The organism is Arthrobacter sp. APC 3897, from assembly GCF_030407495.1.
Taxonomy (GTDB): Bacteria; Actinomycetota; Actinomycetes; order Actinomycetales; family Micrococcaceae; genus Arthrobacter_B.
In genome coordinates this window covers 1-107,000 of the sequence record NZ_JASDDG010000009.1, presented here as the reverse complement: position 1 = coordinate 107,000, position 107,000 = coordinate 1, and the positions used below count along the sequence as shown (strand labels likewise).

Annotated in this window: 88 protein-coding genes; 40 read left to right on the top strand and 48 right to left on the bottom strand. The window is 63.9% G+C overall.

Annotated features, from left to right (window positions below):
* Nucleotides 1-108 precede the first annotated feature (108 nt).
* Both QMA10_RS06445 and QMA10_RS06440 read right to left on the bottom strand, forming a co-directional pair.
* Nucleotides 109-414 (bottom strand): pore-forming ESAT-6 family protein, encoded by a 306-nt coding sequence (locus QMA10_RS06445; RefSeq protein ID WP_290167008.1) that lies wholly within the window; start codon nt 412-414, stop codon nt 109-111.
* Between the two features lie 63 nt (nt 415-477).
* Entirely contained in the window at nt 478-813 is a 336-nt protein-coding gene (locus tag QMA10_RS06440; RefSeq protein WP_290167007.1) for a hypothetical protein, read from the bottom strand.
* 358 nt (nt 814-1,171) lie between these two features.
* Here QMA10_RS06440 and QMA10_RS06435 point away from each other — a divergent pair, with 358 nt between their 5' ends.
* Nucleotides 1,172-3,514 carry an FdhF/YdeP family oxidoreductase gene (locus tag QMA10_RS06435; protein WP_290167006.1) on the top strand — a complete coding sequence of 781 codons (2,343 nt, stop codon included), beginning with the start codon at nt 1,172-1,174 and terminating at the stop codon, nt 3,512-3,514.
* 93 nt (nt 3,515-3,607) lie between these two features.
* On the opposite strand, the gene QMA10_RS06430 is transcribed toward QMA10_RS06435, so the two are convergent.
* Nucleotides 3,608-3,946, bottom strand: a complete 339-nt coding sequence (locus QMA10_RS06430) for a DUF6457 domain-containing protein (RefSeq protein WP_290167005.1) — start codon at nt 3,944-3,946, stop codon at nt 3,608-3,610.
* 150 nt (nt 3,947-4,096) lie between these two features.
* On the opposite strand from QMA10_RS06430, the gene QMA10_RS06425 reads away from it, so the two are divergent.
* The 4 genes from QMA10_RS06425 to eccCa are packed head-to-tail and all read left to right on the top strand — an operon-like array spanning nt 4,097 to nt 10,843.
* Nucleotides 4,097-4,411, top strand: coding sequence for a hypothetical protein (locus QMA10_RS06425; protein WP_290167004.1), 315 nt, complete (start codon nt 4,097-4,099; stop codon nt 4,409-4,411).
* A gap of 5 nt (nt 4,412-4,416) precedes the next feature.
* Complete coding sequence (locus QMA10_RS06420; protein WP_290167003.1) at nt 4,417-5,757, top strand: EsaB/YukD family protein; 1,341 nt, start codon at nt 4,417-4,419, stop codon at nt 5,755-5,757.
* A complete protein-coding gene (locus tag QMA10_RS06415; RefSeq protein WP_290167002.1) occupies nt 5,754-6,851 on the top strand; it encodes a hypothetical protein in 1,098 nt (365 codons plus the stop codon). The genes QMA10_RS06420 and QMA10_RS06415 overlap by 4 nt, the downstream gene beginning before the upstream one ends.
* Nucleotides 6,848-10,843: a type VII secretion protein EccCa gene (gene eccCa, locus QMA10_RS06410; protein ID WP_290167001.1), complete on the top strand. Its 3,996-nt coding sequence runs from the start codon at nt 6,848-6,850 to the stop codon at nt 10,841-10,843. The genes QMA10_RS06415 and eccCa overlap by 4 nt, the downstream gene beginning before the upstream one ends.
* A gap of 12 nt (nt 10,844-10,855) precedes the next feature.
* Here the strand turns inward: eccCa and QMA10_RS06405 are convergent, their stop codons facing one another.
* The 6 genes from QMA10_RS06405 to QMA10_RS06380 form a co-directional block, all read right to left on the bottom strand.
* Nucleotides 10,856-11,689, bottom strand: coding sequence for a PP2C family serine/threonine-protein phosphatase (locus QMA10_RS06405; protein WP_290167000.1), 834 nt, complete (start codon nt 11,687-11,689; stop codon nt 10,856-10,858).
* 170 nt (nt 11,690-11,859) lie between these two features.
* Nucleotides 11,860-13,053 (bottom strand): adenylate/guanylate cyclase domain-containing protein, encoded by a 1,194-nt coding sequence (locus QMA10_RS06400; protein ID WP_290166999.1) that lies wholly within the window; start codon nt 13,051-13,053, stop codon nt 11,860-11,862.
* Nucleotides 13,046-13,621, bottom strand: a complete 576-nt coding sequence (locus tag QMA10_RS06395; protein WP_290166998.1) for a PH domain-containing protein — start codon at nt 13,619-13,621, stop codon at nt 13,046-13,048. The genes QMA10_RS06400 and QMA10_RS06395 overlap by 8 nt, the downstream gene beginning before the upstream one ends.
* Nucleotides 13,618-14,502, bottom strand: a complete 885-nt coding sequence (locus QMA10_RS06390; RefSeq protein WP_290166997.1) for a biotin--[acetyl-CoA-carboxylase] ligase — start codon at nt 14,500-14,502, stop codon at nt 13,618-13,620. The genes QMA10_RS06395 and QMA10_RS06390 overlap by 4 nt, the downstream gene beginning before the upstream one ends.
* A gap of 67 nt (nt 14,503-14,569) precedes the next feature.
* Nucleotides 14,570-15,418 carry an NAD(P)-dependent oxidoreductase gene (locus QMA10_RS06385; RefSeq protein WP_290166996.1) on the bottom strand — a complete coding sequence of 283 codons (849 nt, stop codon included), beginning with the start codon at nt 15,416-15,418 and terminating at the stop codon, nt 14,570-14,572.
* A gap of 339 nt (nt 15,419-15,757) precedes the next feature.
* Complete coding sequence (locus tag QMA10_RS06380) at nt 15,758-16,639, bottom strand: hypothetical protein (RefSeq protein ID WP_290166995.1); 882 nt, start codon at nt 16,637-16,639, stop codon at nt 15,758-15,760.
* A 289-nt stretch (nt 16,640-16,928) separates the two neighbouring features.
* On the opposite strand from QMA10_RS06380, the gene QMA10_RS06375 reads away from it, so the two are divergent.
* The 5 genes from QMA10_RS06375 to QMA10_RS06355 all read left to right on the top strand — a co-directional run bounded on the left by QMA10_RS06375 (nt 16,929) and on the right by QMA10_RS06355 (nt 22,932).
* On the top strand, nt 16,929-18,524 hold the full coding sequence (locus QMA10_RS06375; protein ID WP_290166994.1) for an acyl-CoA carboxylase subunit beta: 1,596 nt from the start codon (nt 16,929-16,931) through the stop codon (nt 18,522-18,524).
* Complete coding sequence (locus tag QMA10_RS06370; protein ID WP_290166993.1) at nt 18,521-18,781, top strand: acyl-CoA carboxylase subunit epsilon; 261 nt, start codon at nt 18,521-18,523, stop codon at nt 18,779-18,781. The genes QMA10_RS06375 and QMA10_RS06370 overlap by 4 nt, the downstream gene beginning before the upstream one ends.
* Before the next feature lie 115 nt (nt 18,782-18,896).
* Nucleotides 18,897-20,591 carry a DUF885 domain-containing protein gene (locus QMA10_RS06365; RefSeq protein ID WP_290167011.1) on the top strand — a complete coding sequence of 565 codons (1,695 nt, stop codon included), beginning with the start codon at nt 18,897-18,899 and terminating at the stop codon, nt 20,589-20,591.
* A gap of 182 nt (nt 20,592-20,773) precedes the next feature.
* Complete coding sequence (locus QMA10_RS06360) at nt 20,774-22,201, top strand: dicarboxylate/amino acid:cation symporter (RefSeq protein ID WP_290166992.1); 1,428 nt, start codon at nt 20,774-20,776, stop codon at nt 22,199-22,201.
* Between the two features lie 95 nt (nt 22,202-22,296).
* Entirely contained in the window at nt 22,297-22,932 is a 636-nt protein-coding gene (locus QMA10_RS06355) for a Maf family protein (RefSeq protein ID WP_290166991.1), read from the top strand.
* 132 nt (nt 22,933-23,064) lie between these two features.
* On the opposite strand, the gene QMA10_RS06350 is transcribed toward QMA10_RS06355, so the two are convergent.
* On the bottom strand, nt 23,065-23,691 hold the full coding sequence (locus QMA10_RS06350) for a DUF559 domain-containing protein (RefSeq protein ID WP_290166990.1): 627 nt from the start codon (nt 23,689-23,691) through the stop codon (nt 23,065-23,067).
* Between the two features lie 669 nt (nt 23,692-24,360).
* On the opposite strand from QMA10_RS06350, the gene QMA10_RS06345 reads away from it, so the two are divergent.
* Nucleotides 24,361-26,163 carry a biotin carboxylase N-terminal domain-containing protein gene (locus QMA10_RS06345; RefSeq protein ID WP_290167010.1) on the top strand — a complete coding sequence of 601 codons (1,803 nt, stop codon included), beginning with the start codon at nt 24,361-24,363 and terminating at the stop codon, nt 26,161-26,163.
* An 88-nt stretch (nt 26,164-26,251) separates the two neighbouring features.
* Here QMA10_RS06345 and QMA10_RS06340 read toward each other — a convergent pair whose 3' ends face one another.
* On the bottom strand, nt 26,252-27,664 hold the full coding sequence (locus QMA10_RS06340) for an MFS transporter (RefSeq protein WP_290166989.1): 1,413 nt from the start codon (nt 27,662-27,664) through the stop codon (nt 26,252-26,254).
* Nucleotides 27,665-28,277: 613 nt separating this feature from the next.
* Nucleotides 28,278-29,681, bottom strand: a complete 1,404-nt coding sequence (locus QMA10_RS06335; protein WP_290166988.1) for an NAD(P)H-quinone dehydrogenase — start codon at nt 29,679-29,681, stop codon at nt 28,278-28,280.
* Nucleotides 29,682-29,786: 105 nt separating this feature from the next.
* On the opposite strand from QMA10_RS06335, the gene QMA10_RS06330 reads away from it, so the two are divergent.
* Both QMA10_RS06330 and QMA10_RS06325 read left to right on the top strand, forming a co-directional pair.
* Nucleotides 29,787-30,587: a purine-nucleoside phosphorylase gene (locus tag QMA10_RS06330; protein ID WP_290166987.1), complete on the top strand. Its 801-nt coding sequence runs from the start codon at nt 29,787-29,789 to the stop codon at nt 30,585-30,587.
* 42 nt (nt 30,588-30,629) lie between these two features.
* A complete protein-coding gene (locus tag QMA10_RS06325; protein ID WP_290166986.1) occupies nt 30,630-32,390 on the top strand; it encodes a phospho-sugar mutase in 1,761 nt (586 codons plus the stop codon).
* A gap of 10 nt (nt 32,391-32,400) precedes the next feature.
* Here QMA10_RS06325 and QMA10_RS06320 read toward each other — a convergent pair whose 3' ends face one another.
* From QMA10_RS06320 to QMA10_RS06310, 3 genes are all read right to left on the bottom strand, one after another.
* Nucleotides 32,401-33,981: an EAL domain-containing protein gene (locus tag QMA10_RS06320; protein ID WP_290166985.1), complete on the bottom strand. Its 1,581-nt coding sequence runs from the start codon at nt 33,979-33,981 to the stop codon at nt 32,401-32,403.
* Entirely contained in the window at nt 33,971-34,321 is a 351-nt protein-coding gene (locus QMA10_RS06315) for an STAS/SEC14 domain-containing protein (protein WP_290166984.1), read from the bottom strand. The genes QMA10_RS06320 and QMA10_RS06315 overlap by 11 nt, the downstream gene beginning before the upstream one ends.
* 204 nt (nt 34,322-34,525) lie before the next feature.
* Entirely contained in the window at nt 34,526-35,551 is a 1,026-nt protein-coding gene (locus tag QMA10_RS06310) for a hypothetical protein (protein ID WP_290166983.1), read from the bottom strand.
* 206 nt (nt 35,552-35,757) lie between these two features.
* On the opposite strand from QMA10_RS06310, the gene QMA10_RS06305 reads away from it, so the two are divergent.
* From QMA10_RS06305 to QMA10_RS06290, 4 genes are all read left to right on the top strand, one after another.
* Nucleotides 35,758-35,898 (top strand): hypothetical protein, encoded by a 141-nt coding sequence (locus tag QMA10_RS06305; RefSeq protein WP_290166982.1) that lies wholly within the window; start codon nt 35,758-35,760, stop codon nt 35,896-35,898.
* 109 nt (nt 35,899-36,007) lie between these two features.
* Nucleotides 36,008-36,682: a deoxyribose-phosphate aldolase gene (gene deoC / locus QMA10_RS06300; RefSeq protein WP_290166981.1), complete on the top strand. Its 675-nt coding sequence runs from the start codon at nt 36,008-36,010 to the stop codon at nt 36,680-36,682.
* A gap of 39 nt (nt 36,683-36,721) precedes the next feature.
* Complete coding sequence (locus QMA10_RS06295; protein ID WP_290166980.1) at nt 36,722-36,973, top strand: hypothetical protein; 252 nt, start codon at nt 36,722-36,724, stop codon at nt 36,971-36,973.
* Nucleotides 36,974-37,160: 187 nt separating this feature from the next.
* Nucleotides 37,161-37,304, top strand: coding sequence for a hypothetical protein (locus QMA10_RS06290; protein WP_290166979.1), 144 nt, complete (start codon nt 37,161-37,163; stop codon nt 37,302-37,304).
* Nucleotides 37,305-37,363: 59 nt separating this feature from the next.
* Here the strand turns inward: QMA10_RS06290 and mfd are convergent, their stop codons facing one another.
* Together mfd and QMA10_RS06280 are read right to left on the bottom strand one after the other, a co-directional pair.
* A complete protein-coding gene (mfd, locus tag QMA10_RS06285; RefSeq protein ID WP_290166978.1) occupies nt 37,364-40,981 on the bottom strand; it encodes a transcription-repair coupling factor in 3,618 nt (1,205 codons plus the stop codon).
* A gap of 360 nt (nt 40,982-41,341) precedes the next feature.
* Nucleotides 41,342-43,048, bottom strand: a complete 1,707-nt coding sequence (locus QMA10_RS06280; RefSeq protein ID WP_290166977.1) for a M28 family peptidase — start codon at nt 43,046-43,048, stop codon at nt 41,342-41,344.
* Nucleotides 43,049-43,413: 365 nt separating this feature from the next.
* On the opposite strand from QMA10_RS06280, the gene QMA10_RS06275 reads away from it, so the two are divergent.
* The 4 genes from QMA10_RS06275 (at nt 43,414) to nhaA (ending at nt 46,488) form a co-directional block, all read left to right on the top strand.
* Nucleotides 43,414-44,145 carry a hypothetical protein gene (locus QMA10_RS06275; RefSeq protein ID WP_290166976.1) on the top strand — a complete coding sequence of 244 codons (732 nt, stop codon included), beginning with the start codon at nt 43,414-43,416 and terminating at the stop codon, nt 44,143-44,145.
* A gap of 122 nt (nt 44,146-44,267) precedes the next feature.
* Nucleotides 44,268-44,765: a DUF2505 domain-containing protein gene (locus QMA10_RS06270; RefSeq protein WP_290166975.1), complete on the top strand. Its 498-nt coding sequence runs from the start codon at nt 44,268-44,270 to the stop codon at nt 44,763-44,765.
* Between the two features lie 12 nt (nt 44,766-44,777).
* Nucleotides 44,778-45,011, top strand: coding sequence for an SCO4848 family membrane protein (locus QMA10_RS06265; RefSeq protein ID WP_290166974.1), 234 nt, complete (start codon nt 44,778-44,780; stop codon nt 45,009-45,011).
* Between the two features lie 85 nt (nt 45,012-45,096).
* A complete protein-coding gene (gene nhaA / locus QMA10_RS06260; RefSeq protein WP_290166973.1) occupies nt 45,097-46,488 on the top strand; it encodes a Na+/H+ antiporter NhaA in 1,392 nt (463 codons plus the stop codon).
* A 23-nt stretch (nt 46,489-46,511) separates the two neighbouring features.
* On the opposite strand, the gene QMA10_RS06255 is transcribed toward nhaA, so the two are convergent.
* The 5 genes from QMA10_RS06255 to QMA10_RS06235 all read right to left on the bottom strand — a co-directional run bounded on the left by QMA10_RS06255 (nt 46,512) and on the right by QMA10_RS06235 (nt 51,013).
* Entirely contained in the window at nt 46,512-47,420 is a 909-nt protein-coding gene (locus tag QMA10_RS06255; RefSeq protein WP_290166972.1) for a hypothetical protein, read from the bottom strand.
* Nucleotides 47,421-48,102: 682 nt separating this feature from the next.
* Entirely contained in the window at nt 48,103-49,023 is a 921-nt protein-coding gene (locus QMA10_RS06250; RefSeq protein ID WP_290166971.1) for a hypothetical protein, read from the bottom strand.
* Nucleotides 49,023-49,775: a signal peptidase I gene (locus tag QMA10_RS06245; RefSeq protein ID WP_290166970.1), complete on the bottom strand. Its 753-nt coding sequence runs from the start codon at nt 49,773-49,775 to the stop codon at nt 49,023-49,025. The genes QMA10_RS06250 and QMA10_RS06245 overlap by 1 nt, the downstream gene beginning before the upstream one ends.
* Before the next feature lie 17 nt (nt 49,776-49,792).
* Nucleotides 49,793-50,350: a hypothetical protein gene (locus tag QMA10_RS06240; protein ID WP_290166969.1), complete on the bottom strand. Its 558-nt coding sequence runs from the start codon at nt 50,348-50,350 to the stop codon at nt 49,793-49,795.
* Between the two features lie 87 nt (nt 50,351-50,437).
* On the bottom strand, nt 50,438-51,013 hold the full coding sequence (locus QMA10_RS06235; RefSeq protein ID WP_290166968.1) for an alternate-type signal peptide domain-containing protein: 576 nt from the start codon (nt 51,011-51,013) through the stop codon (nt 50,438-50,440).
* A 284-nt stretch (nt 51,014-51,297) separates the two neighbouring features.
* Between QMA10_RS06235 and QMA10_RS06230 the strand changes: the two genes are divergently transcribed.
* From QMA10_RS06230 to QMA10_RS06215, 4 genes are all read left to right on the top strand, one after another.
* Nucleotides 51,298-51,873, top strand: coding sequence for a low molecular weight phosphatase family protein (locus tag QMA10_RS06230; protein ID WP_290166967.1), 576 nt, complete (start codon nt 51,298-51,300; stop codon nt 51,871-51,873).
* 200 nt (nt 51,874-52,073) lie between these two features.
* The gene (locus tag QMA10_RS06225; protein ID WP_290166966.1) at nt 52,074-52,460 is read left to right on the top strand and encodes a VanZ family protein; all 387 of its coding nucleotides are present in this window, start codon (nt 52,074-52,076) and stop codon (nt 52,458-52,460) included.
* A 190-nt stretch (nt 52,461-52,650) separates the two neighbouring features.
* Nucleotides 52,651-53,013 carry a hypothetical protein gene (locus QMA10_RS06220; RefSeq protein WP_290166965.1) on the top strand — a complete coding sequence of 121 codons (363 nt, stop codon included), beginning with the start codon at nt 52,651-52,653 and terminating at the stop codon, nt 53,011-53,013.
* 83 nt (nt 53,014-53,096) lie between these two features.
* Entirely contained in the window at nt 53,097-54,788 is a 1,692-nt protein-coding gene (locus QMA10_RS06215) for an ATP-binding protein (protein ID WP_290166964.1), read from the top strand.
* Nucleotides 54,789-54,900: 112 nt separating this feature from the next.
* Here QMA10_RS06215 and QMA10_RS06210 read toward each other — a convergent pair whose 3' ends face one another.
* Nucleotides 54,901-55,722, bottom strand: coding sequence for a response regulator transcription factor (locus QMA10_RS06210; protein WP_290166963.1), 822 nt, complete (start codon nt 55,720-55,722; stop codon nt 54,901-54,903).
* 121 nt (nt 55,723-55,843) lie between these two features.
* Here QMA10_RS06210 and QMA10_RS06205 point away from each other — a divergent pair, with 121 nt between their 5' ends.
* On the top strand, nt 55,844-57,517 hold the full coding sequence (locus tag QMA10_RS06205; protein ID WP_290166962.1) for an ATP-binding protein: 1,674 nt from the start codon (nt 55,844-55,846) through the stop codon (nt 57,515-57,517).
* Between the two features lie 32 nt (nt 57,518-57,549).
* Here QMA10_RS06205 and QMA10_RS06200 read toward each other — a convergent pair whose 3' ends face one another.
* The 7 genes from QMA10_RS06200 to QMA10_RS06175 form a co-directional block, all read right to left on the bottom strand.
* Nucleotides 57,550-58,659 (bottom strand): oligosaccharide flippase family protein, encoded by a 1,110-nt coding sequence (locus QMA10_RS06200; protein WP_290166961.1) that lies wholly within the window; start codon nt 58,657-58,659, stop codon nt 57,550-57,552.
* Between the two features lie 59 nt (nt 58,660-58,718).
* Complete coding sequence (locus QMA10_RS17665; protein WP_356833969.1) at nt 58,719-59,660, bottom strand: glycosyltransferase family A protein; 942 nt, start codon at nt 59,658-59,660, stop codon at nt 58,719-58,721.
* Nucleotides 59,657-60,607, bottom strand: coding sequence for a glycosyltransferase family 4 protein (locus tag QMA10_RS06195; protein ID WP_290166960.1), 951 nt, complete (start codon nt 60,605-60,607; stop codon nt 59,657-59,659). Before QMA10_RS06195 ends, QMA10_RS17665 begins: the two co-directional genes overlap by 4 nt.
* A gap of 173 nt (nt 60,608-60,780) precedes the next feature.
* Nucleotides 60,781-61,560 (bottom strand): WecB/TagA/CpsF family glycosyltransferase, encoded by a 780-nt coding sequence (locus tag QMA10_RS06190; protein ID WP_290166959.1) that lies wholly within the window; start codon nt 61,558-61,560, stop codon nt 60,781-60,783.
* Nucleotides 61,557-62,468, bottom strand: coding sequence for an O-antigen ligase family protein (locus QMA10_RS06185; RefSeq protein WP_290166958.1), 912 nt, complete (start codon nt 62,466-62,468; stop codon nt 61,557-61,559). The genes QMA10_RS06190 and QMA10_RS06185 overlap by 4 nt, the downstream gene beginning before the upstream one ends.
* Before the next feature lie 505 nt (nt 62,469-62,973).
* Nucleotides 62,974-63,450 carry a hypothetical protein gene (locus QMA10_RS06180; RefSeq protein WP_290166957.1) on the bottom strand — a complete coding sequence of 159 codons (477 nt, stop codon included), beginning with the start codon at nt 63,448-63,450 and terminating at the stop codon, nt 62,974-62,976.
* Between the two features lie 47 nt (nt 63,451-63,497).
* The gene (locus QMA10_RS06175; protein WP_290166956.1) at nt 63,498-64,535 is read right to left on the bottom strand and encodes an acyltransferase; all 1,038 of its coding nucleotides are present in this window, start codon (nt 64,533-64,535) and stop codon (nt 63,498-63,500) included.
* Nucleotides 64,536-64,992: 457 nt separating this feature from the next.
* Here QMA10_RS06175 and QMA10_RS06170 point away from each other — a divergent pair, with 457 nt between their 5' ends.
* The 6 genes from QMA10_RS06170 to QMA10_RS06145 all read left to right on the top strand — a co-directional run bounded on the left by QMA10_RS06170 (nt 64,993) and on the right by QMA10_RS06145 (nt 72,521).
* Entirely contained in the window at nt 64,993-66,471 is a 1,479-nt protein-coding gene (locus QMA10_RS06170; protein WP_290166955.1) for a polysaccharide biosynthesis tyrosine autokinase, read from the top strand.
* A gap of 2 nt (nt 66,472-66,473) precedes the next feature.
* Nucleotides 66,474-67,949 carry a sugar transferase gene (locus QMA10_RS06165; RefSeq protein ID WP_356833962.1) on the top strand — a complete coding sequence of 492 codons (1,476 nt, stop codon included), beginning with the start codon at nt 66,474-66,476 and terminating at the stop codon, nt 67,947-67,949.
* Nucleotides 67,950-68,109: 160 nt separating this feature from the next.
* Nucleotides 68,110-69,864 (top strand): DUF4012 domain-containing protein, encoded by a 1,755-nt coding sequence (locus QMA10_RS06160; RefSeq protein ID WP_290166954.1) that lies wholly within the window; start codon nt 68,110-68,112, stop codon nt 69,862-69,864.
* A 231-nt stretch (nt 69,865-70,095) separates the two neighbouring features.
* Nucleotides 70,096-70,656, top strand: a complete 561-nt coding sequence (locus tag QMA10_RS06155; protein ID WP_290166953.1) for a peptidase — start codon at nt 70,096-70,098, stop codon at nt 70,654-70,656.
* A gap of 143 nt (nt 70,657-70,799) precedes the next feature.
* A complete protein-coding gene (locus QMA10_RS06150; RefSeq protein WP_290166952.1) occupies nt 70,800-72,113 on the top strand; it encodes a UDP-glucose/GDP-mannose dehydrogenase family protein in 1,314 nt (437 codons plus the stop codon).
* 186 nt (nt 72,114-72,299) lie between these two features.
* The gene (locus QMA10_RS06145; protein WP_290166951.1) at nt 72,300-72,521 is read left to right on the top strand and encodes a hypothetical protein; all 222 of its coding nucleotides are present in this window, start codon (nt 72,300-72,302) and stop codon (nt 72,519-72,521) included.
* Between the two features lie 21 nt (nt 72,522-72,542).
* On the opposite strand, the gene QMA10_RS06140 is transcribed toward QMA10_RS06145, so the two are convergent.
* A complete protein-coding gene (locus tag QMA10_RS06140; RefSeq protein ID WP_290166950.1) occupies nt 72,543-72,668 on the bottom strand; it encodes a hypothetical protein in 126 nt (41 codons plus the stop codon).
* Nucleotides 72,669-72,875: 207 nt separating this feature from the next.
* Between QMA10_RS06140 and QMA10_RS06135 the strand changes: the two genes are divergently transcribed.
* Entirely contained in the window at nt 72,876-73,616 is a 741-nt protein-coding gene (locus tag QMA10_RS06135) for a glycosyltransferase (RefSeq protein WP_290166949.1), read from the top strand.
* A gap of 23 nt (nt 73,617-73,639) precedes the next feature.
* On the opposite strand, the gene QMA10_RS06130 is transcribed toward QMA10_RS06135, so the two are convergent.
* Genes QMA10_RS06130 through QMA10_RS06120 form a run of 3 tightly spaced genes read right to left on the bottom strand, consistent with a single transcriptional unit; the run spans nt 73,640 to nt 76,417 of the window.
* Nucleotides 73,640-74,581, bottom strand: a complete 942-nt coding sequence (locus QMA10_RS06130) for a hypothetical protein (RefSeq protein WP_290166948.1) — start codon at nt 74,579-74,581, stop codon at nt 73,640-73,642.
* 48 nt (nt 74,582-74,629) lie between these two features.
* Entirely contained in the window at nt 74,630-75,100 is a 471-nt protein-coding gene (gene sufU, locus QMA10_RS06125) for a Fe-S cluster assembly sulfur transfer protein SufU (RefSeq protein ID WP_290166947.1), read from the bottom strand.
* Complete coding sequence (locus QMA10_RS06120; protein ID WP_290166946.1) at nt 75,101-76,417, bottom strand: cysteine desulfurase; 1,317 nt, start codon at nt 76,415-76,417, stop codon at nt 75,101-75,103.
* A 284-nt stretch (nt 76,418-76,701) separates the two neighbouring features.
* On the opposite strand from QMA10_RS06120, the gene QMA10_RS06115 reads away from it, so the two are divergent.
* Nucleotides 76,702-78,948, top strand: coding sequence for a LamG-like jellyroll fold domain-containing protein (locus QMA10_RS06115; RefSeq protein ID WP_290166945.1), 2,247 nt, complete (start codon nt 76,702-76,704; stop codon nt 78,946-78,948).
* Between the two features lie 31 nt (nt 78,949-78,979).
* Nucleotides 78,980-79,432: a VanZ family protein gene (locus tag QMA10_RS06110; protein ID WP_290166944.1), complete on the top strand. Its 453-nt coding sequence runs from the start codon at nt 78,980-78,982 to the stop codon at nt 79,430-79,432.
* Here the strand turns inward: QMA10_RS06110 and QMA10_RS06105 are convergent.
* On the bottom strand, nt 79,429-80,898 hold the full coding sequence (locus tag QMA10_RS06105; RefSeq protein ID WP_290166943.1) for a glycerophosphodiester phosphodiesterase family protein: 1,470 nt from the start codon (nt 80,896-80,898) through the stop codon (nt 79,429-79,431). The two genes, QMA10_RS06110 and QMA10_RS06105, sit on opposite strands and share 4 nt — an antisense overlap.
* A gap of 23 nt (nt 80,899-80,921) precedes the next feature.
* Entirely contained in the window at nt 80,922-81,374 is a 453-nt protein-coding gene (locus QMA10_RS06100) for an adenylyltransferase/cytidyltransferase family protein (RefSeq protein ID WP_290166942.1), read from the bottom strand.
* Between the two features lie 264 nt (nt 81,375-81,638).
* On the opposite strand from QMA10_RS06100, the gene QMA10_RS06095 reads away from it, so the two are divergent.
* From QMA10_RS06095 to QMA10_RS06080, 4 genes are all read left to right on the top strand, one after another.
* Complete coding sequence (locus QMA10_RS06095; protein ID WP_290166941.1) at nt 81,639-84,758, top strand: DNRLRE domain-containing protein; 3,120 nt, start codon at nt 81,639-81,641, stop codon at nt 84,756-84,758.
* Nucleotides 84,759-84,886: 128 nt separating this feature from the next.
* A complete protein-coding gene (locus QMA10_RS06090) occupies nt 84,887-85,060 on the top strand; it encodes a hypothetical protein (RefSeq protein WP_290166940.1) in 174 nt (57 codons plus the stop codon).
* Nucleotides 85,061-85,079: 19 nt separating this feature from the next.
* The gene (locus tag QMA10_RS06085; RefSeq protein WP_290166939.1) at nt 85,080-85,580 is read left to right on the top strand and encodes a hypothetical protein; all 501 of its coding nucleotides are present in this window, start codon (nt 85,080-85,082) and stop codon (nt 85,578-85,580) included.
* A gap of 62 nt (nt 85,581-85,642) precedes the next feature.
* On the top strand, nt 85,643-87,127 hold the full coding sequence (locus QMA10_RS06080; protein WP_356833949.1) for a polysaccharide biosynthesis tyrosine autokinase: 1,485 nt from the start codon (nt 85,643-85,645) through the stop codon (nt 87,125-87,127).
* A 64-nt stretch (nt 87,128-87,191) separates the two neighbouring features.
* Here the strand turns inward: QMA10_RS06080 and QMA10_RS06075 are convergent, their stop codons facing one another.
* The 5 genes from QMA10_RS06075 to QMA10_RS06055 form a co-directional block, all read right to left on the bottom strand.
* Nucleotides 87,192-88,427, bottom strand: a complete 1,236-nt coding sequence (locus tag QMA10_RS06075) for a hypothetical protein (protein WP_290166937.1) — start codon at nt 88,425-88,427, stop codon at nt 87,192-87,194.
* Nucleotides 88,428-89,225: a CDP-alcohol phosphatidyltransferase family protein gene (locus QMA10_RS06070; RefSeq protein ID WP_290166936.1), complete on the bottom strand. Its 798-nt coding sequence runs from the start codon at nt 89,223-89,225 to the stop codon at nt 88,428-88,430.
* The gene (locus QMA10_RS06065) at nt 89,222-90,703 is read right to left on the bottom strand and encodes an O-antigen polysaccharide polymerase Wzy (RefSeq protein ID WP_290166935.1); all 1,482 of its coding nucleotides are present in this window, start codon (nt 90,701-90,703) and stop codon (nt 89,222-89,224) included. Before QMA10_RS06065 ends, QMA10_RS06070 begins: the two co-directional genes overlap by 4 nt.
* Nucleotides 90,693-91,814, bottom strand: coding sequence for a glycosyltransferase (locus QMA10_RS06060; RefSeq protein WP_290166934.1), 1,122 nt, complete (start codon nt 91,812-91,814; stop codon nt 90,693-90,695). Before QMA10_RS06060 ends, QMA10_RS06065 begins: the two co-directional genes overlap by 11 nt.
* 79 nt (nt 91,815-91,893) lie before the next feature.
* Nucleotides 91,894-92,730 (bottom strand): glycosyltransferase family 2 protein, encoded by an 837-nt coding sequence (locus QMA10_RS06055; RefSeq protein WP_290166933.1) that lies wholly within the window; start codon nt 92,728-92,730, stop codon nt 91,894-91,896.
* Nucleotides 92,731-92,831: 101 nt separating this feature from the next.
* Here QMA10_RS06055 and QMA10_RS06050 point away from each other — a divergent pair, with 101 nt between their 5' ends.
* Nucleotides 92,832-93,620 carry an SGNH/GDSL hydrolase family protein gene (locus QMA10_RS06050; RefSeq protein ID WP_290166932.1) on the top strand — a complete coding sequence of 263 codons (789 nt, stop codon included), beginning with the start codon at nt 92,832-92,834 and terminating at the stop codon, nt 93,618-93,620.
* Between the two features lie 20 nt (nt 93,621-93,640).
* Here QMA10_RS06050 and QMA10_RS06045 read toward each other — a convergent pair whose 3' ends face one another.
* From QMA10_RS06045 to QMA10_RS06015, 7 genes are all read right to left on the bottom strand, one after another.
* Entirely contained in the window at nt 93,641-94,333 is a 693-nt protein-coding gene (locus tag QMA10_RS06045; protein WP_290166931.1) for an acetyltransferase, read from the bottom strand.
* Nucleotides 94,333-95,616: a glycosyltransferase gene (locus tag QMA10_RS06040; protein ID WP_290166930.1), complete on the bottom strand. Its 1,284-nt coding sequence runs from the start codon at nt 95,614-95,616 to the stop codon at nt 94,333-94,335. The genes QMA10_RS06045 and QMA10_RS06040 overlap by 1 nt, the downstream gene beginning before the upstream one ends.
* Before the next feature lie 3 nt (nt 95,617-95,619).
* Nucleotides 95,620-96,588: an NAD-dependent epimerase/dehydratase family protein gene (locus tag QMA10_RS06035; RefSeq protein WP_290166929.1), complete on the bottom strand. Its 969-nt coding sequence runs from the start codon at nt 96,586-96,588 to the stop codon at nt 95,620-95,622.
* A 50-nt stretch (nt 96,589-96,638) separates the two neighbouring features.
* A complete protein-coding gene (locus tag QMA10_RS06030) occupies nt 96,639-98,174 on the bottom strand; it encodes a sugar transferase (RefSeq protein WP_290166928.1) in 1,536 nt (511 codons plus the stop codon).
* A gap of 418 nt (nt 98,175-98,592) precedes the next feature.
* Nucleotides 98,593-101,361, bottom strand: coding sequence for a LuxR family transcriptional regulator (locus QMA10_RS06025; RefSeq protein ID WP_290166927.1), 2,769 nt, complete (start codon nt 101,359-101,361; stop codon nt 98,593-98,595).
* Nucleotides 101,358-104,249, bottom strand: coding sequence for a LuxR C-terminal-related transcriptional regulator (locus QMA10_RS06020; RefSeq protein ID WP_290166926.1), 2,892 nt, complete (start codon nt 104,247-104,249; stop codon nt 101,358-101,360). Before QMA10_RS06020 ends, QMA10_RS06025 begins: the two co-directional genes overlap by 4 nt.
* A gap of 167 nt (nt 104,250-104,416) precedes the next feature.
* Nucleotides 104,417-107,000, bottom strand: a 2,584-nt coding sequence (locus QMA10_RS06015; RefSeq protein WP_290166925.1) for a LuxR family transcriptional regulator, incomplete at its 5' end; no start/stop codon positions are given.

Genomic DNA, 107,000 nt, shown 5'->3' with positions numbered 1-107,000 from the left:
CCGTGCCGCAGCGTCGCCGCCCGTCCCCCGCCCGGGCCGAATCCGGCCTGAACCCGGCCGGTCATGCGCGAACCCGCCATCCCGTCAACCCGCTGCCCTGGCAGCCCGTCAGCCGATGTTCTGCACAGCACTCCTGGCCCGTGCTCCTGCACTGGAGGCTGTCTGGTCATTCAGGTTCAGGGTCTGCTTCACCAAACTGATAATGCTGCGGGTTTCATTGGCGGCATTGCGAAAGCGGTTCTCCACAGCCTGGTACTCCTCCGAAACGCCGTCGGCGGAGAAATCGGACATGGCCGAGTTCACCGTTTTCTCCCGCTCGCCGATGAGCGATTCAAGGCGGCCAACAATGGACTGGATTTCCCCCTGCACGGCGGCGGAGGTGTCGGTGTCATAACTCAAACGATCCTGGGACATGGCAAATCCTTTCGAGAATTATCAATTAGCTGCCGGGAACATGCAGAGACCACGCCGGATATATCAGCGGGAGGAACCGAAGCGGGCAGCATCAAAACTTGCCGCTCCCTGCTGCTGCCGGGCGTTGTCCGCGGATTCCTGGTCTCCCGTTTGGAAGGACCTGTCCATCTCGGACTGCCCCAGCAGGATGGCGGCGAGGGAGCTGTTCAATTCGTTGGCCACTTCATCCGTACGCGCCTTGAACTCGTCGAACTTCACCCGGCCCGAACCGTTGAATTTGCCCTCCAGCGGAGCGACTGCCTGCACCAGCGAGCGCACCAGCTGCCCCAGGTCCTCGTGTGAAGCCCCTGTTTGCTGTGTCAGCGTTCCCAGCGTTTGTGAACCCATATCGAATTTCATTACTGCCCACTTTCGGCGCGCGCCGCGCCCTCGTCCGTTCCTGTTTCCTCCGGCATCGGATCCGCAGCGCCCCTTTTCGGGGCTGCCCGTCCGCCTGCCTGTGGCACCATCCAACGCGGGGGCATCCCCAAAAGCCATGCACTGATACGCACCTGTGGATAACCATCCGGGCTCCCAACAAGCCCGGGATGTGCGTCATTTTGAGCCGGTCCGGAAAAGAAGATCTCAGCGGCGCGTCGGCGGAAACCTTGCTATGCGATACCGCACCTGCTAGGCCTATTTGTACGGATGAGGCGTTTCGCCCGGGAAAGCCCGGGTTCGAAACTGCAAAGCGCAGGACGGTGAAGGGATGTACGGAATGGCCCGGAAGGAACCACGCGTCGAAAACGTGGATGAGAAGGACATACAAGTTTCCTCTCCCAAGGACTGGGCAGCGGGAATTCCCGCCGTCTACCACTCGCTGAAACCCGCCGTGCAGCATATGGGTGCCAAGCGGGCGCTGGAAGCCACGTTCAAGATGAACCAGAAGGACGGCTTCGACTGCCCCAGCTGCGCCTGGCCGGATCCGTCGCACCGCAGCAAGTTCGAATACTGCGAAGAAGGCGTCAAGGCCGTCACGTGGGAGGCCTCCCCCGTCATCATTCCCTCCGATTTCTGGGCCGAGCACAGCATTACCGAGCTTCGCGGCCGCACCGAATACTGGCTGGGCATGCAGGGCCGGCTAACGGAGCCGGTCTACAAGCCGGCCGGTGAAGACCATTACCGCGTGATCAGCTGGGACGAGGCTTTCCGCATCGTGGCGGACAAGCTCAACGGGCTGGAGTCTCCGCATGAAGCCGCCTTCTACACCAGCGGCCGCACCTCCAACGAAGCGGCTTTCCTGTATCAGCTCCTGGTGCGCGGCTTCGGTACCAACAACCTCCCCGACTGCTCCAATATGTGCCATGAGTCCTCCGGCTGGGCGATGGGCCAAACCATCGGCATCGGCAAGGCCACGGTCGCCTATGATGACTTCGGCAAGTCGGACCTCATCATCCTGATGGGCCAGAATCCGGGAACCAACCATCCGCGCATGCTGACCGCACTGGAGGAATGCAAGCGCAACGGAGGCAGCATCGTTGCCGTGAACCCGCTTCCAGAGGCCGGTATGCGCCGGTACAAGAATCCGCAGAAAGTCCGCGGGATTGCCGGCAAGGGAACGGAGCTTGCCGATCAGTTCCTCCAGATCCGGCTGGGCGGGGACATGGCGCTGCTGCAGGCCATCTCCAAGCGGGTCTTCGAAGCCGAGGAGAAGAACCCGGGCACGGTCCTGGACCATGACTTCCTGGAAAAGCACTGCGAGGGTCTGGCAGACCTGAAAGAACACCTGCTGCACCTGGAGGACCGGACCGTTGTGGAAGCAACCGGCCTCCCCATCGAGGAAATCAACGAACTCGCCGACCGGTATCTGCGGGCCGAGAAGGTCATCATCTGCTGGGCCATGGGCATCACGCAGCAGAAGAAGGCCGTGCCCACCATCAAGGAGATCATCAATCTCCTGCTGCTGCGCGGAAACATCGGCAAGCCCGGTGCAGGGGCCGCCCCCATCCGCGGGCACAGCAATGTCCAGGGTGACCGCACCATGGGCATCTGGGAGCAGATGCCGCCGGCTTTCCTGGATGCCCTGGGCAAGGAGTTCAACTTCGATCCCCCGCGGGACCACGGCGTCGACGCCGTCGAAACCTTCCACAAGATGCAGGAAGGACACATCAAGGTTTTCGTGGCCCTGGGCGGAAACCTCATCTCGGCAATCTCCGACACCCAGTTTGCCGAGGCTGCCATGCAGAAGACCGAGATGACGGTGCAGATTTCCATCAAGCTGAACCGCTCCCACCTGATCACCGGCGAGGAGGCACTGATCCTGCCCACCAAGGGACGCACGGAACTGGACGTCCAGGAATGCGGTCCGCAGTTCGTCTCGGTGGAGGACACTGTCTGCGTGGTGCACGCGTCGCGCGGAAACCTGACCCCGGTGTCGGAGAATCTGCTGTCCGAACCCGCCATCGTTTCCCGCCTCGGAGCGCTGGTGGTTGGTGACAAGATTGATGCCGATTGGGAGGGTTACGAGAAGAATTATGACCTGATCCGCGACCACATCGGCCGCGTCGTCGACGGCTGCGACAACTACAACGAGCGGATCCGCCACGATGGCGGTTTCGTCCTGCCCAACGGGCCGCGGGATTCGCGAACCTTCCCCACTCCCACCGGCAAAGCGGTCCTCACGGTCAATGACCTGGAGGCCGTTGAACGCCCCGAGGGCACCCTGATCCTGCAGTCGCTGCGCTCCCACGATCAGTGGAACACCACTATCTACGGGCACAATGACCGCTACCGGGGCATCCGCGGCGGCCGGCACGTGCTGTTCATGAATGCCCGGGACATTAAGGATCTGGGGCTGGCGGACGGCCAGTACGTCGATATCCACGGCGTACACCACGACGGCGTGAAGCGGGTCCTGCGCAAGTTCCGGGTGGTTTCCTACCCCACGCCGCAGGGCTGCGTTGCCGCTTACTACCCCGAAGCCAATGTTCTGGTCCCCATGGATCACGTGGCTGAAGGCAGCAACACTCCCGTGTCCAAGACTGTCCTCGTGCGCGTTGAGCCCAACCTCGACCCTGCGCACGAACAGGTCGAAGACTTCAAGACCAGGGCTCCGGCCTAGGGTCCGTCTTCAGGACCATTGCCAAGACTGCTGAGCAGAAACGGCGGGAGCTTCCTTCCCTGGAAGCTCCCGCCGTTTCCTTTTGCTGCCGCGCTACTGGGCGGAATCCTCCCACTCCGGCTGGTCGCCCTTTCGCGACGGGTCGTTCGAATCGTCCAAACCTTTTGCCGCGAGCTCAAAGACAGTGTCAGCGGCGGTTTGAACTGCTTCGTCAGCGGCCTTCCGGCCGCTGGTCTTGGACAGGCCGGCGGCGTAACCCACAAGGAAGGTGCTGACGAGACCGGCGTGCGGACCCACGTTGTCGGACGACTCTTCAGCCAGGTCCACCAGCATTTTGTGGTCCACTTCCAAGTCCAGGATCTGCAGCGCCTGCGTCAGGCGGCGGCTCCATTCGCTCAGGTTGCGCTCTTCAAGGCCGGGGTTGGTGCTCATGAGTTCTCCTTTGGTGCGGGATGGTCCAACAAGACTTAGCATCGGGTACAGGATTGCACAACGTTGGTTTTCGGAGGTCCTCCACCGGGTTTTCCCCAGCTTGGCCCGTCCGCACCCAAATCTGCTCCGCGGTGCAAGGATGTAGCCAACGTGTCCAAGGGCGAGGGGACCTTCATGGCCAGCGACTACGACAATCAGCTCATCGAGTCCGTCACCGTGCGCCGGCAGCGGCTTCTCACGGCCCTGCTCTTTGGAGAGAACCCGAACGAGCGCCGCTGGATGGACAGCGTCCGGCTCTTGCTCCTGAGCCTCGCGGCGGCCGCCGTCATTGCCGCAGTCTGCGTGGGGTATTCCTTTGTCAGCACTCTGCTGGCTGAAAACCGCGCCACGCAGCAGGACCGCACGCAGCGCCAGGGCAGTTCCCTGTCCCAGCCGTTGCCCCGGCACCACGGGTTCGGGGCCTGAACGCCATGGCCCACGCTTTTACCCGGGTCACCCTGATCGGTTCACGGAAACACGTTGACCTGCTCCTGCCCTCGGATGAACCGGTGGGACTGCTGCTCCCCCGGATCCTGGACCTGCTGGAGGATGTCCCCTCCGGGCAGGTGGCGGCCAAGGTACTCGTTGCCGGTGACGGCACGGAACTCAACGCCGGCCAGTCCCTGAACCGCGCCCGGGTGCTGGACGGTTCGTCACTGTTGCTGTGCAACGCCGCCGAAGCCCCGCCGGCCGCCGTCGTCTACGACGTCACCGATCTGGTGGTGGCTGAAACTGCTGCCGCGGGCGGGCGGTGGAACCGGCGCTTCAGTGCTTTAACGGCGGGGATCTTCATGGCAGCGGGGATCTGGGCCGGCGCGGAAATCCTGCTGGCAGCACTGGTTCCTGATTCTGCCTGGTGGATGCTGCCGGCCCTGTCACTGCTCGGACTGGGCGCCGGCACCATCGCCGGGCGGCTGCAGCCGAGCAGCGCCCTGGGCACCACTCTGCTGGGCGCGGGATGGCTCGCCGGGCTGGGCGGCGCCCTCCATGTTTACGACGGCGATCCGGCGCGGGTTCCCGCCGCTGCCCTGGTCGCGGCCGGGTCCTCGGTGCTGGGGCTGGCCGGTCTGGGAACCTTTGCCGCGGCGCCGCGTGCCTTCTTCAGCGGTGCCGCAACGCTGGTCCTTGCCGCGGGGACGTGGGCCGCTGCCGGTGCGCTCACGGGGGATGCCGTCCGGGCCGCCGCCCTGGCTGCATTGGCGGGCACCGTCATCCTGGGGCTACTGCCCACGCTGGCGCTCGTCTCCTCCGGCCTTGCCACCTTGGATGATCAGCGGGCCAAGGGCGGTTCCATCACCCGCACCGACGCGCGGGCTGCGGTGGCCACAGCGCACCGAGGCCTGACCCTGGGAACGGTCATCACAGCGCTGTGCCTGGCTCCGGGCCTGTGGCTGCTGGGCAGTGACACCCGGCAGCAGAACTGGACGCTGCCGCTGCTGCTGGTCCTGACCCTGGCGCTGTTCCTGCGCACCAGGTCCTTTCCACTGGCCGTGCAGCGGATCGCGCTTTACCTCGCCGTCGCCGTCGGACTGGGCGCCGCCGTACCGGCAGCCCTGCGCGCCCTGACCGGCTTCCCCTGGACCGTGGGGGTGGCCGTGCTGCTCATCGCAGCGGCAGCCGCGGTCTCGCTGACGTGCACCCTCCCCGACCATACGCAGGCACGGTTCCGCCTGCTGGCCAAGCGGATGGAAACCGTGTCCATTCTGGCTTCCGTTCCCCTGACCGCCGGCATGTTTGGCCTGTTCGGCCAGCTGGCCGGGAGCTTCTCATGACCAGGCCCCCACCCGCCGAATCCACGCTGCGCCGCGTACTTGCCGGCTCCGCCGGGCTCTTCCGCGGCGATGACTACCCGGACCGCCTCGCAGAAGCAGCAGCCGGTACTCAGCTGCCGATCGCCACGACCCGCCGGATCGCAGTTGCAGGATCCCGGGGCGGGGCCGGAAGAACCACGGTGACGGCGCTTCTGGCCAGGATCTACGCGGCCATGCGGGCCGACGCCGTGGCCGCCGTCGACAATGCGCCGGAAGGCGGAACGCTGGGTCTTCGCCTCGGGGTGCCGGACGCTCCGCCGCTGGACGCTGTTGCTGCCCGGCTGGAGGCCGGGCAGCCCGCCTCAGTGCAGCAGTTGGCAGCGCTGCTGGCGGTTGCGGGGCCGCCCAATCTGCTGGTCACCGGGCGCCGGAACCCCCATGCCCCAACGGCCACCAATCTGCGGGGTGCCGCCGCCCGCAACACCGCCGGGACGGCGGCGCCGGCATGGACACCGGCCGGACCCCTGGCCCGGAATCTCTCCGGCGGCCCGGTTCCTGCCCACGCGGCAGCCTCTTTGCTGTCCCGGACCGTTTCCCGGTACTGCCCCGTCACGGTCTTCGACTGCGGCGCAGGACCCGCTGCACCGGCTGCCCGCTGGGCCTTGGAAAACTCCCATCTGGCCCTCTTCGTCACCCCGGCCGGCACTGCGGCAGTGGCGGACGCCGTCCACTACTCCGCTGCCTGGCACCTCGACCCGCTCCTCGGTTCCGTGCCCCTCCTGGTACTGGTGGTCCAGGGCACGAGGGACGGCGCAGAGTCCGCGTCCCGGCACGCGGAAAGGCTTCGCCGCAGCGGCATCGCCGCAGCATATCTGGGCTATGACCGGCATCTGGCAGCCGGAACCGCTGTGAATCCGTCTCTGCTGTCCCGCCGGACCCGCCTTGAAGCGGTGTCCCTGGCAGCACAGGTCCTGTCCCTTGCCGTGTCAGGAACCGGCCCGCGCCGGCCCGCAGCTGCAGCAGCAGGAGCAGGAGCAGGATGTACGGGCTCTGCAGGATTTACGGCATCGGCAGAATTTGCAGGACCGGCTCAGGCAGGGAGAACTCCGGCATGAGCACCAGAGTCCTCCACCGGCCCGCACGGACCACCGCTCCGGCACGAACCATGGCAGCGTTTTCCCTCGATGCCCCGCCTCCCGTGGAAGGCAGCAAAACCGGCATGAACATGATGTCCCTGGTTCCCCTGCTGGGAGCGGGCGTCTCCATGACGGTCATGATGCTTTTCCGCGGCTCACCCCTGGCTGCCGTGGGAGCACTGATGATGATCGTGACCATCCTTGCCTCTGTCCTGATGATGCTCAGCCAGCGCGGCAGACAGGGAAAACAGCGCCGGGAGCAGCGGGAGAACTATCTGGAATACCTGGAGCGCTGCCGTACTGCGCTCCGCTCGGACGAACAAGCCGCGCTGGCCGTCGCCCGGACCTCCAGCCCGCCCCCGGATGCCCTGTTCGACATCATCAGGGACACCAAACGGCTCTGGGAACGCCGCCGGCATAATGAGGACTTCCTTCATGTGCGGATCGGCACCGGCTCCCGCCGCAGCCGTGACATCACCATCCACACCTCCGGCTCGGCCCTGGCCCAGACCGACACCTTTATGACCACCGAGGCGGAGATCCTCAAACAGCGCTACGAATCCAGTCCCGAACTGCCGCTGACCGTTCCGCTGGACTGCGCCGGAAACGTCTCGGTGGTGGGGTCCCGCCGCTTCACTGCGCGGGTGGCCAGGCTCCTGCTCACCGAAGGGGCCGCCTTCCACTCCCCCGAAGACCTGCACCTTGCGCTCATCGCACCGCCGGACCGGCGCGATGACTGGGAGTGGGCCACCTGGTTGCCCCATTTGGCGGATCAAAGTTCCCGCCACGCCACGGGTCCCGTCCGTCGGCTGGCTCCCACCGCGGAAGACCTCAGCGGCGTCCTCAGCGAAGACCTGCACCGGCGCTCCACCCGGGCAGCCGAATCCCGCAGGGACTTCCTGCGCGGCGGCGTGGGCACCGCTTTGCCCCGGCTCCTGGTGCTCAGCGACTCCTACGGTCTGCTTCCGTCCGAGCTGCAGGTGCCGGATCAGGAAGCCTCGGCCGGTTCGCTGGGCATCACCACGGTGTTTCTGGTGGCCGAACGCAATCAGGAGCCGGGAGAAGTCTCGGTGCGGATCAGCGAAGACCCCGACGGCCCGCGCGGGGCGTTCATCGTGGAAAACTACCGGGCGGACGCGGTGCTTCCCGCCGTCGAACGCGGCAGGCTGGATGATCTTCCGCTGCCCCTGGCGGAGGCGCTGGCCCGTGAGCTGGCGCCGCTTCGGCTTGCACCGGATTCGCTGGAACATGACAGCAGCGAAACAGCCCAGGGGTTCCTGGAAATGCTGGGGCTTTCGCCCCGCCTGGATGAAGCGGACATCCGGCGGCTGTGGAAGCCCCGCGGGGAGGCGGATTTCCTGCGGGTCCCCCTGGGACCGGATGACCGGGGGAGGCCGGCCCTGCTGGATCTGAAGGAGTCCGCGCAGTTTGGCCACGGGCCCCACGGCCTGTGCGTGGGTGCCACCGGGTCCGGCAAGTCCGAGATGCTGCGCAGCATGGTGGTGGGCCTGCTCGCCACGCACTCGCCCGAGGTCCTGGCCATGGTGCTGGTCGATTACAAGGGCGGGGCCACGTTTGCCCCGTTCGCCGGCGCCCCGCAGGTGGCCGGCGTTATCACCAACCTCTCGGACGACGTCAGCCTGATTGAGCGCGTATACGCCAGCCTCGCAGGTGAAATCCAGCGCCGGCAGGAAGTCCTGAAAGCGGCCGGAAACCTTGCCAGCATCACCGACTATCAGCTGCACCGGCAGGAACTGAAGCTGCAGGGACGGGAGCCGGCCCCGCTGCCGCACCTGGTGGTCATCATTGATGAGTTCGGCGAACTCCTCACCGCCCGCCCGGATTTCATCGAACTTTTCCTGTCCATTGGCCGCATCGGCCGCTCCATCGGCGTGCACCTGCTGCTCTCAAGCCAGCGGATTGAGGCCGGCAAACTCCGCGGCCTGGAAACGTACCTGTCCTACCGCATTGGGCTAAGGACCCTTTCGGAGGGCGAGTCCCGCACCGTGCTGGACACCCCGGATGCCTTCCACCTGCCCCCGGTGCCCGGCTTCGGATACCTGAAGGTGGACACCACTACCTACACCCGGTTCAAGGCCGGTTATGTTTCCGGTCCGCTGGAGGCCGCACAGGAAACCGGGCAGGACGACGCCGTCCTGCCGCCCCGGGTCCTTCAGGTGCCCCGCTATGCCGCGTCCCTTGAGGCACGGCCCGCGGCCGACGACGCGTCCCCGGCAGCGACGTCGTCCTCCAAACGCACCACCGGACCCACCGTCCTGTCCGCGCTCATGGACACTCTTTCCGCGTTCCCGCGGGCGGTGGACCCCATCTGGCTGCCGCCGCTGCCCCGCGGCATTGCACTGGACCAGGCGGCCGGCGGGCTGTCCACCGGGAAAAACCTGCGGCTTGCCTGCGGCGGATCTCTGCGGATTCCCGTGGGGCTGCTCGATGATCCCGCCAAACAGTGGCAGGGCGTGTGGGAGCTGGATTTGGCAGCCAACGGCGGCAATGCTGCCATTGTGGGCGGCCCTCAAACAGGCAAAAGCACCGCGCTGCGGACCATCGTTGCCGCGCTGTCGCTGACCCACAGCCCCGCGGAAGTGGGAATCTACGGCATCGACCTGCTCGGCAGTGCCCTGCTGCCGCTGGACGGGCTTCCGCATGTGGGCGGGGTGGCCGTCCGCACCAACCGGGAAGTGATCCGCCGGACCGTGGACGAACTGGTGGCCATGCTCGCCCTGCGGGAGCACCTCTTCGAGAAATACCAGGTGGATTCGCTGCCCACCCTCCGCAAACGGTGCGCCGGCGGCGGGATCCCGGAGCTTCCCAGCGCCGACATCGTCCTGGTGCTGGACGGCTACGGGCAGCTCAGCGACGAATTCGAGGACATCGAGAAGCCGGTCCACGCACTGATCAGCCGCGGCGCAGGCTACGGCATTCACGTCATCGCCACGTGCTCACGGATGAATGAAATCCGCATTTCGCAGCAGAGCTTCTTCGGTAACCGGATTGAACTCCGGCTGGCCGATCCCGGAGAATCCGCCCACGGACGCAAGATGGCCGAAGCCGTCAGTCCCGGAAGCCCCGGGCGGTCACTGACCGGCTCGAAGCTCCAGGGACATTTCGCCCTGCCGCGCATCGATGCGGGAACAGATGACGGTTCCGCTGCGAGCGGCCTGCAGGATTTAGTGGCTGCCGTAGCGGCGGCCACCCGCGAGCGGGCCATGCAGGTCCGGATTCTGCCCGCCGCTGTTTCCGCCGAAACGGTCCCCACCCCCGGCGCAGCGGCCGCCGTGCCGCTGGGTCTCCGCGAAGCCGATCTTGGCACCGAGATTCTTGACCTGCACGGCCGGGAGCGGCATCTGCTCATCATGGGCGATGACGCCTCAGGCAAAACCAACGTCCTGCGGTCCGTCATCCGCCGCATGATGTCCCAGCAGCCCCGGGACATCGTGTTTGCTGTCTTTGATCCCCGGCGCAGCCTCGCCGGCGAAGTCCCGGGCGATTCCCTGGGCGGCTATGCCACCAGCGCTGCCCTGGCGGAGAAACTCGCGGCGGCCGTCGCCGGAGAGCTGGAGAAGCGGGCCTCGGCTGCTCCGGCGGAGCTGGCCGGCCTGCCGCGCATCGTACTGGTGATTGATGACTATGACGTGCTGACCGCCGGCGGCTCCTCGCCGCTGAGCCGGTTGACCCCGTTCCTGCCGCTGGCACCTGAAATCGGGCTGCACGCCGTCCTGTCGCGGCGGGTGCGCGGGGCCAGCCGGGGAATGTATGAACCGTTCTTGACGGCACTGCGCGATTCCGGCAGCGCCGCACTGATCCTCTCCGGCGACCGGGCGGAAGGAACCCTGATTAACGGGGTGCGGGCCCGTACCCTCCCTCCGGGCAGGGCGCAGCTGATTCAGCCGGGTAAACCCGTCCAGGTGCTTCAGCTGTTCCTGAACGAGGAGTCAAGCCGGGTCCCGGGATGAGGACCGTCAGGTTTACGAGTCCGTCGTGGCGGCGGCCGGCTGCGGTTCCGCTGCGGCGGACATGCCTGCGGCGGCCTGTCCGTTGCCCTGGTGGACTGTCTCCACATCCACCACCAGCACCGTAATGTTGTCCCGCCCGCCCGAGCGAAGCGCCGCCTCGACCATGGCGGCACAGGCATCCTGGGGGTTGGCAACGGAGGCCAGGATCTGCTGCAGCTGTCCGTCGCTGACTTCTCCGGTCAGCCCGTCGGAGCAGACCAGCAGCCGGTCGCCCGGTTCAACGGGGACCAGCCAGTAGTCGGCCTGGGTGTCGCTGCCTGTTCCCAGTGCGCGGGTCACGACATGGCGGCGCGGATGGATGAGGGCTTCATCAGGAGTAATCTGGCCCATATCCACCAGTTCCTGGACTTCACTGTGATCCACGGTGATCTGTTCCAGCACTCCGCCGGTCAGCCGATAGGTGCGGGAGTCTCCTACATTGAAGACCAGCCAGCAGGGAACGCCGTTCCCCGAAACAAGGACCGCTCCGGTGACCGTGGTGCCTGCGCGGCCGCCGGTGGCCTCGCGGATTCGGGTGTCGGCTTCATGCAGCAGTGCCCGCAGTTCATCGGCTCCCACCTCCTGAAGGTGTTCACCCACAAACGGCGCTTCCCCCAGGGTGCGGACGCAGATGCTGCTCGCCACTTCCCCGGCTTCATGTCCGCCCATGCCGTCGGCAACCGCGAACACGGGATCCGCTGCGATCAGCGAATCCTCGTTCTGTTCCCGGCGCAGTCCGCGGTCTGAGGCGTACCCAAAGACTGCACGGAGTTCCAAACCCGGGGATGTCGTTTCGTCGGAGTTCATTCACGCCCTATCCGGAAGCTGCCCGCTGTGTGGACCACAGCAGTGACACATATTACGCCTTGTCACATCACCCTAGCGGAATCTGCGGGATAGCGGCCCGATGCCGCCTGCCAACACTCCGGGCAGTGTCCGCAGGCACCGAATCTGTGCCCTGCAGAACCAACCGGTCCCTAGTCCAGGATCAGGCCCGGTCCCGTTCCGCGGGCCAGGGTTACCGGATGGATTTCACCGAACCCGCGGACATTGCGGGGCTGGTGCGGGATGAGGACAAACCGGTCATTGTTCCGCAGTGCGGCTGCTGTGGAGGCATCCGTCAGCACCGTTCCGGGCTCGGCCAGGGACGTTAGCCGGGATGCCAGGTTCACGGTGGGACCGTAAATATCGCCCAGCCGGGACAGCACCCTTCCCCACACAAGGGACACCCGGGCCGCCGGCAGCAGTTCGTCTTCGGTGAAGGCCTTGGCCAGCGCCAGGGAGATTTCAGCGCCCGCTTCCGGGGTTTCCGCGTTGAAGAGCACTTCATCGCCGATGGTTTTCACCAGCCGGCCGCCGCCCACCGAAATGATCTCGGCGCATTTGTGCTCGAAGCGCTGGACCATCTGGGCAAGGGTCTTTTCATTCATCTGGCGGGACAGGGACGTGTAGGACACCAAGTCTGCGAAGCCCACCGCACGGGCCAGCGGCAGCGGATTGTCATCCGACGCGGAGCCGTCATGGCTGGCCAGACCGGCCTCGGCCCGCAGCGCCAGCCGCTGGACGGCAGAGTTCATCTGCCGCTTCCAGGCGTACACGAGGGTCTTTTCCAGTGGTTCGATCAGGGCCGGCAGGGCAGCCACGAGTGCTTTGCGGGCCTCGGCGTCGGGAATGCCGCGCTGGACCACCATTTCCTCAACGAGCGCCTCGATCTGCCACACCACCATGCGGTCAGTCATCTGGCCGATCGAGCGCATGATCGAAATGGCAGCCTCTTCGGTCAGCTGCTCATCCCGGACAAGTTCAATGACCGTAGTCAGGGCCTCGCGGTCCTGCTCCGTGAAGAACACGGCGTCGTCATCCAGGTTGGGAAAGCCCATCGCGCGCCACAGCTTGCGCGCGGACAAGAGGGAGACCCCTGCTTCAGCGGCGGCTTCACGCCGTTTGAGGGTTCGCGGTCCGCCAATCAGCTGGGCCTCCAGCTTCCGCACGTCCTCGCGGTCAATGACACTTGAGCCGGCGGCGCCGGGCTCACCGGAACCGGCAGACGTCCCGGAGCCGTGCTCCGCGTCCGGACCTGCACCTTCGGGCTGGACTCGGGGTCGGACAGCGGGCATGGAGAGCGTCATGGGTTCGGGATCCGCACCGACGTCGCGGCCTTCCTCACTCATCGCCCCTCCCTTCGTAGTCGTATTCCCCATCTCCATCAATATCTACACCATCAAACATGGCGGTCATGGGCAGCTGCCCTATGGCCGCAAGCACAATGGCCTTGAACCGGTGCACTTCGGGGACATGTTCATAGTGCACTGCCTGACCGTAGCCCACATCCACCACCAGCGTTCCGGAGCGCTGCATACGGTCCGGTACGGTTTGCCAGGCCTCCAGCTGGAAGACCGAGGCGAGCGCCAGTTCGCGTTCCCGCCGCCGCAGCACGCCCTGCCGGTGGATCAGGCGCTGGTTGGTCACGATGTACCGCGAAAACGCCCAGCGCAGCACCGGCGGCACGCAAAAGCGCGCCAGCAGGACCGCTGCAATAACGACGACGGCGGTCTGCAGGTAGCCGCGCCAGTCGGCCAGCTGTCCGGGCAGGGCGTCCCGGTCCAGATAGCCGCAGCCGAAACCGGCCGCCGCGCACACCATCACGGCCAGAGCCAGCGGCCAGAGCAGCTGACGGGCGTGCGGCCTGCCCGCCACGATGATCCGCTCCCCCGGCGCCAGATTCAGCCGGATGCTCACGCCTGAACGGCCCGCAGGTGCACCACGTCGCCGGCAACGACGGCATGCCGCTCACCGGTGCCGTCCACCAGGACCAGCGAGCCGTAGGCGTCCAGGGCCACGGCGCGGCCGGTCAGGGATTTGCCGCCGGGAAGTTCGGCGCGCACCTCCTGGCCCAGGGTTGCCATCCGGGCACTGATCTTTTCCAGCAGCGAGGTGCCGTCCGCCCACGGGCGGGAGGCATCGCCGTCGACCGTCCGGAACTGGGCGTATTTGTCCACCAAATCGCGGATGTAGTCCTCCAGCAGGATGTTGCGGTCCGTGGTGGAGGCGTATTCCATGAGCAGCGACGTGGCGGTGGGGACGGGCAGGTCCTCATCAGTGAGGGAGACGTTCATGCCGGCGCCCACCACGACGGCGGGAGGGGCACCGGAGGAGTCCATCACCAGCTGGGCGAGGACGCCGGCGAGCTTCCGCCCGTCCACCATGACATCGTTGGGCCATTTCAGCCGGGCCTCGACGCCGGTGCGCCGGGCGACGGACTCGGCCAGGGCCAGGGCGGCCAGCAGAGAGAGCCACGCGTAGGACTGGGTGGGCAGCGGACGGCCCCCGGCATTGACCGGGCGGAGCAGGACGCTGACGAACAGCGACGAGCGCGGCGGAGCCTCCCACGTGCGGCCCAGCCTGCCCCTGCCTGCCGTCTGCATCTCCGCCGTCAGCACGGAAAGGTCAGGCACCTCGGAGGGGCGAAGCTGCGCCAGCTCTGCCAAGTCAGTGTTGGTGGAACCGGTCTCCGCCACCACAGCCAGCTGTGCCAGGGGTCCCTGCGGCGCCACGAGTGCCGCCCGGAGGCGTTCCTGGTCAAGCCCTGGTCTTTCCATGCTGGAGTAACGCAATTGCATGCCTTTGATCTTACGCGGGCCCGCCGACATAACCCTGCGGCCGGATCCGGCCGCAGGGCGGGTCATCCTAGAGGAAGAAGTCCTGCATGAGCTTGTCCTCGGGCGCACCGAGTGAATACGGACGGAAATCGGTGATGCCTTCTTCGCGCAGCACCTGCTCATCCGTGTAGAAGTTGCCGGTGGCTTCGCGGCTGGGGCGGGTCAGCACGGCGTGGGCGGCGTCGGCCATGATGTCCGAGCTGCGCGATGCCGCTGCCATGGTCTCACCGCCGAGGTTGCGGATGGCAGCGGTGTCGATCGACGTGACCGGCCAGAGCGAGTTGACCGCAATGCCGTCCTTGCGGAGCTCTTCCGCCAGGCCGAGCGTCGTCAGCGACATGCCGTACTTGGCCATGGTGTAGGCGAGGTAGGAACCTGCCCATTTGGGATCCAGATTCAGCGGCGGCGAGAGCGTGAGGATGTGGGGGTTCTCCGAGCGGCGCAGGGCGTCCAGGGAGAACTTGGAGAGCATGAACGTGCCGCGGGCGTTGATGTCTGCCATCAGGTCATAGCTCTTCATGGTCATGTCATCGGTGCCGCGCAGATCGATCGCGGAAGCATTGTTGACGACGATGTCGATCCCGCCGAAGGTCTCCACCGTTTCGGCCACGGCGCGGGTGACGTCGTCGTCATTCCGCACATCGCCGATGATCGGCAGGGCCTTGCCGCCGGCCGCGTTCAGCTGGTCAGCGGCGGTGTACACGGTGCCCTGCAGCTTGGGGTGGGGCTCGGCCGTCTTAGCCATGATGGCAATGTTGGCTCCGTCGGCCGCAGCACGCAGGGCAATGGCCAGGCCGATGCCGCGGCTGCCGCCGGACATCAGGATGGTGCGGCCGGCGAGGGAACGGTTCTGGGAATCAGGTGTGAGAGAGGTCATAGCAACAGGCTAATGCACGGAAGCCCATTATGTTACTCACCAGTAACATCGGAGGCGGGTTCGGTTCGCCGCACTCCCGGCAAGGGAGTTCCGCAGCCGCACCGCTTCAGGCGATGTTCAGCGCGTCTGCCTGCATCCATGCTCACGCCGCTGAACCGGATCCTTCGGACAGATCCGGGGGAATGCCGGAATCCTTCGTGCAGATCCGGAGCTCATACCGACCCAAAGGCCAGTTTTGGGCCGGTGATCTGCACGAAGGATCCCACCCGGATAGTTTTGGGCCCGTGATCTGCACGAAGGATCCCGATCGGACCTAGCCAGGCCCTGCGCAGCCGGGAGTCAGCCCTGCACGAGGTGGAGCGCAAAGAGCACCACCACCGTGGCCAGCACCAGCCTCAGCAGGAAGTATGCCTGCGGAAACCTGCGCGCCAGATGCAGCCACACCCCGGATTCACCGGCAGGCCAGGACCGGGACTCGCAGCGGATGACCGTCAGGGTAAAGAAGACTGCCCCGGCCACCCCGCACCCTGCGGTCAGAGCACCCACCAGATCCGCGTTTCCGGTCAGTCCGCCGCCCAGCAGGACACCAAGCGCCAGGCCGAGTGAGCTTCCCCGGCCCACGAAATCCAGATACCGGGCCATGCCGGGGAGAAAGACTGCACGGAAACGGCCGGGGACCTCGCGGCGGAGCATCCGCCGGACGGCTGCACGGTACAACCGCTCGGTGCGGGCCAGCTCCTGGAGCGTGGTGGCCGCCGCCACCGTCTCGGCGAGTTCCGGCAGCAGGTCCGCCGCCGGGATGCGCTGCGCCGGCGAAAGGGCCGGCCGGCTGATCAGCTGCAGCAGAGCCTTTTGCGACGCGGCGCGTTCGGAGTCAAGCGGCCGGGATAGGAGGGCACGCCTGGTTCGCCGAAGGAATTCGGCATCGCTGCGGCGGAGGGGGGCTGCCGAACGGACAGCCAGCCCGGAACGGACAGTCGGCCCGGACCTTTCCGACCGCGCCGAACGCACAGCCCGGGCAGCCCGGGAAAACCCTCCACCGGCCGGCGCTGCTCCCCAGCCGAGTTCCTGCATCCGGGCATCGACCAGCTCCAGATAAGCGTCCCGGACCGCCGGAACCCCGGCGTAATCCCAGCAGGCGCGCGTCAGGATCCAGACACCAAATCCGGCAGTCACCAAAGCAGCTGCCTGCAGCACCACCCATAAGTCCGTTTCCATCACGGCGTCCAGCACCTCCCCAGTGGACCGGCAGCCCCTGCAGGTCGGGTGAAATCCTTTCACAGCACCCCTTACTGTTACGGCTGCACCGTCACCGGATGACGGACAAGAGACACCCGCCCCGCGGACACCCGGCCAAGGGCAGCGGCGCGACGTTGTAGGATCCCTACACCGGGGACGGGACTTTGACCTCACTAGACTGGATAAATCGCCGCGCGCGTTGTGCAATTCCTACTTAACGCAGAAATGCCGCACGGCACCTGACCCCACCACTGCGCACTCCGGAGACCAGATGAGCATCGACCAGGACCTTGATCTGCAGACCACAGCCGGCAAGATCGCTGAGTACCGCCGCCGCCAGGAGCAGGCGCAAATGCCGTCCGGTCCGGCCGCCGTCGAAAAGCAGCATGCCCGCGGCAAACACACGGCCCGCGAGCGCATCGAAATGCTCGTTGATGCCGGGTCCTTCGTTGAATTCGATGCCCTGGCCGTCCACCGGTCCACCGCGTTCGGCATGGAAAAGAAGAAACCGCTGGGCGACGGCCTGGTGTCCGGCTTCGCCACAGTGGACGGCCGGCCGATTGCCGTCTACAGCCAGGACTTCACCGTCTACGGCGGATCGCTGAGCCAGGTCAACGGGGAGAAGATCGTCAAGGTCCAGGAACACGCCCTGCGCACCGGCTGCCCCGTCGTCGGCATCCTGGACGGCGGCGGCGCCCGCATTCAGGAAGGCGTTGCCTCGCTGGCCATGTTTGCGGACATTTTCCGCAACAACGTCCATGCCTCAGGTGTGGTCCCGCAGATTTCCCTCATCATGGGCCCGTCCGCCGGCGGGGCGGCCTACTCCCCCGCACTGACCGACTTTGTGGTCATGGTGGACAAGACCAGCCACATGTTCATCACCGGACCGGATGTCATCAAGACTGTCACCGGCGAGGACGTGGACATGGAAACCCTCGGCGGCGCCCGGCAGCACAACACCAACACCGGAACCTCCGCGTACCTGGCCTCCGACGAAGAGGACGCCATCGAGTTTGTCCGCGAACTGCTGGACTTCCTGCCGTCCAACAACCTGGCCGAGGCTCCGCTGGCCGCCTTCGCTTCGGACATGGAATTGAACGACGGCGATCTCGCCCTGGATGAGCTCATCCCGGATTCCGCCAACCAGCCCTACGACATGCGCGCCGTCATTGAACAGGTGCTCGACGACGGCCACTTCCTGGAGATGCAGGCCCTCTACGCCCCCAACGTGATGATCGGCTACGGCCGGGTCGAGGGGCATACCGTGGGAATCGTGGCGAACCAGCCGATGCAGTTTGCCGGCACCCTGGACATCGCCGCCTCGGAAAAGGCAGCCCGCTTTGTCCGCCACTGCGACGCCTTCAACATTCCCATCCTCACCTTCGTGGATGTGCCGGGCTTCCTGCCGGGCAAGGACCAGGAGTTCCAGGGCATCATCCGCCGCGGCGCCAAGCTGCTCTATGCGTACGCCGAAGCCACCGTCCCCAAACTCACCGTCATTACCCGCAAGGCGTACGGCGGCGCATACATCGTGATGGGCTCCAAGAAGCTCGGCGCGGACCTGAACCTCGCCTGGCCCACGGCCCAGATTGGCGTCATGGGCGCCCAGGGCGCGGTGAACATCCTCTACCGCGGCCAGCTCAAGCAGGCGGCCGACGCCGGTGAAAGCGTTGAGCAGGCACGCGCGGATTACATCACACAGTATGAAGAGGAACTGCTCAACCCGTACCAGGCTGCCGAGCTCGGGTACGTTGACGCCGTCGTCGCGCCCTCCGAAACCCGCCTCCAGCTGATCCGCGGGCTGCGCGCCCTGCGGGACAAGCGGGCCTCGCTGCCCGCCAAGAAGCACGGGAACATCCCGCTGTGACCGCCTGGGACCTGCCGGACACCTGGGGCCGGGAACCGCAGAGCGCACCGCCGCAGCCGCCGCTGTTCTCCGTGCTGGGCGGAAACCCCTCGGAGGAGGAGCTGGCGGCGCTGGCCGCCGTCGTCATGGGCCTGAGCGCCGGCGACGGCGCGCCCCGCCCCGCACCTGAATCCGCCCGCCGCACCTGGCACCGGCGTCGGATGCTCAGCCTCGCACCCAAGCCCGGCCCGGGATCGTGGCGGCGCAGCTTCCGGTAGCAGACAGCGCTCCGCGGCGCGCGTTTACGTTACATTGCCGTCTCAATCGCCCGGGGAAGTCCGACGGAGCGGTTAGGCTTCACGTGTGACCCAACAGACCCCTTCATCAGAACCCCTGTCCTTCGCTGGCTCGCACAACCGTCAGCCGACCGCCATCGACGCCGTTGCCGATGCGTTCACCGAGACGCTGCTGCACCTGGATCCATCCCTGGCGACGTCGCTGGGCATTCCCGGCCGTGAAACCGAGTACGCGGACTACTCCCCGGCCGGACTGGAATCCGTTGCCGAAGCCATCCGGGAGACACTGGAACGCCTGGACGGCCTGCAGCCGAGCGATGACGTTGACCGCGTCACCCTCGACGCCATGCACGAACGCCTGGGCCTGGAACTGGAAATCCACGAGTCCGGCTGGAACCTCTCGGACCTGAACAACATCGCGTCCCCGGCACAGGAAATCCGCTCCATCTTCGACCTCATGCCCACCGGAACCGTGGAGGACTGGCAGCACATTGCCGGCCGCCTGCACAACGTTGCCGATGCTGTCTCCGGCTACATCACCTCCCTCCGTGCCGGGAGTGAGCGCGGCCTGCTGCCGGCCCGCCGCCAGGTGCAGATCGTCATCGAGCAGACCACCAAGTACGCCGAAGACGGCGGCTTCTTCGACAGCTACGCCACCGGCGCCGCACTGGCCGACGGCGGCGACCTTCCCGAGAGCCTCACTGCCGCCCTGCGCACCGGCGCCGACTCTGCCCGCGCCGCGTACCGCAACCTGGCCGCGTTCCTGGAGAATGAGCTGCTGCCCATGGCTCCCGAAAAGGATGCCGTGGGCGCCGAGCGCTACGCCCTGATGTCCCGCCGCTTCCTGGGTTCCGCCGTGGACCTGGAAGAGACGTACCGGTGGGGCGTGGCTGAACTGGACCGCATCATCGCTGAACAGGAAGCCGTGGCCGAGCAGATCAAGCCCGGCGCCACCGTCGAGGAGGCCATGCGGCTGCTGGACGAAGATCCCGAGCGGCAGCTGCACGGAACCGATGAGCTGCAGGCCTGGATGCAGGGCCTGGCTGACCGCGCAGTGGCGGACCTCGCGGACACCCACTTCCAGATTGACGGGCCCATGCGCGAAATTGAGTGCATGATTGCCCCCACCCAGGAAGGCGGCATCTACTACACCGGTCCCAGCGACGACTTTTCCCGCCCGGGCCGCATGTGGTGGTCCGTTCCCGCCGGTGAAGACACCTTCACCACCTGGAAGGAAACCACCACCGTCTACCACGAGGGCGTTCCCGGACACCACCTCCAGATCGCGACGGCGACGGCGGCCCGCGGCCTGCTGAACAACTGGCGCCGCAACATCTGCTGGGTCTCCGGACACGGCGAGGGCTGGGCCCTGTACGCCGAGCGGCTCATGGACGAGCTGGGCTACCTCAGCGATCCCGGCGACAAGATGGGCATGCTGGATGCCCAGCGTATGCGGGCCGCACGCGTGGTCTTCGACATCGGCGTGCACCTGGAACTGGAAATCCCCGAGCGCTGGGGTTCCGGCACCTGGACTGCCGAGAAGGGGTACGAGTTCCTGAAGCAGAACCTCGCCATCTCCGAGGGACAGCTGAACTTCGAGTTCACCCGCTACCTCGGCTGGCCGGGACAGGCCCCCGCCTACAAGCTGGGCCAGCGGCTCTGGGAGCAGATCCGCGACGAGGTGCGCACCCGTGAAGGCGCGGACTTCGACCAGAAGCGCTTCCATACCCGTGCCCTGGAGCTCGGGTCCGTGGGGCTGGATACGCTGCGCCGGGCACTGCTCGAGGCATAGCCCCCGCTCCTTTAGGCGCGATATTCATCACAACAGAAGACGGAATAACCCCCGGGACAGGCAATCCACCGCCATATTCCGGGGGTTTTCCCTTGAACCGGCGCGGACCGCACCAATTGCCCGCCGTAACATTTCGCAACAAGCAATCCCCTCTGGTAATGACTTCCACCTAGCATCTTTAGGTGACCACACAGACCCCCTCCCCCAAGACTTCCGCCGGCCGCAGGCTGCCCCGCTGGATGACTGCCTTCGGACCGCAGATCATCATTGCCCTGATCGCGGGCCTGCTGCTGGGCCTGCTGGCCAAGAACATGGGCACCGTTGGCGACGGTGAGCCCAACTGGCTGACCACCACCCTGAACACCATCGGCACGAGCTACGTCTCGCTGCTGAAGGCCGCCGTCGTCCCCCTGATCTTCACCGCCGTCGTCAGCTCCATTGCCAACCTGCGCGAAGTGTCCAACGCCGCGCGCCTGGCCTGGCAGACGCTGCTCTGGTTCGCGATCACGGCGCTGATCGCCGTGGTGATCGGCATCCTGCTGGGCGTGATCATGCAGCCCGGAGCCAACGCCGACGCCGAGCCGCCCGCCGAATACGCCGGCGGCACCGGAAGCTGGATGGGCTTCCTGACCGGTCTTATTCCGGCCAACTTCCTGGGCCTGACCGCTTCCTCCACCGCCGTTGACCCGGAAACCGTCACCACGGCACTGAACTTCAACGTGCTGCAGGTGCTGGTCGTCGCCATCGCCGTTGGCATTGCCGCACTCAAGGTCGGCAAGCCCGCCGCCCCGTTCCTGGCACTGAACGCCTCTGCGCTGGCCGTCATCCAGAAGGTCCTGTGGTGGATCATCCGGCTGGCTCCGCTGGGCACCGTGGGCCTGATCGGCCGTGCCGTGGCCACCTACGGCTGGGACACCATCGGTTCGCTGGGCATGTTCGCCATTGCCATCTACGTTGGCCTGGCCATCGTGCTGTTCGTGGTGTACCCGGTGCTGATCCGCTCGCACGGACTCTCCATCCGCCAGTGGTTCTCCGGCGCCTGGCCCGCCATCCAGCTCGCTTTCGTTTCCCGCTCCTCCGTGGGCACCCTGCCGCTGACCCAGCGTGTCACTGAACGCAACCTGGGTGTTTCCCGGGCCTACGCCTCCTTTGCCGTGCCGCTGGGTGCCACCACCAAGATGGACGGCTGCGCCTCGATCTACCCGGCCGTCTCCGCGATCTTCGTGGCTCAGTTCTTCGGCATTGACCTCGGCTTCACCGACTACCTGCTGATTGCCCTGGTCTCCGTGCTGGGTTCGGCCGCAACCGCCGGAACCACCGGCGCCGTCGTCATGCTGACCCTGACCCTGTCCACCCTGGGCCTGCCGCTGGCCGGCGTGGGCCTGCTGCTGGCCATCGATCCGATCCTGGACATGGGCCGCACCGCGGTGAACGTGGCCGGACAGACTGTGGTCCCCGCGATCGTCGCCAAGCGCAACGGCCTGCTGGATGCGGACATGTACAACGCCAAGCGCAACGGCGATCCGTTCGCCGACGACTCCGACGAGACGGCCGACGAGGTCACCGACGCCGTCGAGGCCTCGGTGCCCGCCTCCGCCCAGGCGCGCTAGTGTACTGATTGTTGTCCCTGTGAAAGGCCGCTCCGGATGTCCGGGGCGGCCTTCCGCATTCCGGCCGCCTCCGCCGTCCCCGCTAGGCTGGAGGGGTGACTGATCTGAACCTCATCCTCGCCTCCGCCTCACCCGCCCGCACCAAGCTGCTGACCAACGCCGGCATTACCCACTCCGTGCTGGTGTCCGACGTCGATGAAGACGCCGTCACCGCCCGCTACGGCACCCCGGACCCGCATGACACCTCGCTGCTCCTGGCCCGTGCGAAGGCCGAAGCCGTTGCTGCGCTGCCCGAGGCCGAGGGGTCCCTGGTGATCGGCTGCGATTCCGTCTTCGAATTCGAGGGCGAAGCCCACGGCAAGCCCTGGGAGCCCGAAGTGGCCCGCGAGCGCATCCGCCGGATGAGCGGCAAGGTGGGCGTCCTGCACACCGGACACTGGCTCGTCGACTGCCGGGACACCGACGACGACGGCGGTTCCGGCGCCACGCTCGGCGGCGTCAGCTCCGCCTCGGTGTACTTCGCGAAGCTCACCGACGAGGAAATCGACGCCTATGTCGCCACGGGCGAGCCGCTGCAGGTGGCCGGGTCCTTCACGATCGATTCCCTGGGCGGGGCGTTCATCGAGAAGGTCGACGGCGATCCGCACGCCGTCGTCGGGCTGTCCGTCTCGATGCTGCGCGAGCTGCTGGCCAGTGCCGGCGTCAAGATCACGGACCTCTGGGACCGGTAAGCTCCTTCCGTTCCTGCGGGTTCTTTCCTCTTCTTTGCCGGACCGGAATCCTTCGTGCAGCTCCCGGGCCCAAACCGCCCGAGACGGCGCTTATGCGGCCGGTTGCTGCACGAAGGATTTTCCCGAAGCCCATTACCTGCACGAAGGACCGGGAGTCCACCCTCCCATCCTCAATCCGCGCTGCACTTTCGTGAGGACAGCAGCCTTTCCGCGCCTCATGTCTTCCTTGCTGATCTTCACCTGGTGCCAGCCGGCTTCGGCTGTGAGCAGGTCGCGCCGATGGTCGCTGTGCTGCTGCTCCGGCGAAAGGTGGTGACCGCCGTCGTACTCAAGGCAAGTGCGGAACCGCTCGCAGGCCAGATCCGTCCACACCACCGGATACCCCTGAGCGCTCATCAGCGGATAGTTCGGAACAAACTCCGGCATTCCTGCATGATGCAGCAGCAACCGCAACCAGGACTCCGGCGGGGAGTCCACGCCCACCCGCATGAGGGACAGTGCATCGCGTGCACGCTGAAGGTACGGCAGCCATTTTTTGGAGTTCACATAGGCAGTCAGTTCGGCCAATGGAATCACCGCGAATCGGGGCGGCCCGAACGGACGGTGGTGCCCGCTCACCAGATGGTCCCCGGCAACCACGAGCTCATCAACGGAAAGCACTGAAGCCAAATCGAGCCAGGTCCGCTCCACTGACGTCACAGCCAGTCCGGAGACAGCAACAATCTCCCTGCCGGTCAGCGCGATCCGGTGCCCCGTCACCAGCCTCCGTCTCGGCACCGCCTGCGAGGGCTCCCTGCTCAGATGGAGCGTGGGATCTGCTTCCTCCCGCCGCGGCAGCACCATCTTGTGGATACGCGCGGCCGTGGTGTGACTGATGACGGCCCCGGGCAGGAGCTCGGCATGCGGCCTGCACCGCTCGAGAAGTGTCGGTTCGTCCTTTAGCGGTATCCGTAGTGCCCGGCTCGGCGTTTGAAGATCCGAACCCCTGAGACGACCGGCGCTCACCCCCGCTGCCAGCCCCCGGGACAGCGTAAACGGACTTGAGAGTTCGGGAGGCAACGGACGGCTGGGACGCATGCCTCCATTACGCAACGAATCGGGCCGGAGTGTGGAAGATATCCACAGCCGGCCCCTCCCGGTTCTCAGGTGGGCCCGAGAAGCAAGGCTGTCACCCGCTGTGCAGGGGCAGCTGCCGGGCCGGGCCCATCCCCGGGAACCGCAGCCATTTGTAGGGTCCCCACAATGAACCGGGGCGTCCCACGCAGAAAGAGCACGCAATATGGCTGGAAACCACAAAAGAGCGTTAGGCTCCGAACAGATCAAAAGGAGCCAGTGCATTCAATGAGCCAGTTCAACACCGCACCCGCCGGAAGCCTGCAGGAAACCCCGCAGAGCACTCCGGAGGAACCCCAGGACGCCACACAGACCATGCAGATCAGCACCCGCAGCATCACCAAGATCCTGATCGCCAACCGCGGCGAGATCGCCGTCCGGGTCATCCGGGCCGCCCGCGATGAAGGCCTGGCTTCGGTTGCCGTCTACGCCGACCCCGACCGGGACGCCCTGCATGTCCGCCTCGCCGATGAGGCCTACTCCCTGGGCGGCAGCACCGCCGCGGAATCCTACCTGGACATGGGCAAGATCCTCGACGCCGCCCGCAAATCCGGCGCCGACGCCATCCACCCCGGCTACGGCTTCCTCTCCGAAAACGCCGAGTTTGCCCAGCGCGTCATCGACGCCGGACTGACCTGGATCGGGCCCTCCCCGCACGCCATTTCCCAGCTCGGCGACAAGGTCCAGGCCCGCCATATTGCGGCCAAGGTGGGCGCTCCACTGGTTCCGGGCACCGCCGATCCGGTGAAGAACGCCCAGGAAGTCCTGGATTTCGCTGACCGGCACGGCCTCCCCCTGGCCATCAAGGCAGCCTTCGGCGGCGGCGGCCGCGGCATCAAGGTGGCCCGCACCCGCGAAGAAATCCCCGAAATGTTCGACTCCGCTGTCCGTGAAGCCACCGCAGCATTCGGCCGCGGCGAGTGCTTCATCGAGCGCTTCCTCGACGCCCCGCGCCACGTGGAAACCCAGTGCCTGGCCGATGCGTACGGCAACGTCGCCGTTGTCTCCACCCGCGACTGCTCGCTGCAGCGCCGCAACCAGAAACTGGTCGAGGAAGCGCCCGCTCCGTTCCTGACCGAGGAGCAGAACCAGCGCCTGTACGCCGCTTCCAAGGCCATCCTGCAGGAAGCCGCATACCAGGGCGCCGGCACGTGCGAGTTCCTCGTCGGCACCGACGGCACCATCTCCTTCCTCGAGGTCAACACGCGCCTGCAGGTGGAGCACCCGGTATCCGAGGAAGTCACCGGCCTGGACCTGGTCCGGGAGCAGTTCCGGCTCGCCCGCGGCGAGGAGCTTGGCTACGGCGATCCCGAGATCCGCGGCCACGCCTTCGAATTCCGCATCAACGGCGAGGATCCGGGCCGCAGCTTCATGCCTGCCCCGGGCACCGTGGACACCCTGAAGCTTCCCACCGGCCCCGGCGTGCGCGTGGATTCGGGCATCGAAGCCGGCGAAACTGTCAGCGGCAACTTCGATTCCATGCTCGCGAAGCTGATCGTCACCGGCGCCACCCGCGAGCAGGCCCTCCAGCGTGCCCGCCGCGCCCTGGCGGAAATGGAAATCACCGGCATGCCCACTGTGCTGCCCTTCCATTCCGCCGTGGTTGCCCACCCGGATTTCGCTCCCGAGAACGGTCCGTTCAAGGTCCATACCCGCTGGATCGAGACCGACTTCGTCAACAACATCCCGGCCTGGTCCGGTGAGCAGAAATCACGGAACGACGACGGCGGCCGGCAGCGCGTCACCGTCGAGGTTGGCGGCAAACGGCTCGACGTCGTGCTCCCGGCCGGTCTCGGCGGCAGCGGCGCCGGAGCCGGCGGCACGGGCACCCGCGGGGCCGGCACCAACGGCAAGGCCCGCAAGTCCTCACGCAGCCGCGGCGGGGCCAACCCTGCCGCCACCGGAGACGACCTGACCTCCCCCATGCAGGGCACCATCGTAAAGGTGGCCGTGGCGGACGGTGCGGTGGTTGCCGAGGGTGATCTCGTCGTCGTACTGGAAGCCATGAAGATGGAGCAGCCGCTCACCGCACACAAGTCCGGCACCGTAACCGGCCTGAGTGCGCAGCCCGGTGCCACGGTGTCCGCCGGTGCCGTGATCGCCTCGATCCTGGACTAACCGCTTCGGCGCAAGCCGGTAAGGCTGCAGGCAAAACGGCTCGGCCCCCTTCCGGGGACCGAGCCGTTTTGGCGTTAAGGAACCAGTGTCAGCTGGAGTGGTTCGTGTAGTCCACGTCCTTGGTGTCCTTGGTGACGAACAGGGCGATCAGCGTCAGCACTGCCATGGAGGACAGGTAGACGCCCACCAGCCACGGGCTGCCGTCAGCTGCCTGCCACAGGGCCACGGCAATGAACGGAGCCACGGCCGCGCCGAGGATGGATGAAACGTTGTACGCGATGGCTGATCCGGTGTACCGCACGTTCGTGGGGAACAGCTCGGGCAGCATGGCACCCATCGGACCGAACGTCAGCCCCATCAGCGTGAAGCCGATGATCAGCAGCGTCATCACACCGGCGGTTCCGCCGCCCAGCAGCGGGGAGAAGGTCAGGCCGAACAGCAGGATCCCGGCCGTGACCACCAGCAGCGTCTTGCGGCGGCCGAACTTCTCGGCCAGCGGTCCGGAGACCAGGGTGAAGATTCCGAAGAACACCACGCCGATGATGAGCATGATCAGGAAGTCGTTGCGGGCATAGCCCAGACCGGCCGCGAAGGTTTCCGGATCGAACGCTTTGCCGGCCTTCTCGGCCGCGGCGCGGGCAGCTTCCTCGCTCTTGGCTGCGGTGCCGTAGGAGAGCGTGAACGTGGTCATCAGGTAGAAGAGCACGTACGTGGCCAGCATAATGAACGTGCCGGCGATCATCTGGCGCCAGCTGTACTTGAATGCGCGGCTCAGCGGCATCTTGCTCACTTCACCGGAGTCGACAACCTTCTGGAAGGCCGGGGTCTCCACCAGCTTCAGCCGGACGTACAGGCCGATGATCACCATGACGGCGCTGGCGAGGAACGGAACGCGCCAGCCCCAGGAGTCGAACTGCTCGCTGGTCAGCTGGAAGCTCAGCAGCAGGAACAGACCGTTGGCCAGAATGAAGCCGATCGGTGCACCGAGCTGCGGGAAGGTTCCCCACACGGCACGCTTGTTGGCGGGCGCGTTCTCGGTTGCCAGCAGTGCGGCACCGGACCATTCGCCGCCGAGGGCCAGGCCCTGGGCGAAGCGCAGGACCACCAGCATGGCCGGGCCGAGGATGGCCCAGCCCGGGGTCAGCGCGGTGGGCAGGCAGCCGATCAGGAAGGTTGCGATTCCCATGGTCAGCAGCGAGGCCACCAGGGTTCCCTTGCGTCCCACTTTGTCGCCGAAGTGCCCGAAAACAATGGATCCCAGCGGACGGGCAATGAATGCCACACCGAAGACCGCAAACGAACTCAGCAGGGCCGTCACGCCCTCCGCATTCGGAAAGAACAGGCGCGGGAAAACGAGCACCGCTGCCGTTGCATAAACGTAGAAGTCATAAAACTCGATGGACGTTCCGACGAGGCTGGCGACAATCACCCGCCCCTTGGAGTTGGCCTTTGCCGGCGCCGGTGCCGGCGTAGGTTTCGCGGTGGGATCGATAGTAGACATTGGAGGTCTTTCTCAGTGGGAGTGCGGTTATGTGCACAATGCTATGAGCGACATCCCACCATTCGGACATCGTGTCCACTATGTGGACAGCAGTTCATTCTGTGGACGTTCCAGGGGCCGACGGCGGCGGCTGGCCGGGTGCGTGCCGCGGCTTCCGGGCGCAGGTACGGCGGCTTGCTGCAAGGCGGGCGCAGGGCTCTGGGGGCTTCCTCGGCCTGACCACCGCAGGATCTGTGCCCACACTACTCAGCGGCACCCTGCCCGTCTAGGTGGGTCTTAGCGGGTCTTAGCGGGAGATCCTTCGTGCAGATAACGGCCTCAAACAGGGCCTTCGGAAACCTTCGTGCAGATGACGGCCTCAAACAGGGCCTTTCTCCGGGAATGAGGCCGGGACCTGCACGAAAGAATTTAATGGACCCGTCATCTGCACAAAGGATTCGAATGTGCAGACCGGGCGGCTTTGCGGCGCTCCAGCCAGCCGGAACTGCACAGTCGACGACGCCCGGAACGGCCGGCCCCGGACCGGAACGGACGGGAACCGCCCCGGACAGCAAAAAGCCCGCACCCGCAGTGGAAGAACCCACCGCGGATGCGGGCAAAACGGAAACAGAACCTACATGTGCACGTGCAGGCGACGGGCAGCTTCGGAAATGGACCCGGTCAGCGAGGGGTACACCGTGAAGGTGTTGGCCAGGTCATCGACGTGCAGCTTCTGGGTCACTGCGATGGAGATCGGGAAGATCAGCTCCGACGCACGCGGACCCACCACAACACCGCCAATGACGGTGCCGGAGCCCTTGCGCGAAATGATCTTCACGAAGCCCTCCTTGACCTCCATCATCTTGGCCCGTGCGTTGGTGTGCAGGGAAAGCTTGATGACGTCGCCCTGGTAGCGGCCCTCGGCGATATCCTGCTCGGACACGCCCACGGAGGCAATCTCCGGCGACGTGAAGATGTTCGAGGCAACGTTCTTGAGCTTCAGCGGCTTCACGCTGTCGCCCATCAGGTGCGCAATGGCGATGCGGCCCTGCATCGCGGCCACCGAGGCGAGGTTGAACACGCCGGTGCAGTCGCCGGCGGCGTAAACGTTGGAGGCAGTGGTGCGGGAGACACCGTCCACCTTGATCTGTCCGCGGTCATCGAGCTGCACGCCGGCCTCTTCCAGACCGATGTCTGCGGTGTTGGGAATGGCGCCCACGGCCACCAGGCAGTGGCTGCCTTCCACGGTGCGGCCGTCGTCGAGCGTGACCAGCACGCCGTTGCCGGTGTTCTTCACGGACTCGGCGCGCGAGCGGTTCAGCACGGTCATGCCGCGGGCCTGGAACACGTCCTCAAGGACGACGGCGGCGTCGGCATCTTCGCCGGGCAGCACCCGGTCGCGGCTGGAGATCAGCGTGACCTTGGTGCCCAGGCCGTTGTAGGCGGACGCAAACTCCGCACCGGTGACGCCCGAGCCAATGACGATCAGGTGCTCGGGGACCTCGGTGAGGTTGTAGACCTGCTTCCAGGTGAAGATGCGTTCGCCGTCGGGCATGGAGGATTCCAGCTCGCGCGGGCTGGCACCCACCGAAATCAGCAGCGCCTCAGCCTCGACAATCTGTGTGCCGTCCTTGGTCACAACCTCGAGGGTCTTGTTGTCCAGCAGCCGGCCTTTGCCGCTGATGATCTTGACGCCCACGCGCTCCAGGGTCCGGTGAATATCGTTGGACTGTTCCTTGGCCAGGGCCAGGAGCCGGTTGTTGACCATCTTCAGGTCAGCCACCGCGGGCTGCCCGCTGGTGCCGAAGTCCACGCCCAGGGAAGAGGCCGAGGCAAAACGGGTCATCACGTCAGCGGTGGCAATGAGGGTCTTTGAGGGAACGACGTCGGTGAGCACGGCTGAGCCGCCCAATCCGTCCTGCTCCACAATGGTGACGTCCGCCCCGAGGGACGCGGCTACCATGGCAGCTTCATATCCTCCCGGGCCGCCTCCGAGGATCGCAATTTTTCGGGCAGTAAAATCAAGTTGGGTCGTCACAGTTGTCCATTCTGTCCCATCCCCGCCGCCCGCTCAAACGCCGCAGGGTCCGCCCCGAGCCCAAACTCCATGCGGTGCATGCATAAGTCACGGTAGGTTGGACCAGTGAACAACGATCCTTTTGAACTAGCCCAGCAGGCCGCCGCGTACATTGCCGAGAAAACCGGCGTGCCCACCCACGACATTGCCCTGGTCCTCGGCAGCGGCTGGGGCGAGGCAGCCGAACTGATCGGTGAGACCACCGCTACCCTCGATGCAACAGAGATCCCCGGCTTCTCCGCCCCCGCGGTGCAGGGACATGTGGGGACCATCCGCTCCGTGCTGACGCCGTCGGGCAAGCGCGCACTGGTTCTTGGCGCACGCACCCACTACTACGAGGGCAAGGGCGTCCGCGCCGTTGTCCACGGAGTCCGCACCGCAGCAGCAGCCGGCGCAAAGGTGATGGTTCTCACCAACGGCTGCGGCGGACTGAACCCCGAGTGGAAGCCCGGCACGCCGGTCCTGATCAGCGACCACATCAACCTCACCGCCACGTCCCCGCTGGAAGGCGCCACCTTTGTGGACCTAACGGACCTCTACTCTCCCCGGCTGCGCGAGCTGGCCCGCACCGTGGATCCGTCCCTGGATGAAGGCGTCTACGCCCAGTTCACCGGTCCGCACTATGAGACGCCCGCTGAAGTCCGGTACGCCAAGACCATCGGCGCAGACCTGGTGGGCATGTCCACCGCGCTCGAAGCCATCGCCGCCCGCCACGCCGGCATGGAGGTTTTCGGCATCTCGCTGGTCACCAACCTGGCCGCCGGCATCAGCCCGGAACCGCTCAGCCACACTGAGGTCCTGGAAGCCGGAGCCGCTGCAGGCCCCCGGATTTCCCGGCTGCTCGCTGACATCATCGGCAAGCTCTAACGGCCCCGCTCTATTCCTATCCCCGATCCGCAGGTACATCCCATGACGTTGAATCCCGCCGAGCTGAACGAGCTCGTGACCGCCGCCAAGAGTTGGGCGGATGAAGACCCAGATTCCGGAACAGCCGCCGAGCTGCGGGCGCTGCTCGCGGACCTGTCCGCCGATGCTTCCGCCGCGGCAGCTGCCGCGGAGGAGCTGGCGGACCGGTTTGCCGGCACGCTGGAATTCGGCACCGCCGGCCTGCGTGCTGCGCTGGGCGCCGGGCCCCGCCGGATGAACCGGGCTGTGGTGCGCCGCACGGCCGCCGGCATCGCCTCGTTCCTGCAGGACACGGCCGGTGACAGGTACACCCCCAGCGCCGTGATTGGCTACGACGCCCGGCACAAGTCACGCGCCTTCGCCCTGGAGACGGCCGCCGTGTTCAGCGCCGCCGGCATCGAAACCTTCCTGCTCCCCTGCACGCTTCCGACGCCGGTGCTCGCCTATGCGGTCCGCGCCCTGGACACCGACGCCGGTGTGATGGTCACCGCCAGCCACAATCCGGCCGCGGACAACGGGTACAAGGTGTACCTCGGCGGGCGGACCGTGAAGGGCCCGGGCAAGGGTGCGCAGATTGTCTCGCCGTACGACGCCGAAATTGCCGCCCGCATCGACTACAGCGTTCCGCTGAAGAGCATTGATATTGCCCCGGAGGGCTGGACGGACGTGTCCGAGTCCATCGTGGCGGACTACATCAATGCCGTGGACCGGCTGGCCTCGCGCGAGCGGTTCCCGGAGCGGGACCTGAAGATTGTCCTGACCTCGCTGCACGGCGTGGGCGGGGAAACCATGAAGTCCGTGCTGAAGGACGCCGGTTTCCGCAAGGTCATCCCGGTGGCGGCCCAGGCGCAGCCGGACCCGGACTTCCCCACGGTGGCCTTCCCCAACCCCGAAGAACCCGGTGCGCTGGACATGGCGCTGGCAACCGCCGTCGAACACAACGCCGATGTGGTCATTGCCAATGATCCCGACGCCGACCGCGTGGCCGTGGCGGCTCAGAACCCGGCCGACGGCGAGTGGCGGATGCTGCGCGGCGATGAAGTGGGCGCCCTGCTGGGCCGGCATCTGACCCGCCGCATTACCTCGGGCCATTGGAAGGTCCGCGGGGAAAAGACGCGCAGGGGCGTTGTGTTCGCCAACTCCATTGTCTCCTCGCGTCTGCTGGCGCGGGTGGCCGAGGCCGCCGGCTTTGCCCACGTGGAGACCCTCACCGGTTTCAAATGGATCTCCCGCGTGCCGCAGCTGACCTATGGCTACGAGGAAGCCCTCGGTTACTGCGTGGCACCGGGCCTGGTCCGCGACAAGGACGGCATTTCGGCCGGACTTCTAGTGGCCGAAATGGCCGCTGCCCTGAAAGCACGGGGACGGACGTTCTTTGATGAACTCGATGACCTGGCCGTGGAGCACGGGCTGCACCTGACCGATCAGCTCTCGGTCCGGGTTTCGGATCTGGGCCTGCTCGGAGAGATGATGGCACGTCTGCGCGCCCAGGCGCCCGTATCCCTGGGCGGTTCCCCCGTGGAATCCGCCGTGGACCTGTCCGAGGGCAGCGCCGAGCTGCCGCCCACCGACGGGCTGAAGTACCTCACGGCTGACGGAACCCGGGTGATCATCCGCCCCTCCGGCACCGAGCCCAAGCTCAAGTGCTACCTCGAGGTGATTGTTCCGGTGGATTCCGCGGCGGATCTTCCCGCTGCCCGCGCCGAGGGCCGTGCCCGGCTCGACGCCGTGCTCGCAGACGTGAACACCGCCCTGGGCCTCTAGGCCGGATCGGTTACTCCGGTTCCGGATGCTGCGGGAGGGGTTGCCCCTCCCGCAGCAGGCCGGCGATCCGAGCCGCTGAAATCGGCTTGCTGAAGTAGTAACCCTGTCCGCTGCAGCAGCCCATGTCCTGCAGCTGGCGTGCCTGTTCGGCGGTTTCGATGCCCTCGAAGACCGCGTCCATACCGGCGGCACGGATCATGTTGTGAACCGCTGCCACAAACTGCAGCTGCCCGTCGTCGTCGGCCATGTCCGAGATCAGTGACCGGTCCACTTTGACCGTGTCCACGGGCAGCCGGCGCAGGTAGCTGATGGAGGAATAGCCGGTGCCGAAGTCATCGATTTCCAGGCCCACCCCCAGCGCCTGCAGGGAGCGCAGCGAGTAGGTCTCCACGTCTCCGCCTGAGAGAAGGGCGCCTTCGGTGATCTCCAGGACCAGTTCCCCGGGCGTCGATCCGGTTTTGCGCAGGGAGCCGCGCACAAAGTCCACCAGGTCCATGTTCTGCAGCTCCGACGCCGCAAGGTTGACCCGGAGCAGGAATTTCCCGTCTGCCGGCAGCAGCGGGCGCCACTGTTCGAGCTGCTGGAGCGCGGTGCCCAGCACCCAGCGGCCAATTCCCACAATCAGCCCGGTTTCTTCCGCCAGCGGGATGAAATCGTCCGGCATCACCACGCCGCGGCTGGGATGATTCCAGCGCACCAGCGCTTCCACCCCCTGCAGCCGGCCGCTCTTCAGCTCCACCACGGGCTGGTACGCCAGGAAGAGCTCGCCGTTCGGAACGGCCCGGCGAAGCTCGCGGGCGGTCCGGCGGCGCAGCTGCCTGCGGTAGAGCATCACCGGCTCAAACACTTTGATGCGCCGGTGGACGTCTTCCTTGGCCGCATACATGGCGGTGTCCGCACGCAGCATGATGGCGCTGGCATCTTCGTTTGGCTCCGCGAGATGGATCCCGATGCTGGCCCCGGTCCAGGCATCGATGTCCTCCAGTGTGATGCGCCGCTTGAGCGAGTCCATGATTTTCATGGCTGCCCCGCGGGACTGCTGGACGCTGGAAACCGGCAGCAGCACGGCAAACTCATCCCCGCCCAGGCGTGCCACCACGCTGCCGGGGCCGGATGCCGCCACCAGGCGTGCGGCGATCTCGATCAGCACCAGGTCCCCGGCATCGTGTCCCAGGCTGTCATTGACGTCCTTGAAACCATCCAGGTCAAGCAGGAGGACTGCAGGGCCGGGCTCGCCGTCCTTCCGGGCGGCGACCGCTGCGGTCAGCGCCTCGTGCAGGGAAGAGCGGTTGCCGATTCCTGTGAGCGGATCGGTCATTGCCATCTTCTGCATGGTCAGGTGCGCCTCGCGCAGCTCGCGGGTGCGGGACTCCACCCGCTCCTCAAAGGCGGCATAGACCTCATTGAGTTCACCCGCCAGAAGGTTGATGCCCGTAATGACGGCGTCCACCTGGTCCCGTGCCTTGGATACCGGAATGTGTGTGTTGAGATCACCGGAGGCTATGCGGATGATGCCCTCCACCACTTGGCTCAGGCGGTCATCTTCGGGAGGAAGAGCAGCGGGTGGAACCGACGGAGCATCAGGCAACATTTTTCCTCTGCAGCCATTCCAGGGCATCCTGCTCGTTGGAGAAATAGCGGGTGGGGCAGGGCTGGACAGCTCCGCCCAGAAGGAAGTTGGCGATGACGCGGTCCACGGGCGTCACGCCCACAACCGCGACGGCGGCCAGGGACCGGGCGTTGCTGAACACCGAACGCGCGTGCCGGGTGACAGCTTCAACTCCGGTCAGGACGAGCAGCATCGGCAGCTTTTCGCTGCCTGCCAGGCGCGCCACTTCGTCATGAGCCGCCGCAGCCATGGGTCCGGTGACTGTTTCCCCGGGCGGTAGGATCAGCAGGACGTGCCCTTCGGGCGCCATGGAAACGTCCATTAAAGGCCCGCTCCCTGATACCGCCGCACGGTCACACGCGCAAATGGCTGTTCCCCTGCCTGAGGAACGCGCCTCCGGATATTCACTCCGAACTGCATTGTCGACCGATCTTTGCTGTGCCATGCTTCCCCCCAGAAGCGTCAAAAAGCAGCTGCGCGATTCCGCCGCCGTGTCGTGCTCCGCGCCTACTCCCGATAGTGGTGCTTACAGTCCGTTGATGCTGTCAATAAGGTTCCGGGCCGCCAGTGCCCTGCGTCGCGAACCGTGTCCAATGAAAACCTTCTCAGCATGCACTGCTGCATCCAGTGCTTCATCATTCCGCTCCAGTTCATGCAAAGCAAGGGCCGCAACGTATTCCACTTCCGCCAGCGTATGTTCGGGGAGGAGTTCACGCTGGTCGAGGATTTGCTGAATTTTGACTGCCGCTTCAGCCGGCGAACCTGTCAACACCATCCAATGAGCTCGAACTGTCGAAATCTCCAGTTCGAGGATGGGGCTGCCTCCGGCCACAGAGTTGGCAAGCTCTGCGCGCTCAATGCACTCAAGAGTTTCGTGGTCCAGGATTCCTGCGGAGAGGCGGGCTACCGCGGAAGCACGGTTGAAAAATGCCCACGTATTAACATCATTATCGGGAGCCAGGTTATCCGCAGCCAACTTATGGTAAAGCACACCATTGTCACCATCGCCATTCAAAAAGGCTACGGTGCCCACTGCCCAATATGCCTTGCCTGCTATCAGCTGGTCATCCTGCTGGCCAGCTAACTCCGCCATTCTCAACGCGTGGGTCCACGCTTCGCCACCCTTGTCGCTTTCGGCAAGAGCCGCAACGAGACCATGCAGCATCTCTATCTCGTCCACAGCATCCGCAGGTTCATTGAGATCAATCGCGGCCGCTTCTTTGGCAACAACCAGAGCCTCACCAATGTGGCCCAACGTTTCCAGGGCCCTTGCATACAGTGCCTTGGCACGGGCGGCTAGTGCTTGGTCACCCTGAACAGCCGCGTTTTCGGAGAGTTCCTTGGCGCTGGCTGCAAATTCCTGGATCAGGCCAAGCTCCATCTGGCACTCGGCCAATAGAAATGTCATCCGCCAATACCCGGTGATGTCCTCCTTCACCAGGGCTTTGTTAGCCGCCTCGGTAGCGTTCTCCAAGGCATCTTTATACTCACGCCGGTCCCAATGCAGGCGTGCCCGGTACTCGTTCAGCATTTGATCGACAGAGTTGTCCAATTCCCACTGCACCTAACTCGACATTTCAAGACTCGTTCCGCCTAGAGTACTCCAGTCACCCCCCTGCCACCCGCCGCCCGCCGACTGCTTGGAATCGTACAGGGCGATTCTCAGAAAAAAGCCTAGATTTTACCTCGAAACTATCGATTTATTCACGCCTGTAGGCCACACTTTACTTTGTCGTTATTTACTACTTGGAGGAATCAATGAAAAAGCTTGGAACCACCCTTCTTCTCGCAACCACCATTGCAGTGGTTGGTGCAGCAGCCCCGGCTTCGGCAGCAACGCTCAATTCCGCACCTTCCGTTGTCCAGCCGCAGACGCTATTCCCTGTCAACTTCCTGTAGTCCGCTGCTGGAGTAGGTAACAAGTGGCCGGGTTAGCGTCGAAAGATGCCTACCCGGCCATCGTCTTTCCAGGGCCCAACCGCACCCCGCCTGTGGCAAGATGGTTGGCATGCCTACAGCCATTGCACAGTACATCGACCACACGCTCCTCAAGCCCGAGGCCAGCCGTGAGGACATTCTTAAGGTCTGCGCCGAAGCAGCCGAATACGGTTTCAAATCCGTCTGCGTCAACCCGCTGTGGGTCGGGACCGTACGCAACGCACTCAAGGGCAGCGGTGTCCTGACCTGCTCCGTCATCGGCTTCCCGCTGGGTGCCACCACCACCGAGGTGAAGGTCTTCGAGGCCCGGGGTGCACTGCAGGACGGCGCGGACGAGATTGACATGGTCATTGACATCGCCGCCGCCCGCCGCGGAGACCGGGATGCCCTGGTCCGCGACATTGCCGCTGTGGCCGACGAGGTTCACACCGGAAACGGCATCCTGAAAGTCATCATCGAAACCGCGCTGCTCACCGACGAGCAGAAGGTCCTTGCCTGCGAGGCGGCAGTGGAAGCCGGAGCGGATTTCGTGAAAACCTCCACCGGATTCAACGGCGGCGGAGCCACTGTTGAGGACGTTGCCCTCATGCGCCGGACCGTTGGACCGGACATGGGAGTCAAGGCTTCGGGAGGCGTGCGTTCGCGTGAAGATGCGCAGGCAATGATCGACGCCGGAGCCACGCGTATCGGAGCAAGCTCCGGTATCGCTATTGTTAACGGTGGGAACGCCGCGTCGGACTACTAAACCGCCGGCTACTGAAATCTTTTTGAAACGGAGAACACCATGGCAGGAACACGGGCCAAGCAACCCACGCACTCGGGTGAAGGGCACCTTGTCAGCAACCTCGTCACCTTTATCGTCTTCATGGCGATCTTTGCGGTCGGCCTTTACGCGCTGAGCTGGCTGACCCTGGACAACGTCTGGCCGATGGTTATCTGCCTCGCTCTGGGAACGCTGGCGTACCTGGTGCCGTTCGTCATGGGCCGCTCGGATACGGCCAAGGAGCTGGCCGAAGGCCGGCTGGCCGGCAAGTAAGCAACAACCTCTTCATAACCGTGTGCACGCAGCCGGACCGGCTGCGTGCACACGTCTTTAACCAACAAAACACCAGCCCCGGGCTGCCATCAGTCCCCGATGCCGGTGCTTAACGAGTACTCCACACCGGCGTCCGCGTACTCACTACGCTAAGAAACCGGCAAGCCGGTCTCTTATATTCGAGTCCATGAGCTCCACTATGACGCGCCGGGAATGGCGCCGGGACCGTGCCCGTCAGCTGCGCACCATGCGCATCGGCTACGGGATCGTCGTCGCCACCGCAGTAATGTGCGTGGCCGTTTTCATTGTGGCGCTCACCCAGCCGGTCTAACCGGGCGGTGGCCGGGACACACCGTCCGGCGTCCCGGCCACCGATTCACCCTGCCGGACTTACTCCTTGAAAATCGAGTCCACCACCTGCTGCGCCCACGCCAGGATCTCCGCGTCCACCAGGTCCCGTCCGCCAATCCGGGCGGTTTTGGGCTTGGGCACCAGGACGGCATTGAGGGCCGGCTTCACGGAGGCCCCGGGGTACATCCGCTGCAGCCTCATCACGCGGGACTCCGGCAGGTCCGCCGGGGCAAACTTGATGAAGTTGCCCTGCAGCGCCACATCGGTCAGCCCGGCCTCGCGGGCGCCCACCCGGAACCGTGCCACGTCAATGAGGTTCTGCACGGCCTGCGGCGGCTCGCCGTAGCGGTCCACCAGTTCGGCCAGCACCTCGTCAATCGCCTCATAGGTCACGGCTGAGGCGAGCTTGCGGTAAGCCTCCAGCCGCAGCCGCTCCCCCGGCACGTATTCGTGCGGCAGGTGCGCGTTCACCGGCAGCTCGATCTTCATTTCCGCGGCCTTCTCCTCGGCCTCGCCGCGGTAATCGGCCACGGCCTCGCCCACCAGCCGGATATACAGGTCAAAGCCGACGCCGGCGATGTGACCGGACTGTTCCCCGCCCAGCAGGTTGCCGGCCCCGCGGATTTCCAGATCCTTCATGGCCAGCTGCATGCCGGCGCCGAGCTCGTTGTGCGTGGCCACGGCCTTGAGCCGCTCCAGCGCCACCTCGCCCAGCGGCTTCTCCGACGGATACAGGAAGTACGCGTAGGCGCGCTCCCGGCCGCGGCCCACACGGCCGCGCAGCTGGTGCAGCTGGGAGAGGCCAAAGTGGTCCGCCCGGTCCACAATCAGCGTGTTGGCGTTGGAAATGTCCAGCCCGGTCTCGATGATCGTGGTGCACACCAGCACGTCAAAGCGCTTTTCCCAGAAGTCCACGATGATCTGCTCAAGCTTGGATTCGCTCATCTGCCCGTGCGCGACGGCGATGCGCGCCTCCGGGACCAGCTCCTGCAGGTGCGCGGCGGTCCGGTCGATGGAGGACACCCGGTTGTGCACAAAGAACACCTGGCCCTCGCGCATCAGCTCGCGGCGGATTGCCGCGGAGGCCTGCCGGTCCGTGTACGGGCCTACATAGGTCAGCACCGGATGCCGCTCCTCCGGCGGGGTGGCCAGGGTGGAAGTCTCCCGGATGCCGGTCAGCGACATCTCCAGGGTGCGCGGAATCGGCGTCGCACTCATGGCCAGGACGTCCACGTTGGTGCGCATCTTTTTCAGCGCTTCCTTGTGCTCCACACCGAAGCGCTGCTCCTCGTCCACAATCACCAGGCCAAGGTCCTTGAACTGGACCTCCTGGGACAGCAGCCGGTGCGTGCCGATCACCACATCCACTGAGCCGTTCTTCACGCCCTCAATGGTTTCCTTGGCCTGCTTGGAGGTCTGGAACCGGGACAGGGATTCCACCCGCACCGGGAAGCCGGAAAAGCGTTCGCCGAAGGTTTCCATGTGCTGCTGCGCCAGCAGGGTGGTGGGCACCAGCACCGCCACCTGCTTGCCGTCCTGCACGGCCTTGAACGCGGCCCGCACCGCAATCTCGGTTTTTCCGTAGCCCACGTCGCCGGAGACCAGGCGGTCCATGGGAACTTCCTTCTCCATGTCCGCCTTGACCTCGTTGATGGTGGTCAGCTGGTCAGGGGTTTCCACGTACGGGAACGCTTCTTCCAGTTCGCGCTGCCACGGAGTGTCCTTCGCGAACGCGTGTCCCTTGGAGGCCATCCGGGCCGAGTAGAGCCGGATCAGCTCGCCGGCAATTTCCTTGACCGCCTTGCGGGCCCGGGACTTGGTCTTGGCCCAGTCCGAGCCGCCCATTTTGGACAGCACCGGAGTTTCCCCGCCCACGTAGCGGGTGATCTGGTCCAGCTGGTCGGTGGGCACAAACAGCCGGTCTCCGGGGGCGCCGCGCTTGGCCGGTGCATATTCAAGCACCAGGTACTCGCGCACGGTCTTGTTCTGTCCGGCGCCGGTGGCCCGCTGGATCAGCTCCACGAACTTGCCCACACCGTGCTGCTCGTGGACCACAAAGTCGCCCTCGTGCAGCTGGAGGGGGTCCACGGCGTTGCGCCGCTTGGAGGGCATCTTGCGCATGTCGCGGGTGGAGTAGGTGCTGGCCCGGCCAAGCAGGTCCGCCTCGGTCAGCAGGCCGGTCTTCAGCCCGTCAAAAACGTAGCCGCGGCCGGCGCTGGCGGTGGTGATCGAGATGATGCCCGGCACCGGCTCGGTGTCCACGGACTCGGTGAGCGAGGCCGGAATGTCGTTATCCCGGAACAGCTCCGCCAGCCGCGAGGCCGGCCCGGGGCCTTCGGTGACGACGACGACGCGCCACGCGTCGCGCACGCGGGAGCCGATGAACTCCATCATTTCCGCCACGTCGCCCTGGTAGCCGCGGGGTTCGCGGGCGTTGATGGTCAGGGTGTCGATGTCCAGGACGGTTTCATCGTCCGGGTTGAAGGAGGTGATGGACCACCAGCCCACCGAGTTGGCCAGTGCGGCGGACCGGGTGTCGGCCAGGGAGCGGAAGCTCGCGGCCTCCAGATCCGCGCTGATGCCCGCGGACAGATCCAGCGGTGCGGCACCGCCGTCGGACGCCGTGGCCCACGCTGCGGCGAGGAATTCCTCGTTGGTGGCGGCCAGGTCATGGGCTCGGGCCCGGACCTTTTCGGGTTCGATCACCACGGACAGCGACCCGGCGGGCAGCTGCGCCATCAGCGGCACCATTTCATCCACCAGCACCGGGGCCAGGGATTCCATGCCTTCAACGGCGATGCCGCCGGCTATCTTCTCCAGCATGTCCGCGGCGGCGGGCATCTGGGACTGCAGCTTTGCAGCGCGGCGCATCACCGACGGGGTGATCAGGATTTCGCGGCAGGGCGGGGCATACAGCTCGGTGGGCTGGGTGATGTGCGGTCCGGTGAGGGTGCGCTGGTCGGCGACGGCGAACCAGCGCATCGAGTCCACCTCGTCGCCGAAGAAGTCAACGCGGATCGGATGGTCCTCGGTGGGCGGGAAGACGTCCAGGATGCCGCCGCGGACGGCGAATTCGCCGCGGTGGGAGACCATGTCCACCCGGGCGTAGGCGGCGTCGGAGAGCGCTTTGACGACGTCGTTGAAGGGCCGCTCCTCCCCCACCTTCAGCGTGACCGGCTGCAGGTCGCCGAGTCCGGCAACCAGGGGCTGGACGACGGCGCGCACCGGCGCCACGATGATGGAGATCGGGTGTCCCCCGGGATGGGCCAGCCGGCGCAGGACGGACAGGCGCCGACCCACCGTGTCCGAGCGGGGTGACAGGCGCTCGTGCGGCAGGGTTTCCCAGGACGGGAATTCCTCGATGCCGGCCAGCGGCAGGTAGGACCGCAGTGCTGCGGCCAGATCCTCAGCTTCGCGGCCGGTGGCCGTCACGGCGAGCACCACAGGAGGCGCGGAGGCAGCGTTGGCGGGTCCGGCGTCGTTGGCTGCTTCGGCGAGCCCGTCCACCATTTCCGCCAGCAGCGCCGCGCGCATGCCCTGCGGCGCGCCAATCTGCAGGTCATCGCTGCGGCGCTCGGGGGTGCGAGAGGCGAGGGTTCGCACCCGTGCGTAGGACGGGTCTTCGGCCAGGGCGGCGCGCAGTCCGTTCAGGCTCATGGGGAGGGGCTCCTTGACGTGAGGCAACGCAAATAACCCGAAGTTCACTGAGGAACCCCGGGGCTTTTCTTCCAGACTACCCGCATGGCGGGAACGCGGCGGGCCCCGTCCGCTCCCGGCGGAGAACCCGGCCCGCCGAACGTACAGTCCGCGCCGGCCACCCCCGCCGAACGTACAGTCCGCGCCGGAAAGACCGCCCCGGAAAGGCACGAGCGGGACACTGGATGTGCTGAAGCGGCACCTTCTCCACACTGGACGACGACGGCGTCCCCCAACAGGTCTCCACACAAACAGCCGCCGCCCGTCAGATGACGGGCGGCGGCTGTCTGCTGCGGGGTTCTTCCCTACCGGGTCAGCGGATTACTTCAGCGCCTCATCACCCCGGAACTGCAGATCAACCTCGGCCGGAGCCAGCCGCTTCGACCGGACGTCGCCGCCGCCGCGCAGGTCAGCGTCAGTCCGGGCGAAGGTCAGGACGGCGTGCGCCACGGCGTCGGACATCTGGTCCAGTCCGCGGCGGTTGATGTTCCCGAGGTCATCGCATTCCTGGTGGTAGCAGGGGTCATAGGCTTCCCCTGCCGTGCCGCCGAACACGGCCGCTTCCTCCTCGGTCTTGATGCCTTCGGCACCGCTGAACAGCCCGCCGGCCGGAATGTTGTTGAGGATGAACGCCGAGTAGTCGGAGCGTCCGCTGAACTCGGTGGGAGCCGAGGCCAGCTTCTGCCCGGTGAAGTACTCCTCGAAGATCCTCTCAATCTCGTCGGATCCCGTCGGCCGCGGAGCGTCACTCCCGGGGAACGCAGAACCATCGCCGTCGTACACAAAGCGGACCAGGTTGGGCGAGCCCAGCATGTCAAAGTTCAGGTTCGCCAGGGTGCCGTCCAGTCCGGCCTGATCCAGCTGCGAAACGTAATAGTCGGAGCCAACCAGCCCGTCCTCCTCTCCGCCCCAGAACGCAAAGCGGACCCGGTTCTGCAGCGGGTGCTTCTTGGTGGTCTCGGCGAGCTGGATGGCGGTTTCCAGGACGGCAGCACTGCCGCTGCCGTTGTCATTGATGCCCGACCCCACCGTCACGGAATCAAGATGCGCGCCGACGACGACGGTACGGTCCGCTTTCCCGCGGGGTGTGTCGGCCAGAATGTTGAACGAGTTGGTGGTCTGCACACCCGCGTCGATGTTGAGCCGCAGTTCCAGTCCGTCAGTGCCGGCCAGCGCCTCGCCAATGGCAAAGGTGGTGCCGACCACGGGAATGGTTGACGGCTCACCCAGGGTGCCGTTGACCAGCCCCAAGCGGTCATCATTGGCCGCCTCGTTCCCCTGGTTGAAGATGACGACGCCGGCTGCCCCCGCCGCTTCAGCGTTCGCCGCTTTGATCCCGAAGGAGCATTCGCCGCGCTGCATCAGCGCAATGCTGCCGGCGGCGAATCCGGTGAAGTCCTCCGCCTCGCAGCCGGAGGTGGTGGCCCGGTCCCCGTCGAGGTTGATGTCCACGGCGCTGACGGGTGCGGTGACGTCCCCCGCGCCGGAGTAGGTCATGGTGGTGAAGTCGGTTCCGGCGGCATAGACCGTGGCCGTTGGCGCGGTCTGTTCCAGGGCTTCGCTGGTCACCGCAAACTGGTCGTAGGAGAAATCCTGGCGGACGGGCTTGTAGCCGGCCCGGCGCAGCTGGTCCTCGATGTACTTCCCGGACGCCTCATAGCCCGGCGTCCCGGACGCACGGTTGCCGCCGTTGGCATCGGCAGCGTCCTGCAGCCCCTCCAGATGGTCAAAGACGTTGTGCAGGGTGACGGCGGCACGCAGCTTGGCGCTCTCGTCCTTCACGGGCTTGACCGGTTTCCCCGGCTTTCCGGGCTTTCCCGGTTTCCAGGGATGCCCCGGCTTGCCCGGATGGCGCCCCTTGCCGCCGTCGGTCACGGCGTTGGTGCCGGCCTCGGCTACGGTTCCGGTGCCGTCCGTTACGGTGGCGCGGACCGACCCCGACTCCGCGAACACCGGCCCGGCGGTTCCTGCAGTAAGGACAACAGCGGCTGCGAGCGCAGTTCCGCGGAGGATACGTGGTGTTTTCATGCTTCCCCTCATAGGTGCGAGTGATGTCAGATCCGGCGGAGCGATGGCACCGGCCGGACTTTGGGCACTCCCCCTTGTGCCGTGCGGCTGACGGTAGGACACTGCAGCCCGGCGGGACAGCAAAGACCGCTAATTCGGTGAAGTTGCAGCGAAAAGCCGCGCGGCGGCGCCGTCTCTGTTCCGCCCCGTCCGGCCGCACGCTAGGTTGAGGGGTTTTACCCCCAACCGGAAACCCGGCCCGGACGCTCCCAAGCCGGGCTGCCCGGGCCCCAATCCGGCGGGGTGTTCTGGATTTTCATTCCGCCCACTGCCACGCTGGGAAGGCACGGGCACACCCAGCTCCCTCCGCACGTAAGGACTGCCCCATGGCACGCAAAGCCCAGCTCCTCTTCGGCGCACTGCTTCTGTCCCTTCTGGCCCTGACCGGCTGCAACGACAATGAGTCGGGAGGCGGTTCGTACTCGGCTGACAATGAAGAAGCGACCACCACCTCGACGGCCAGTCCGGAATCCTCGGGCGGGGACACGGCGGCGGCCTGTGCGTCTGCTTCTCCGGGGAGCGCGGCACAGGAAAGCTGTGAGGCGCAGGGCGTTCCCGGTGTCACCGAAAGTCCGGACCGCTGCGGCAGCACCACACCCAGCCCCATTGCCAGCGGCATCATCCAGGGCACGTTCGGCTCCTACTGTGACAACGCCATCGCCACCACCTATGACAAGTCCCTGGTGCCGGACAGTGCGGACACCACCATCACCATCAACGAGACGGACGCGGACACCACGCTGCAGATGATTGCGCGCGGCTTCGAGCCGAATACGGAGTTCAGCGCCACCCTGCATGAGAGTCTGTGCGGCTCGTCCCCCTCGGATGCCGGCCGGGAATACAGCGACACCCGGAACGAGGACTCGGATGATCTGGATCTGAACTTCACCACCGACGCGAACGGCGGTTCCACCGCCAGCGTTACCGTGCCGTGGGTCCTGCCCGACGACGGCATCGGCCGCTCGCTGCTGATCACCGTGGACGACGGCGGCACCGCGAGCCCGAGCGCGGCCGACGACGACGACCGCGCCGTCGCCTGTGTGAGCCTGGAGCGCTGATCCGGGCGCCGGATACGTTTCGGAGCTGAAGGGCCGCGCAGATTAGGATGATTCCGGGCCGGTTGTCCCGTGCCAACGTGCACGGAGCACCGGCAAACCGACATCCCACATCTGGAGGACCCATGGCTTTGAACGCCTCGACCACCCTGCCCTACGACGCCCGGACAGTCACCGACGCGTTCACCAACGAGGACTTCCTGCGCAGCGTCAGCGAACACGTGGGCGGGTCCCTGGTTTCCGCCACGGTGGAGGGCGACACCGCCGGAGCGTTTGTGCTCACCGCCGTCCGCACCCTTCCCACGGACCGGCTGCCGGACATCGCCAAGAAGTTTGTCGGCACGTCCCTGACCGTCACCCAGAAGGAACACTGGTCCGCGCCGGCGGCCGACGGCTCCCGCGAGGCCTCCGTGGACCTCTCTGTGGGCGGGGTTCCGCTGAAGGTCAACGCCGTCCAGCGCCTGGTCCCGGTGGCCGAGGGCACCCGGGTGGACGTGGACGGCAAGGTTAGCTCCTCCATCCCGTTCCTGGGCGACAAGATTGCCAAGCAGGCTGAGCCGATGATCGGCAAGGCGTTGACCATCCAGGCCGGCCAGGCCGGCAAATGGATCGAAAGCCGATAGGGCCGGATACCCGTGGATAACAGCATTGCCCTGCCCACCGCCCTGGCGGTCATCCTCATCATTGCCGGACTGTGGAGCCTGCTTGTCTGGCCGCCGTACCTGATCGAGGCCTACAAGAGCCCCAAGGCCCGGGATGAAAAGGGTGCACCTACCCGGTACCTGACCGTGAACCTGATGAAGGTCTCCACCTCCATGCTTTTCGGCCTGGTCACCATCATCGTGGGATTCCGCGCCCTCATGGGCTGACAACGGTGGGTTAACACCCCCGGTTGGTGCCAGAATGCGGATACCCCGTCTTTCCCGACGGAGGATTTCCCTGCTGAGGAGTTCCATGGCACCGGATTCGCAGAACCACCCTGCCGGCCGCCCCGTGCCGCCCGAGCGCGGGGGCGGCACGGTCCTTGCCCGCTCCAGCTATCCGGAATTCCTGCGCATCGGAGCAATCCTGCGCAAGGAAACGGTTGGCGGGGTGCTCCTGCTGATCGCCACGGTGGCCGCACTCATCTGGGCCAACTCCCCGGCGTCGGACTCCTATTTTGCGCTCCGCGACTTCGAGTTCGGCTACGAACCATGGCACCTCAAACTCAGCGTGGGCGCCTGGGCCGCGGACGGCCTGCTGGCCGTGTTCTTCTTCCTGGTGGGGCTGGAGCTCAAGTACGAGTTCGTCGCCGGGGACCTGCGCCAGATCAGTAAGGCCATTGTGCCGGTGGCCGCGGCGGCAGGCGGCGTCGTCGTTCCCGCCCTGATCTACGCCGGGATCAACGCCGCCGCCGGCTCAGGCGGGCTGCGCGGCTGGGCCATTCCCACCGCCACCGACATTGCGTTTGCCCTGGCGGTGCTGGCCGTGATCAGCTCGCATCTGCCCTCGGCTCTGCGCATCTTCCTGCTGACCCTGGCCGTGGTGGATGACCTGATTGCCATCACCATCATTGCGTTCTTCTACTCCGAAGACGTGCATCTGCTCTACCTGCTGATCATGCTCGCCCCGCTGGCCCTGTTCCTGTACCTGGCGCAGACCAAACGGCGGTTCTTCGGCACCCGCCCGGTGGCCGCCTGGCTGGTCCTGCTGCCCATCGGCGTGGCGGTGTGGGCACTGATGCACGCGTCCGGGGTCCATGCCACAGTGGCCGGGGTGCTGCTGGGCTTCTGCGTTCCGGTACTGCGCAGCAACCCGGGCGGCACACCGGTGCAGCCGCAGCCGGGCAAACCGGGGCTGGCGGAAATCTTCGAGCACCGCTTCCGCCCCATTTCGGCCGGTTTTGCGGTGCCGGTGTTCGCGTTCTTCTCCGCGGGCGTGGCCATTGGCGGATTCAGCGGGCTGGGCTCGGCGCTGACCGATCCGGTGGCGCTGGGCATCCTGGCCGGTCTGGTGCTGGGCAAGCCGCTGGGTATCCTGGCCACCACCTGGGTGGTCACCGCTGCCACCCGTGCCCGGCTGGATTCCAGCGTCCGCTGGATTGACCTGACCGGGATCGGCATCCTGGCCGGCATCGGGTTCACCGTGTCCCTGCTGGTCAATGACCTCAGCTTCGAACCGGGGTCCGAGCACAATGACCACGCGAAGGTGGCCATCCTCGCGGCGTCAGTCACCGCCGCGCTGCTGGCCGCCGTCCTGCTGCGGATCCGCAACCGGCATTACCGGCTGGTGGAGGAAGAGGAAACGGCCGATGCGGACCAGGACGGCATTCCGGATGTTTACGAGGACGACGGCGACGGGCGTTAGCAGCGGGTGTTCCGGACTGGTCATCACCAGCACTGGTGGCTGTTGGCTCCCAGCTGATACGTCAGGTAGCGCGGATCGCCCGCCAGCGCCCCGTTCAAGGGTTGGACCCGGATGGTGTAGCGGCTCAGATAAGCAGCGCTGCCGGGAACGGGCTTCGGCATCAGCATGCTGAAAGTCGCGCTGCCTGCTGTAACAACCTGCTCTCCGCCGTAGCCGGAACCATTTTGCGCCGTCATGGTGACCAGATAGTTTTTGGCGCCGGTGGACGCGGACCAGGTAAACCGGGCCTGGACGTAGTCCGTGCCGGAGTCGAACGGGGGCAGGTCGCAGGCAGGCTGGATATCACCCACCGGTGCCGCGCCGGTTGGATTGCTGTAGTAGCAGTTGTTGCTCTTGTAATGCTCATACTCGTAGGTGAAGTAGAGCGGGTCCCCTGCAACGGTGCCGTTCATGGGCATCACGCGAACCGTGTACTTGGTGTAGAACGGCGAGGAGCTGCCTACCGGCTTCCCGTCCTGATCAGACGGAAGCCGTCCAAACCGAAAATTGGCCTGGGTCGCATTGACAGTCTGGGTCTGGTCATATTTCGCCGCCGTACTTCTTACCGTGACGACGTAGCTGGTGGCCGCTGCGGCGGGGCTCCAGGCGAACCGGACGTCCGCAAAGCTGTTGGGCCGCATCTCCAGATCGCTAAGGACTGCTGCACAGGTTTGACCGGAAGGCGTTGCCGGACGCGGCGCCATTACGGGATTGGCTGTCACGGGCGCGGTTCCTGGCGGTACTTCAGACCGGGTGGTACCGGCGATGGCAATCTGTGTGGACTTGCTCCAGTAGGCGTAAGCTGCGGTGCCGCCGATGCCGAGAACCAGAGTGAGTGCAAAGGCGACGACGGCGGTGCGGTATCCGGGAAGAGCAAGCAGCCAGCGGATCATGCCTCGCTTGTTCTCGGGCGGCACTCTAGGCTCATCGGCAGAAATGATTTTGTCCTCAGCTTCATGACGTACTTCAGGAAATGCTCTGGTCTAAGACCTGCAGGGAAATCCGGCTATTCCCAGGTTCTGATATCCCATCATGACGGGAGCGCTCGGTTCCGATTGAAAAAGCAGATTAGAGGGACTAACGCGGACCGTTGCAGTTGAGGGAGATTTGAGAAGTGCTGTTCGCAGAGTCACTGTCAGAGGCTGCTCCCGGAAGGAGTATCCCAGCGATGCTTTGAGATCCAGGTTGAACGGTTCCACGCCCAAAGCTCCGCTAGGAAGTGCGTAGGAAATCGGTTGGTCCAAGAGCCCTGACTCAAACGTGACTATGTAGCGTGCTTCGGGGTCCATACCGGGAGTCTCCGGCCAGACAATCCGGTTGACGAAAGCCGGCTGGCACCGGATGTTGGTAGGGATGGGGGTGCTCGGCTGGAGTGTTTGCCCGCTGATAGTGACGCCTGTCTGCTTACTCCAATAGGCGTAGGCCACCGTGCTGCCAATGCCAAGCGCCACGGTAAGAACAAAGGCAATGGCTGCCGCCCGGAACCCCGGCTGGTTCCGGAGCCGCCCGAACAACCCTGGCCGCTCCCCGGACTGTGACTTCGTTTCATTACCAGCCGCAGCCCCCAGCTGCTTCTTATTCATTTGCTGACCTGTTCCGTAGCCGAAGGATCACCGCCGCGGTGAAAAGTACCGACATTCCTATCAGGAGCGTACCTGAGAGGGACCTGATGATGGGTTCCACAGTGCTTTGGAAGCCGGCCGGAACCAAGGCAACGGGGGTCTCCAACGGTGCAATCATGTTGATTGAACGCCCCGCTCCCGTGTCAGCCAGGGCTCCCGCCGCCTGAATAACCGGAGCCTGGCCGGCGCCGGAAACCGGGCGGATTCCGGGAACCACGGACAAAGATGCATCAGGTCTTCTCGGCTGCTCCGCTCCGGCAGGTTTGCCCGGGTAGGACTCGTTTGGGGTGGACGGAGCTTGCCCGCCGGCCGCTGCAGCGCATGCCGGCCGTGGTTCCATACCACCCGACTCGGATTGTAGGAGGAAAAGCAGATCAAACTCCGCGGTGCGGTTGCGGGTTTCATTCGGCGCGTCCCAGGACAGGTCAACCTGGAAACCCAGTTCCAGTGCCTCCCCCGGTTTTAGCTCCCACGCCTGGTTCACGTCCGCACAGCTGCCCGTGGAGCCCAGCTGCGTGCGGGATGAAAGATTCGATTCCGCTCCTGCGCGAAGGCCCATGTAGTTATTGAGCTCTGCGTCGGACCGGACAATGACTGCGGCCGAGGTCAGGGCCGCGGGTTCAGAGCTGTTGTTCCGAACCCAAAGCGTGGTGCCCGCCGCGGCGCCGGGGATATACAGGTACCCGTCCTGGAAGACCGGACCGGCGATTGTGGAGCTGAACGTTGTTCCGTCGAGGCTGAACTGGAGGTCATCGTCAGCCGCGAAGGCTGCCGGTGCACCGGCCAGGGACAGAAGGCCCGTGAGCCCAGCAGCAGCTGTGGCGCCGGTCCAGCGCCGGGACCGTTCACGTCCTGCTGGTTGGGGAGCGTTCATCAGACAGTTGCGTGCTTCCTGGCCTCGTGACGGTGGCGGTGTTTGCCCAGCTCGCCGCGGCGCCCGCTGTGGTCGCAGCCGTCGCAGTCAGTCAGGATGGGATCGCCAAATCCGTCCGGATCTGCCTCGCCTTCAACCGGCCCGAGGTCCGGGAAAACAAACGGATCGTCTTCGGCGCTGCGGTTATCCTCAGGGGTTTCGCCGTCGTTGCGCTTTTTGGCCAAAGCACCGCGGACCAGGGCAACAACCCCGTAACCCATCAGGGCAACGGCGCCCCACTGGGCCATGGCACCGCGGTCGGAGTTGCCCAGCCCGTTGGCGATGAAGCCAACAAACGGGACGGCATAGAAGAGCTTGCCCTTGATCTGGACTTCGCGCACCGGAAGCTCGTCCTCAACGGAGTTGTTGTCGCCCTTGGTGGTGAAGACGGTTTCGCCGGTCTGGTCCGCGCCAACGGACGTGATGCGGTGGGTGATGACGGCGGGAGAGCCGGATTCAATCTGGTAGGTAATGATGTCGCCAACGGTCAGTTCCTGGAAGGGAACGGGCTTGACCACAAGGAAGGTGCCCGGAGCGTACTTCGGGGCCATGGAGCTGGTGAGGACACTGTAGGTCTGTGATCCGGTGACCATGGGTATGACCACCAGGGCAAGGGCAGCCAGAGCGGCGAGGCAGAGCGCAATGTAGCTGACACCGGTGCCGATGAAACTCAGGGGGCTGGCTGGGGCTTCTGCTTTCTTGCGACCGCTCATGGTGTTCCTATCCTCGCTTACTTGGGTGTTGGCGCGGTTTGCGCCACGTTGAGGGTGATGGGGATGTCAATCGGCTCGCCAAGCAGGTTGGCCGGCGTGCTGCTTTTCAGTTCCACCTTGAAGCAAATGTTCTGCGTTCCGCCGATTGCCAGGGTTGGCAGGACCGGAATCCGGGGGGCGGCATCATACGTGGCAGCCGCAATGGCTGAGCACTGCACTCCCGCCGCTGCCGGAACCGTCTTCACGGTCAGGTTGCCGGCAAAGTTATTCGTCGGCACCAGCCCGGAAAGGCTCGGCTGGATACGGAGTGCGGAACTTGCGTTCACATTGTTCGTGACCGTCAGGGAGGTGTAGGCGGCAGTGCCGCGGGCCAGCTCCCCGATGTTCAGGATGACCGGTGTGCCGGTCATCTCCGCCCTGTTCACCAGAATGCTGAAATTGGCGGACTGGACGGTGCCGGCGTTTGAGGGTACCGCCGCGTTCCACAGTGCGTAGCTCCCCTGGACCGTCATCAGCCCGAGCACAACAGCCGCGATGATCAAACCGGCCGCTTTCAGTGCTCGAAGGCTCTTCATCGGTTTTGTCTCCAGAGGGAACAGGCTGTGCGCGGAGCGTGCGCACCGCGCACAGCCGGGGGTTAGAACAAGATGGTGCGGGTGTTACTACGGGGCGACCGGGGCGGGAGCCTGGGTGGCGGTGGTGGCGGTGGGCACGTTCTGCTCGAGCTTGAAACCGACGCCGCTCAGTGCCTGCTCCTGCTTCATGGAAGCGGTGGTGTTAGAGCTCAGGTTGGTGAAGTCAACCACCAGGCGGGCCTTGACGGTCTGGACACCGGCCGCGAGCTGCAGCGGGGTGGCGGTGACGCCGTTGGCGGCAGGGGTCCAGCTGGTGCCGTTGTTGGTGCTGTATTCCATGGTGATGTTCGCTTCGTTGCCGAAGGCCCTGGCCACAGCGTCCGTGGTCTTCAGGTTGGCGGTGATCCGGTCTCCGACCAGCGTGACTTTGAGGTCCTGCGAGTAGGTCAGCTTCTCACCGGGGACCATCTTGTAATCTGCAACGCGGATGGCGCCGGCCGTCATGTTGCTGGCCCAGGTTCCGGTTCCGGCTTCCATCTTCAGTTCACCGGAAGCGATGGTGCCGGCGCTGGCGTTTGCCGTCGCGTTCCAGGTGGCGAGGGTGCCGCCGCCGCCGAGGAGGAGTGCTGCGCCTACGCCGATTGCCAGTGCGCCTTTAGCCATCTTGTTCATTGTGTTCCCCTTGTTCGTTTTGCTTGAAACTGTTTCGGCGTTTGGAAGGTTTTCCTTGCCGCTGGGTATTACTTTGCCGCCCCGTCCTCAAGAAAAAGCGCGTCCTTCCCGCAGGGTTGATGCAACGTTTGGCCAATGCTCAAGGGCCACACAAGGTAACCTCAACATCAGCGCAATGAACCGTGGATTTGTCCGCAAACGCCCGTTTAGCGCTCCCAAACATCCGCAATATCCGCCACAGCAACCCAAAGACGCGCAATTCGAAGCCCGAGGACATGAGCATTAACACCCCGTTCCGCATCCTGACCGTCTGCACCGGCAACATCTGCCGCTCCCCCATGGCTGAGCGCCTGCTCCAGGCCGGCTTTGATGACATGGCCCCCGGCGAGTTCACTGTCACCAGCGCCGGCACCGGGGCGCTGGTGGGCTCGGGCATCGAACCGCACGTGGCGGGTTTCGTGAATGTCTTCGGCGGCGACTCCACCAACTTCATCTCCCGCCAGCTCAGCACCGACATCCTCGCCGGCCAGGATTTGGTGCTCGCCCTGAGCCGGGCGCACCGCAGCAAGATTGTGGAACTGGCTCCGGGGCTGCTGCGGCGCACCTTTACCCTGCGCGAGCTGGCACGGCTGCTGCCGAACATTGACGGACCGGCCGACGCCGGGGCCTCCGAACGCTGGACGGCCGCCATGGGCCGGGCGCTGCGTCTGCGCACCGCCAACCCGGGCGGTCCGGAGGAGGACGACGTCGTGGACCCGTACCGCCGCAGCGACGAGACCTACCAGCGGATGGTTCAGGAACTGTCCCCCGCCGTGAACGCCCTGCTGGCGTGGGAACGCCGGTACCGGTGACAGGCACCGGGTCTGCCCGGCAGCAGCCGCCGCCCCCTCCGCCGGGACCTCCCGCTCCTCCCGCTCCTCCCGCTGCACGGACGCTGATGCCCCGGACTCCGCCGGCTCCAAAAACCCCGCCAACGCTTCGGACTTCCCCGCCAACGCTTCCGGCGCCGAAACCGGCCTCGCGGCGCGTCCGGCAGCGGCGGACCCTGGCCGTGCTTTTTCTCCTCTATATAGGAGTGCTCGCGCTGGTGGTGTTTTGGCCTTCCCCCGTGGACGAGGGGTCCGCCGGCACGCTCAAGACAATCCTGCGCAAACTGCACAGCGTTGGCGTGCCCGGCTGGATCAACTACGGCTTCGTGGAGACCATCGCCAACGTGGTGATGTTCGTTCCCTTCGGCGTGATCGGCGCCGCCTGGCTGGACAGGGACCGCACCTGGCTGGCCGCCGTCGCCGGCATTGCCGTCTCCTGCACCATTGAAGCGGCACAGGCACTGCTGCTGCCCAACCGTTACGCCACCATCTATGACGTCACCGCCAATTCACTCGGCGCGGCCCTGGGCTGCATTGCGGTATATGCCTGGCGCTCCCGCCGGCAATAAATCTTTCCCCGATCTTGCGCCTTCCCGGGGGACGTTCCTGAGCTAAGGCTGGCATTGTCATAGATATCAAGCACCCTTATGAAGCACCCAGACCCCCCGCACATCACAGCGGCCCCCAGAGCGGAGGAACACCCATGGCTCCGACAGCATCGGTTTCATCCTCCCCCTCGCCGCCGGCACGAGTCTGTTCATGATGGCCACGGCCGAGCATGTCCCTGATCTGCTGCACCGCGGACAGCTGCTGGATCTCGCCGACCAGCTGGGGCCGGCTTCCTGCCGCGAGTTCGTCGGCAACTACGTGGCCATGTGGGAAGGCCGCTTCGACCGGCTGCGCACCGCCGTCATCGCCGCGGACGACGACGCCGCCATGGACGTGGTGCTGAGCATCAAGATCGCCAGTGAAATGGCCGGCGCCCAGCGGCTGGCAGCCCTGGCCTGCTGCGCCCAGGAGCGCCTGAAACAGGCCGGGGCGGCGGAGCTGTCCTCCATGCTGGGCCTCATTGCCGTCTGCGGGCGGGAAACCATGCCCTGCCTGCTCGCATCCCTGGACTAACTCCCGGAGGCGGGAAAAGCCCGACGCACGTCCGGGTACGCTGGGAGCAGGCAGTTCGCTTACCAGGGGGAGAGTTTACATACATGTCACGGCTCTCCTCACGCCTGGTCTCCTCCCTGACATCCGGCCGCGACTTCCATCAGATGCCGCTGTCCCAGCGGGTACGGATCAGCCAGGCCCCGCTGATGATCACGGTTGCCCTGCTCTGCATTATTTACGCAACGCTGCTGCCGGCCATCATGGCGAGGCCGCAGTTCCAGGCGGGGCTGGCACTGCTGGTGCTGATCACCGCAGCCACCGCCGTCGTGCCCTGGGACCGGCTCTGGTATCCCGTCTACTGGATCCTGCCGATTTCGGACTTCGCCGCCATCGGCCTGCTGTACCACGGCGGTTTTGGCCTGGCGATGGGCATTTACCTGCTCTGCGTGTTTCCCGTCTTTTGGCTGGCCTGGTCCCGTGTCTCGGCCGTGGGTGCCATCCTGCTGAGCTTCATCTGCCCGCTGATCATCGTCTGGTATCCCGTGTTCGCTTCCTCCGAACCGGTCACCGGCCAGCGGCTGGCCGCACCCATCCTCGGCCCGCTGGTGACCCTGGCGGTTGCCATGACGGTCACCGTGATCCGGCGGGACATGGATGCACGGCAGGCGGCTCTGGCCCAGAAGGACCGGCAGCTGGAAAACGCCCTGAACCTCAGCACCGAGCGCTCCGAGCTGCTGGACAGTGTCCTGAACGCCATCGACGTCGGTGTGCTGGTGGTGGACGCGGACGGTGCAGCCATCCATAAGAACAATTCCATGCAGGCCCTGGACGCCCGGATCCGTCCGGACGGCATGAAGGATACCCAGGAAGCGGACCTGCTGTTCTTCGCCTCGGACCGCGCCACCGCCCTGCCCGCTGACCAGCGGCCCGTGGCGCGCGCCATGCGGGGCGAATCCTTCGAGGACGTGCTGCTGCGGGCCGGTCCGCCCGGAGACCAGATGACCCTCTCCTGTTCCGCGCGCGTCCTGCGCAGCGAGCAGTGCCTGAACGGTGCCGTCATCGCCTTCCACGACATCACTGCACTGGATGACGCGCTGCGGGCCAAGGATGACTTCGTGTCCAGCGTGTCCCATGAGCTGCGCACGCCGCTGACCTCCATCATCGGCTATCTGGATCTGGCCCAGGACGAGGTCGAGGACACGGGGCTGACCGGAACCATTCCCCACGCCGTCTCTGTGGCCCAGCGCAACAGCGAGCGGCTGCTGCGTCTGGTCTCGGACCTGCTCGCCACAGCCTCGGGCAGCGTCTCGGTGGAACCCCGGCCGGTAGCCGTGGCCGAGCTGATCTCCGCCTCCCTGCGCGCTGCCGCGCCGCGGGCCGCGTCCGCCGGCGTGGAGCTGATTACCAGCTGCACGCCCGCCCTGGCCGTCCAGGCGGACCCGGTGCGGCTGGGCCAGGTGCTGGACAATCTGCTCTCCAACGCGATCAAATACTCGCCCGACGGCGGCACCGTCACCGTGAGCGCCTGGGCCGACGGGAACTGCACCTGCCTGGAGGTCCGGGACACCGGCATGGGCATGAGCGAGACGGACCAGAAGGATCTGTTCACCAGGTTCTTCCGCACCGGCGCCGTGCGGCAGGCCGGCATTCCCGGCGCCGGACTTGGCCTGGCCATCTCCAAGAACATTGTGGAGGCCCACGGCGGCACCATCACCCTGGTCAGCGCACCCGGGGCGGGATCCGCGTTTACGGTGTCCCTGCCGAACGCGCCGTCGCTCGCCGGGAGCGCGGCGTAGGGGCCCTTCGGCCTAGCCGTGGGGTGCCTGTGCCTGGGTCTCCGCGGCCGCCCTGAGGAACCAGGATGCGGGAAGAACGGCTGCGCCCACCCCGCACGGCTGCCTGCAGAACTTAGCGGGTCGGGGCCAGCCGGTAGCCCACGCCGCGGACTGTTTCCAGCCAGCGCGGTGAGCGCGAATCGTCGCCGAGCTTGCGGCGGACGTTGCCCACATGGACTTCCACCGTCCGCTCGTCCGCCTCGCTGATGAAGCCGCCGGCGTCGTATTCGTCGCCGCGCAGCCGGCGCACCAGGTCCGTCTTGGTGCGGACGCGGCGGCCGCTTTCCAGCACGGCGTGCAGCAGTTCAAATTCGGTGCGGGTCAGCTCCACCGGGGCGCCGTCCACCTCGGTGGTGCGGGTGCCGAAGTCCAGGCTCAGGCCGTTGTGCCGGAACTGCCCGGATTCCGGAACAGCGGATGCCGCGGGTGCGGTTCCTGCGGCAGCAGCCAGTGCGGGAGCAGCGGTCTCGGCGGCGGTGTCCGGCACCGCGGCGTCCGACGTCGTCGCCGGCTTCTCCTCGCTGGCGCGGGGGCGGCGCAGCATGGCGGAGATGCGGGCGCGCAGTTCGCGCGGGCGGAAGGGCTTGGTGATGTAGTCGTCGGCGCCGGCTTCCAGGCCCATGAGGGTGTCCAGTTCCTCGGCGCGGGCGGTCAGCATCACAATGTAGGCGTCGGAAAACAGGCGCAGCTGGCGGATCACTTCAAAGCCGTCAATGTCCGGCAGGCCCAGGTCCAGGGTGACCACGGTGGGATTGTGTGTGCGCACGGCTTCCACACCGTCGGTGCCGTTGGGGGCGGTGAAAACCTTGAAACCCGACTGCTGCAAGACCGCGTTTAGAAGGTCGCGGATATCTTTGTCGTCCTCGATGATGACTGCAACGCGCTGTATTTCCATATTTTTGGTGTTTTTCCGTCCTGCGAGACCTTCTGATAACCCGCTCCCCTTACCGGAGATACTACAGGCTCCCCCTATAATCGCAGCTATAGCTGTCAAGGATCAGGGGTTCGTTTTTTATATGTCCAGTTTCGAGCGCCGGGCCCTGACCCTGCTGGGAATCCGCACTCATTTCCACGAATTGTCATTGCGCCTGAAGGTAGCCGTCACGCAGCTGCCGCTGGTGATCTCCGTACTCATTGCGCTGCCGCTGGTGGCGCTGGTGAGCCCGGAAACGTTTACCGAAGAGCGGTTCCGGCAGGGGCTGGCGCTGCTGGCCGTAACCACGGCCGCCGCCGTCGCCATTCCCTGGGACCGCCTGTTTGTCCCGGCGTATTGGCTGATTCCGCTGCTGGATTTCGGCGTCATCTGCCTGCTGTACTCCGGCGGACGCAATTCGGTGACGGGGCTGAGCCTGCTGTGCGTGCTGCCGGTCTTCTGGCTGGCCTGGTCCGGTGCAGCACGCAAGCTGGCGGCGCTGCTCAGCTTTGCCGGCACCGTCCTGGTGGTCTGGTCACCGCTGTTCGCCGCCGGGCAGACAGAGCTCCGGGATCTCGCGGCGCCCATGCTGATCCCCTTCATCATGCTGGCCATCTTCGGCACCGTGTCCACCGTGGAGCGGGACAATGTGGAACAGCAGAAGCAGCTCCGGGCCGCGAAGGCCGAACTGCAGGAGAGCCTGCTGGAGAGCCGGCACAGTTCCGCACTGCTCAGCGCCGTGCTGGACACCGTGGATGTGGGCGTCCTGGCCCTGGACCGGCACGGCAAAATCATCCTGATGAACAACCGGCAGGTGATCAACCACCAGCTCACCCTGCCGGTGGGAACCACCAGCTTTGTGGAAGAGACGCTGGAAATTTTCGGCCTGGACCGCAGGACGCAGGTGCCCCCGCACGCCCGGCCGGCCCAGCGTGCCATGCGGGGCGAATCCTTCTCCGATTACGTGGTGTGGCTCGGTTCCGGGGAGCGCCAGCGTGCCCTGGCCGTGGCCGCCCGCCCGGTGACCGACGACGACGGCGCCTTCAACGGCTCGGTGCTCGCCTTCTCCGACGTCACGGACATGGTCAACGCGCTACAGACCAAGGACGACTTTGTAGCCAACGTGTCCCATGAGCTGCGCACTCCCCTGACCTCCATCCTCGGGTATCTGGACCTGGCGTTGGAGGAGGCAGAGGACCGGAACCTGGCCGGTCCCATCCCGTCCGCCCTGCTGGTGGTCCAGCGCAACGCCGAGCGGCTGCTCACCCTGGTTTCGGACCTGCTGACCACGGCGTCCGATTCCCTCCAGCTGGTGCTGTCCGAGGAGAAGCTGGGCGAACTGATTGAGATTGCCCTGGATTCCGCCGGGCCGCGGGCCCAGGCCGCCGGAGTGGAGCTGCGCAGCGAACTGGCCGGAGACCTGATCCTGCGGGCGGACGCCGGGCGGATCCTGCAGGTGCTGGACAACCTCCTGTCCAACGCCATCAAGTACTCCCCCGGCGGCGGCGTGGTGACCGTCCGCGCCTGGGCTCAGGACGAGTCGGTGATCATGGAAGTGGCGGACACCGGCATGGGCATGAGCGTGCTGGACCAGCTGGAAGTCTTCACCAAATTCTTCCGCACCGGCTCGGTCCGCAAGGCGGCCATTCCCGGCGTGGGCCTCGGCCTAGTGATCACCAAGTCCATCGTGGAAGCCCACGGCGGGCTGATTTCGCTGGAGTCGGAGCTTGGGGTGGGGACTACGTTTCGGGTGGAGCTCTCTTCAAAAAGATCTTGAATTTACTAGTCGGGAGTTGCCCCCCGGCGGTTTTAGAATAGACGCTTCCTTGCTAATACATACAATGCTAAGCATTTGATCGCATAGACACCGAACAGGCAGATAGCACACCCAACAGCCCCACCAAATAATGCACCGATCCACAGGGCAGGTATCAATGCTATGCCGAACCAAAATCCGTTATGTGCGACTAATTTCTCATAGCCTTGACTCTGCAGGACTCCACCCATAGGCGATGACAACGCTATGAACGGAAACGCTAGTAGCAGCCAAACGAAAATGTTGGCCGATTTCGCATACTGGTCTCCTAGGACGAAGACCATCAACTGCCCTGCGAAAGGCACAACCCCAGCCATTAAGAGAAGAAGAATAAAGTGCGTCAAGACCAGTTTATGCAGGATTACCATCGCCCTTCTTCCTGACCCTCTTGAGGAGTGCGGAAGGACTAAACTCGCGATCACACCTGGGATCAGCATAAAGGGAGAAATAATTCTCTGAGCGGCGGCATACAAACCGCCTGCCTGGCTAGAGACCGCAGCAGACACTATTGCGGTATCGAGATTCCTCGCAGAGGCTGATACGTTCGAGACCAAAAAAGGAAATGCTTCACGAAGCAGCCCCGAGCGTTTAGTACCATGCCCGTACCAGCTCCTAAGACTCAGCCTCATATGGACCTGACCGAAAATTGAACCAATCAGAAATGACGCGGAGTAAGAGTCAATGGATTCAATCCCTACCGCATGAAGAATAAGCAGCGCTGACAAACCGACTGATCGGCGGAGCAGGAGAGATTGTGCAGGCACCGCCTTGATTCCGTTAGCGATAGGGATACTCAACGCGGTATCAGTATTCTTTTCGAGGGCCAGCGCGGCCCCCAACATCATCGTTCCATACGAAATGCCACCTGCAGCAGCAAAGGCAGCGATAGCCGCCACCGCAAGAAATCCACCGCCAACAGTTGTCATTGTATTAACACGAAGCGCCGATGCCACGCCGGGATTGTCACCCGTGGCCACCGCCCGGGAAATAAATGTCGACATCCCAAAATCTGAGACCACGAACAACACAGCACCAACGCTAATTATTGCGGACAACACACCGAAATCAGCAGGACCAGCCCATCTTGCGACCAAGACACCCATACCTACGAGCATCAAGCTCCCCAAGGCCCGCGTAAGCACTAACGCGATAAACTGAGACTTCAAATGCTTGCACTCTTTTTACGCAACGAAATAATCGCCTTTTTAAATCCCGAATTTAGGCGCTTATAGAGAGATCGAGCCATATACGCTAACGCATACGAAGCACTGTAGCGCGAAGGAGATCCAGCGCTGAGTGCACTTTTACACACAAATAGGATATCCGAAACCCCTCCATGCGTAGCAGCCGCACGAAGTGGGTAACGAGTAAGGAGAAAATCAATATACACTTTCTCGCGTTGAGTCGACAGCATTTCCGACTCAGCCCAAGCAACCGAATCCCTAACGCTTATACTCTTTGAAACAGACCCCGGAGTGTCCCCGAATGTGACCGTCGCCGCTGCATCTTGCCAGATCGCAATACGTGGAAACATATTTTCGACGTCTAACATCCATGTTAGGTCCTGGTGGAATCGTAGGCCTGATCGCCAGGGAACCAATTCAACGAGGGCTGCTGGAAACAGGAGCGTAGAGGTAGACAAAGCTCCTTTTGCCCCAGACCCAAAACCCTTTAGCACGAAGAGGTACTCGGATAGTGACTCGGACGAATCTTTGATCCGAACGGGATACTGAGAGCCATCGGCTAGAACCCCGGTTGATGAAGCAATCCATACGTCATTTTCAGCATTCGTAGCTACTAAACGATGCAACCGCTCCAGATGATCAGGTGTCCAGGCGTCATCGTCGTCCAACAGCGCAATATAGGCACCATTTGCCTGCCTCATACCGGCTATCCTCGCGTTGTTTCCCCCGGCCCTGGGACCAACACTGAGAACCTTGACGTCCGGGAAAGCTTTCAAGTCTAATGCGGTCTCACTATCATTACAGACTATGACTTCATCCGGAACCAGAGTCTGGCTGTATACCGATGCCAATGCATCCTGAAGCGACCGGCGCCCAATAGATGGTATAACCACGGAAATAGATTCGTTAGTTAGACTCATTTGGCAGCTGTACTTTCCAATGCATTCCTATAAGCCGTCACGGCAACATCCGTTCCGCGCTCAAGCTCGATCTTGTTCTTGGCATTTTTAGTCAACCGATTTCTTAAGTCTGGAGAGCCAGCGAGCTCAGTTAGGACCCTTGCAAGTGATTCCTCGCTTCCTGCCCGGTATGTCAAACCTGACACGCCGCTTTCGAAGAATTCGCCAGCACCACCAGCGTCCGGTGCTACAACGACAACTCCGTGCATCATCGCTTCTCCGACAGTACGTCCGCTTGGTTCATTTTCATTAGCTACGACGAGGACGTCTATTTCAGAATAAATCTCAACGGGTTGTTTAACACCAGCAAAGTTAACAAAGGGTTTATCGAATTGTAAGGCCATCTGTTGGAGTTCTGCCGGGTAATCAGAATCCAGATGAGCAGCGCCATAAACATTCAACCTGACGTCCATACGAGCAACTAGCGAACCGACCGCGCGGACAGCTAAATCCACGCGCTTTTCCCGGTCGACACGCCCAACGATACCAATATTGAGGGGAGCGTCATCGGCCCTCTCCACACAGCAATTACTGGCAGGTAATTCGATCGGCCTCGGAACGATAACAGCTGAAGAGGACATCCAGAGATGCTTCGATACATATTTACTAATGGAGATTGCCCTATGCGCAAACCGCACGCACCCAGCCGATGCGAGTCTGTCCATCCAGCCCCGCGGTGCATCATGTATGTCCGCTACCAACCGGAACTTATTCCCATGAGAAAGCCTCAACATGGGAATAAGCGGCAGGAGTTGAAGGCTAAAGACGACGATACAGGAACCTGAAGGCTGCCTAATCAGGTTTTTGTACATTGACACCAGAGCGGCAATACGTCCTGAGCCGGCATTGATGAGGTCTGTACGCACCATGGCTTCGGTCTTGAAAAAAGATGCAGTTTTTTCTGACAAGCAGAGAACTTTACTAGACTTCGCGAGCTCATTCTGCCTATCGTGAAGTATGATACTCAGGCTCCGCTCCGCCCCCCAAGGCTCCTTCGCAGCACTCACAAAGACATAGACAGTCTGTCTCTGTTCGGGAATTTTTTTTGAACTTTTCCACACAGTTAAATGTTCGCCTTAATCTAGTCTTTGCTGTTTAAGCGCCGGATAGACACCAATATTTCTTGCATTATTACTGTGATGAAAGTGATGCCGCTACTCAAATACCGCCTCCAAAGACGAGATGGCTCTTGTACTAGCCTGTAAGCCCACTCAAGACCCATTCTCTGTACCCAGGAGGGTGCTCGTTTGACGCTACCCGCAAGAAAGTCAACAGTGGCTCCTACACATAGGATGGCCTTTACATCCAAGTCGCTGCGACTGGCTTGAAGATGGGCCTCGCTCTTTGGCGCACCAAGACATAGCAATAGGATATCTACAGGCGTGATATTAACGGTTTCGACAAAGTTCCGTCTGGAATTCGCGGTAGGATTCGTTGGGAGAGTTAGATTGCCCGACATCTCTACAATTTTCAATTTTGGATATTCTAACCTTATGTTCTCGTAGGCACGAGCAAGTACGTGGTCACTTCCACCCATGATGCCAACGGAATAGGACCGTTTCTCGGCCAACGAAAGTACGTCCAAAGATAGATCGGACCCCGCTATACGGCCACCCTTATATGCTGAGAACAGCCTTAGTGCTGCCGCAACTGGCCAACCATCCGGAACTCGAATATCTGCCAGGTTGAACAATTCAGCCAACATGCGATCTTTGCTGGCCAATTTGAGATGAAATATATTAGGCGTTATAACGGTCATGGGCTCAGTTGAACCGTCGTCTATGTGCTCAGAAATTTTACTAAGCACCCCTGATGCAGACTCTCCAGAAAATGATAGTGCACCTAGCCTGTGTTCAGTCATAATGTAATGCGTACTCCTTTGCTTCGAATGTTGGGCTTATGGGCAGACATAACGTTCACGCAAATGCTCGCAATGATGATAACAGCCCAGCCGGCAGGATTATAAAATCGACTTTCGGCTACGTTATAGAAGAGCATAAACGATATCAGAGCGAAAGGAAGACCGCTAGAAGCTTGACTGGTTACCCCGATGGTTTTCCATGCTTTTACAAAAATAGAAAGAATAAGACAAAAAAATGTCAGTGCACCGACGATTCCGGTTTGCAGTAGCACATCGAGATATCCATTATGAGCATGTGTGGCAGCAGGATTACGTAGAGATTCCTGTATGAATACTCTCATTGGCGACCCATCGGACCAGACAGCTCCGAAACCGTACCCATTCCACGGCTGCTGAAGCCATAAATGGGTTACGAATTCCCAAATACCAGTTCGTGCCGAAAGCGTCGGGGATTTGCCTAAGAGAGAAAGAATCGTCCCCGATTCGTTCAGTATCGTGTCGAGAACAAAAGCCGTAAACGCTAACATTGTCAGGGTCAATACTGTTCGTCCGGACCTACTCACGATCTTGGAGTGTAGGCGCAAGTAAGAGACGATCGCCGCCGAGAATACACACGCCAACATCGCCGTGGTCGAATCTGTTCGATAGATCCCGAGCAATAGGAAAAGCCCGATTGCGTACTTAACCCAGATCTTCCGAAAAGCAAACGCGTAAAGGTTGGCAGTAAACGCTATGGACAGCATAAAACCCAGGATATTTTTGTGACTATATATCCCAGACAACATTCCGGCGTCAAGTGCTTTGCCGGGAGCTGCAATTTCTAAGATCAGCGAAGCTGTGAGCGCCGTAACTCCAACATATATCAGAGAAACTCCGACTTCCTCCGCGCTGAGATGACGTGCGATCATAAAAACTGCTAAAGCTAGTAAGGCAAAAATGACAGCTGTGTACAGTGTTAAACGACTGTTCGAACTAGAGTAGGAGCTCAAACTCAAGTAGATAAGAAAAACCCAAAGGAAGCCGCTGATCTTGATCCCATTTCGGGGCTTATTCATAAGAGAACATATGACAATCGCAATGAGAGACATCGCAACAATCGATTGATACCCTCCGAGCCAAGGGGCGAGTGAAGACGGGTTACCGCTCATCAGTACCAGGACGCAAAGGAGCACCGTCGCGACCCTCCCACGCACTCCGGCGCGGCCTCGTTGTATCGACGGCTCAGTTAGACTTGCTGGCTCAGCCATCGGATTTTAGCCTCTCGATCTTACGCGGGAATGATACAAGCATCACTCGCTCCAGTGCTTATAGTAATCGGTAGTCCGGGTCACCACGAGCACATGGCAAAGGCTGCACTCATTGATCTGAATGCAAAAAGACTGACCAAGCCGAATCGATTATTTCACATACTGGTTAGCCTTCAGCCGCTCCGGGACTGTCATTCAGCGTTTTTGTGCCTTCCAGGACGCGTGCTTTAGGGCCCACAACTCTAGCACCCGGGGGCACGTCGTCCGTTACCACTGAACCAGCCGCGATCACAGCGCCAGCACCGATCGTTAGGTTCTTGCCGTGGCGCGGTATCAGGATTGCGCCTGCGCCAACAAAGACTCCGTCCTCGATGAGAACTCCCAGAGTGGATCCTTCATCTTGCCATCCACCTGAAATCGTTGCCCCGTGCCCAATCTTGACTTTGGAACCTATCTTGGTACGAGGATGAACCACAGTCGTCAAACCACGATGATAAAGCCTGATGTCCGGTTGAATGTCACATTCGAAAGGCAGTATTGTTTTGAATAGAACGAAATTCGTAGCTTTGATGAGTTTCGCAAAGACAGTCAGCTTTTTGCGATGGAGCCGTGTCGACAACCACCATAATTTTTCAGGTCCCATTTTTTCATGACTTTCTATAGGTTATTAATCCAAAGCTTACAAACGCGTTAAGCCGAAAGTGGAGGAACGTGGCCCTTCCTGCCCATACCAAGGGATGCTGCCGGCATGCTCTTCGGTGTTCCGAACATGAAGCCTAAGTTCATGCTCGACATGAATTTGTGTATCGCGAGACTGGACCAAATGACAACGATGTTGATTACCATAGGCAGTAAAGCAAAAAGAGCGGCAGGGAGCGTAAATGAAATTTTTAGTGCGCAAGAATGGACTATTGCCAGTAACGGAATGTGCAACACGTAGATGGGCAACGTATTCTTGCCCAAATAGTCGAGTGCAATAGGAGTATGAGTGCCTGCGACCCTGCATAGTCCGAAAGCTGCGAACACAAGTGGGACTGCAGTAAAGACTTCAAGCCATTGCAACCCTGTTGCCCGTTGGGTCATGGTCAATAGGACTCCGGAAGCCAAGCTCACGACCAGCAGGAGGCAAGCTTTTGACTCCACTAATTGTTTTATCCCCTTGCTGAAGTAAATTCCAACAGCAAAATACACAAAGGATCTTCCCAGAGATTGCAAATTTCCGTGAATATGTATGGGAAGAAAATCCCCAGCCAGAATAAGGGCCGAAAGTGTTCCTACCAACAGGATCGCCAGTCGGGCTCTATGGAATACTTTAACTATAACGAAATATACGATGAGTGCATACAGATACCACAGATAACTTGTAGCCAAAAAGAGTTCACTTATAAAACGCGGTATAGATCTGGGGATGCTAGTGTTGAAGTTTCGAAAAAATAAGAATAATATTGTTCCTATCACTAGCCATATGGCGTAGATAAAGTACATTCTCAATACACGTCTTTTTACTACAAGGCGCCATGGCATGACTACTGATCTTGCGGCAAGAATTCCCGATATCATGAAAAACATCGGCATTCTAAGGATGGGTAATATGTCACCAACAGAATCCCAGGCTTTTATCACCACTTCATGTCCCGTAAGGTCCACAAATACTTTAGTTTGCACATGGCCCAGCACCACTAGAAAAATGGCTAGGCTCTTGGCGATGTCAATCCAGCGAAGTCTCATTGAAGCGAATTATACCGAGCAAATGCGACGTAAATAAATTTGATGGACTTCATTATGTAACACTTTTGCTTGCCGTGAGTTATGTGTTAGTATGCGGATTCTTGGATGTATGGGGTTGGTTCGAGAAAGCTGTGTAACGGCTGCTGATGCCGTGTCTGTTAACAGTCAGGGCTATTCCCGCTGTCCGTCAGCCCTGACTAGCACCTTGAGGAATCCTTTCGAGGCCGCACTGCTCGTTAACTTGCCGTCTCGTCTGAGGGCTATATGCGCAAACCGTTGGACACGGATACCCCCTGCCGCACGAGGGCGATTCCGTATCCTTACCGTTTACACAGTACAGTTGCGTCGAAGGTGTAATATGACCGGTACCTCTGCCACGACAAGGATGCCACTACCGTTATTGCATCTATCAAGAGACGTTTTTCCATACAGCATTAGAATGAGATAGGGGTCCAGTTTGGATCTTCGCGATTTGTTAAAGGTCCTCCATAGAAACTGGATCGTAATCCTTGCTTTCGCTCTCCTCGGAGTGCTGGCCGCCGGCGGGGCATCCCTTATAGTCAAGCCGACATACACGGCCAACACTCGTTTATTTGTAGCTATTCAGAGCACTGGGACAGTCACGGAACTCCAACAGGGGAACTCGTTCAGCCAGGCACGCGTGCAATCGTACGTTCAGACCGCTCTCACTCCTGTCGTGCTGCAACCAGTCATCGACGAACTTGGCCTTACCATCACACCAAGTGCTCTTGCGAAGCAGGTCTCTGCTAAGGCCGACCTCAACACCGTTCTAATCACTCTTTCCGCGAGCAGCGACTCACCTGTAGAAGCAGCCGCCATTGCACAAGCAATGACTTCCAGTTTGATAGATGCAGTCGATCAACTCGAGAGTTCGGAACAGACACCGGGCACATCGCCGGTCAAGTTGTCTGTAGTTACACCTGCAACAGCACCCGAGACTCCATCCGCACCCAGCACGCCGATGTATCTTCTTGCGGGACTTGCTGCTGGATTGTTGGTTGGTGTGGGAATATCTCTGCTACGCCGAGCACTAGACCAGAAGATTCGTGGCATTGAGGACGTTCAAAAGATCGTCGATGCTCCGATGCTCGGTGGAATCGCGTACGACGAAGATGCGGCGAAAAAGCCACTTTTGACTCAGACAGTAGGCCAGAGCCCGCGTGCAGAGTCGTTCAGACAGATACGGACAAATCTGCAATTCGCTATGGTCAATAGCAAGTCGAACACCTTGCTCGTCACATCCTCATTGCCAGGAGAAGGCAAGAGCACGACCGCTATCAACACAGCCCTCGCCTTAGCGCAGGCCGGGAAGCGCGTCGTTCTTGTCGATGCAGATCTTCGACGTCCGATGGTTGCCAACTACTTAGGGCTAGAACCCAATGCTGGACTCACTACCGCCCTTCTTGGTACTGCGGACGTTGAGGATCTTCTTCAACCTTGGGGAGACGACGACCTGCATGTCCTCACCTCTGGTCAAATTCCGCCAAATCCTAGTGAGATCCTAGGCTCTGCGGCCATGACGGAGCTCGTCCAGAAACTCGAAGCGACGTTCGACTCTGTCATTATCGCCGCTCCCCCGCTGATCCCAGTCACCGATGCAACTGTTCTAGCGCAGGTGGTCGGCGGCGTCGCTCTGGTCGTAGGCGCAGCTAAGGTGACGACTAAAGATGTCGAAAAATCACTTGATGCGATGAAACTAGTTAATTCAAGTCTCTTAGGAGTTGTGGTGAACTTGCTACCGACCAAAGGTCCGGACGCTTACAGTTACAGCTACTATTCGTATGACTCGGAGCCAGAATCTGCGCAGTCGACTACATCCAATAAAACAGGATTCAACGGCAGCCATATGGCGGGTTCTCGTCGTGCTACCAAGACTAGAAGCAGGCCCAGCAGTGCTGCCGGCCTAAAACGTTAACAGTGTCCGGCGCGGTAGAGGGGGATGCCAGCTTGAAGACCAGGCTGTCTGCCGATTGGCGGCGGCGCCAAAGGCGCATTTTGGAGTTGGCCGACGCCGCCGCGGTGTTATGGGCAATGTCAGGCGCACTAGTCTTGAGGTTTGGTACCCCTCGCGGTCATGAACTTATTACCACGGATGGCGAACGTTACGTGGTAGTAACAGTTGTAATGGCTGGGATTTGGTGGATGATGCTTGGTTTTTGGGGAAGCCGTGAAACCACCATATTGGGATATGGAACTGAGGAGTTTAAGCGTATTCTCAGTGCTTCATTCTGGCTTTTCGGGCTGACAGCAACCGTGTCCTACGTGTTCCAGCTTGACACAGCCCGCGGATACGTCGCCCTAGCGTTGCCAGCGGGTTTAGCATCCCTGATTGTCGCGAGGATCCTAGTCCGTAGTTACCTGAGAAGTCAGCGACGTGATGGTCGAAGCAGTTCTACCGTCCTACTCATAGGTGGCGCACATGGCGTCGAACATCTCGCCCGCGCCCTACGTAGCCAACCTATGGCGGGGTACCGCCCAATTGGTACATATCTTCCGGGTGCTGCGATGGGTACCTCAATTGCGGGCGATTTAGATTTGCCCAATTTCGGCCATGAACCGACTGTTTCCGCCATTACCGATGCCATATCGATCGTGCGTCCCGATGCGGTTGCTCTTTCCAGTGGCGTCCCACTCCCTCCCCGCGTAATTAGAGAACTGGGATGGGCACTGGCCGAAATGCGGGTAAACATGATCATGGCTCCTGCGCTGACTGACATCGCGGGTCCAAGAATCCATACACAGCCTGTCGCCGGTCTGCCGTTGATTCATGTTTCCACACCTAATCTAGGAAGTGGTCAACGGATTTTAAAACGAACATTCGACTTGGCAGGTGCTGGAATTTTGGTCGCAGTACTTGCCCCGGTACTGCTTGCCGTGGCTACGGTAGTGCGAATGGATTCACCAGGACCTGTACTTTTCACTCAAGAAAGAGTTGGTGCACGCGGAACGCACTTTAAAATGTTCAAGTTCCGGTCCATGGTTGTGGATGCTGAGGAACGCCTCGATGCCTTACGCGCTCAGAGTGAAGGAAATGGGGTCATGTTTAAACTGAAAGCAGACCCCCGTATAACGAGAGCCGGTAGTTTTTTAAGACGTTTCAGTTTGGATGAGTTGCCACAGTTGTTCAACGTGTTGAACGGAACTATGAGCCTAGTTGGGCCGCGCCCCCCTCTTCCATCGGAAGTCGAGCTTTATCAAAGCCATGTTCATCGCCGCCTCATGGTGCGCCCAGGGCTAACAGGGCTTTGGCAGGTAAGTGGACGCTCGCTGTTGTCTTGGGACGATACAGTTCGACTCGATCTCTACTATGTCGAGAACTGGTCCGTTGCCGGGGACATCGCAATCCTGCTTAAGACGTTCCGAGCAGTGATGGCCCGGCAAGGAGCCTACTAGCGTTCACTTGTCAATTCTTCCTGCTTCGGAAAGCGCAAATATGATTCATTCCAAGAAGGGGTTACCGCCCCACCAAAATCCTAATAGCTCCCGGATGCGCTTGAGCCGTGAACGCCGCCGACGGCTCACGTTCAGGATCTCGATCGGAGTCTTGGGACTAGTGTTGGCCACGTTCTGCGCAGGTATTGTTCTGAGCACACAAGTATCTTCGGTGCAGAGTCATCTTGAGAGCTCGATGGGCTCAGTGTCACAGTTACGGGGCGAGCTGCAGGCTGGCGACCTCGAGTCAGCGGGAAAAACCGTAGAAGCGATCCAGACAAAGACCTCTGCTGCTCGCAACATCACTACTGGGCCGCTATGGCAGAGTGCCACCTATATTCCGGCCATTGGGGAGAACTTTAAGGCGGTGGCTGAAGTTGCGGTGGCCGCCGATGACCTAGCGGTTCATGCCGCAGGACCCCTAGTGAGCCAAATTGATTCGCTAGATCTGAAGAAACTTTCGCCGACGGACGGGCGCTTCGACCTCAGCCCGCTACAGAAGTCATCGCCGCATTTATTAGCTGCCGCCACCGCAGTGCACATGTCACACCAACGGATGGCTTCGCTCGATTTGTCACGACTTATTCCACAGATCGCCCAACCGGTGCGCGATGCCACGGAGCAGCTCGAGGACTTCACAAAGGTGTTAGACACCGTGTCCTGGGTCGCAGAGCTCCTACCCGGGTTGCTTGGGACCGACGGACCACGAGATTACTTGATTCTTGTTCAGAATAGCGCTGAAACTAGGGCTACAGGAGGGATTCCCGGAGCCCTCGCGATTCTCCACACAGAGGATGGCCGAATTCGCTTGGGTGAACAATCCAGCGCAGTCGAACTCGGCGTATTCAATCCAATGATAGATGTCGACCCAGAGCAAATTTCTCTGTTTAGCGGTCGTCTAGGTACACAAATGCAAAACGTCAATCTGACTCCAGACTTCCCAACCGCAGCCCAGACAGCGAAGCAAATGTGGGAAGAACGCTACCCCGCCCAGATTTTGGACGGCGTCTTGGCGATGGATGCCGTCGTACTGAGTCACCTACTAGAGACGACCGGGCCGCTCGAGTTAACCGATGCTCAAACGCTGGCTCTGATCCGGGATACAGATCTCCCCGCCACCCTCACTCAAAACAACGTACTCCCCACGCTTCTATCCAACGTTTACAGAGAGATTGAGGACCCTGAAGCACAAGATGCTTACTTCGCAGCCGTCGCAGGGCGCGTGTTTTCTGCCTTTGCAGACGGTCAGGGCGATGGAGCACAAATGGTAAAAGCCATAGGTTCAAGTACCCGAGAAAATCGTTTGTACCTGTGGTCAAGTGATCCTGCCGAGCAGAAGCTCATCGCTTCTACTCCTCTGCACGGTTCTGTCGTCGGCTCGAGCTCCGGGGGGACTGCTTTCGGTGTCTATTTCAATGATGGCACCGGCGCCAAAATGGACTTTTATTCGACACGCAGCATCCAACTCATCAACGAATGCTCTGCAGATGAGTATGGTACATATACGGTCCGTATTACCGCGACAAACAACGCTCCGAGCGATGCTTCGACCGCTCTTCCCCGCTACGTCACCGGCGGCGGGGTCTTTGGAGTCGACCCTGGGAAAATTCGAACAAACTACGTCGTCTATGGCCCATCACAGGCTTTTGTTGAGAATGCCTCACTTGATGGGCGCCCGATACCAGTGAGTCCCGGCCAGCACGGGTCCAGACCGGTGGGATCTGTTTCTCTTGAACTGGCCCCCGGAGAGACGAAGACCCTCGACGTCATTTTCTCAAAAGTTGTTCAGGACTCCGACCCGGATCTAACTGTGACTCCCACACTTCAATCACTTGCAGACGTAGTCGTTCCGTTCGCGCGGAAAAGCTGTCCGTAGTTCTGTGAACATTGGATTACATACCATATGCGGCTTGGAACTCGCTGCAGTAGCTGTTACCGTGGGGTTAGTTCCACTGACATTAGTAGCGTGAAAAGTACGTCCGGGACTCTCGGGGCAGGCACGGACAGACTTTAGAATCTACTTTCGGTTGGTTTTCATGAGTTCTTGATGGGGACCGGACCAATCAGTTCCAAGACAGTCTTTTATCAATTGCATGGGGAGTCTCATATGAAAAAAACCGCATCTGCTCTGGTCCTCGCTGGATCACTCGCCTTCTTCGGCGCCGGCGCCGCCAATGCCGTCGAGAACTACCCGGCTCCCGCTCCCGGCGGCGTCAGCGACGCAACGGTTGCCCCCGGTGCCACGGTCACCTTCAGCGGAACCGGCTTTATCCCCGGTGAAGCTATCCGCGTTGACGTCGATTACGACAACGCACCTGTAGTAGTTCCCGGTACAGGTGTCAACGGCGTGATCATCCTGGCCGAACTGGTCAACACCTTCACCACCAACGCTGACGCTCAGGGTGGATTCAGTACCGCTGTCACCTTGGGTGAGGCTGGAACTTACACTCTGACAGCTACCGGTCTGGAGTCGGGCAAGGTTGTCACCGCTGTTGTTTCCGTCGATCCCTCCTTCGCCGAAGGTGCCGGCAACGGTGGTTCTGACAACGACGAGGGCCTTGCAGACACCGGTGCCGATTCGGCGATGCTCCTCTGGGGCGCCGCAGGCATCGTAGCAGTAGGTGCTGGCCTTGCTTCTGTAGCGGTTGCGCGCCGCAAGAATGCTTAATTGAGCTTTACTGCAATACCAGGGAGGGCGGAAACCAATTGGTTTCTGCCCTCCCGATCTTTCTCAGTGCCACGGTGATGTTGCGGTCTCATACCCCTAAGTCGCCGACACATTTAATTGATTTTGAACTCTTTAGGGGAACAGTGCGTATATCTGTCATAGGCTGCGGCTATCTGGGAGCGGTCCACGCTGCCTCCATGGCAAAGCTCGGACACGACGTTGTGGGAATTGACGTTGATCAGGCGAAAATCAGCGAACTCACCTCCGGCAGGGCACCGTTCTTTGAACCGGGTCTGCCGGAATTGCTCACAGAGTCCATTGCATCAGGACGGCTGAGCTTCAGCACAGAGATGGCCGACGCGGCCGGAGCCGATGTCCATTTTGTCTGCGTCGGTACGCCGCAGCGCAAGGGTGAATATGCTGCCGATCTCCGATTTGTGGATGCAGCGTTCTCTTCTCTGGCTCCGTACCTGAAGCCCGGCAACGTGGTGGTGGGAAAGTCCACCGTGCCCGTTGGCACCGCCGCCCGCCTCGCCGAGGACCTGCAGGAGAGTGCCCCGGAAGCAATCCTGGTCTGGAATCCTGAGTTCCTCAGGGAAGGCCATGCAGTGCAGGACACCCTGACGCCGGACCGTTTTGTCTACGGTGTGCCGGCCGGCGATCCCGGCACAGCCGCCGTCGCTGCACTCGACGAGGTGTACGCCACTCCCCTCTCCACCGGCACCCCGCGTCTGGTCATGGACTATGCCACTGCAGAACTGGTCAAGACCGCAGCCAACTCTTTCCTGGCCACTAAAATCAGCTTCATCAATGCCATGGCCGAGGTCTGCGATGCTGCGGGAGCGGATGTCACTGCCCTGGCTGACGCCATCGGCATGGATGACCGCATCGGCCGCAAGTTCCTGAACGCCGGCGTCGGCTTTGGCGGCGGCTGCCTGCCCAAGGACATCCGTGCCTTCATGGCACGCGCCGGCGAACTCGGCGCCGACCAGGCGCTGACGTTCCTTCGGGAAGTGGACACCATCAATATGCGCCGCCGCACCCGCGTGGTGGAAATGACCCGCGATATCTGCGGAGGCTCCCTGATGGGCAAGCGCGTCACTATCCTGGGCGCTGCGTTCAAGCCGGACAGCGACGATGTCCGTGACTCCCCTGCGCTCAGTGCTGCAGCACAGATGCAGCTGCAGGGTGCCACTGTCACGGTGACCGATCCTGAGGCACTGACTAACGCCAAGGGACGCTTTCCGGAGCTGGGCTACGAACCCATTACAGAGAATGCCATTGAGCGCGCCCACGCATTGGTCCTCCTCACCGAGTGGAAAGAATACCGCGCCTTGGACCCCCGGACCGTTGGTGCAATGGTTACGGAAAAGAACATTGTTGACGGACGCAATGTTCTGGATCCTGCCGCTTGGCGCGAAGCAGGCTGGAACTTTAAAGGCATGGGCCGCCCATAATCTGGGTATTCAAGGAGACCACGGTGGTGTGCTGCAGACCGAAGACTTTGGTCCTGCAGCACACTTGCTTTAACCTCTACCTGCACTGCTAAACCCCTGCTATGATCGACCTGCTCGCCGTGCCAAACGAAACCGGTTAGAGCGCAACAGCCTTATGTACAACACCAAATTCCTGGGGGAATTTTCTTGCTTTCAGCAGCATCAGTCTCAGCACTGGCAATTTCGGGTATCTTCGCCAGCACCGGCATGATCATCTGGGCCCTGATCGGGTTTGTGGGCATGCTCAGCGGGCTCATCACGGTCAATTCTGCGCGGCGCCGAAACCGCCCGGCGCTCGAATCAGAACAGACCGTTCCAGACGCCGAGGAAAGTTTGGTTTCACCGGACACACTGACTAAGGCCGCGTAAACTCGAGTTTCTTCTCGGGGTTCAGCGACCAAATGCCGCTGCCACCATCACCGTGGTGACCATTACCAGCAGTGCCAATCCTGCCAGCGTCAGCCACTCACGCCGGGTGCGCCGGTAGCTTCCGGCGCCATTCCATGGTGGGCTCAAGCGTGTCCATGTGTTCGAACCTACGACCCCGCCCGGACCCCCGAAACGGTGGTTCGTACCCGCTTTCGCACCCTGGCCTACGTGCACATGGGCTGATGAAGCGGAGCGAGCCGTTCCGCTGATTCTCCCGCCGCGGTAGGCTCCTGCCAATCCCCATTCGGCGCTGCATCACCGCAGCGCAGGCCGGCAGAAGGGCTGGACTCCCCCATGCAAGATGACGTTCGGATCAGCGTTTGCCTGGCGGCGTACAACGGCGCCGCCTACATCGAAGAGCAGCTGCGCTCCATCCTGCCTGAACTCGGGGACAGCGATGAAGTGATTGTGGTGGATGACTGCTCCTCCGACGGCACGGGCACCGTAGTGAGGGAACTGGCCGACCCGCGGATCCGGCTGCTGCACAACGAGCAGAACCTGGGCCAGGTAAAGACCTTCGAGCGGGCGCTGGGCGAAGCCACGGGTGACTTCCTCTTCCTCTCCGACCAGGACGACATCTGGCTCCCGGGCCGGGTGGACCGGATGCTCAAGGCGCTGGAGGAGGACCTGGTGGTGGTGTCCAACTGCCGGCATTTCGGCGCTCCCCCGGGACGGTTCCATCAGATCCGGCTCCGGGCGGCCGACTCAAGACGTCACGCCGCCAACGTCCTGGGCATTGTGGTGGGCTACAGGCTGCACTGGGGCTGCGCCATGGCGATGCGGGCCGAGTTCCTGAATCAGGCACTGCCCTTCCCCGGGTACATGCGCGAGTCCCACGACCAGTGGCTGGCCATGGCCGGCAACCTTGCCGGCAGCATCCGCTACCTGGAGGAGGACACCGTGCTGCACCGGCTGCACAGCGACAACGTGACCCCGGACAAGGTCCGCGGCCTGCCCGCCATCCTTAGGGCACGGATGGCATTCCTGGCCAACCTGATGATCCTCCTCGGCCGCACCCGCCTCCGGCGTTCCTAGCTGCGCGGCATCAAGAACGTTGACTAGATCCTGATGCCTGAGGCCGGGTAGCGCAGCCGGATCTCGGCGGCGACGGCGGCAGCCTCCTTCTCGTTCCACACGCCGGTGTCCCGCTCCACAACCGCGAGGTGCGGTTCGAAGGACGGCAGCCGGAAGCTGAACTCGAGCGCATGGCCCGGGCGGACCGTCAGCCGGGTGGCGGCGTCCAGGTCATCCAGACCCGCGGTCCACGCGGCCGCGGCCCGCCTGATCTGCTGCCGAGGGGCCTCCGCCGTTCCGGCACCCATGGCGCCCACGGCGTTTACGGCACCTCCGGTGTCCTCGTCCTCGTCGTCGAGCTCGTCCAGGTCCTCCGGCGGCGTCAGATCCACGGTGTAGCTGATCTCCGGGTCATCGGGGCCGCCGCCGATTTCCAGCGACACCCCGGACAGTGCTCCCGGTTCCGGTTCCCCGGCGCGCTGCTCCTGCCACCAGGAGATCAGTTCCCGGCCGGTATTGACGGCGTCTGCGCGCGCCACGTCCAGGAGCGTGCAGCGGTTGTTCAGCCCGCCGATCAGAACGGACGTCCCCGGAAACCGTGCAGCCAGGGAATCATACGTGCGCAGGAGCGTCTGCATCCAGTTGCGGCTGCGCTTTTGCCCGGACAGCACCAGCGTGGAAGACACCAGCGGCGGGGACACCGTGCCGGGGGCTTCGGCCCCGGTGATCTGCAGGTGCAGGGTGTCGGCCTCCCCCAGCGCCTCGATCTGCGCGGCCAGCCGGCCTACGACGGCGGCAAGCTGGCTGCGGCTGCCGGGGACGGTCACCGTGTAGCTGGTGGCCGTCAGGCCCCGGCCGAAGGGCGGCGTCCAGCTCTCCGCTGATACCTGCGCGGCGGGCAGGGCGGCCGATACCTCCGCCGTCCAGGCCTCCACGGCGGCAGCAGCCTCGGCCTTGGCGGCACGTTTGCGCCCAAAGATGCCCATCAGAACCGTCCCCCGGAGAATGCTCTTGTCATAGCGCTGAGCCTAGCGTCAGTTGGCGGCCAGCAGCGCTTCCTCGAGGGCCACCCAGGCGAGCATGGCGCACTTGACCCGCGCCGGGTAGCGGGAGACGCCGGAGAAGGCAGCGGCGTCGCCCAGCACCTCTTCATCGGCTTCCACGGTGCCGCGGGAGCGCATCACCTCGCGGAAGTTCTCCACCAGATCCATGACTTCATCCCGGGGCATTCCGGCCGCAAGATCGGTGAGGACCGAGGCCGACGCCATGGAAATGGAGCACCCCTGCCCCTCCCAGCTGATGCCCTGGACTGCGGAGCCGCCGTCGTTCTCCGCTCCGGCGCCCATCACCGCGCGCAGCGTGATCTCATCACCGCAGGTGGGGTTGAGCTGGTGGCTCTCCCCCGACTTCGCGCCGGCCGGCACCTCCGCCAGGCCGGCGCCGTGCCGGGCCTTGGCATGGTCCAGGATGATCTGCTGGTACAGCTGCTGCAGCTCGGCGCTCATTTACTTCACTCCAAAGAACGGACGCACGCCGGCCACCGCGTTGAGGAACGCGTCGACGTCGTCGGTGGTGTTGTACAGGTAGGTGCTGGCGCGGGTGGTGGACACCAGGCCCAGCCGGCGGTGCAGCGGCTGCGCGCAGTGGTGGCCCACCCGCACGGCAATGCCCTGGTCATCCAGGAACTGGCCCACGTCATGGGAGTGGACGCCGTCGACGTCGAACGCCGCCAGCCCAATCCGCTCCACGCCGGCGCGGGGGCCGAGCACGCGGATGCCCTCGATGGCTTCCAGACCCTCGACCAGCCGGGAGCCCAGCGCGGTTTCCCAGGCATGGATGCGTTCCATGCCGGTCTCGCGCAGGTAATCCACGGCGGTGCCCAGCGCCATGGCCTGGGAAATGCGCTGCGTGCCGGCCTCAAAGCGCTGCGGCGCCGGCAGGTACTCGGCCTTTTCCATGGTCACCGTGGTGATCATGGAGCCGCCGGTCAAAAACGGGGGCATCGCGTTGAGCAGCTCCGCCTTGCCGTACAGGGCGCCGATGCCGGTGGGGCCCAGCATTTTGTGCCCGGAGAACGCGGCGAAATCCACGTCCAGCGCCTTCACGTCCACGGGCAGGTGCGGCACGGACTGGCAGGCATCAAGGACGACGAGCGCTCCCGCGTTGTGCGCGAGGCTCACCAGGGTTTCCACCGGGTTGATGGTGCCGAGCACGTTGGAGGCGTGCGTGAACGCCACGATTTTGGTGCGCCCGGTGATCAGCCGCTCGGCCTCCTCCAGCCGCAGCGCGCCGTCGTCGTCCACCGGAATGAATTTCAGCGTTGCCCCGGTGCGGGCGGCCAGCTCCTGCCAGGGAATCAGGTTGGCGTGGTGCTCCATTTCAGTGACGACAATGTCGTCCCCTTCACCCAGCGCGAAGCGGCGGGCGGCCTCTCCGCCGCGGCCGGCGGCGGCGTTGGAGAAGGCATAGGCCACCAGGTTCAGCGCCTCGGTGGCGTTGGAGGTCCAGACAACCTCGTTGGGCCGGGCGTTGATGAACGCGGCCACCTTGGCGCGGGCGTCCTCGTACACATCGGTGGCGGCCACGGCGAGGGTGTGCGCGCCGCGGTGCACGGCGGAGTTGCGCTGTTCGTAGAACTCCTGCTCAGCCTCAATGACGCTGAGCGGGTTCTGCGAGGTGGCGCCGGAGTCCAGGTAGACCAGCGGGTGGCCGTTGACCTCCTGGTTCAGGATGGGGAAGTCATTGCGGATGCGCAGGACCTCGGCATTGTCCATCAGCTCCGGTGCGGGCTTGAGGGTATCAGGGGTGGAAACCACAGGCACGGGGAAAACTCCTTGGCTGGCCGTCGGTGTGCGCGGGCAATCTGCATTACGCCACACAAGTCTGTGCTAATCATCCCACTGCACGTCCGCGAGCGCACGTGAGCAGGGCCTTAGTTGGCGGGCGGGCACCGGGCTGAGTGGAGGCCGGCGGAAGACAAGTAACCCCTACTCATGCTCTCCCCCCGCCGCAGGGGCTAAACCTTTCCTTAGCGGGCGCTCTCTGCACCCGCAGGTGCCGCTGGGGCACACACGTGGTGCTGGGGGCACACAGGCGGGAGAACACGATGCATAAAAAACTTGCGGCTGTTTTGTCCGGAATGCTGCTCGCGGCAGCCTCACTGATTGGTCTGGCCCCGCCGTCGGCCGCCCTCTCGCCGGGGGTGGCGTTCGCCGCCACCGATCTGCCCACCTGGCAGACCAACGGCATTGTCTGGGCCATGGCCGAATCCAACGGCGTGGTCTATGCCGGGGGCACCTTCACCGCCATCCGTCCGCCCAGGGTGGCAGCCGGCGGTGCCGGAACGCGAAGCGCGGTGAACTTTGCCGCCTTTGACGCCTATACCGGCAGCCCCGTCAACTGTTCCCTGTCCGTGACCGGCGGCAGCGCCACGGTACGGGCCATGGATGTTTCCCCCGACGGCCGTACCCTGTACATCGGCGGCAGCTTCGGGACAGTCAACGGCGTCAACACCACCCGGATTGCCGCCATTAACCTGCCCGGCTGCACCGTGAACACCAGCTTCAGGCCTGCCGCCGTGTCCGCCACGGTCCGCGCCATCGAAGCAACCGATTCCGCCGTGTACTTCGGCGGGGACCTCCGCAGTGTAGGCGGCTCAACACGTGAGCGGCTGGCAGCCGTCAGCACCACCGGAGCCCTGCTGCCGTGGGCACCGTCCGCAGACGAGCCCGTGCGGGCGCTGCATGTTCCGGCCGGACGGAACGTGGTGCTGGCCGGCGGTGACTTCAACACCATGAACGGCGCCGATTCCAAGGCCCTGGCCGTCCTGGACACCGCCGCCGGAACCAACATCCGCACCTACCCCAACCTGTTTATTCCGCGCACCTCGGTGGTGAAGTCCATTGACTCCGATGCCACCAGTTTCTACATCGGCAACGAGGGCACCGGCGGGGGCGTGTTTGACGGCCGGGCCCGGCTGGACCTGAACACCTACAACCAGATCTGGCGGGACACCTGCCTTGGGGCCACGCAGGCGGTCTCCGTGTATGCCTCCACCCTGTACTCGGCGAACCACGCCCACGACTGCAGCAGCATGAACGGCTTTCCTGACGGCCCGCGGGTGCACCTTACCGCACAGAACATCAACAATCCCTCACTCATGCATCAGTGGAATCCCGTCACCAACGACGGCCAGGGCGAAGGCATCGGCCCGCGCACGCTGGCCCACACCACCGCAGGCAACGGCACGGACATCCTCTGGACCGGCGGGGAATTCACCACCGTCAACGGCACCGGGCAGCAGAGCCTGGCCCGGTTCGGCCCCGGGCCGGGCGGCGCCGGACCGGGTACGCCGCAGTTTGTCAGTGCCGAGTCCCGGGCCTCCGGCCAGAACACCGTCCGGTGGCAGTCCGCCTCCGACCCCGACGATTCCGAGCTCGCCTACCGCGTCTACCGCAACGGCTCGGCCACCCCGCTGGCAACCGTGGGCTCGTCATCGCGCTGGTGGGACCTGCCCCAGGCTTCCTTCACCGACACCACCGCGGTGCCGGGCACCACCTACACCTACCGGGTGCAGGCCAGTGATCCCAGTGGGCGCACCGGTCCGCTGTCCGCTCAGACGCAGATCACCACCGCAGGTTCAGCGGCCCCGTATCCCACCATGGTGCGGTCCGACGGCGCCACCACCTATTGGCGGCTGGGCGACTCCCAGGCGGCGGCCGCCGATTCCTCCGACGGGGACAAAATGGGCCTGCCCAACCTTGGTGCCGGCATTGCCGGAACCGCTTCGGCCCTGCGCAGCGACAGCAACCGTGCGGCCGTCTTTGACGGCGTTGATGACATGGTTTTCGGCCAGCAGCGCATCAACGCCCCCACCGTCTTCAGCGCCGAAGCGTGGTTCAAGACCGACACCACTTCGGGCGGAAAGATCCTGGGGTTCGGGAACGCGCAGCCCCGCCGCAACAACACCTTCCTCGGCTACAGCAGCGTTTATGACCGTCACGTGTACATGAGCGACGCCGGCAAGCTCGTCTTCGGCGTCTGGACCGGGTCCCGGGTGGTGGTGACCTCCCCCGCCAGCTACAACGACAACGCGTGGCACCATGTGGTGGCCACGCAGGGCCCGGGCGGCATGACGTTGTACGTCGACGGCGTGCAGGTTGCCGCCAACACGGTGTCAGCGAACACCGTCTCTCTTGGCTCCTGGCGGATCGGCGGGGACACGATTCCCTCCAGCTGGCCCAGCGCGCCGACCAGCCGGCATTTCAGGGGTGCCATTGATGAATTCGCGATCTACCCCACGGTGCTGACCCCCGCCCAGATTGCCGCCCACAACGAGCAGGGGCGCCGATAATTGACGCCTGAACCTCTTCCAGGCTGCCTCTGTGGGTAGCCGAAAACCCAGATGGCGGCACGTCGTCCTCCTGGCGGCCGCCGTCGTCGTCCTTGCCGGCATGGGTGCTGTTCTGCTGTGGCCGGTGCCGGTCGACCGGGAGCTGTACGGAACCGTTCTGCGGCTGCTCAGACGGCTGCAGGCGCACGGGCTGCCCGGCTGGGTGGATTACCGGGCGGTGGAGGCCCTGGCCAATGTGCTGCTCTACATCCCGCTGGGCATGCTGGCCGCGGCGTTGCTCCCGCTGCGCCGATGGTGGCTGGCGGTCCTCATGTGCGCGGCGCTTACCACCGGGGTGGAGGGGTTCCAGGATCTGTACCTCTCAGGCCGGCAGGGCGATGCCCGAGATGTGCTGTTGAACTCCTGCGGTGCCCTGCTGGGTGCCGGCGCTGTGGCAGCGGTGAGGCTGCTCGCTTCCCGGCGCCGTGGTGTGATCCGCCGCTAGACCACCTTGATGCTTCGGAATTCCACGGGGGCATCCTCGGGATAGTTGCGGCACAGACTGAAGTAGCCGCCGCGGTACTTGCGGTCCGAGGCGAGGCCGGACCAGCCTGCGCCGTCAAGGCGCGAATACCGGATGCTGTCCGGGGCAATGTCAATCTTGAAGGACATCCAGCTCCCTGCCTTCACCGGCTCCGTGTCCTGGGAACTCAGGCGCAGGCCGCCGGGCTCACCCGGGCTGCGCAGCAACAGCGACATTTCACCGGTGGGACGGATGACCAGGTGATAACCTCCCACTTCGCTGGGGATGAGCACCCGGTAAGGGCGATCATCTTCCTGTCCAAACGCCATTCCGGCGTGCAGGGTGCTGTCTGCGGGGAGGGTGTTGGGCCAGCGCATCTCGAATTGGATGCTGTAGACCTCACGGGTCACCGGGCTCATGGAGCCCATCCGGTAACTGCTGTTGGCGGCGGCAACCATCAGCAGAGTTCCTGACGGGGCGCTCAGCTTCGGCTGCATATCCCAGCCCGCACCCACAGCCCAGGGCAGGTCACCCGCAGCACGCACTCCGTCCGCGAAACTGTCTGTGGTGGCCGCCGGCACGTCGGAGGCAAGATAGGGAAGGTTCGCTGCCATCTGGCCCGACACGCCCAGTTTCACCAGGCGGTCCCGCAGCACACGGGTGTGCACCTCCCAGCAGATGACGGGCTTTCCGGTGGCCACCATGGCAGCTATGTCCTCATCGGAGGCCGAATGGTGCACGCCCAGCATCGTGAACTGATCAGCGAGCTCGGGGACCAGGTCCAGCTGCTTGGTGGTGAAATAACCCCAACTTGTATAACCGCGTTTGGACACGGCCGCAATCTGCGCGGCCTCGGCCGACTGTTTCCAGATGAGGCGGCTGCGGGAGTCCGGATACTTGTCCATCAGGTCCAGCAGCGCCTTGGCGTTGGTCCCCTGCTTGTCTTCGATGAACAGCACGTGCGTGCCGGCGAAGGCATCCAGCACGTCTTTGAGCAGGGGCATCTCCTCAGGTTCCGCCTGCGGGCCCAGCCATGCCCGCGCGTCCACCCTCAACTCGGACAACTGGGCGTAAGTGGAATCCTTGATCACCAGCTTGGTGCCCGTGGTGCGTTCGGTGTTCAGGTCATGGTGGCACACCAGCTTGCCGTCGCTGGTGGCACAGACGGAGATCTCCAGGGCCACGGCTCCGGCGTTGACCGATTCCCGGTACGCCGTCATGGTGTGCTCCGGCCAGTTGTCCCAGGAGCCGCGGTGCGCCACCAGGAACGGTGCCGAGGCAAGCATCGAGTCGATGGTGTGGGCGGGAGCGGGTTCCTGCGTGGCGTCGGCGTTCTGGTCAGCGTTTACCCTGGCAGTGCATCCGGCTAAGGCCGCCCCGGCTACGCCGACGGCCCCAAGAGCCAGCAGGGTGCGCCGGGACAGTCCGGGCCCGGTTCGAGGCGTCATCGGCTCGAACGGTTGAGCAGCTTTCATGCCTCGAGTGCGGTGTCCGGGGCACGCCCTCCGTCAAGCAGGGTCAGTGCCCGGCGGAGGACCGTAGAGGAGGTGCTCACTGTGTACGGGAAGTAGACAACTTCCACTCCTATCCTGGCCATGTCCCGTTCCAGGCGCTCGCCCTTCTCGGTGCCTTTCCAGTCATCACCCTTGAAAAAGACATTGAACCCGACTTCCCGCCAGGTGTCCGCCTTGTTCAGGTGGGTATCCACCACCACTGCGTCCACAAACCGCACGCTGCGCACAATTTCCAGCCGCTCCGCAAGCGGAATCACAGGCGTGGTGCCTTTCAGCCGCATCGTCATTTCCGGTGAGGCGACGCCGGCAATCAAGTAGTCGCACTGGCTGCGGGCATGTTTGAGCAGGTTCAGGTGGCCGATATGGAAAAGGTCATAGGCACCAGAGGCATAACCAATCCGTACCGCCATGTTTCCAACCCCCGCTTGTCTGCCGCTTCAACCTGTCAGCCACTCAAATACGTGTCCATAGTGGGTGCAGTCCCGTGAGCAGTAAAGCGATTTGGGACTATTCAAGTAGCGCGCGGCAGAACATCGGGTAGCGCAAGACTACGGGCGGGTAACCAGCCGCTGAACTCGAGTAAAGGCCACCGTGGGACACGGTCCCGGGCGGCGATACGCTTCCACACAGTTTCGGGCCGCGGGCCTGTCCCCAGTTAATAGGTGGTTATAGCCGTGCATAAAAAAATTGCGGCGATGTGTTCGGCTGCCGGCCTTGCCGCAGCGGCCCTCATTGGCCTCGCCGCTTCTCCCGCCTCGGCGCTGTCGCCGGGCGTAGCCTTCTCTGCCGTTGCGCTTCCCACCTGGCAGACCAACGGCATCGCCTGGGCCATGGCTGAAGCGAACGGCGTCATGTACGTAGGCGGAACCTTCACGCAGGTTCGTCCGCCGGGGACCGCCGCCGGCAGCAGCCAGTCCCGGTCCGCCGTGAACTTCGCAGCCTTTGACGCCTATACCGGCAGCCCCACCTCCTGTGCCCTGTCCTTCACCGGGGGTACCGGCACCACCGTGCGAGCCATGGACGTTTCCCCCGACGGCAGCAAACTGTATGTGGGCGGCAGCTTCACCACGGTTAATGGCGTCACGGCCAACCGCCTTGCCGCCATTAACCTGCCCGGCTGCACAGTGGACACCACTTTCCGTCCCGGCACGGTCAACAACACGGTCCGCACCATTGCCGCCACATCGGACGCCGTGTACATCGGAGGCGACTTCACCACCGTCAACGGCACTTCCCGCAGCAGGTTCGCCGCTGTGGGAACCACCGGCAATCTCTTGCCCTGGGCACCTGCGGCCGACGGCGTCGGCCGCGCCCTGGACGTGCCGGAGGGACGCAGCGTAGTCCTGCTGGCAGGTGATTTCAGCACCGTCAACGGTGCCGAGTCCCGCGCGATGGCGGTGGTGGACAACGCAGCGGGCGGCACCGTGCGCGCCTACGCGCCCGCCGACTACATCCCCACCAGTGCTGTCGTCAAGGACATCACCAGCGACGGCACCAGCTTCTACGTGGCCGGCGAAGGCATGGGCAGCCGCTCCTTTGACGGCCGTGCCAGGCTTTCCCTGAGCGACAACTACGAACAGATCTGGAAAGACACCTGCCAGGGCGCCACTCAGGCCGTGCTGCCGTACAAGGATGTGCTGTACTCCGGCCACCACGTGCATGATTGCTCCGGGATGAACGGATTTGCGGACGGCGTCCGCAAGCACCTCTCCGCGCAGGACATCAACAATCCTTACCCGTTCCTGGGCTGGAGCCCCGACACCAATGACGGCCAGGGCGAGGGCCTGGGCCCGCGGGCACTCGCCGTTACCTCCGAAGGCAGCGGCGACGTGCTGTGGGTAGCGGGTGAATTCACCACCACGAACGGCACTGCGCAGCAGGGCTTGACCCGTTTCGGTCCGGGCCCCGCCTCTGCCGCTCCGGGAACCCCGGCAAACGTTAGTGCAGTGAGCCTGGCCACGGGACAAAACCAGATCCGCTGGACGCAGGGCGTGGACAATGACGACTCCGGGCTGACCTACAGTGTGTACCGCAACGGCAGCTCCACGGCTCTGGGAACCGTATCCGGGAACTCCACGTGGTTCGACACCCCGCAGCTCTCCTTCACCGACCGCACGGCAACCCCGGGAACCGCTTACAGCTATCGGGTGCAGGCAAGCGACGGAACCAACACCAGCGCGCTTTCCGGCCAGGTCTCCGTCACTACTGCCCGCAGCACGCAGGCCTACCCGAAGGTTGTCCTCGACGACGGGGCCAGCACCTACTGGCGGCTGGATGACAGCCGGGCAACCGCACCGGCGGACAGCTCCCCGGGCAACAACCGCGGCATCGCCTTTGGCGGTCCGCTCGTGGCCGGCACCGAAGGCGCCGTTCCCGGCAGCACCGCAGGCCTGTTTGACGGCGTTGACGACCAGGTCTCCGGTCAGCAGCGCTATGCGGCTCCCACTACCTTCAGCGCCGAGGTTTGGTTCAAAACCGATTCCGTGAACGGCGGCGAGATCATGGGCTTTGCCTCCGGGCAGCCCGACCGCAAGAACTCCCGGAACAGCACCGGAACCGTGGACCGCCACCTGTACATGACAGCAGCAGGCACCCTCGTCTACGCGGTCCTCAATGACGCCAACGAGAGGGTCGCCGTCACCACCGCTGAAACCTTCAACAACAATGCCTGGCATCACGCCGTCGTCACGCAAACACCGGCAGGGTCCACCCTGTATGTGGACGGCAGGGTTGCGGGGACCGGCCAGACGGCTGCGGCACAAACCTATGTCGGCTCGTGGCGGGTGGGCGGAGACACTCTCCCCGGTGCGGCGAACCCGTCCTTCCCCGGGTTCCCGGGCCGGGGCGTCCCCAACTACTTCGCCGGGGCCATTGATGAGTTCTCCGCCTACCCCACAGCCCTGAGTGCTGGCCAGGTGACGGAACACTTCATCGCCGGCGGCGGAACCCTCAGCGAGCCGGAGCCGGAACCCGAACCGGCGGACACCACGGCGCCGAGCCGGGTAGCCGGAGTCTCGGCCGCCGTCAGCGGAACCGCCGCCACTCTGTCCTGGAATGCCGCCACCGACAACGTTGGCGTCACCGGGTACCGGATCCACCGGTCAGTGACCGAAGGCTTCACCCCGTCGGACAGCAGCCTGCTCACCACCACCTCAGAGTCAGCTCTCTCCTTCAACGATCCAGAGCTGGCACCGGGCACCTACTACTACCGGGTAGTCGCCATTGACGAGGCAGGGAACGCCGGAGAGGCTTCAGACGAGACGAAAGCCACCGTTGCCGGCCCTCCTCCGGCTGATCCTGTAACCCTGTCCCTGACACCCGCAGCCGACACCTATGTAAACCAGGGCGCACCCAACGGGGTCAACGGGACCGCTGTATCCATGGCCTCCCGCGGCAGCCTGGCGTACACCTCCTACCTGAGGTTCGACGCGGGCACCGAAGTACCCGCCGGAATGCGGCTGCTATCGGCCACGCTGCGGCTCTACACAACCTCGGAATCCTTCGGCGGATCGCTTGACCAGCACACGGTTCAGGGAGTGACGGGCAGCTGGACGGAAACGGGAACTACCTACAACACCCGGCCGGCCCTCGGCTCCGCGGTACTGGGCACTCTGTCCCCCGTTGCTTCCAACACGCCGTACACCGTTGATCTGGATCCGGCGGCTGTGACGGCCATGCTGTCCCAGTCCGTGGACCTGGGCATCACCAGCGTCGGCTCGGACAACGCCTGGTTCTACACCAAAGAAGCTTCATCCACCCGCCGGCCTGTCCTGACCTTGGTCTTTGGCCCCTAACCCGCTGCCCTAACCGTGCAGCACCATCTCAGCAGGTCTCTTCTATAGAAAGCCCACTCCATGAAAACCGGTCTCAAACCAAAAATATTGGGACTGCTGCTGTTGCCGGCGCTGGGTATGGCAACAGGATGCAGTTCCTCCGACCCCTCGCCCGAAGCGGCGCCACCCTCGGCTTCGCCGTCCTCGTCCACTTCGTCCGCTTCGTCCGCTCCGTCTGCTTCGTCCGGCGGGACGTCGGCGGCCGCGCCGTCAAGCAGCGGGACAGCAGGCTCAGGCAGCGCACGCGAGACGTCTGCCCCTGAAGGGACCCGGACGGCACCCGTGCCCGTGGTGCAGTCGCCGCAGCCGGCGCCGGTGCCAACCTTCGAGGCACAGCAGGAGCAGTACCTCCAGGACAAGGTTCCCGAGGGCACTGATCCGAACGCCGTGCTGCAGGTGGGTCAGGAGCGCTGCGATCAGCTGCTCAGCGCCCGTGCCGCTGACGAAGAGTCGGTGCTCAGCGAGCTCATCATGAGTCCCTCCCAGGACACTGCCGATGCCGTCACCGCTCTGTGCCCCGAGCTGCTGCCCGAACTGGAGGCGGCCGCCCTGGGATTCCCGGACGGAGTCTTCTCGGTGGGAGGGGCAGATCCGCACGGCGAGCAGCCCTCGATCGCCCCGGGGTCCTACCGGGCCTACGGGCAGCCCGAAGGCTGTCTCATCATGGTCTACGCCGGCTCCGGGGAGCTTCTGGGGTCCTTTGACGGCTCCGCTCCCGTCACGGTCGGCGCTGACGCTGCGCGCGTGGAATCGGACCAGTGCTATTCGTGGTTCCGGTCATGACGAACATCTGCAGCTTCCTTTTCTGTTCACAAATTCTGCCTATCCTAGGGAAGGGGTAACCAATGGATATGCGCGAGCAAATACTCATTCTTCGCCGCAATTGGATGCTCATAGTCTCATTTGCACTCATTGGCGTTATTACTGCGGGCGTTATGTCCGTCCTTATGCAAAAAACCTATACCGCGACCAGCAGCCTGTTTGTTTCCACACAGAATGTGGAAACTTCAGCGGAACTGCAGCAGGGCAGCGTCTTTGCGCTGGCCCGGGTGCAGTCCTACGTGGATCTTGCAAGCAAGCCTCAGGTCCTGGACCCGGTTATTGAGGGTCTCGATCTGGACATGTCCGCTCAGGAGCTCGCCACCAAGGTCAAGGCCAGCACCTCCCGCAACACCGTCATTATCGACATTGAGGCAGTGGATTCCTCGCCTGAACGAGCAGCTGACATTGCCAACGGTGTGGTGGCCAACCTCATTTCCTCCGTGGCGGATCTGGAGCGGCCCACCAACGGACTGCCGTCACCGGTCAGGCTCAGCTCAGTGGACACGGCGCAGCCGCCCACAACGGCCTCCAGCCCGCAAACCTCCCTGAACCTGATGCTGGGCCTGCTGTACGGGCTGGCCCTTGGACTGGTGGTGGCTATCCTGCGGCACGTGCTGGACCGCCATGTGCGCAGCGAAGCCGATGTCCGCAAGTCCACGGCACTGCCGCTGCTGGGCGGGATCGCTGAATCGCAGGGGCAGCGGAGCACTTCCCGACCGGTTGTCCTGGGCGGATCGGGCACGGATGCCTTCCGTCAGCTTCGCACCAACCTCGAGTTTGCCGCAGTCAGCCAGCAAATGAAATCACTGGTAGTGACGTCGTCCCAGGCAGGCGAAGGCAAGAGCACCGTAGCCCTGAATCTGGCCCTGAGCATTGCGCAGAGCGGCCAGAAGGTCATCCTCGTGGACGCGGATCTGCGGCTTCCTTCAGTCGCCGCAGCCACCGGCCTTGAGGGCAGCGTTGGGCTGACTACCGTCCTGATCGGCCGGTCCACACTGGCCGATGCCACACAGCACTGGGGATCCGGCGGGCTGTCCGTCCTGACCTCCGGTCCGCTGCCGCCCAATCCCACCGAGCTGCTCGGTTCACAGGCCATGCAGGATCTGATTGCGACCCTGGAAACCGAGTACGACACCATCATTGTGGATGCACCTCCCGTGCTTCCTGTTGCCGATGCCGCCATCCTGACGCGCAGCACGGACAGCATCCTGCTGGTGGTTGGCGCAACACGCGTTAGCCAGCACAACCTTTCCAAGGCTGTGGAACAGCTCAGCCTGGTGAACGCCAACGTGGTGGGCGTGGTCCTCAACCGCATCCCCCGCAGCGGACCGGACGCCAACTCGGCGTACCTCGCAGACTACGGCGTCACTCCGCTGCCCGTTTTGGCCGATATAGACGGCGGCCCGGCATCCCCGGTTGCAGAAGCGGAAGCGGCAATCATCCGCGACAGTGAGAGCAACCGCTGGGAGAAGGGACAGACCGTTCGCAGCGGGGTGCGCTCCTCTTAGGCACACGGCACAGAAAAACCCTTCGGAGAATGTGGACCTATTCTCCGAAGGGTTTTTTCGTGGCTCAATCCACCGGAGCGAGGGCCGCGTCCGACGTTCGCCCGGCACGGACGCGGGCTGTGCGAACTGAAAGGAGTCCGCACCCAGCCGCCACAGCCACAGCTGCGGCAAATCCCCAGGCTGATGCCTCAGCTGAACCGGTGAGCGCCAACCCCAGGGGCAGTGCGAGGGTCAGGGCGGCCAGCACGCCGCGCATCCTGGTCGACAGCCGGTTGGCCTGAGCGGCCCGGAAATACGCCAGCAGGACCGTGTAGGGAACCATCGCCAGGTACTGCACGGCGTAGGGCCAGCGCAGTTCCGCTGCGTTCCGCCAGGTGTCACCAAGGACAAATTCGCCGGCCGACGCCGGCAGGAGCAGCACCGCCGTGCCCCAGCCCAGGGACAGGACCAGGACAATGCCCAGCGTCTCCACCAGGCGGCTGCGGAAGGCCGGGTTCCCGCGGGTGCGGACCAGTTCCGGAATGACGGCAGTCTTGATGGCGCTGAACACGGTGTTCAGCGGCGAAAAGAGCAGCTGCGCAGCCCGCAGGGCTCCCACCCCGGCCGCCCCCAGCGGAAACACCAGCAGATAGAGCACCGCAAAGGTGGAAGCATTCAGGGTGAGAAACTCAGCGAGGTAGCGGAAGGCGAAGTCCCGGTTCAGCCACAGCCAGCGCGCGCCGTGAATGACGGCTGGGACGGTGCGGGCCAGCGCCAATCCGACGGCGAGGGCCACAGCTGCGCCGGCTCCCCACCAGACAAGGACCAGGGTCAGGCCCCCTCCCGTCCGGGCGGTCACTATCATCGTGCTGATGGACCCGACGGCCCAGATCCCGTCGATGAGCAGGGCCTTTGCCGGGCGCGCCTGGCAGATGAAGAGGTAACGGATGCTGTCCTGCAGCAGAACAAAGGGTGAGACAGCCGCCATGATCAACCACAGGCCGGCGTCTTCCGGAGCGGACAAAAATGCACCCGCCGCCAGCAGCAGCACCGCAGGCACCGCCACCAGGGCGGTGGCGCCCAGGCTTGCCCCGGCAACCCGGCGGGTGAGCTCCCCCGTACGTGAGTATCGAACCAGAAGGGTCTCCCCCACCAGTGCCCGCTGCGCGCCCAGAAACAGAAGCAGTCCTGCATAGGCCAGCGAGAACTGGCCGAAGTCATGGGCGGTTGCCACGTTTGCGGCAACCGCCACCGCCACGAAGTTGGAAATGCTCGAGACGCCCTGGTCGGTGAAAGTAACGAGCCGCCGAAAACCGCTCACCTAACCCAGCGCCAGGAGTTCGGACCGCCATTTGGGAAGGAAGGCAAGGCACATCAGCACATGGGCCACCGTCAGGACCGCATAGACGGACAGGAACAGGCGGGGCCAGGGCAGCAGCAGGAAGGACAGGCAGGTCACGCCGTAATCCACGGGCAGCGTCACCACTGAGCGCCGCAGCATACGCCGGTTGTTGACCCGGGTCTCCGACGCGGCGGTGCCGGCCGCAGCCGCGGTGGTTACCGACGTTGAAGTGCCGGGTCGGACGTTGCGGCGCAGCTGATCCACCAGCGCTCCCCCGAAGAAAATGGTGGAACTGGCCAGAAGGAACAGCCCGCAGCCCGCGGCCAGGAGCACCGTGTCATAGTCCGTGGTCCGGCTGAGATAGCAGAACACGGCCACGTGCATCACGGTGATGCGCCCGTTGTCCAGGGCATGGTCCAGCCATTCCCCGAAGGCCGAGCTGGTGCCCTGCAGCCGGGAGAGTTGCCCGTCGGCCGAATCCAGTACATACCCCACCGCCAGCAGCACACCCACCAGGGCCGACAGCAGCGTTGGCTGGGCGGCAAAAGCGAGCCACAGCAACGCCCCGTAGGTGAATACCGCCCCTGCCAAGGTGACGTGGTTCGGCGTCAGCCGGGTGTTGCGCAGTGCGGCGGCCACGGCACGGCCCGCAGGCCTGTTCACATACAACAGATACAGCGGAACGCCCTTGCGGGTTTTCTGCGCCTGCTTGAGCTGGTTGAAAGACTCATGGAAGGTGGCCCGGGAGGATGAGGGCTGCGGCAGGGTCCGACTCATCGTTCCAGCCTTTCTTTACGATTGGTGACGGCGGTGAGGATCAGGATGGACAGGACCAGGATCATCAGCCGTCCCATGGACTGCAGCAGTGATCCGCGCAGGATGATGAACAGGTAACCGGCAAAGATCGAGATGCCCAGATACCCCACGGATCCCTTGCTGAGGATTTCGGCCCGGAAACCCGAGTCCAGTCTGCGGGCCAGCAGGCCCAGGCCCACAAAGACCAGGATCAGGCCTAGCAGGCCGAAGTTGATCCAGGCCTCGGCCCACAGCGGGGCCGACAGGTTCAGGTTGTTGCTGTTCATCCACATGCCCACTTCAACCCCGGTATCCAGCGGTTTCTCCGGCCAGGCGACGCGCGGCACCCAGAACAACAGCGGGCCCAGTGCCTGCATGCCCCAGGCAATGCCGTGATCCAGCGTGTAGCCCAGTGTGTTGGCCAGCATTGTGAACTGGTCATAATCCTTCGTGGCGATGGTGGCCCAAATCGAATCGGACTGGATCGGGACTCCTGCTCCCGCGGCACGGCGGGTGATGTCTGAGAGCGGGAAGATCACCACCGATGCAATGACTCCGCCGGCCACGGCAGCGTTGAACAGGCCCTTGCGTCCGCGGATCAGGGGCAGCAGCACCCCAAAAACCACTGCCAGCGTCCAATAGCGGGAGTTGGAGATGGGATTGTTGACGATCACGTTGATAATCACCAGGACCGCAATCAGGAATCCGTCCACGGTTGCGAGTTTCCGGTCACGTGTGCGCCATACATGGATGTAGAAGATCAGCGCCGTGAGGCAGGCAACCGATCCGGCGGCAGAGACAATGGCGCGCAGCGCCTGCCCGCTGTCGGGACTGATTGCGTCCAGTGCCTGGCTTGTTTCCTGGCGGCTGAGAAAAAATACTGCCGGGCCGCCCACCTGGACGATGTACACCAGTGCCGCCAGCACCGAAGCTACCGAAAATACCCGCAGGACTTCCAGGCTGCGCAGCGTTCTGAACCGCAGCCTCGGACCGCGGCTGCTCCGCCGCGTCCTCAGCCGCAGGTGATAGGCAAGGTCAAAGCAGACGCATCCCAGCAATGTGAGCAGGCTGGCCATGGTCAGGAGATCCTCTGTCACCTGGATTGCCAGCGCCGTGGAACGGCCGGTGGTGAGCTGGGCCAGCGGTGCCAGGCCCATGCCGGTATAGACGAAAATCCAGAACACGCCTGCCACCGGACGGATATCCGTCTGCCACAGCAGCATGGCCAGCTTGATTGCGGCATACACCGCCACTGCATATCGGATGAGGAAGTTGGTGTCGGTGTAAAAGACGGACCCGGCGCCGCGGATCTGCAGAGGCAGCACGACGGCAAAGACCAGGAAGGCTACCAGGGCGGCGGCGGTGCGCGGACCGGAGCGGCGGGGATCCACCGCGTGGCGGGGATGTGCAGGACGAGACTCTCGGGAGGACAGCCTAGGCGGCATCAGTTCAGCGCTCATGGATTGCCTCCAAGTAGTGTCCGGTAAGGTCTTCCGCGAGCTTCTCGGTGGACCAGAGTTTCCGGTGCACTCTTTGGGCATTGGCCCCCAGCTCCCGGCGCCGCTGCGGGTCCGCGGCAAGCTTGAGCATAGCTTCTCGGAACGAAGCAACGGTTGGCGCGGTAACCACCGCCGCGTCCGCGGCGCTGAGGTCCTCCGCCAGGCCACACTCATCGGTGAGGATCATGGGCGTTCCGGTTGCTGCGGCCTCCAGAACGGACATGGGATACGGCTCGTTGCGTGCCGGCAGCACGTAAGCCGTGCAGGCTGCCATGGCAGCCTGCACCTGCGGCGCTGTCAGTTCACCGGCCATCTGGAACCGCCCGGAGTGGGGCGAGGCTGCTATGAGTTCCCGGATCCGGCGCCCTTCGCCCTGATCGGGACCGGCAAGGACAAATGAAGCCTCCAGCCCCGCGTCGAGTGCAGCCAGGGCAGCCTCCACAAACACGGCTGGTTGCTTCCGCGCCGCCAGCCGGGCGGCAAACAGGAACACAGGCTGCTCCGGATCAGACCAGGCAAGCATGGACTCGGCACTGGCGTTAACCACCCGGCGCATGCGGGCACGGTCCACTCCCAGCTCCCGGAGACCGCGTTCCTCGTCCTCCGTAAGAGTTAGCCAGAGCCGGGGAATGCGCACCAGCCAACGCGTGATGACGGCGTCGAACACCCGCACGGGCAGCGTTGCGGATGGGACCAGCATTCCATGGGACTGTGCCACCACAGGGGTGCTGCTCCGCCGGAGCAGCACGGTGGAAACGGTGGTAATGAAATCGCGGGACAGATGGACATGCACGGCATCGGCAGTGGCAGCCCGCCGGGCAACATGGCGCGGCAGGCTCAGGCTCACGAGCCCTCTCAGTTTGGCCCCGGGCAGCGGCCGCCTCACCCGGAACAACCGGGCCGGCATTTCCGGCCGGGCGGTCCCTGTCCCTGCATCGATCACCGGTGGGGCGGGAACAGCACCGAGCCATCCACCCAGAAGTTCAACGCTCTGGCCGCTGCGCCGCAGCGCGGCACTCTGCATGCCTGCCACCGCCCAGACGCCGCCGGCCGCCGCTCCCGGACCAGCCAAACCCCCCACCTGGAGGACCTTCAAACTTTCCTGCCGGCCGCTGCTTCGGGACCCTGAGGCTGAAACCCGTTTCCGAACGCTAACCACGATCTTCACCTGTTGCCACGCTGCTCTGCACGCGCTGCAGCTCCCTGCTCTTCAGGCCAATCTGCCAGTAGTACGCGGACAGGGCCAGGGCGTAGTCGAAACCTGCCCTTCCGTCCAGGAAACCCCTGCGCAGCACATAGCTGTAGAGAAAAAACACCAGCGGCTTCAGGGGAACGGCATCAAACCGCCTGCCCTGGCTGCTCTTGGCCCCCCGGACGCTGGCCCGGGTTGCCGGATCCGTCCGGATGTAGGCCTCCCAGTCGGAGTAGCGGTTATGGCGGTCGAACCAGGTCCGCACCGGGTCCATGTCATTGTGAACCAACAGAGCCGAGGTTCGTCCCACCGGTCCGGACGGCTCAGGCTGATAGTGCGCTTCCACCTCGCCCATCCCCGGCAGGTGCAGCAGGTCGATGTTGCGGAAGGCATTGCGCCCGCGGCGCAGAAATGAGCGCTTGACGACGCGGTGCCCGTACTTCAATCCGGTTCCCGCAAAGTGATAGGCCACGGGCAGATCGAATGCCACCCGCACCTCGGCGGGGTCCTCCGCGATGCTCCTGAGTTCCACGGCCAGCTCCGCAGTGGGGAACTCATCGGCGTCCAGCATCAGCAGCCACTCGTTGCGGGTCTCCACCTCTTCCAGCTGCCATTGCTTCTTCTGCGGGAACCTGCCGTCCCAGGTGAAGTTGATGACGGTTGCGCCGGCTTCCTTGGCCAGCTCTGCAGTCCGGTCGGTGCTGTTGGAATCCACAACAATGACTTCATCGAAATCGGTTAAAGCAGCCAGACAGCTGGTAATTCCCTTTTCCTCGTTCTTTGTTTGAACCAACACAGTAACAGGTATTTTGTTCACGTACTTTACCCCCCTAAAGCAGGTATTTTTATTGTTTTGTCAGAGCATTCAATTTGAGACCGCTCAGTTATCCTTTGTTAATGCCCACACATCGCCGCGACGTTCGCCGCACCTCCCGTTCCCGCCGCAGGTGGCCCGCAGTAATGGGGTTTCTTGCCTTGGTTGCCGCAGCCGGACTGCTTACTGTTTACGCGCTCTCCCAAACGACTGGGGCAAGCGGGTCCCCCCGTCCGGTTGACCGGGAATCGGCGGAGACAGTGCTTCCGCGGGAGGTTCCCCAAATCGACATCCTGGGAGACTCCTACGTTGCCGGGTCTGCCGAGGGCGGCACCGGAGCCGAAAACTGGACCAAGCTGATCGGCAGCCGTTTCAACGACCGCGGGCAGCAGGTGGAAATGAACATTATGGCCCTGCCGGGCTCCGGCTATCTGGCCCGCGGTTCCACGGGACAGGTCTTCCGCGAAGCGGCGACCCTCCGCCTGCGCCCCACGGCGGACGTGGTTCTGGTCTTTGGCAGCCGCAACGACGGGCGGCAGACTGAGCAGGGCATGTACCAGGCTGCCAAGTCGCTGTACGCCGACATCCATGAAATCGCTCCGGAGGCGCAGGTGGTAGCGGTTGGACCTGTGTGGGTGGACGCGAATGTTCCGGACTTCATCGCAGCCAACAACGTGGCCATGGCCCGCGCCGCGGACGAAGAGAACGTGCGGTACGTGGATGCCCTTGCTGAAGGCTGGTTTGCCGGCCAGGAGGAAGGGCTGATCGGTGCTGATGGCATCCACCCCACCGACGCTGGCCACACTTACCTGGCGGCTAAGATCCTGCCGCTCCTGGACGAAATGGTCCAGGACGTCACCCCCGCGGAGTAGACCCGGACACAGCACCGGTGTCATCCCTGGATCCCGGCCCCGGCATCGTCGCCGGGGCCGTCCGTTCCTTCAGCGAACCTGTTCCCAAGGTCAGTGGGGTGCACCGGGTTTCCGTACACCCGATTCGGTTCGATGGTGCCCTTGACAACGCTCATCGGCTGGACAACTGCCGACTCGCCAATATGTGATCCTCCCAGGACCATGCACCGGGACGTAAGCCAGGCTCCGTTATCAATCCTGATGGGGCTGGTGATCAGCCCCATATCTGTCCGTACGCGGTGGCTTCCCGTGGTCAGAAAGGTTTCCTGCGAAATCACCACGTCTGAGCCGACATGGATGTGGTCCTGGTTGTGGAACCACACTCCTTCCCCAATCCAGGTGCGTTCACCAATGTGGAGCTTCCACGGTGACTTCACCCGGGTCCGGGGACGGAAAATGACGCCGTCGGCAATGTCGGCCCCGAAGGCCCGGAGCACGGCCACCCGGAGGCGCGAACTGATCTGCCAGGGATTACTGACGAACAGCAGTTCGCAGGCGGACCACAGATAAACCACGGCGCGCGGCCTGCCCCATGCTTCCCCGGAACCGGGGGCACGGGACAGGTCGATCACCGGAGGACGGCGCCGGTTGGTTTGAGCCGGGCCCTCCTCCGGTAATCTGCGGATCTGCTGGTTTCGGGGTTGCGCTGCCGTCCGCCGACTGTGCTGCAGCATCAGGAGGCCTTCCCCGGGAAAACGCGGAATCCGGCGGCCGCATGCGCGGGACGGGGCTTACTCGGTGCAGCGGGTCCGGGGACCGCCCTGCGCAGCACGGTTTCGAACCGGTCCGCAATGGGGCCAATGCCAAACCGGCTTTCCGCCAGCTTCCGTCCCTTCATTCCGGCAGCACCTGCAGCCGCAGGATTTGCCTGCAGGCCGCGCAGCCAACCGACCGCTGCGGCTACTCCGAAGTCCGTGGGCGGACCGACAAACCCTGCGGCAGCCTTGATGTCGGCAGCCGCAGGGTTGTCCTGTGGCATCAATCCGAGTACCGGCCTACCGGCAGCAAGCGAGGAGAGCACTTTGCTGGGGATGGAGAAGCGCGAGGCTTCCGGTTCCAGGATGGTTACCAGGACATCCGCGGATCCCAGCATGTCCGGCAAGTCTGCTGCAGCTTGGAACGGCAGCAGCGTGACGGGAATATCCGCTTCCCCGACGAGGTCTTGGCGGAGCATGTCAATGCCTTCACCTTCGGACGCCACAATGAGCCGTGCCGGCAGCCCTGCCGCGAGCGCTTCCCTCAGGAGCGCTGCCAGGAGGAGCGGATTATGTTTGCGTCCCAGAGTGCCGGCGTAGAGCAGACGCAGTTCCTCCCCGGGAGGCAGGTGACGGGCGGCCCACTGGTTGTCGCGCTGCCTGGGCGTGATTTCGTCGATCGGGGCCCAATTGGGAATCACCGTCACATGATCGGTGGCAAGCCCCCATTCCCGGTAAGCCTGGCGGAACTCTTCACCAATTGCCACCACCTGCGAGGCCCCTCTGACAACACCGGCTTCCATTCGGCGCACCGCCGCCCGGCCGGCGATCGCCAGCGGCCCGGGAAATCTGCGGGCGAGTTCCTCGGAGATGGCGTTGCTGAAGAGATCCTGGTGCCAAAGCAACCATGGCTGCTTTCTGCCCGCCGCGGCACGCTTGAAGGCAGCCAGGGCAAACAACGGCACGTTGCAGGCCACCACGCAGTCCGGCGAAGTGTGCTGCGTGTGTTCCAGCCACATGGCCGCATAAGCGCGTTCGAACCTGATGCGGCCGGCGGCACTGTACTTCTGGAACGGCTGGTCCGCCGTCAGGGGCGAAAACCGCAGCTGATCCGGATCGGCTGCCGTACGTTCCAGCAGGCCCTTCCCGCTCCCGTATTGGGACGAGTACACGTGATCCACCGTGTGTCCGCGCGCGGCCAGCTCCCGGGAGAGCTCGGCCTGAAACGGATGACCGGAGAAATCATGGACTTGTATCCGCATGGCTTATGCCCTTTGTGCTTTGACTTGGTCCTGAATCCACTCGTAGGTCCGCTCCAGGCCGTCGTGCAGGGAGATGGACGGCTCCCACCCGTAGATGGAGCGGAAAAGCGTGTTGTCGCTGTTGCGGCCGCGGACTCCCTGCGGTGCATCCAGTTTGTAGTGACGGTCCACCACGGTGCCGGAAATTTGTTCCAGCAGATCGGCCATCTGGTTAATGGAAACCAGCTCCGCTGAGCCCAGGTTCACCGGTTCCGCGGAATCGCCGTTCATGATTTCGAGGATTCCCCGAACGCAGTCGTCGATGTACATGAAGCTGCGGGTCTGCTCGCCGTCGCCCCAGATTTCCAGGTTCAGATCCCCGGTCATGGAGGCCGTGGCGAACTTCCGGCACAGCGCGGCAGGAGCCTTTTCCCTGCCTCCCTCCCAGGTCCCCTCGGGGCCGTACACATTATGGAACCGCGCCACCCTCGTCTGGAGGCCGTAGTCTTCCTGGAAATGGCGGCACATCCGTTCGGTGAAGAGCTTCTCCCAGCCGTAACCGTCTTCGGGCTGCGCCGGATAGGCGTCCTCTTCCCTGAGCGCCACGACATCGGCACTGGTCTGGTGGTCCGCCGCGTAGACACAGGCGGAGCTGCTGTAGAAGAACCGTTCCACGCCGGCATCCCGGGCGGCCATCAGCATGTGGGTGCTGGTCAGCACAGTGAGCATGCACAGCGCCTTGTTGTTCTCGATGAACCCCATCCCGCCCATGTCCGCTGCCAGGTTGTAGACGTGCTGCATCCCCTGTGACACCTCACGGGCCGTTTCCAGCAGGGAGCAGTCCCCCTGGATGTTCTCCGCACCATCGTGGATCTGGTACCACTCATCAAGGGGCTTGCAGTCCACGGCACGCACCTCATGACCATCACTAATCAACTTGGCGACAAGATGACCGCCAATGAATCCGCCGGCGCCTGTTACGAGAGATTTCATGGTTACCGCTTTCTTTGGGATGAGACCAGCCGAAGCCGGATCGGATCGGGCTAATAAGCGCCCACTGGGCTGCGGAGCATTCGCACCGTGCGCCAGAGAATGATGAGGTCACCGGCAAGCGACCAGTTTTCGACGTAGTACAGGTCCAGCCGCACTCCGTCCTTCCAGTCGAGTTCCGACCGTCCGTTGATCTGCCACATGCCGGTGAGGCCGGGCTTGATGTAGAGCCTCCGGTGGACGGCGCCGTCGTACTGGGCAACTTCGCGCGGGAGCGGCGGCCGGGGGCCCACCAGGGACATGTGGCCCAGGAAGACGTTCCACAGCTGCGGCAGCTCATCCAGGGAGTACTTCCGCATCCACCGCCCCACTGTGGTGACCCGCGGATCGTGCTGCATTTTGAAGAGCAGTCCGGAGCCTTCGTTGCGGTCCAGGAGTCCGGCCAGGTCATCCTCGGCTGTCTGCACCATGGACCGGAACTTGAGCATTTCGAACGGTTCGCCGCCGCGGCCCACGCGTTCCTGCCGGAAGATGACACGGCCGGGGCTGTCCCTCACGATCAGCACGGCCAGCACCGCAAACACCGGAAGCAGCACCAGCAGCGCGGCCCCGGACAGCAGCATGTCCAGCCCGCGCTTGAGGACGTGTTTGCCGCCGGCATACTGCGGCAGTTCCACATGCATCAGCGGAAGGCCTTCAACGGGACGGGTGTGGATTCGAGGCCCCGCCACGTTGGTCAGGCCGGTGGTGAGGATGAGCTGGGTAGCCGATTCCTCCAGCTGCCAGCCGAGCTCCTGCACGTAGGCGGTGTGTCCCTTCATGCGGCCGGCCACAATGACGGCGTCCGCCCGCAGGCGCCGCACGGCGTCCACTACGGTGCTCCGGTCCGCGACCACGGGGATGGGGTTGCCGCCGCCTCCCACCTCGCAGTGCCCGGGACTGGTCAGCGCTGCGCCGATGACCCGGTACCCCGAGTTTTTCTGCCGCTGAATCTGCGTTGCCACATATCGCACGTCCTTGGGCCGTCCCAGGACGATGACTTGGGACAGGTACCGCCCTTTGGCCCGCTGATCCGCAAGCCAGAGCCGCAGGAAGAAACGGCACAGGATCAGGCTGCCCAAACCAATCGGGAAGGCGAGCGCAAAATACCCGCGGGAGATGTCCACCTGGAAGACGAGGCAGAACACGGCAATCAGCCCCATCAGGATGACCGTGGAGCTGATGACCCGCTTGTACTCGTCCACTCCGGCCCCGAGTATCCGCGGGTCCCGGGTCCGGTAGGCAGCCAGGGACAGCAGCCAGGCCGCCCAGATGCCGGTGGACACTGCAATGTAGGAGATGTTCACGGCGGGGCCGCCGCCGGACATGAATTCCGGGGCCACCCCGAACCGCGCCAGGTGGGCCACTGACACGGCCAGTGTTACCGCCGCCAGGTCAAACACACGCAGGATTCTGCGGTACCTGCTGATCCAGCGGGCTCTGTCACCGGTAGCCAGGGCCGAGGCGCCGGAGCTTTTGTGGCTGGGGAAGGTGAAGGGTGCCGGCGGGGCCTGAATCGGTCTCGGCCCGGCAACTCTGACGTCTGTCATCCGAGACTCTCCTAGCTGCGAAATCTTCCGAAAGGGCCGACGGCGGCTGGGGGGAAGCCTTGGTCTCAAGAGGCTTCGACGCCGTCGACCCCGTTCGGGGGCCGGCGCCTGGGGCGCCGGATGACAGGTTCAAGGCAGGCCTGGTGATGGCAATATCCGCTGGGAATAGTGGCACTACCTGCGCTGAGTGAGGCGCAGCCCGGTAACAAGAACCGATCAACAAAACCAAGACTAGGAGCGGCTCAAACGGCGGGCACGAGTAATGCGTACTCGAACCTTTTGGCCGACTTCGCCCTCTGCCGCAGCTTTACCTAGCACTACTTGGAGGGGCGCCCCGGGGACGGTCCCGGGGAGACAGAAAGCCGGCCCCGGTCTTGCACATCCGGGGCCGGCAGTGTGTGTCTTTCCAGCTCAGTTGCTACTCGAGGGCCGCTGAACTCGTTCCCGGCTCCAGTGCACGGTAGGCCGCTTCAAGGTCTGCGCGGCGGCTGATGCCCAGCTTCACGTAGATGCGGTACACATGCCCCTCAACCGTCCGCTGCGAGAGGGTGAAGTGTGCTGCCACGTCCCGGGTGCTTGCCCCGGCGAGGAGCAAATCGACGATTTCATGCTCGCGCCGGGTCAGCCGGACCAGGTGCAGGGACGGACTCAGATAGGAGACGGTCACCCCCGCCAGTTCCCCGCGCCGCCTTCTCAGCTGCTGGATCAGGGCCCGCTGCCGGCGCAGGTTTCCGTGCGTGCCGTAGAACCGGATGGCGTGGCCGATGCTCTCCACGGCCAGAAGGTATTTGCGGTGGCGTACCGCTTCATCCGCCGCTGCAACCATCAAGTCCGGGTTGCCCGAAGCCACGGCACCGGCATAGGCGTGCAGTGCCTGCGCCTCACCGCCTTCAAAGACTGCGCTGACCTCCTGCAGCCGGGGCGCCTGCGACAAATCCCCCACCGCAAGGCACAGCGCCAAGATGTCCTTCTCCGCCGCCAGCAGCCCCTCTTTCCGGGCCTGTTCAGCTATTTCGGCCAATGTTGCCGAAGCGCGGGCATCCGGTTCGGATGACGCAGACGCCGCCGCGGCATAGGCCTGGCTCACGAGCCACAGCGGCCGGGATCCCGTGCTGCCAAGGCTGCGGAGTTCCTTGGCATACCGGGCCGTCTGCTCCTGGTCCCCCACCACCGTGGAGGCGTAGCCGGCAAGCCCCAGGGCGTAGGGCAGGAGTCTTTCGGGGTCGGAAATCCGCAGCGCCTCCACCGCCGGATGCAGGCTTTGAAGCCCCTCGCGCAACCGGCCCTGGTGAATCTCCAGGGCACCTTCAAAGACACCCAGGGTGCCCCCAAACGTGATCAGATGCTTGGTGCTGCCCTTCAGTTTGGCCGCCAGAACGCGTTCGAGTTCACCAAAGCGCCCTCCGTGCAGCAGTCCCTGCGCATGACGCACCAGCATGGTGCCGCAATACGTCTGCAGCAGACCGCCCCACCGTTTGATCAGATCCAGCGCCGTGCCCGAGTGCACCAGTGCGCTGCTGGTGCGGCCTTCCGACACCAGGAGTTCCGCCAGCAGCCCGTGGGACATCACGGCCACCAGTGCCGGCAGCCCCGGGGACTGCGGCTGCGGCGCCCTGGTTAATTCGGTGAGACGGTCCCGGGCCTCCGGATAGTTGCCCGCCGCCATGAGTGCCAGGGCTCGAAGCACCTCGGCGCCGGCCTCAACCGCGGGCGACGGCGTCTCCGAACCGCCCTGCCTGGCTGACAGCTCAGCGGCGGCCGCAACCCATGCGGAAGCAAGGCCTGCCAGATCCCCTTCATTAAGCCCTGACCTGTTGTCCAGGCGCACGGTTGCCAGCACGGCGCGGGTGAGGGTTTCTTCATCCCGGGCAAGAGTTGGTTGTCCGGGCTCCAGCATGCCGTCCAGCAGCTCACGGGCCCGGGCAAAGCTGCCGGTTTCCAGCAGGGCAGCTGCGGTTTCCACCCGTGCCGCCGGGAGGCAGGAAGCGTCGCGGACGGCGGAGCCGAAGCGGGCCGCCAAAAGCCACTGACCGTCGTCGTTCGCCGCCCGGGCGCCCTGCAGCAGTTCCGCATCGGGGATCCGCTCAGCACAGTCAAGGGCCCATTCCAGCCGCCGCAGCCAGGCCGCCTTCACGGACGGGTCACCGGTCTCTGTCCCCTCGCGGTCCGGCAGGCAGTCCATCACCTTGGTACGGATGGCCGCACTGCGCACGGCGGGTACCAGGGACCTGATCACTTCAGCGTGAAGGGGCTGGGCCAGCCGGAGCATCTCGGCCGGTCCCTTCGCAGAGCACACTATTCCGTCCGCCATCAGGGCGTGGACGGGTCCCGGCCCGCAGACAGCCACCAGCACCGAACGCTGCAGGGGCTGGGCCAGTGCAAGGGTTTCCAGGGTGTCGCGCTCCTCAGGACTCCGGGCGAGCAGCTGGCTCTTCACCCGGTCCACCACGGAGGCGTCCAAACCGTCCGGTTCGTGCCGCAGGAACCATGCGCCGTTGCCTTCGGCGAGGTGGCCGAGCCGGCGTGACTGGGCGAGCAGCGCCTTGAGATAGAGGGGGTTGCCGCCGGACAAGGTGGCCAGCACGGCGCTGGAAGCCCGGAGTACGGGTCCGTCAAGGACGCCCTCGCAGACTTCGTGGACTGCATCCTGCGACAGTGCTCCAAGGTCGATGCGCGCCAGCAGCCCGTCCCGGGCCAGGGACAGCAGTTCATGGATATGACGGGCACGCGGCTGGGCCAGGATCAGCAGCCTCAGGTCCCCGGACATCGCCAGCTGCGTCACCACGTGGGCGCTGGCTTCATCAAGGAACTGGGCGTCGTCGATCACCAGCAGCGGCTGCCCGCTTCCCACATCGCTGAGCTTGTGGAAATGGCGCCTGATGGTCCGCAGCACTGCCAGCGGAGACTCCATGTCCTGGGGCCCGGCGGTTTCCAGATACGCCGAGAGCACCCCGTAGGGCAGCCGGGACAAGACGGGGCTGCCGTGGATGAACGACGGCGTGACGATTCCGTTCAACCGATCCAGGACCTGATCCGCCAGAGCAGATTTCCCCATGCCCGCTTCTCCGATGACGACGGCGCCGCGCAGCCCCGGCTCAAGCAGCCGGGACGTGATCTCCGCAAGCTCGCGGTCCCTGCCGAACAGGGCCGGCGCCCGGTGCGGTCCCGGATTTCTGCCGGCGATCATGACCGCACCGCCGACTTTTCGGCGATGACCTTGGACAGCTCACGTCTGCTGCCCACGTGGAGCTTGGAGTAGACCTGGTACAAGTGACCCTCCACGGTTCGCACCGAAATGTTCAGTTCCGCGGCAATGGCTTTATTGCTGGTCCCCGCGGCTGCCATCCGGGCGATCGACCGTTCCCGGAAGGTCAGGGTGCTCAGATACTCGTCAGCCGAGTCTGAGCCCTCGACGGCGGCCGCGTCGGGTCCGCGGCGGCTGCGGTGGATCAGCCTGACGGTGGCCCGGTCTCCTGCTCCGGAGGCGACGGCGAGCGCCCGTTCGGACGCTTCCGCAGCGAAGAGCACATGTCCGGAGGCCTTCCCCAGTTCACTGGCCTGGATGAGCAGCTGGGCGTCGAAACTCCCCACGCCCTTGGCGTAGACCTCACACATCCGGGCAAACGGACCCTGCTGGTGCGCAGCAACAGCCAGGATCCGGTCCAGGTTCTCCACATCGCCCAGCCGCGCGGCATTGAGCAGTGACAGCAGCTCGTAGGAATACGCTCCCCTGCGGTGGTCATGGCCGGCCAGTTCCACGAACCGGCGGGCAGCCTGCGGTGAGCCAAGCGCACCGTTGGCGAGGGCCGCGAAATGGCGTGCGGCGCGGCGCAGGCTCCAGGCACCGCCGTCGCCGGCTTTGGCCCGCAGCTGCAGGTAATCCTCGGCGCCCCCGCGGTCCTTTTGCAGGGCAAGGCAATAGGCGGCCGCGGACGTGGCCAGCGGCAGCAGCGATGCCGGTCCGCTCATCCGCAGCTGCGCGACTGCGGGTACCAGGCAGCGCAGCGCCGGCCCCGGTTCTCCCGCGTAGGAGTGCAGGACGCCCGCGGAGATTTCGCCAAGGAGGCCCGGGAACAATTCTGTCCGGCCGTGCCCGGCCGGTTGCTGCAGCAGACGGCGGGCGCCGTCCAAAGCTCCGGTAGCCAGGTGAACGTGGACAATCCGGGCGAAGGCACGGGTGCGGTCTGCCATGCTGATTCCGGGTTCACCCAGCAGCCGTTCCACATCCCGGGATACTTCCGCTGCCTCATCCTGCCGGTCCGTCATCCCCAGCGCCTCGCACAGCCAGGATCCGGTGAGGACTCGGTAGGTCTTGTCCTGGGAGGCTGCGTCAGCCTGGAGCGGTGCAAGGAAGGCAGCGTTTTCGAGGAACCGTCCGTGAGTGGCGTTGCACTCGGCACGGGCCAGGACCAGCTTCCGCTGCAACTCCGCTGTCTCGCCCCGGCTAACCGATCCGGCACAGGTCAGCTCCGCCACCCGCTGTTCGGCTTTGGCCAGCAGTTCTTCGTGTTTCTTCGCCGCCCCGGCAGGAAGGACCGCGGCGGACACCGCCGCGGGCAGCGCGCCGGTGGCGGCCATGCACAGGACCCTGTTCTCGGCAATCAGCAGCAGCACCTCTTCCCCGGGTGCCGCACCGCCGCTGCGGTGCCGGCAGGCAGCCAGTGCTGAGACCGCTGCAGCGTAATCTTCCAGTGCCATATGGGCAGACACCAGTTCAAGAACCGCTGCCGGACTGGCGGCGTAGTCCTCACAGGCGGTGATGAACCGGATGGCCCCATGCAGATCCCCCGCGGCGTTGGCGCTCCGTGCTGCCTCCACGGCGGACGCCGCGTCGAGGGTCTCCCCGGCGTCGAGCCGCCACAGTGCCAGGCGTGCAGGATCCAGAACGGCTGCCAGCGGCTCAAATCCGGCAGTACCCGGTTTGGCGGGGTTACCCGGTTCGCCGGGTTCGCCGGCAGGCAGCGCAGCAGCGGCGACGTCCCGCAGCTGGTTCAGCAGTTTCCCGCGGGTGGCCGTGTCCACGGAAGAGCGCAGTGCGGACACCAGTACCCGGTCGGAGATCATGATCCGCGGAGTGCTGCCCTGTTCGAGGGCAAGGATTCCCCGTTCCTGCAGGATGTCCACCTCATCGGCAGCAACACTGTGCAGTGCTGCGGCCAGGGGCAGGGACCCTGCCAGTGCGACAGTCCGTACGAGGGCCAGCTGGCTGTCGGTCAGCGTGCCCAGCTGGGTGAGCACGGTTTCGGCCACCCGGCCTGCGGGGGCGGGTTTGGCTGGATCCAGAACCCAGACGCTTCCGCTGAGGCGGAGCTTGCCCGAGTCACGGTAATCCTCGCAGCCCTGCTGCAGCAGGTGGGGGTTGCCTCCGGTGGAACGGTGCAGGTAGGCGACGGCGGAGCCGGAGACGGGGCCCTCGAGGGCAGCCGACATCAATTGCGCCGTCTCCCCCAGGTCCAGCGGCTCCAGATCGACCCGGGACAGGATGCCCTCACGCCACAGTCCGGCGAATTCGGCGGGCGCCCGGCTGAAGTCGCGGAAACAGGCCAGGAGCCCTGCCGTGCGGCTCAGGACCATTTGGCTCAGCGCCATTGCGGAGAACTCATCCAGATCCTCCCCGTTGTCCACGGCCAGCAGGACGGCACGCCCCTGCGCACGCTCCTGGATCAGCCGGGTGAGTCCGCGCAGGATCAGCACCGGATGCGTGGCAATCTCCGGATCGAGGTCCGAGAGGAGGAAGGTCAGTGCACCGAAGGGCGTCCGGCCGGAGAATGATGATCCGCGGACGTGGACCACGTAGGTGTCGGCGCTGCACTGCCGCAGTACGTGGTGGATCAGTGCGGTCTTGCCGCTTCCTGCTTCTCCCACCAGGATGCATCCGGCTCCTCCGCCGGATGCCAGGCGGCCCAGGATGGTGCGGGTAACGCTGCTGCGGCCCACGAAATGGGGCGGCGTCCGCTCGTCAGGACCCGCGGGCCCCGGTCCGGGCCCGCCGGAAAAGGACATGACGGAGCCCAGGGAGCTCTGCCCGGGAGCTGGCTGGAGACGGACATAGGACTGGGAGAGACTGTTCTGCACGGTGAGACCCGATTCTTCCGACTGCGTTCTATACCTGCGGCCAGATTAGGAGCCGGAGAAAGTACAAACACGAGTACCGCTCACCAGTCACCTGCGCCAACTACTCAGGTTTGGTTACACACCTGACCCGGACACCACTTGGTTTGGGGGTAGGGCGCAACACGGGTCTAAGTAGTTTTTTTACTCAAAGCCGCCCGCAGGTCGCTTCTGCCGGAGACATTGAGCCGGGTAAAAATCCGGCCCAAATGCCAGTCAACAGTCCGTGCCGACAGATGGAAACGTTCCCCGAGCCGGGCGCTGGTTTCACCTCCGGCGGCCAGCAGCGCCAGTTCCCGTTCAAAAGGCCCCAGCCGCCCCAGGCTGCGTTCAATGCTGTTGGCTGGAGACAGGTCACGGAAGGTCATGTGCTCCAGTTGCCTGGCCTGCCGCGACAAGGCGCGGCCGCCGCCGTCGGCCGCGAAACGGCGGGCGGTGCGGGCAACTTCATAGGCGAGCAGAGTATTTGACTGCGCCAGGGCTGTTTCACCGGCGCGGATCAGCGTTGCCGGGTCTTTCTCCAGCAGGCCGGCAGCCAGGTATCGGTAAAGGAGCCCGGGGACACCGTTGGCCGTCGACGCCGCAGCGGAAAGGTCCGCAGCCGCCTCCCGGCTGCCCCGGAGAGCAGCCGCACCGTAGCAGAGCAGAGCGTCCGGAAGGTTTCCCCCGGCCCTGGCGTGTTCGGCCCGGGTACGCAGCTGCTCCGCAATCCGGCCGGATCCGGCAGGGGTGCTCAGAAGCCGGAAGTACCGCACCGGCGTTTCGAGAGGCGGATCCGTGCGGTACCCGGTTTCGGCAGACGTGTCGCGGTCCGGCGTCCGGAGGGGTTCCGGACCGAGGAAGTCCGCGTAGGCAGCCGCCGCAGACGCCAGCGGCAGCATGTTATCCGGATCGCGGGTTTCCAGTTGTGCCAGGGCCGGGTTCAGGAAGTCCAGGGCAGCGTCGCCGCGGCCGGCATACGCGTGGACAAGTCCGGCCGGCAGCTCGGTACCTGCGCCGGCCCGCAGCCCCGTTCCGTTTCCCGGGCGGGCAACTGATTCGGTCAGTGCCAGTGCCTGGCCCAGTTCACCGCAGCGGACCAGCAAAAAGAACAGATGGTGGAAGAACTGTTCGCGGGTGCGTACATCTGCCGGGATGCCTCCCGCCAGACGGTCCCGAATCAGTGCTGCCAGTGTCAGTGCTTCATCAAACCGGCCGGCGGCTGCCTCCTGCTGCCCCCGGCGGATACCCGCCATCAGCCTGAGGCCGGGCGGGGCAGCGGGATCGGCGAAATCGTCTCCCAGAGACACCGGCAGGTCGCTGAGCCTGCCGTCCAGCGAGAGAATTTCCGCCCGCGCCAGGGTTAGCCTGAGCCCGGGCCCGGGATTGGCGCCTCCATCCTTCGGCAGCAGCCGCCCGGCCTGCTCGAGCAGGGCCGGCGGCTCATCGGTTGAATCCCTTATCCGGGCTGCTGCCAGCGCCCGCTGCGTCAGGAGGCTGATGTGCCCGTCCACCGGTGCCTCGCTGCCGGTTGATGCCGCAGCAAGGCGCCGGTGGGCCTGTGCATAGTTTCCGAGGGACCGCAGGGCGGCCGCTTCTTCCAGTACCAGGGGCAAGGGCCTAGGTCCCGGGACCGCACGGCAATACCGCAGCGCGGCTTCAGCGTCTCCGGTCTCATTGGACCAGCGTGCCGCAGCGAGGGCTTCATCCGCCCCGAGGACAACGCCCACCGAGAGGGACCAGGCGGCCATGCCGGCCGCGGCGTCTCCACTGAGCTGATGCGGATTCACCACCCGGGTTACCTCGGTCCAGAGGTCCCGGCTGCGGCCGAAGGGAATTCTCGCTGCAATGGTTGCCGGCTGCAGGTTCCAAGCCAGGCGGACCGGCTGGCCCGGGCCTGCACCGATGGTTATGAGCGATCCTTCCTCCAGCGCATCCGCAGTGTGCGCCGGCATCAGCTGCAGCAGGCTCTCCAGCGGCAGCTCCCCGCAGAGGGCCAGGATTTCCACGGCGCGCCGTTCGCCGGGGGTGAAGCGGCGCAGTACCGTTTCCACCCGGTCCGGCAGCTCACCGGAATGAACCAGCGGACCGGCCCACGTCCAGTAGCCGCGTCGAAGAACCAGCGCCTGGGCCGCTTTGTGGTCCCTGCACAGCAGAGCCGCCAAAAGCGGGTTTCCCCTGCTTTGCTGCCACAGCTTCTCCTGTGCCAGGGAGGTCAGCGGGCCGCCGGCCGCCTCGGCCAGCAGTTGGGCGGTCTCCGGCAGGTCCATCGGTGCCAGGTCAATCCGTTTCAGGGTGCCGTCAGTCCACAGCCGCACGTAGTCCTGGTGGCAGCCGAGCAGGTCACCGCAGATGAGCAGCAGTGCCACGGTCCCCCGCCGGCATAATTCCGACGTCACCAGGACACCCAGATCATCGATTCCCTCGGCGTTGTCGATGACCAGGATGATTCTGCGGCCTTCGGCCAGCCGGGTCAGCAGTGATTCCAGCGCCCGCAGGACCTGAACGGGGTTGACCAGGTCCTTGGGCGGCAGATCGCTGAGCAGCCAGGCCAGGGCACCGTAGGGAGTCTGCATCGACAGGCGGCTGCCCCTGAGGTGCACCCGGAATCCGTCCCCGCACAGATCCAGTGCTTCCCGCGCCAGCGTGGTCTTTCCGATGCCCGGCGGGCCCAGGATCACTGCGCCTGCTTCATTCAGGGCGTCCCGCACAGCCAGGCGGGCGCTCTCCCTGCTG

Coding starts and splice junctions, on each gene's coding strand:
- QMA10_RS06445 (WP_290167008.1), bottom strand. CDS start 414: ATGTCCCAGGATCGTTTGAGTTATGACACCGACACCTCCGCCGCCGTG.
- QMA10_RS06440 (WP_290167007.1), bottom strand. CDS start 813: ATGAAATTCGATATGGGTTCACAAACGCTGGGAACGCTGACACAGCAA.
- QMA10_RS06435 (WP_290167006.1), top strand. CDS start 1,172: ATGGCCCGGAAGGAACCACGCGTCGAAAACGTGGATGAGAAGGACATA.
- QMA10_RS06430 (WP_290167005.1), bottom strand. CDS start 3,946: ATGAGCACCAACCCCGGCCTTGAAGAGCGCAACCTGAGCGAATGGAGC.
- QMA10_RS06420 (WP_290167003.1), top strand. CDS start 4,417: ATGGCCCACGCTTTTACCCGGGTCACCCTGATCGGTTCACGGAAACAC.
- QMA10_RS06415 (WP_290167002.1), top strand. CDS start 5,754: ATGACCAGGCCCCCACCCGCCGAATCCACGCTGCGCCGCGTACTTGCC.
- eccCa (WP_290167001.1), top strand. CDS start 6,848: ATGAGCACCAGAGTCCTCCACCGGCCCGCACGGACCACCGCTCCGGCA.
- QMA10_RS06405 (WP_290167000.1), bottom strand. CDS start 11,689: ATGAACTCCGACGAAACGACATCCCCGGGTTTGGAACTCCGTGCAGTC.
- QMA10_RS06400 (WP_290166999.1), bottom strand. CDS start 13,053: ATGAGTGAGGAAGGCCGCGACGTCGGTGCGGATCCCGAACCCATGACG.
- QMA10_RS06390 (WP_290166997.1), bottom strand. CDS start 14,502: ATGCAATTGCGTTACTCCAGCATGGAAAGACCAGGGCTTGACCAGGAA.
- QMA10_RS06385 (WP_290166996.1), bottom strand. CDS start 15,418: ATGACCTCTCTCACACCTGATTCCCAGAACCGTTCCCTCGCCGGCCGC.
- QMA10_RS06375 (WP_290166994.1), top strand. CDS start 16,929: ATGAGCATCGACCAGGACCTTGATCTGCAGACCACAGCCGGCAAGATC.
- QMA10_RS06345 (WP_290167010.1), top strand. CDS start 24,361: ATGCAGATCAGCACCCGCAGCATCACCAAGATCCTGATCGCCAACCGC.
- QMA10_RS06340 (WP_290166989.1), bottom strand. CDS start 27,664: ATGTCTACTATCGATCCCACCGCGAAACCTACGCCGGCACCGGCGCCG.
- QMA10_RS06325 (WP_290166986.1), top strand. CDS start 30,630: ATGACGTTGAATCCCGCCGAGCTGAACGAGCTCGTGACCGCCGCCAAG.
- QMA10_RS06320 (WP_290166985.1), bottom strand. CDS start 33,981: ATGTTGCCTGATGCTCCGTCGGTTCCACCCGCTGCTCTTCCTCCCGAA.
- QMA10_RS06315 (WP_290166984.1), bottom strand. CDS start 34,321: ATGGACGTTTCCATGGCGCCCGAAGGGCACGTCCTGCTGATCCTACCG.
- QMA10_RS06305 (WP_290166982.1), top strand. CDS start 35,758: ATGAAAAAGCTTGGAACCACCCTTCTTCTCGCAACCACCATTGCAGTG.
- deoC (WP_290166981.1), top strand. CDS start 36,008: ATGCCTACAGCCATTGCACAGTACATCGACCACACGCTCCTCAAGCCC.
- QMA10_RS06295 (WP_290166980.1), top strand. CDS start 36,722: ATGGCAGGAACACGGGCCAAGCAACCCACGCACTCGGGTGAAGGGCAC.
- QMA10_RS06290 (WP_290166979.1), top strand. CDS start 37,161: ATGAGCTCCACTATGACGCGCCGGGAATGGCGCCGGGACCGTGCCCGT.
- mfd (WP_290166978.1), bottom strand. CDS start 40,981: ATGAGCCTGAACGGACTGCGCGCCGCCCTGGCCGAAGACCCGTCCTAC.
- QMA10_RS06280 (WP_290166977.1), bottom strand. CDS start 43,048: ATGAAAACACCACGTATCCTCCGCGGAACTGCGCTCGCAGCCGCTGTT.
- QMA10_RS06275 (WP_290166976.1), top strand. CDS start 43,414: ATGGCACGCAAAGCCCAGCTCCTCTTCGGCGCACTGCTTCTGTCCCTT.
- QMA10_RS06270 (WP_290166975.1), top strand. CDS start 44,268: ATGGCTTTGAACGCCTCGACCACCCTGCCCTACGACGCCCGGACAGTC.
- nhaA (WP_290166973.1), top strand. CDS start 45,097: ATGGCACCGGATTCGCAGAACCACCCTGCCGGCCGCCCCGTGCCGCCC.
- QMA10_RS06255 (WP_290166972.1), bottom strand. CDS start 47,420: ATGATCCGCTGGCTGCTTGCTCTTCCCGGATACCGCACCGCCGTCGTC.
- QMA10_RS06250 (WP_290166971.1), bottom strand. CDS start 49,023: ATGAACGCTCCCCAACCAGCAGGACGTGAACGGTCCCGGCGCTGGACC.
- QMA10_RS06245 (WP_290166970.1), bottom strand. CDS start 49,775: ATGAGCGGTCGCAAGAAAGCAGAAGCCCCAGCCAGCCCCCTGAGTTTC.
- QMA10_RS06240 (WP_290166969.1), bottom strand. CDS start 50,350: ATGAAGAGCCTTCGAGCACTGAAAGCGGCCGGTTTGATCATCGCGGCT.
- QMA10_RS06235 (WP_290166968.1), bottom strand. CDS start 51,013: ATGGCTAAAGGCGCACTGGCAATCGGCGTAGGCGCAGCACTCCTCCTC.
- QMA10_RS06230 (WP_290166967.1), top strand. CDS start 51,298: ATGAGCATTAACACCCCGTTCCGCATCCTGACCGTCTGCACCGGCAAC.
- QMA10_RS06220 (WP_290166965.1), top strand. CDS start 52,651: ATGATGGCCACGGCCGAGCATGTCCCTGATCTGCTGCACCGCGGACAG.
- QMA10_RS06215 (WP_290166964.1), top strand. CDS start 53,097: ATGTCACGGCTCTCCTCACGCCTGGTCTCCTCCCTGACATCCGGCCGC.
- QMA10_RS06210 (WP_290166963.1), bottom strand. CDS start 55,722: ATGGAAATACAGCGCGTTGCAGTCATCATCGAGGACGACAAAGATATC.
- QMA10_RS06205 (WP_290166962.1), top strand. CDS start 55,844: ATGTCCAGTTTCGAGCGCCGGGCCCTGACCCTGCTGGGAATCCGCACT.
- QMA10_RS06200 (WP_290166961.1), bottom strand. CDS start 58,659: ATGGGTGTCTTGGTCGCAAGATGGGCTGGTCCTGCTGATTTCGGTGTG.
- QMA10_RS17665 (WP_356833969.1), bottom strand. CDS start 59,660: ATGAGTCTAACTAACGAATCTATTTCCGTGGTTATACCATCTATTGGG.
- QMA10_RS06190 (WP_290166959.1), bottom strand. CDS start 61,560: ATGACTGAACACAGGCTAGGTGCACTATCATTTTCTGGAGAGTCTGCA.
- QMA10_RS06185 (WP_290166958.1), bottom strand. CDS start 62,468: ATGATCGCACGTCATCTCAGCGCGGAGGAAGTCGGAGTTTCTCTGATA.
- QMA10_RS06180 (WP_290166957.1), bottom strand. CDS start 63,450: ATGGGACCTGAAAAATTATGGTGGTTGTCGACACGGCTCCATCGCAAA.
- QMA10_RS06175 (WP_290166956.1), bottom strand. CDS start 64,535: ATGAGACTTCGCTGGATTGACATCGCCAAGAGCCTAGCCATTTTTCTA.
- QMA10_RS06155 (WP_290166953.1), top strand. CDS start 70,096: ATGAAAAAAACCGCATCTGCTCTGGTCCTCGCTGGATCACTCGCCTTC.
- QMA10_RS06135 (WP_290166949.1), top strand. CDS start 72,876: ATGCAAGATGACGTTCGGATCAGCGTTTGCCTGGCGGCGTACAACGGC.
- QMA10_RS06130 (WP_290166948.1), bottom strand. CDS start 74,581: ATGGGCATCTTTGGGCGCAAACGTGCCGCCAAGGCCGAGGCTGCTGCC.
- sufU (WP_290166947.1), bottom strand. CDS start 75,100: ATGAGCGCCGAGCTGCAGCAGCTGTACCAGCAGATCATCCTGGACCAT.
- QMA10_RS06115 (WP_290166945.1), top strand. CDS start 76,702: ATGCATAAAAAACTTGCGGCTGTTTTGTCCGGAATGCTGCTCGCGGCA.
- QMA10_RS06105 (WP_290166943.1), bottom strand. CDS start 80,898: ATGACGCCTCGAACCGGGCCCGGACTGTCCCGGCGCACCCTGCTGGCT.
- QMA10_RS06100 (WP_290166942.1), bottom strand. CDS start 81,374: ATGGCGGTACGGATTGGTTATGCCTCTGGTGCCTATGACCTTTTCCAT.
- QMA10_RS06090 (WP_290166940.1), top strand. CDS start 84,887: ATGCAGTTCCTCCGACCCCTCGCCCGAAGCGGCGCCACCCTCGGCTTC.
- QMA10_RS06080 (WP_356833949.1), top strand. CDS start 85,643: ATGGATATGCGCGAGCAAATACTCATTCTTCGCCGCAATTGGATGCTC.
- QMA10_RS06070 (WP_290166936.1), bottom strand. CDS start 89,225: ATGAGTCGGACCCTGCCGCAGCCCTCATCCTCCCGGGCCACCTTCCAT.
- QMA10_RS06065 (WP_290166935.1), bottom strand. CDS start 90,703: ATGAGCGCTGAACTGATGCCGCCTAGGCTGTCCTCCCGAGAGTCTCGT.
- QMA10_RS06050 (WP_290166932.1), top strand. CDS start 92,832: ATGCCCACACATCGCCGCGACGTTCGCCGCACCTCCCGTTCCCGCCGC.
- QMA10_RS06045 (WP_290166931.1), bottom strand. CDS start 94,333: ATGCTGCAGCACAGTCGGCGGACGGCAGCGCAACCCCGAAACCAGCAG.
- QMA10_RS06040 (WP_290166930.1), bottom strand. CDS start 95,616: ATGCGGATACAAGTCCATGATTTCTCCGGTCATCCGTTTCAGGCCGAG.
- QMA10_RS06035 (WP_290166929.1), bottom strand. CDS start 96,588: ATGAAATCTCTCGTAACAGGCGCCGGCGGATTCATTGGCGGTCATCTT.
- QMA10_RS06030 (WP_290166928.1), bottom strand. CDS start 98,174: ATGACAGACGTCAGAGTTGCCGGGCCGAGACCGATTCAGGCCCCGCCG.
- QMA10_RS06025 (WP_290166927.1), bottom strand. CDS start 101,361: ATGATCGCCGGCAGAAATCCGGGACCGCACCGGGCGCCGGCCCTGTTC.